This window comes from Asanoa hainanensis (genome assembly GCF_900188485.1).
GTDB classification, from domain to species: Bacteria; Actinomycetota; Actinomycetes; order Mycobacteriales; family Micromonosporaceae; genus Asanoa; species Asanoa hainanensis.
Map to the genome: position 1 here is coordinate 1 of NZ_FZPH01000017.1, position 110,853 is coordinate 110,853.

At 71.9% G+C, this 110,853-nt stretch carries 113 protein-coding genes and 3 pseudogenes (1 of these 116 only partly in view); 63 read left to right on the top strand and 53 right to left on the bottom strand.

Annotation, left to right across the window (positions count from 1 at the left end):
* Positions 1-64 precede the first annotated feature (64 nt).
* Complete coding sequence (locus CHC05_RS32035; protein WP_089254375.1) at positions 65-919, bottom strand: YihY/virulence factor BrkB family protein; 855 nt, start codon at positions 917-919, stop codon at positions 65-67.
* Between the two features lie 108 nt (positions 920-1,027).
* On the opposite strand from CHC05_RS32035, the gene CHC05_RS32040 reads away from it, so the two are divergent.
* Positions 1,028-1,636, top strand: coding sequence for a hypothetical protein (locus tag CHC05_RS32040; protein WP_144022871.1), 609 nt, complete (start codon positions 1,028-1,030; stop codon positions 1,634-1,636).
* 72 nt (positions 1,637-1,708) lie between these two features.
* Positions 1,709-2,476 carry a DUF5984 family protein gene (locus CHC05_RS32045; RefSeq protein ID WP_089254377.1) on the top strand — a complete coding sequence of 256 codons (768 nt, stop codon included), beginning with the start codon at positions 1,709-1,711 and terminating at the stop codon, positions 2,474-2,476.
* A 60-nt stretch (positions 2,477-2,536) separates the two neighbouring features.
* On the opposite strand, the gene CHC05_RS32050 is transcribed toward CHC05_RS32045, so the two are convergent.
* Positions 2,537-3,289: a hypothetical protein gene (locus CHC05_RS32050; RefSeq protein ID WP_089254378.1), complete on the bottom strand. Its 753-nt coding sequence runs from the start codon at positions 3,287-3,289 to the stop codon at positions 2,537-2,539.
* 162 nt (positions 3,290-3,451) lie between these two features.
* Positions 3,452-3,892, bottom strand: a complete 441-nt coding sequence (locus CHC05_RS32055; RefSeq protein WP_089254379.1) for an HD domain-containing protein — start codon at positions 3,890-3,892, stop codon at positions 3,452-3,454.
* A 166-nt stretch (positions 3,893-4,058) separates the two neighbouring features.
* On the opposite strand from CHC05_RS32055, the gene CHC05_RS32060 reads away from it, so the two are divergent.
* Positions 4,059-4,856, top strand: a complete 798-nt coding sequence (locus CHC05_RS32060; protein WP_089254380.1) for a class I SAM-dependent methyltransferase — start codon at positions 4,059-4,061, stop codon at positions 4,854-4,856.
* Positions 4,857-4,913: 57 nt separating this feature from the next.
* The gene (locus tag CHC05_RS32065) at positions 4,914-5,525 is read left to right on the top strand and encodes a hypothetical protein (protein ID WP_089254381.1); all 612 of its coding nucleotides are present in this window, start codon (positions 4,914-4,916) and stop codon (positions 5,523-5,525) included.
* A gap of 116 nt (positions 5,526-5,641) precedes the next feature.
* Here the strand turns inward: CHC05_RS32065 and CHC05_RS32070 are convergent, their stop codons facing one another.
* Positions 5,642-6,553 carry an amidohydrolase family protein gene (locus CHC05_RS32070; RefSeq protein ID WP_089254382.1) on the bottom strand — a complete coding sequence of 304 codons (912 nt, stop codon included), beginning with the start codon at positions 6,551-6,553 and terminating at the stop codon, positions 5,642-5,644.
* Positions 6,554-6,589: 36 nt separating this feature from the next.
* A complete protein-coding gene (locus CHC05_RS32075) occupies positions 6,590-7,363 on the bottom strand; it encodes a M23 family metallopeptidase (RefSeq protein WP_089254383.1) in 774 nt (257 codons plus the stop codon).
* A gap of 100 nt (positions 7,364-7,463) precedes the next feature.
* Here CHC05_RS32075 and CHC05_RS32080 point away from each other — a divergent pair, with 100 nt between their 5' ends.
* Genes CHC05_RS32080 through CHC05_RS32090 form a run of 3 tightly spaced genes read left to right on the top strand, consistent with a single transcriptional unit; the run spans position 7,464 to position 11,855 of the window.
* Entirely contained in the window at positions 7,464-9,173 is a 1,710-nt protein-coding gene (locus CHC05_RS32080) for an ABC transporter transmembrane domain-containing protein (protein WP_245871322.1), read from the top strand.
* On the top strand, positions 9,170-10,903 hold the full coding sequence (locus CHC05_RS32085; RefSeq protein ID WP_089254385.1) for an ABC transporter ATP-binding protein: 1,734 nt from the start codon (positions 9,170-9,172) through the stop codon (positions 10,901-10,903). Before CHC05_RS32080 ends, CHC05_RS32085 begins: the two co-directional genes overlap by 4 nt.
* 58 nt (positions 10,904-10,961) lie before the next feature.
* Positions 10,962-11,855 carry a phosphotransferase enzyme family protein gene (locus CHC05_RS32090; RefSeq protein ID WP_089254386.1) on the top strand — a complete coding sequence of 298 codons (894 nt, stop codon included), beginning with the start codon at positions 10,962-10,964 and terminating at the stop codon, positions 11,853-11,855.
* A gap of 40 nt (positions 11,856-11,895) precedes the next feature.
* On the opposite strand, the gene CHC05_RS32095 is transcribed toward CHC05_RS32090, so the two are convergent.
* A complete protein-coding gene (locus CHC05_RS32095) occupies positions 11,896-12,813 on the bottom strand; it encodes a 5,10-methylenetetrahydrofolate reductase (RefSeq protein WP_089254387.1) in 918 nt (305 codons plus the stop codon).
* Between the two features lie 123 nt (positions 12,814-12,936).
* On the opposite strand from CHC05_RS32095, the gene CHC05_RS32100 reads away from it, so the two are divergent.
* From CHC05_RS32100 to CHC05_RS32110, 3 genes are all read left to right on the top strand, one after another.
* Positions 12,937-13,371 carry a GNAT family N-acetyltransferase gene (locus tag CHC05_RS32100; RefSeq protein WP_089254388.1) on the top strand — a complete coding sequence of 145 codons (435 nt, stop codon included), beginning with the start codon at positions 12,937-12,939 and terminating at the stop codon, positions 13,369-13,371.
* A 50-nt stretch (positions 13,372-13,421) separates the two neighbouring features.
* Positions 13,422-14,099: a DUF4253 domain-containing protein gene (locus CHC05_RS32105; protein ID WP_144022872.1), complete on the top strand. Its 678-nt coding sequence runs from the start codon at positions 13,422-13,424 to the stop codon at positions 14,097-14,099.
* A 71-nt stretch (positions 14,100-14,170) separates the two neighbouring features.
* Positions 14,171-14,536, top strand: a complete 366-nt coding sequence (locus CHC05_RS32110; protein WP_089254390.1) for a nuclear transport factor 2 family protein — start codon at positions 14,171-14,173, stop codon at positions 14,534-14,536.
* A gap of 9 nt (positions 14,537-14,545) precedes the next feature.
* On the opposite strand, the gene CHC05_RS32115 is transcribed toward CHC05_RS32110, so the two are convergent.
* Together CHC05_RS32115 and CHC05_RS32120 are read right to left on the bottom strand one after the other, a co-directional pair.
* On the bottom strand, positions 14,546-15,652 hold the full coding sequence (locus CHC05_RS32115; RefSeq protein ID WP_245871323.1) for an oxidoreductase: 1,107 nt from the start codon (positions 15,650-15,652) through the stop codon (positions 14,546-14,548).
* Between the two features lie 41 nt (positions 15,653-15,693).
* Complete coding sequence (locus tag CHC05_RS32120; protein WP_089254392.1) at positions 15,694-16,074, bottom strand: MerR family transcriptional regulator; 381 nt, start codon at positions 16,072-16,074, stop codon at positions 15,694-15,696.
* 116 nt (positions 16,075-16,190) lie between these two features.
* Between CHC05_RS32120 and CHC05_RS32125 the strand changes: the two genes are divergently transcribed.
* A complete protein-coding gene (locus CHC05_RS32125; RefSeq protein WP_089254393.1) occupies positions 16,191-16,883 on the top strand; it encodes a hypothetical protein in 693 nt (230 codons plus the stop codon).
* Positions 16,884-17,214: 331 nt separating this feature from the next.
* Positions 17,215-17,943 (top strand): alpha/beta hydrolase, encoded by a 729-nt coding sequence (locus tag CHC05_RS32130; protein WP_089254394.1) that lies wholly within the window; start codon positions 17,215-17,217, stop codon positions 17,941-17,943.
* Here the strand turns inward: CHC05_RS32130 and CHC05_RS32135 are convergent.
* The 4 genes from CHC05_RS32135 to CHC05_RS32150 form a co-directional block, all read right to left on the bottom strand.
* Positions 17,940-18,905: an acetylxylan esterase gene (locus CHC05_RS32135; RefSeq protein ID WP_089254395.1), complete on the bottom strand. Its 966-nt coding sequence runs from the start codon at positions 18,903-18,905 to the stop codon at positions 17,940-17,942. The genes CHC05_RS32130 and CHC05_RS32135 overlap by 4 nt on opposite strands.
* 10 nt (positions 18,906-18,915) lie before the next feature.
* Complete coding sequence (locus CHC05_RS32140) at positions 18,916-20,109, bottom strand: epoxide hydrolase family protein (RefSeq protein WP_218824756.1); 1,194 nt, start codon at positions 20,107-20,109, stop codon at positions 18,916-18,918.
* A gap of 10 nt (positions 20,110-20,119) precedes the next feature.
* Positions 20,120-21,754 carry a lectin gene (locus CHC05_RS32145; RefSeq protein ID WP_089254396.1) on the bottom strand — a complete coding sequence of 545 codons (1,635 nt, stop codon included), beginning with the start codon at positions 21,752-21,754 and terminating at the stop codon, positions 20,120-20,122.
* A 112-nt stretch (positions 21,755-21,866) separates the two neighbouring features.
* On the bottom strand, positions 21,867-23,744 hold the full coding sequence (locus CHC05_RS32150) for a lectin (protein WP_089254397.1): 1,878 nt from the start codon (positions 23,742-23,744) through the stop codon (positions 21,867-21,869).
* 118 nt (positions 23,745-23,862) lie between these two features.
* On the opposite strand from CHC05_RS32150, the gene CHC05_RS32155 reads away from it, so the two are divergent.
* Positions 23,863-24,963 (top strand): sulfite oxidase, encoded by a 1,101-nt coding sequence (locus CHC05_RS32155; RefSeq protein ID WP_245871324.1) that lies wholly within the window; start codon positions 23,863-23,865, stop codon positions 24,961-24,963.
* A 62-nt stretch (positions 24,964-25,025) separates the two neighbouring features.
* Entirely contained in the window at positions 25,026-25,559 is a 534-nt protein-coding gene (locus CHC05_RS32160; protein WP_089254399.1) for a COG4315 family predicted lipoprotein, read from the top strand.
* Positions 25,560-25,609: 50 nt separating this feature from the next.
* Here the strand turns inward: CHC05_RS32160 and CHC05_RS32165 are convergent, their stop codons facing one another.
* The 3 genes from CHC05_RS32165 to CHC05_RS32175 are packed head-to-tail and all read right to left on the bottom strand — an operon-like array spanning position 25,610 to position 26,821.
* Positions 25,610-26,053: an SRPBCC family protein gene (locus CHC05_RS32165; protein ID WP_089254400.1), complete on the bottom strand. Its 444-nt coding sequence runs from the start codon at positions 26,051-26,053 to the stop codon at positions 25,610-25,612.
* Positions 26,046-26,378: an ArsR/SmtB family transcription factor gene (locus CHC05_RS32170; protein WP_089254401.1), complete on the bottom strand. Its 333-nt coding sequence runs from the start codon at positions 26,376-26,378 to the stop codon at positions 26,046-26,048. Before CHC05_RS32170 ends, CHC05_RS32165 begins: the two co-directional genes overlap by 8 nt.
* Positions 26,375-26,821 (bottom strand): SRPBCC domain-containing protein, encoded by a 447-nt coding sequence (locus CHC05_RS32175; RefSeq protein ID WP_089254402.1) that lies wholly within the window; start codon positions 26,819-26,821, stop codon positions 26,375-26,377. Before CHC05_RS32175 ends, CHC05_RS32170 begins: the two co-directional genes overlap by 4 nt.
* A 112-nt stretch (positions 26,822-26,933) precedes the next feature.
* Here CHC05_RS32175 and CHC05_RS32180 point away from each other — a divergent pair, with 112 nt between their 5' ends.
* From CHC05_RS32180 to CHC05_RS32190, 3 genes and pseudogenes are all read left to right on the top strand, one after another.
* Entirely contained in the window at positions 26,934-27,350 is a 417-nt protein-coding gene (locus CHC05_RS32180) for a DUF1801 domain-containing protein (RefSeq protein WP_089254403.1), read from the top strand.
* A 72-nt stretch (positions 27,351-27,422) separates the two neighbouring features.
* Positions 27,423-28,204 (top strand): annotated as a pseudogene (locus CHC05_RS32185) (SAM-dependent methyltransferase).
* 31 nt (positions 28,205-28,235) lie between these two features.
* Positions 28,236-29,504 (top strand): aspartate aminotransferase family protein, encoded by a 1,269-nt coding sequence (locus CHC05_RS32190; RefSeq protein WP_089254404.1) that lies wholly within the window; start codon positions 28,236-28,238, stop codon positions 29,502-29,504.
* On the opposite strand, the gene CHC05_RS32195 is transcribed toward CHC05_RS32190, so the two are convergent.
* Positions 29,491-29,889, bottom strand: coding sequence for a histone-like nucleoid-structuring protein Lsr2 (locus CHC05_RS32195; protein WP_089254405.1), 399 nt, complete (start codon positions 29,887-29,889; stop codon positions 29,491-29,493). The two genes, CHC05_RS32190 and CHC05_RS32195, sit on opposite strands and share 14 nt — an antisense overlap.
* Positions 29,890-30,044: 155 nt before the next feature.
* Here CHC05_RS32195 and CHC05_RS32200 point away from each other — a divergent pair, with 155 nt between their 5' ends.
* Both CHC05_RS32200 and CHC05_RS32205 read left to right on the top strand, forming a co-directional pair.
* On the top strand, positions 30,045-30,542 hold the full coding sequence (locus tag CHC05_RS32200) for a SigE family RNA polymerase sigma factor (protein ID WP_089254406.1): 498 nt from the start codon (positions 30,045-30,047) through the stop codon (positions 30,540-30,542).
* Positions 30,539-31,549, top strand: coding sequence for a hypothetical protein (locus CHC05_RS32205; protein WP_089254407.1), 1,011 nt, complete (start codon positions 30,539-30,541; stop codon positions 31,547-31,549). The genes CHC05_RS32200 and CHC05_RS32205 overlap by 4 nt, the downstream gene beginning before the upstream one ends.
* Before the next feature lie 33 nt (positions 31,550-31,582).
* Here CHC05_RS32205 and CHC05_RS32210 read toward each other — a convergent pair whose 3' ends face one another.
* The 3 genes from CHC05_RS32210 to CHC05_RS32220 form a co-directional block, all read right to left on the bottom strand.
* The gene (locus CHC05_RS32210; RefSeq protein ID WP_089254408.1) at positions 31,583-32,728 is read right to left on the bottom strand and encodes a hypothetical protein; all 1,146 of its coding nucleotides are present in this window, start codon (positions 32,726-32,728) and stop codon (positions 31,583-31,585) included.
* Between the two features lie 3 nt (positions 32,729-32,731).
* Positions 32,732-33,901, bottom strand: a complete 1,170-nt coding sequence (locus tag CHC05_RS32215) for an MFS transporter (protein ID WP_245871325.1) — start codon at positions 33,899-33,901, stop codon at positions 32,732-32,734.
* Positions 33,902-34,051: 150 nt separating this feature from the next.
* Entirely contained in the window at positions 34,052-35,410 is a 1,359-nt protein-coding gene (locus CHC05_RS32220) for an MFS transporter (protein ID WP_089254410.1), read from the bottom strand.
* An 82-nt stretch (positions 35,411-35,492) separates the two neighbouring features.
* Here CHC05_RS32220 and CHC05_RS32225 point away from each other — a divergent pair, with 82 nt between their 5' ends.
* Together CHC05_RS32225 and CHC05_RS32230 are read left to right on the top strand one after the other, a co-directional pair.
* Complete coding sequence (locus tag CHC05_RS32225) at positions 35,493-36,773, top strand: flavin-containing monooxygenase (protein WP_089254411.1); 1,281 nt, start codon at positions 35,493-35,495, stop codon at positions 36,771-36,773.
* The gene (locus CHC05_RS32230) at positions 36,770-37,570 is read left to right on the top strand and encodes an SDR family NAD(P)-dependent oxidoreductase (RefSeq protein WP_089254412.1); all 801 of its coding nucleotides are present in this window, start codon (positions 36,770-36,772) and stop codon (positions 37,568-37,570) included. Before CHC05_RS32225 ends, CHC05_RS32230 begins: the two co-directional genes overlap by 4 nt.
* On the opposite strand, the gene CHC05_RS32235 is transcribed toward CHC05_RS32230, so the two are convergent.
* Complete coding sequence (locus CHC05_RS32235) at positions 37,529-38,728, bottom strand: acyl-CoA dehydrogenase family protein (RefSeq protein WP_089254413.1); 1,200 nt, start codon at positions 38,726-38,728, stop codon at positions 37,529-37,531. The two genes, CHC05_RS32230 and CHC05_RS32235, sit on opposite strands and share 42 nt — an antisense overlap.
* Before the next feature lie 139 nt (positions 38,729-38,867).
* On the opposite strand from CHC05_RS32235, the gene CHC05_RS32240 reads away from it, so the two are divergent.
* The 8 genes from CHC05_RS32240 to CHC05_RS32275 all read left to right on the top strand — a co-directional run bounded on the left by CHC05_RS32240 (position 38,868) and on the right by CHC05_RS32275 (position 48,177).
* Positions 38,868-40,604, top strand: a complete 1,737-nt coding sequence (locus CHC05_RS32240; protein WP_089254414.1) for a flavin-containing monooxygenase — start codon at positions 38,868-38,870, stop codon at positions 40,602-40,604.
* A 104-nt stretch (positions 40,605-40,708) separates the two neighbouring features.
* Positions 40,709-41,851: a substrate-binding domain-containing protein gene (locus tag CHC05_RS32245; protein WP_144022873.1), complete on the top strand. Its 1,143-nt coding sequence runs from the start codon at positions 40,709-40,711 to the stop codon at positions 41,849-41,851.
* Between the two features lie 55 nt (positions 41,852-41,906).
* The gene (locus CHC05_RS32250) at positions 41,907-42,674 is read left to right on the top strand and encodes an ATP-binding cassette domain-containing protein (protein ID WP_089254416.1); all 768 of its coding nucleotides are present in this window, start codon (positions 41,907-41,909) and stop codon (positions 42,672-42,674) included.
* Positions 42,671-43,891: a sugar ABC transporter permease gene (locus CHC05_RS32255; RefSeq protein WP_089254417.1), complete on the top strand. Its 1,221-nt coding sequence runs from the start codon at positions 42,671-42,673 to the stop codon at positions 43,889-43,891. Before CHC05_RS32250 ends, CHC05_RS32255 begins: the two co-directional genes overlap by 4 nt.
* A complete protein-coding gene (locus CHC05_RS32260; protein WP_089254418.1) occupies positions 43,888-45,840 on the top strand; it encodes an acetoacetate--CoA ligase in 1,953 nt (650 codons plus the stop codon). The genes CHC05_RS32255 and CHC05_RS32260 overlap by 4 nt, the downstream gene beginning before the upstream one ends.
* Positions 45,837-46,448: a TetR/AcrR family transcriptional regulator gene (locus tag CHC05_RS32265; protein ID WP_089254419.1), complete on the top strand. Its 612-nt coding sequence runs from the start codon at positions 45,837-45,839 to the stop codon at positions 46,446-46,448. The genes CHC05_RS32260 and CHC05_RS32265 overlap by 4 nt, the downstream gene beginning before the upstream one ends.
* Positions 46,445-47,179, top strand: coding sequence for an SDR family NAD(P)-dependent oxidoreductase (locus tag CHC05_RS32270; RefSeq protein ID WP_089254420.1), 735 nt, complete (start codon positions 46,445-46,447; stop codon positions 47,177-47,179). Before CHC05_RS32265 ends, CHC05_RS32270 begins: the two co-directional genes overlap by 4 nt.
* Positions 47,176-48,177 carry a phosphotransferase family protein gene (locus tag CHC05_RS32275; protein ID WP_089254421.1) on the top strand — a complete coding sequence of 334 codons (1,002 nt, stop codon included), beginning with the start codon at positions 47,176-47,178 and terminating at the stop codon, positions 48,175-48,177. The genes CHC05_RS32270 and CHC05_RS32275 overlap by 4 nt, the downstream gene beginning before the upstream one ends.
* Here CHC05_RS32275 and CHC05_RS32280 read toward each other — a convergent pair.
* Positions 48,164-49,039 carry a LysR family transcriptional regulator gene (locus CHC05_RS32280; protein ID WP_089254422.1) on the bottom strand — a complete coding sequence of 292 codons (876 nt, stop codon included), beginning with the start codon at positions 49,037-49,039 and terminating at the stop codon, positions 48,164-48,166. The two genes, CHC05_RS32275 and CHC05_RS32280, sit on opposite strands and share 14 nt — an antisense overlap.
* A 73-nt stretch (positions 49,040-49,112) precedes the next feature.
* Between CHC05_RS32280 and dapA the strand changes: the two genes are divergently transcribed.
* Both dapA and CHC05_RS32290 read left to right on the top strand, forming a co-directional pair.
* On the top strand, positions 49,113-50,003 hold the full coding sequence (gene dapA, locus CHC05_RS32285; protein WP_089254423.1) for a 4-hydroxy-tetrahydrodipicolinate synthase: 891 nt from the start codon (positions 49,113-49,115) through the stop codon (positions 50,001-50,003).
* A gap of 335 nt (positions 50,004-50,338) precedes the next feature.
* A complete protein-coding gene (locus CHC05_RS32290) occupies positions 50,339-50,830 on the top strand; it encodes a hypothetical protein (protein WP_144022874.1) in 492 nt (163 codons plus the stop codon).
* Positions 50,831-50,852: 22 nt separating this feature from the next.
* Here CHC05_RS32290 and CHC05_RS32295 read toward each other — a convergent pair whose 3' ends face one another.
* Complete coding sequence (locus tag CHC05_RS32295) at positions 50,853-51,131, bottom strand: aldo/keto reductase (RefSeq protein ID WP_425426875.1); 279 nt, start codon at positions 51,129-51,131, stop codon at positions 50,853-50,855.
* Between the two features lie 236 nt (positions 51,132-51,367).
* Here CHC05_RS32295 and CHC05_RS32300 point away from each other — a divergent pair, with 236 nt between their 5' ends.
* From CHC05_RS32300 to CHC05_RS32320, 5 genes are all read left to right on the top strand, one after another.
* The gene (locus CHC05_RS32300; protein ID WP_144022875.1) at positions 51,368-51,871 is read left to right on the top strand and encodes a hypothetical protein; all 504 of its coding nucleotides are present in this window, start codon (positions 51,368-51,370) and stop codon (positions 51,869-51,871) included.
* An 11-nt stretch (positions 51,872-51,882) separates the two neighbouring features.
* Complete coding sequence (locus CHC05_RS32305) at positions 51,883-52,446, top strand: papain-like cysteine protease family protein (protein WP_089254426.1); 564 nt, start codon at positions 51,883-51,885, stop codon at positions 52,444-52,446.
* 8 nt (positions 52,447-52,454) lie between these two features.
* Entirely contained in the window at positions 52,455-53,222 is a 768-nt protein-coding gene (locus CHC05_RS32310; protein ID WP_089254427.1) for a hypothetical protein, read from the top strand.
* 109 nt (positions 53,223-53,331) lie between these two features.
* Positions 53,332-54,030 (top strand): response regulator transcription factor, encoded by a 699-nt coding sequence (locus CHC05_RS32315; RefSeq protein WP_089254540.1) that lies wholly within the window; start codon positions 53,332-53,334, stop codon positions 54,028-54,030.
* Entirely contained in the window at positions 54,023-55,033 is a 1,011-nt protein-coding gene (locus tag CHC05_RS32320; protein WP_089254428.1) for a sensor histidine kinase, read from the top strand. The genes CHC05_RS32315 and CHC05_RS32320 overlap by 8 nt, the downstream gene beginning before the upstream one ends.
* Here CHC05_RS32320 and CHC05_RS32325 read toward each other — a convergent pair.
* The 5 genes from CHC05_RS32325 to CHC05_RS32345 are packed head-to-tail and all read right to left on the bottom strand — an operon-like array spanning position 55,014 to position 58,558.
* The gene (locus CHC05_RS32325; protein WP_089254429.1) at positions 55,014-55,433 is read right to left on the bottom strand and encodes a hypothetical protein; all 420 of its coding nucleotides are present in this window, start codon (positions 55,431-55,433) and stop codon (positions 55,014-55,016) included. The genes CHC05_RS32320 and CHC05_RS32325 overlap by 20 nt on opposite strands.
* Positions 55,430-56,659 (bottom strand): molybdopterin-dependent oxidoreductase, encoded by a 1,230-nt coding sequence (locus CHC05_RS32330; RefSeq protein WP_089254430.1) that lies wholly within the window; start codon positions 56,657-56,659, stop codon positions 55,430-55,432. The genes CHC05_RS32325 and CHC05_RS32330 overlap by 4 nt, the downstream gene beginning before the upstream one ends.
* Positions 56,632-57,267, bottom strand: coding sequence for a class I SAM-dependent methyltransferase (locus CHC05_RS32335; protein WP_245871326.1), 636 nt, complete (start codon positions 57,265-57,267; stop codon positions 56,632-56,634). The genes CHC05_RS32330 and CHC05_RS32335 overlap by 28 nt, the downstream gene beginning before the upstream one ends.
* Positions 57,264-57,902: a TIGR04282 family arsenosugar biosynthesis glycosyltransferase gene (locus CHC05_RS32340; protein ID WP_089254432.1), complete on the bottom strand. Its 639-nt coding sequence runs from the start codon at positions 57,900-57,902 to the stop codon at positions 57,264-57,266. The genes CHC05_RS32335 and CHC05_RS32340 overlap by 4 nt, the downstream gene beginning before the upstream one ends.
* Positions 57,899-58,558: a glycosyltransferase family 2 protein gene (locus CHC05_RS32345; protein ID WP_089254433.1), complete on the bottom strand. Its 660-nt coding sequence runs from the start codon at positions 58,556-58,558 to the stop codon at positions 57,899-57,901. The genes CHC05_RS32340 and CHC05_RS32345 overlap by 4 nt, the downstream gene beginning before the upstream one ends.
* Before the next feature lie 116 nt (positions 58,559-58,674).
* On the opposite strand from CHC05_RS32345, the gene CHC05_RS32350 reads away from it, so the two are divergent.
* Both CHC05_RS32350 and CHC05_RS32355 read left to right on the top strand, forming a co-directional pair.
* Positions 58,675-59,718 (top strand): NAD-dependent epimerase/dehydratase family protein, encoded by a 1,044-nt coding sequence (locus CHC05_RS32350; protein ID WP_089254434.1) that lies wholly within the window; start codon positions 58,675-58,677, stop codon positions 59,716-59,718.
* Positions 59,715-61,082 (top strand): hypothetical protein, encoded by a 1,368-nt coding sequence (locus CHC05_RS32355; RefSeq protein WP_425426879.1) that lies wholly within the window; start codon positions 59,715-59,717, stop codon positions 61,080-61,082. The genes CHC05_RS32350 and CHC05_RS32355 overlap by 4 nt, the downstream gene beginning before the upstream one ends.
* On the opposite strand, the gene CHC05_RS32360 is transcribed toward CHC05_RS32355, so the two are convergent.
* The gene (locus CHC05_RS32360; protein ID WP_089254436.1) at positions 61,069-61,524 is read right to left on the bottom strand and encodes a winged helix-turn-helix transcriptional regulator; all 456 of its coding nucleotides are present in this window, start codon (positions 61,522-61,524) and stop codon (positions 61,069-61,071) included. The two genes, CHC05_RS32355 and CHC05_RS32360, sit on opposite strands and share 14 nt — an antisense overlap.
* A gap of 87 nt (positions 61,525-61,611) precedes the next feature.
* Here CHC05_RS32360 and CHC05_RS32365 point away from each other — a divergent pair, with 87 nt between their 5' ends.
* Positions 61,612-61,995, top strand: a complete 384-nt coding sequence (locus CHC05_RS32365) for a TIGR03618 family F420-dependent PPOX class oxidoreductase (RefSeq protein ID WP_089254437.1) — start codon at positions 61,612-61,614, stop codon at positions 61,993-61,995.
* Positions 61,996-62,001: 6 nt separating this feature from the next.
* On the opposite strand, the gene CHC05_RS32370 is transcribed toward CHC05_RS32365, so the two are convergent.
* Complete coding sequence (locus CHC05_RS32370) at positions 62,002-63,663, bottom strand: MFS transporter (protein ID WP_342745700.1); 1,662 nt, start codon at positions 63,661-63,663, stop codon at positions 62,002-62,004.
* Between CHC05_RS32370 and CHC05_RS32375 the strand changes: the two genes are divergently transcribed.
* Both CHC05_RS32375 and CHC05_RS32380 read left to right on the top strand, forming a co-directional pair.
* Complete coding sequence (locus CHC05_RS32375; RefSeq protein WP_089254438.1) at positions 63,662-64,864, top strand: beta propeller repeat protein; 1,203 nt, start codon at positions 63,662-63,664, stop codon at positions 64,862-64,864. The two genes, CHC05_RS32370 and CHC05_RS32375, sit on opposite strands and share 2 nt — an antisense overlap.
* Before the next feature lie 10 nt (positions 64,865-64,874).
* Positions 64,875-65,378 (top strand): GNAT family N-acetyltransferase, encoded by a 504-nt coding sequence (locus CHC05_RS32380; protein WP_179266473.1) that lies wholly within the window; start codon positions 64,875-64,877, stop codon positions 65,376-65,378.
* Here CHC05_RS32380 and CHC05_RS42820 read toward each other — a convergent pair.
* Positions 65,356-65,985: a hypothetical protein gene (locus CHC05_RS42820; RefSeq protein WP_245871342.1), complete on the bottom strand. Its 630-nt coding sequence runs from the start codon at positions 65,983-65,985 to the stop codon at positions 65,356-65,358. The two genes, CHC05_RS32380 and CHC05_RS42820, sit on opposite strands and share 23 nt — an antisense overlap.
* 38 nt (positions 65,986-66,023) lie before the next feature.
* On the opposite strand from CHC05_RS42820, the gene CHC05_RS32390 reads away from it, so the two are divergent.
* Positions 66,024-66,947: a serine hydrolase domain-containing protein gene (locus CHC05_RS32390; protein WP_342745701.1), complete on the top strand. Its 924-nt coding sequence runs from the start codon at positions 66,024-66,026 to the stop codon at positions 66,945-66,947.
* Here the strand turns inward: CHC05_RS32390 and CHC05_RS32395 are convergent.
* Entirely contained in the window at positions 66,944-67,711 is a 768-nt protein-coding gene (locus CHC05_RS32395; protein WP_089254441.1) for a DUF427 domain-containing protein, read from the bottom strand. The genes CHC05_RS32390 and CHC05_RS32395 overlap by 4 nt on opposite strands.
* A gap of 61 nt (positions 67,712-67,772) precedes the next feature.
* On the opposite strand from CHC05_RS32395, the gene CHC05_RS32400 reads away from it, so the two are divergent.
* Genes CHC05_RS32400 through CHC05_RS32410 form a run of 3 tightly spaced genes read left to right on the top strand, consistent with a single transcriptional unit; the run spans position 67,773 to position 70,336 of the window.
* Positions 67,773-68,519: an LLM class flavin-dependent oxidoreductase gene (locus CHC05_RS32400; protein WP_089254442.1), complete on the top strand. Its 747-nt coding sequence runs from the start codon at positions 67,773-67,775 to the stop codon at positions 68,517-68,519.
* 5 nt (positions 68,520-68,524) lie between these two features.
* The gene (locus CHC05_RS32405; protein ID WP_089254443.1) at positions 68,525-69,400 is read left to right on the top strand and encodes a DNA/RNA non-specific endonuclease; all 876 of its coding nucleotides are present in this window, start codon (positions 68,525-68,527) and stop codon (positions 69,398-69,400) included.
* A gap of 27 nt (positions 69,401-69,427) precedes the next feature.
* Positions 69,428-70,336, top strand: a complete 909-nt coding sequence (locus CHC05_RS32410; protein ID WP_089254444.1) for an NADP-dependent oxidoreductase — start codon at positions 69,428-69,430, stop codon at positions 70,334-70,336.
* A gap of 17 nt (positions 70,337-70,353) precedes the next feature.
* Here the strand turns inward: CHC05_RS32410 and CHC05_RS32415 are convergent, their stop codons facing one another.
* Positions 70,354-70,974 (bottom strand): L-threonylcarbamoyladenylate synthase, encoded by a 621-nt coding sequence (locus tag CHC05_RS32415; RefSeq protein ID WP_089254445.1) that lies wholly within the window; start codon positions 70,972-70,974, stop codon positions 70,354-70,356.
* A gap of 43 nt (positions 70,975-71,017) precedes the next feature.
* Here CHC05_RS32415 and CHC05_RS32420 point away from each other — a divergent pair, with 43 nt between their 5' ends.
* Genes CHC05_RS32420 through CHC05_RS32430 form a run of 3 tightly spaced genes read left to right on the top strand, consistent with a single transcriptional unit; the run spans position 71,018 to position 74,445 of the window.
* A complete protein-coding gene (locus tag CHC05_RS32420; protein WP_089254446.1) occupies positions 71,018-72,436 on the top strand; it encodes an aminotransferase-like domain-containing protein in 1,419 nt (472 codons plus the stop codon).
* 5 nt (positions 72,437-72,441) lie between these two features.
* Positions 72,442-73,392 carry a patatin-like phospholipase family protein gene (locus CHC05_RS32425; RefSeq protein WP_089254447.1) on the top strand — a complete coding sequence of 317 codons (951 nt, stop codon included), beginning with the start codon at positions 72,442-72,444 and terminating at the stop codon, positions 73,390-73,392.
* 39 nt (positions 73,393-73,431) lie between these two features.
* On the top strand, positions 73,432-74,445 hold the full coding sequence (locus CHC05_RS32430; protein WP_089254448.1) for an alcohol dehydrogenase catalytic domain-containing protein: 1,014 nt from the start codon (positions 73,432-73,434) through the stop codon (positions 74,443-74,445).
* On the opposite strand, the gene CHC05_RS32435 is transcribed toward CHC05_RS32430, so the two are convergent.
* Genes CHC05_RS32435 through CHC05_RS32450 form a run of 4 tightly spaced genes read right to left on the bottom strand, consistent with a single transcriptional unit; the run spans position 74,409 to position 79,848 of the window.
* Positions 74,409-76,349: a beta-galactosidase gene (locus CHC05_RS32435; protein WP_089254449.1), complete on the bottom strand. Its 1,941-nt coding sequence runs from the start codon at positions 76,347-76,349 to the stop codon at positions 74,409-74,411. The two genes, CHC05_RS32430 and CHC05_RS32435, sit on opposite strands and share 37 nt — an antisense overlap.
* Positions 76,350-76,355: 6 nt before the next feature.
* Positions 76,356-77,237, bottom strand: coding sequence for a carbohydrate ABC transporter permease (locus tag CHC05_RS32440; RefSeq protein ID WP_089254450.1), 882 nt, complete (start codon positions 77,235-77,237; stop codon positions 76,356-76,358).
* A complete protein-coding gene (locus tag CHC05_RS32445) occupies positions 77,234-78,193 on the bottom strand; it encodes an ABC transporter permease (protein WP_245871327.1) in 960 nt (319 codons plus the stop codon). The genes CHC05_RS32440 and CHC05_RS32445 overlap by 4 nt, the downstream gene beginning before the upstream one ends.
* The gene (locus CHC05_RS32450) at positions 78,190-79,848 is read right to left on the bottom strand and encodes an extracellular solute-binding protein (protein WP_089254452.1); all 1,659 of its coding nucleotides are present in this window, start codon (positions 79,846-79,848) and stop codon (positions 78,190-78,192) included. The genes CHC05_RS32445 and CHC05_RS32450 overlap by 4 nt, the downstream gene beginning before the upstream one ends.
* A gap of 113 nt (positions 79,849-79,961) precedes the next feature.
* Here CHC05_RS32450 and CHC05_RS32455 point away from each other — a divergent pair, with 113 nt between their 5' ends.
* The 3 genes from CHC05_RS32455 (at position 79,962) to CHC05_RS32465 (ending at position 85,075) form a co-directional block, all read left to right on the top strand.
* Positions 79,962-81,065 (top strand): ROK family transcriptional regulator, encoded by a 1,104-nt coding sequence (locus CHC05_RS32455; RefSeq protein ID WP_245871328.1) that lies wholly within the window; start codon positions 79,962-79,964, stop codon positions 81,063-81,065.
* A 147-nt stretch (positions 81,066-81,212) separates the two neighbouring features.
* Complete coding sequence (locus CHC05_RS32460) at positions 81,213-84,056, top strand: glycoside hydrolase family 3 protein (RefSeq protein ID WP_089254453.1); 2,844 nt, start codon at positions 81,213-81,215, stop codon at positions 84,054-84,056.
* Positions 84,053-85,075, top strand: a complete 1,023-nt coding sequence (locus CHC05_RS32465; protein ID WP_089254454.1) for a LacI family DNA-binding transcriptional regulator — start codon at positions 84,053-84,055, stop codon at positions 85,073-85,075. Before CHC05_RS32460 ends, CHC05_RS32465 begins: the two co-directional genes overlap by 4 nt.
* On the opposite strand, the gene CHC05_RS32470 is transcribed toward CHC05_RS32465, so the two are convergent.
* The 3 genes from CHC05_RS32470 to CHC05_RS32475 form a co-directional block, all read right to left on the bottom strand.
* Positions 85,072-85,821 carry an EAL domain-containing protein gene (locus tag CHC05_RS32470; protein ID WP_089254455.1) on the bottom strand — a complete coding sequence of 250 codons (750 nt, stop codon included), beginning with the start codon at positions 85,819-85,821 and terminating at the stop codon, positions 85,072-85,074. The genes CHC05_RS32465 and CHC05_RS32470 overlap by 4 nt on opposite strands.
* Positions 85,822-85,943: 122 nt before the next feature.
* Entirely contained in the window at positions 85,944-86,765 is an 822-nt protein-coding gene (locus tag CHC05_RS43310) for a LuxR C-terminal-related transcriptional regulator (protein WP_342745703.1), read from the bottom strand.
* Complete coding sequence (locus tag CHC05_RS32475) at positions 86,683-88,686, bottom strand: AAA family ATPase (RefSeq protein ID WP_245871329.1); 2,004 nt, start codon at positions 88,684-88,686, stop codon at positions 86,683-86,685. Before CHC05_RS32475 ends, CHC05_RS43310 begins: the two co-directional genes overlap by 83 nt.
* 110 nt (positions 88,687-88,796) lie before the next feature.
* Between CHC05_RS32475 and CHC05_RS32480 the strand changes: the two genes are divergently transcribed.
* Positions 88,797-89,492 (top strand): alpha/beta hydrolase, encoded by a 696-nt coding sequence (locus tag CHC05_RS32480; protein WP_089254456.1) that lies wholly within the window; start codon positions 88,797-88,799, stop codon positions 89,490-89,492.
* Here CHC05_RS32480 and CHC05_RS32485 read toward each other — a convergent pair.
* Both CHC05_RS32485 and CHC05_RS32490 read right to left on the bottom strand, forming a co-directional pair.
* On the bottom strand, positions 89,433-89,702 hold the full coding sequence (locus tag CHC05_RS32485; protein ID WP_179266474.1) for a hypothetical protein: 270 nt from the start codon (positions 89,700-89,702) through the stop codon (positions 89,433-89,435). The two genes, CHC05_RS32480 and CHC05_RS32485, sit on opposite strands and share 60 nt — an antisense overlap.
* A 3-nt stretch (positions 89,703-89,705) precedes the next feature.
* A complete protein-coding gene (locus CHC05_RS32490) occupies positions 89,706-90,092 on the bottom strand; it encodes a RidA family protein (RefSeq protein WP_089254457.1) in 387 nt (128 codons plus the stop codon).
* 21 nt (positions 90,093-90,113) lie between these two features.
* On the opposite strand from CHC05_RS32490, the gene CHC05_RS32495 reads away from it, so the two are divergent.
* Positions 90,114-90,707, top strand: coding sequence for a CGNR zinc finger domain-containing protein (locus tag CHC05_RS32495; protein ID WP_089254458.1), 594 nt, complete (start codon positions 90,114-90,116; stop codon positions 90,705-90,707).
* On the opposite strand, the gene CHC05_RS32500 is transcribed toward CHC05_RS32495, so the two are convergent.
* The gene (locus CHC05_RS32500) at positions 90,704-91,045 is read right to left on the bottom strand and encodes a VOC family protein (RefSeq protein ID WP_089254459.1); all 342 of its coding nucleotides are present in this window, start codon (positions 91,043-91,045) and stop codon (positions 90,704-90,706) included. The genes CHC05_RS32495 and CHC05_RS32500 overlap by 4 nt on opposite strands.
* Before the next feature lie 26 nt (positions 91,046-91,071).
* On the opposite strand from CHC05_RS32500, the gene CHC05_RS32505 reads away from it, so the two are divergent.
* Both CHC05_RS32505 and CHC05_RS32510 read left to right on the top strand, forming a co-directional pair.
* Complete coding sequence (locus CHC05_RS32505; protein ID WP_089254460.1) at positions 91,072-91,689, top strand: class I SAM-dependent methyltransferase; 618 nt, start codon at positions 91,072-91,074, stop codon at positions 91,687-91,689.
* Positions 91,690-91,794: 105 nt separating this feature from the next.
* Complete coding sequence (locus CHC05_RS32510) at positions 91,795-92,769, top strand: polysaccharide deacetylase family protein (protein WP_089254461.1); 975 nt, start codon at positions 91,795-91,797, stop codon at positions 92,767-92,769.
* Positions 92,770-92,801: 32 nt separating this feature from the next.
* Here CHC05_RS32510 and CHC05_RS32515 read toward each other — a convergent pair whose 3' ends face one another.
* Positions 92,802-93,326, bottom strand: a complete 525-nt coding sequence (locus CHC05_RS32515; protein WP_144022879.1) for a hypothetical protein — start codon at positions 93,324-93,326, stop codon at positions 92,802-92,804.
* Between the two features lie 5 nt (positions 93,327-93,331).
* Complete coding sequence (locus CHC05_RS32520) at positions 93,332-94,312, bottom strand: hypothetical protein (protein ID WP_144022880.1); 981 nt, start codon at positions 94,310-94,312, stop codon at positions 93,332-93,334.
* A gap of 84 nt (positions 94,313-94,396) precedes the next feature.
* Between CHC05_RS32520 and CHC05_RS32525 the strand changes: the two genes are divergently transcribed.
* Both CHC05_RS32525 and CHC05_RS32530 read left to right on the top strand, forming a co-directional pair.
* On the top strand, positions 94,397-95,119 hold the full coding sequence (locus tag CHC05_RS32525; protein WP_425426880.1) for a helix-turn-helix transcriptional regulator: 723 nt from the start codon (positions 94,397-94,399) through the stop codon (positions 95,117-95,119).
* Between the two features lie 9 nt (positions 95,120-95,128).
* Positions 95,129-96,040 (top strand): serine hydrolase domain-containing protein, encoded by a 912-nt coding sequence (locus CHC05_RS32530; protein WP_089254464.1) that lies wholly within the window; start codon positions 95,129-95,131, stop codon positions 96,038-96,040.
* On the opposite strand, the gene CHC05_RS32535 is transcribed toward CHC05_RS32530, so the two are convergent.
* A complete protein-coding gene (locus CHC05_RS32535) occupies positions 96,033-96,398 on the bottom strand; it encodes a DUF4267 domain-containing protein (RefSeq protein ID WP_089254465.1) in 366 nt (121 codons plus the stop codon). The genes CHC05_RS32530 and CHC05_RS32535 overlap by 8 nt on opposite strands.
* Positions 96,399-96,487: 89 nt before the next feature.
* Between CHC05_RS32535 and CHC05_RS32540 the strand changes: the two genes are divergently transcribed.
* The 3 genes and pseudogenes from CHC05_RS32540 to CHC05_RS32550 all read left to right on the top strand — a co-directional run bounded on the left by CHC05_RS32540 (position 96,488) and on the right by CHC05_RS32550 (position 99,838).
* Positions 96,488-97,060 carry a TetR/AcrR family transcriptional regulator gene (locus CHC05_RS32540; protein ID WP_089254466.1) on the top strand — a complete coding sequence of 191 codons (573 nt, stop codon included), beginning with the start codon at positions 96,488-96,490 and terminating at the stop codon, positions 97,058-97,060.
* 134 nt (positions 97,061-97,194) lie between these two features.
* Positions 97,195-97,386: pseudogene (locus CHC05_RS43530) on the top strand (AfsR/SARP family transcriptional regulator); the annotation flags it as partial.
* Positions 97,387-97,429: 43 nt separating this feature from the next.
* On the top strand, positions 97,430-99,838 hold the full coding sequence (locus tag CHC05_RS32550) for an ATP-binding protein (protein WP_179266475.1): 2,409 nt from the start codon (positions 97,430-97,432) through the stop codon (positions 99,836-99,838).
* On the opposite strand, the gene CHC05_RS32555 is transcribed toward CHC05_RS32550, so the two are convergent.
* From CHC05_RS32555 to CHC05_RS32580, 6 genes are all read right to left on the bottom strand, one after another.
* Positions 99,835-100,908, bottom strand: a complete 1,074-nt coding sequence (locus CHC05_RS32555; RefSeq protein ID WP_089254468.1) for a lipocalin-like domain-containing protein — start codon at positions 100,906-100,908, stop codon at positions 99,835-99,837. The genes CHC05_RS32550 and CHC05_RS32555 overlap by 4 nt on opposite strands.
* 12 nt (positions 100,909-100,920) lie before the next feature.
* Positions 100,921-101,739: an NAD-dependent epimerase/dehydratase family protein gene (locus CHC05_RS32560; RefSeq protein ID WP_089254469.1), complete on the bottom strand. Its 819-nt coding sequence runs from the start codon at positions 101,737-101,739 to the stop codon at positions 100,921-100,923.
* 2 nt (positions 101,740-101,741) lie between these two features.
* Complete coding sequence (locus tag CHC05_RS32565) at positions 101,742-102,620, bottom strand: RNA polymerase sigma-70 factor (protein WP_245871331.1); 879 nt, start codon at positions 102,618-102,620, stop codon at positions 101,742-101,744.
* A gap of 94 nt (positions 102,621-102,714) precedes the next feature.
* On the bottom strand, positions 102,715-104,673 hold the full coding sequence (locus tag CHC05_RS32570) for a GDSL-type esterase/lipase family protein (protein WP_089254471.1): 1,959 nt from the start codon (positions 104,671-104,673) through the stop codon (positions 102,715-102,717).
* 118 nt (positions 104,674-104,791) lie between these two features.
* Positions 104,792-105,409: a hypothetical protein gene (locus CHC05_RS32575; RefSeq protein ID WP_089254472.1), complete on the bottom strand. Its 618-nt coding sequence runs from the start codon at positions 105,407-105,409 to the stop codon at positions 104,792-104,794.
* A gap of 92 nt (positions 105,410-105,501) precedes the next feature.
* The gene (locus tag CHC05_RS32580; RefSeq protein WP_218824759.1) at positions 105,502-106,728 is read right to left on the bottom strand and encodes an acyl-CoA thioesterase/bile acid-CoA:amino acid N-acyltransferase family protein; all 1,227 of its coding nucleotides are present in this window, start codon (positions 106,726-106,728) and stop codon (positions 105,502-105,504) included.
* A 55-nt stretch (positions 106,729-106,783) separates the two neighbouring features.
* Here CHC05_RS32580 and CHC05_RS43535 point away from each other — a divergent pair.
* Both CHC05_RS43535 and CHC05_RS32590 read left to right on the top strand, forming a co-directional pair.
* A pseudogene (locus CHC05_RS43535) lies at positions 106,784-106,945 on the top strand (helix-turn-helix domain-containing protein); the annotation flags it as partial.
* Between the two features lie 379 nt (positions 106,946-107,324).
* On the top strand, positions 107,325-107,741 hold the full coding sequence (locus tag CHC05_RS32590; protein ID WP_089254474.1) for a DUF3291 domain-containing protein: 417 nt from the start codon (positions 107,325-107,327) through the stop codon (positions 107,739-107,741).
* Here CHC05_RS32590 and CHC05_RS32595 read toward each other — a convergent pair.
* Together CHC05_RS32595 and CHC05_RS32600 are read right to left on the bottom strand one after the other, a co-directional pair.
* Positions 107,738-108,415 (bottom strand): response regulator, encoded by a 678-nt coding sequence (locus CHC05_RS32595; RefSeq protein ID WP_245871332.1) that lies wholly within the window; start codon positions 108,413-108,415, stop codon positions 107,738-107,740. The two genes, CHC05_RS32590 and CHC05_RS32595, sit on opposite strands and share 4 nt — an antisense overlap.
* A complete protein-coding gene (locus tag CHC05_RS32600; RefSeq protein ID WP_245871333.1) occupies positions 108,406-109,578 on the bottom strand; it encodes a sensor histidine kinase in 1,173 nt (390 codons plus the stop codon). The genes CHC05_RS32595 and CHC05_RS32600 overlap by 10 nt, the downstream gene beginning before the upstream one ends.
* Before the next feature lie 110 nt (positions 109,579-109,688).
* Here CHC05_RS32600 and CHC05_RS32605 point away from each other — a divergent pair, with 110 nt between their 5' ends.
* On the top strand, positions 109,689-110,853 hold the 5' portion of the coding sequence (locus tag CHC05_RS32605) for an alpha/beta fold hydrolase (RefSeq protein WP_089254475.1). Its footprint extends 188 nt past the window's final position; 1,165 of the gene's 1,353 nt are visible here — the first part of the coding sequence; it begins with the start codon at positions 109,689-109,691; the stop codon falls past the right edge of the window.

A 110,853-nucleotide genomic window follows, 5' to 3' on the forward strand; every position in this document is an offset into this window, starting at 1 on the left:
TCAGAAGGGTGTTGATGTCTGTCGTCACAAACGGATCATCGACACCCTTCGCCGTACCCACGACTTAGGGGTAGTTAGGACTTACTCGTCTAGGCTCGTCCCGCTCGAGCTCCGCGTCGTACTCCGCGCCCAGCAGGATCGCCATGTTCGAGAGCTGGAGCCACACCAGGAACACGATGATGCCGGCGACGGCGCCGTACGTCTTGTTGTACGAGTTGAAGAACGTCAGGTAGAGCCCGAAGAGTCCGGACAGGACGATCCACAGCAGCACCGCCACCAGGCCGCCGGGCGTGAGCACGCGGAACCTGTCGTGCTTGGCGTTCGGCGCGGCGAAGTAGAGGATCGAGAACATCAGGCTGACCAGCAGGACCAGCACCGGCCACTTGGCGATGTTCCAGGCGGTGACGGCGGCCGAGCCGAGCCCGAGCGCGTCGCCGATCGACTCCGCGAACCGGCCGGTGAAGACCACGATCAGGCAGCAGGCGATGAGCAGCAACCCGACGGCGGCGGTGAGCGCGACCCGGGTCGACAGCTTCTTCCACATCGGCCGCCCCTCGGGCACGTCGTAGATCGTGTTGGCCGCGCGCATGAACGCGGACACGTAGCCCGACGCCGACCAGAACGCGACCAGCGCACCGATCACCGCACCGACACTGGCCAGCGAGGAGTTGCCGGAGACCTGGTCGATCGCGCTGTTGACGAAGTCCGCGATGGCGCCCGGCAATGTGCTGGTCAGGTTGTCCTGCACGGCCTTGACCGTGTCGGGGCCGAGCAGCCCGAGGATGGAGACCACGACCAGCAGGCCCGGGAAGATGGACAGGATGCCGTAGTAGGTCAGCGCGGCCGCCCAGTCGCTGCCGCCGTCCGTGGAGAACTCCTTCACCGCACGCTTAGCGGCGGCCAGCCATTCCTTGCCCATGGGCACCTCATTTGCCCCGCTGCATGCTCTTTCACCCCCATCATGCGTCCTTCGTACGGGACACCCGGGGATCACGGTCGACGCGGCGTGCCGCGTACCCTGCTCGCCATGGTCGATGCCTACCCACGGGAGCCGATGGTCGATCTCGACCGGCCGGCACCCGAGCGACCGGCGCGCGACCCGGGCGCGCGGTTGCGCGTCGCATGGCGACGGCTGCGCACCGCCCGGCTCCAGGTCGGCGCCGTGGCCCTGGCCACGGTGGTCGGAGCGGTAGCCGGCGGGGTCGGCGTGCACCGGTGGGAAGCGCGGCAGGAGCGCCTGGCGGAGACGGGCGTCGTCACGGTGCGCGCGCAACTGCTGGACCCGACCGAGCTGAGCGGCAGCAGCGACGGGTCGACCGCCTCGATCGTGGTCAACCTGACCCTGGTCAACCTCGGCCCGCTGCCGGTCGACGTGGAGGACTTCGAGGGCCGGCGCGCCGGCCTGGGATTCCAGAACGCCTCCCAGGAGGTCAACGTCCGGCCGGGCTTCCGCACGGTCGCGGTCTCGATCACCCTGGACTGCACCCGGCCGACGATCGCCGGCAGCGACCCGCTGCCGCTGCGCATACGGGTGCGCACGGCCGACGGCCGAACCCGCACGGTCGAGACCCCGGTAGAGATCGGCGCGAAGGTCTGGGTGCAGTTCCTCGAGAACCTCTGCCGCAATAACCGCTGAAGGTTGATGGTCTGTCCGCCGGAACTTGGCCAGGCGGTCCGATACACGCTGTAGAGACGGGACACTGCCTGAATGATCAGGTTCCGGTTCGAGCTGTACGCACTGGACGAGGTGTCGCCGTGGGGCAGTGAGCAGCCGAGGCTCCACTGGTTCGGGCTGACCGAGGGATGGTATTGGCTCGAAGCGAGCGGACACGAGCTACTACGCCGCGCCAGGCAAGGTCACCCGCATCCCTACATCGACTACTACCTGGCTCGGCTTTGGGAAGACGTCCTTGTCCTGACGCCCAAGGTGCTGGAGCCGGTGCCTGGCGATCTGCGGCCGTTCATCGCCTCCCACGGCACGCAATGGACCTGTGACCCGCTCGAGTTCGTGGAAGAGCCAGATGAGCAATCGACCGACGACGTGCCCGACCATCCAGTCGTCACCGCCGCGATTTGGCACGCCGAGCACTACCTGGACTTCGGCTACCTGCGCAATCCGCCCAAGCTTCGGTTCTGGCGTACCACCGGCGACGATCGCGACGAGATCACCGTGGATTGGCGGCACGAGGACGACGACGAGATCGGCTTCACCGCCGACCCTGCGGTCCGGCTCAGCGTCCCGACCACCGCATATCTCGAGGCCGTGCACACCCTCGACCGCGAGCTGATGGCCGCCATGACCCAGCGGGTCGAGGAGCTGGAGCACCGCGGTGGGCTAGCTGGCGTGGACCTCGACCTCGTCGCTGTGCGGCGGGAACACGAAGACCGGCGGCAGTGGCTTGCCAAGAACCTCGACCGCTCGCCGAAGACAGACTGGGACGCGGTCCGTCAGGGTGCCCGCCTGCTGCTCGGCTGACGTCCGATAGCCCGACGCGCGGCCGCCGGGCCTGGTTGCCCGGCGGCCGGCGCGCGGTTGTCAGTTGCCGGTCAGCTTGTCGAAGTCGATGACGCTGCTGGCGGCCGGCGCCTTGATGCCCGGGTCCTTGCCGAACTCGCTGAACGACATGGTGCCGTCGGACGGGCTTTCCAGCAGCACCGGGTACGGCTTGCCGGTCGTCGCGATCCACAGCTTCTCCTCGGCGACCGCGCTGTCCATCAACGCGATCGCGTCGACACCGCCGATCTTCTTGGTCTCACCCTTGACCACCGAGCCACCGTCCGGCTTCAGCAGTTCGTCGAGGGCGGACACCGGCGCGAACAGTGCCGCCAGGTCCTCGTCCTTGGTGGAGAGCTTGGCCCACTTCTTTCCCATCAGCTGCGCGATGGTCGCGCCCACGTCGGCACCCGCGTTCACGTCCCAGAACTTCTTGTCCGGACGGATGAACTGCTGCCCGTCGACGGCGAGGATCTCGACCGTACCCTGGCCCTTGCCCATCGAGAGCGTGCCCTGCACCGCCTCGCCGTTGAGCTTGAGGTCCATCGTGATGGTCTTGCCGTCTTCGGCGAAGCTGCCCTTGAGCCGGAACGACTTCGCTTCCTTGATCGCGTCCCGGGACGCCGCCAGGATGTCGTCGCCCGCCTTGTCGGCGAGCGCGACCGCGGTCGGCGACGCGGAGGTGGCAGCCGGCGCCGGCGCCCCCGCCGTACCGCCGTCCTTGCTCCCGCAACCCGCGAGCAGCGCGGCCGCGACGGCGACCGGAATCGCCCATTTGACTGATACGGTCCTCATCAGAGGTTGTGCCCTTCTGCCCCCGTTCGGGACCAGGTCTCGAACGTTTCCGCGTGTACGTGTGGATCACCGGAGTGATCAACTCGTGCGCAGGCTAGGGCTCGCCGGCCTCCCAGCACAAATCCAGCTCCCGTTCAGCCGGTTCGCGGGATTCGTGGCTGTTCATGACGGCTCCGCGGCGAGCAGGATCTCTCGTGCCCGCGCGTACTTCCGGCGCAGTCTGTCGGCGGTCTCCTCGTCCAGCAGGGCCAACCTGGCCTCGTCCCCGTTCGTGGCGTTGTCGGCCAGCTTCACGAGCCGGCCCAGGGGGTCAGCGGCCGCCCGTCGGATCCCGTCCAGGTACGTCTCGCCGCCCCGATGTGAGACCGAGTCGCCAGCTGACACGACCCGCTCCGGGTAGCCCATCGCCCGCAGCTCGTCCAACGTGACGCCGCAGTCCTCGACCACGTCGTGCAGCAGCCCGGCCATGACGGCCTCGTCGCCGTGCCCGACCAGAGCCGCGGCGACGGTCCGCGGGTGGTCGATGTACGGGCGCCCGGCCTTGTCGACTTGACCCTCATGACAGCGGGCAGCGAACGCGTCCGTCTCCTCAACCGTCGGCATCACGCCGCTCGTCTCGGGCCCCGGTTTCAAGGATGACCGCGCGGACGGCGTGGCGCACGCTCGGCGTCATGGCGCATCGGACGCTGTAGCGAGGCTGATGATCGGCACCGCCGCAGACTATCTAACGACGACCCTGAAACCCCACTTGAAGGGATAACCAGCCACCATGACCGACACCAACCGAGAAATTCTGCGTACCACGTTCGGCCAAGACGCCGAGCTCTACGACCAATGCCGTCCCGGCTATCCACCCCCGCTGTTCACCGACCTTGCCACGCTCGCCGGTCTCGGCCCGCATGCTCGGGTGCTCGAGATCGGGTGCGGCACCGGCCAAGCGACACTGCCCCTGGCACAACTCGGATGCACCGTCGTCGCGCTGGACCTCAGCCACGATATGGCAGCCATCGCCCGACGCAATCTCGCACAGTTCCCGAACGTCACCGTCGTCGCATCGGCGTTCGAGGACTGGCAGCCTTCGGACGAAACGTTCGACGCCGTTCTCTCCGCGACCGCATTCCACTGGCTCGACCCCGACGTGCGCATGATCAAGGCAGCGGACCTGTTGCGTCCCGGCGGAGCCCTCGGCATCGTCTCGACCCACCACGTCGCCGGCGGAACGAACGCCTTCTTCGCCGACGCACAACGATGCTACGAACGCTTCGATCCCACGACACCGCCCGGCATGCAACTGACTGCCGATGACGAGAGCCCCGAAGAGACAGCGGAATTCGAGCGATCGGCACGCTTCGGGCCAGTCACGTTCCGCCGGTACGAGTGGCAGCACACCTGCGCGGCCAACGAGTACCTGAACCTGCTCATGACCTACTCCGGCCACCGAGCCATGGCACCCCAGGCGCGCAGCAACCTGTTCGCGTGCATCACCCACCTGATCGACAACGTCTACAACGGAGAAATCACCAAGCAATACCGAACCCGGCTCGCAATCGCGCACACGACACCGTGACTCGGCTCGGCTCCCGATCCGCGCCGCATGAGCGGATGTCGTCTACCGTGGCCGGGCATGGGCAACTGGGGAACGCTCATCGCGGTCCGCGGTGCGCAGGAATTGGGGACGCTCCGGGACCTCGACGCGGCTGTCCGCTCGCACGACGGCGCTGCCCGCGGTGACGGATGGCGCGTCTACGACGTACCGGAAAATGTCCTCGGCCAAGGGCCTGATCCTCTGCTGGCGCTCGTAGCCGCGTCGTCGAGCCCGGTGATCGCCGCGTACGTAGCAGACAGCGACTACGGCCAGGTCGTAGCGGCCACGCCATCCGGTGACCAGTGGGGCGTCTGGCTTGCCCGGGACACCGCGTACGCGTTCGAGCGCGACCACAATGCGATGGTCGGAATGGCTCGCACGACCGCACGACGTCGCGCCCGCGAAACGATCGCCGCCTTCGGCTGCCCACCCGACCAGGCGGTTCGACACGCGGTCAACTGGGCGGCCGAGGCTGGTTACACCGTGCCGGCCCGGCCGATCAGACAGCTCCTGCGCACCGGGCGCCGCCCGGGGCTCGCGGCGCGGCTCCGACCTCCGTCGACACGGTACGTCTTCGCGGAAGAGGCGTACTTCGACCTCCTCGACCGGCTGGGCCTGCCGCGTGCTCCCGACGCGGACGCCGCTGCTTGACTGTCAGCCCGCCTGGCCGAACAGCTTCGCCGTCGCGAGCAGGTCATGCCCGCCACGCACGTAAACCGCAGCACGTTGGTGAAAAGCTGTCGCTCCGGTAACTGTCGCTCACGGCCTCAGGGCTCCAGGGCGAAAAGGTGAGCCGCGTTTTCCCAGCAGACCGCGCGTAGCCAGGTGTCTCCGAAGTTCAGGCGCGACAGGCCTTCGAGTTGCCGGGCGTACGGGTAGGGGATGTTCGGGAAGTCCGAGCCGAGCAGCACCTTCCCCGCCGTGCCCAGGTCGCGTAGTCGCGGCAGCGCAGCGGCCGGGAACGGTTGGGCCCGGTCGAAGAAGTCCGTGAACATCATCGTGGTGTCCAGCGCCACCCGTTCGTAGGTCTCCGCGAGCCGCAGGAAGTCGAGGTACTCGGGCGCGCCCAGGTGGGCGATCACCGCCCGTAGTCGCGGATGCCGCGCGAGCACCTCCCCGAACGGCCCCGGGCCCGTGTGCCCGTGCGCCACCGGACCCGACCCCGCGTGCACGATCACCGGCACGTCGGCCTCGGCCAGCAGCCCCCACACCTCGTCGAGCGACGGGTCGGCCGGGTGGAAGGCGGCCACCTGGAGATGCAGCTTGAACAACCGCGCACCGCGCGCCAGCGCGTCCCGCGTGTAGGAGAGCACCCCGGGCTCGGGGAAGAACGTCGCGCACGGCAGGCACCCGGGCGTACGGGCGGCGAAATCGAGCGTCCACGTGTTGAGGTCGGAAGCCATCCCGGGCCGGTGCGCGTACGCGAGCGCGCTGAACGCCCGTACCCCCATGCGGCGAAGGACCGAGACCCGTGCCTCGTCGGAGCCCCGATAGCGGATCGGCCACGGCATCCCGACCAGCGGACCGGCCGAGTCGAAATGGGCCCACACCCGGCGCATCATCCGCTCGGGCAGGAAGTGCGTGTGCACGTCGGCGAGACCGGGCAGCCCGAGAGCGGCCCAGAACCGCGGCACGTCCTCGTCGGAAGCGGAAACGGGAACGGGAACGGGCGGCGCCATGACGATCGAGCCTAGCGCCGCCCGCTTCGACAACCGTCAGCAGCGGGGCACGCCCGGTATGAAGCCGTCGTGGCCCGTGTAGACGTACGCGTCCGAGATGAAGCGGCCCGAGCCGATCCGGTCCCAGATCGTGCTCGTGCCGTACGTGCCGGTGACCGAGCTGCCGTTGGTCTGGCACTGGATCGTCACGCGCGCGCCGTCCGCGACCGTGCCGACCGACGCGTACGACGTGCCCGGGCCCGAGCGCACCGTCAGGGGCGAGCCGGCGGTGTTCACGGTGCCGCTGCCCGTACCCCCGCCGGAGCAGGCGTTGTCGCTCGTGTAGGTCTTGGTTCCCCAGTACAGCGCCAGGGTGCCGTTGAAGCGGACCTGCACCGCCGAGCCGTTGAGGCGCTGCTCGTAGTGCAGGTGCGGGCCCGTCGAGCCGCCGCTCGTGCCGACGTAGCCGATCACCGAGCCGTAGCCGACGGACTGCCCGACGGAGACGTTGAACGCGCTCAGGTGCGCGTAGTAGGTGGTGTAGCCGGCGCCGTGGTTGATCCGGACGTACCGGCCGTAGCTGGTGTCGCCCAGGTTCGTGACCACGTCGACGGTGCCGGCGGCGCTGGCCACGACCGGGTCGCCGTCGTCGTTGGTGCGGTTGAAGTCGATGGCGTTGGCCGGGCTGTGGTTGGTGCGGGTCTGCCCCGACCAGGCCTGCCCGCAGGGGAACGGCACCTTGAACGTCGGTGCCGCCAGCGCCGGTGCGGTCGGCAGCAGGAGGAACGCGACGCACACGGCACCGAGCAGGCGCCACCAGCGGTTTCTCATCCAGGACCTCCAGTCGTACGAAGAAATACTTCAATGCATGTATATGATCCTGGCAGAAAACTGCGTGGGGCGAAACAGCGGACGACGGTACGTTGAACGCGTGCCCCCGCAGATCCCCCATGCCCAGCCCGGGGTGCCCGACATACGGGGACCGTTCCGCTACATCTGGTGGCTGATCCGCAGCCAGCCGTGGCGCGTCCTGCGCGGTGGCTTCTTCGGCACCGTCTGGATGGTCGGCCTGGCGGTGCGCCCGTACCTGATCTCCAAGGCCGTCGACGACGGGTTGCGCGCCGGCCACCGGGGCATGCTGCTGCTCTGGGTGGGCGCGATCGTCCTGTCCGGCCTCATGCTCGCCTGGCTCGGCATCATGCGGCACCGCACGATGACCTTCGTCCGCGAGGACGCCTCGGCCCGCTCCGCCGAGGTGGTGCTGCGGCACCTGGCCCGGACCGGCTCGGCGCTGTCCCGCCGGCTCGACGCGGGCGAGGTCGCCACGGTCAGCGGCCGCGACATCCAGAACGTCTCCCACGTGCTGACCTTCTGCGGGCCCGGGATCGGAGCGGTCGTCGCGTACGCGGCCGTCGCGGTCGTGCTCTGGACCATCGCGCCGACGCTGGCGGTGCTCGTGCTCGTCGGGGTGCCCGGCGTGGTCGCGGTGATCGCGCCGCTGGTGCGCCGGCTGGAGCGGGTCGAGACCGACTACCGGCGGCGGCAGGGCGCGCTGACCGCCCGCGCCGCCGATATCGTCGCCGGGCTCCGGGTGCTCGCCGGCGTCGGCGGTCGCGGGCTGTTCGCCGAGCGCTACGACCGCCAGTCCCGGAAGCTGCGGGCCGAGGGTTACCGGGTGGCCGCCGTCAACAGTTGGATCGAAGGGCTGGCGATCGCCGTTCCGGCGTTCTTCGCCGCGATCGTCGTCTGGGTCGCGGCGCATCTCGCGGCGACCGGCCAGATCACCGTGGGCGAGATGATCGCCGTGTACGGGTACTGCTCGATCCTGGCCATCCCGTGCTGGATGCTGCTGAGCTCGGCGCACGACGTGATCCGGGGCCGGGTGGCCGCCCGCCGGATCATCGCGCTGCTGGCGGTGTCGCCCGACGAGCACGGCGCGGTCACCGCCGCTGCCCCCGCCGGTCCGGCCGACCTGCACGACCCGGACAGCGGCCTGACCGTGCCCGCGGGCCGGTTGGTGGCGGTCGCCGCCGACGACCCCGGCACCGGCGCGGCCCTGGCTGACCGGCTGGCCCGCTACGCGACCGGCGAGGTCACCTGGGGCGGCGTGCCGCTGCGCGGGGTGCCCTTGCCGGACGTGCGCCGGCGGATCCTGATCGGTGACCACGACTCGTACCTGTTCGCCGGCCCGCTGCGCGGCACGCTCGACCGGGGCACCCCGGCCGACGTCACCGCCGGCGTCCACGCGGCCGCGGCCGAGGACGTCGTCGACGCGCTGCCCGCCGGGCTCGACACCGACGTCGACACCCAAGGCCGCACGCTCTCCGGCGGCCAACGACAACGGGTCCGGCTCGCCCGGGCGATGCTGGCCGACGCGGAGGTGCTGATCCTGGTCGACCCCACGTCGGCGGTCGACGCGCACACAGAAGCCCGGATCGCCTCACGTCTTCGGGCCGCCCGGGCCGGCCGCACCACCGTGTTGGTCGCGACCTCGCCGCTGCTGCTCGGGCAGGCCGACGAGGTGGCGTTCCTGCGCGGTGGCCGGGTGACCGCGACCGGCAGCCACGCGGACCTGCTGGCCTCGGACCCGGCGTACCGGGCCTTGGTCGCAAGCGACGTCGACGCGGAGGTGGCGGGATGACCGGCCTGCCCGTCGCCGACCGGCTGACCACCCGGCGGTCCAGCCGCGACCTGTTGACCGGCGAGCGCTCCGCGGTCGTCATCGTCCTGCTGCTGCAGGCGGCCGCGGCGGCTGCCGGGCTGGCCGCGCCCCGGTTGCTGGGCGCGATCGTCGACGACGTGCTGTCGGGCGCGGCCGTGGCCCGGATCGACAAGCTGGCGCTGGCGATCGCCGCCTGCACGTTGGTCCAGGCGGTGCTGCTGCGGTACGGGTACCTGGTCGGCTACCGGCTCGGCGAGCGCGCCATCGCCCGGCTCCGGGAGCGGTTCGTCCGGCGCGCGCTGGACCTGCCGGCCGCCGTCGTCGAGCGGGCCGGCACCGGCGACCTGACCAACCGGAGCTCCGTCGACGTGGCCACGGTCGGCACGACGGTCCGCGACGTGGTGCCCATCCTGCTGATCGCGGCGTCCCAGGTCGTCCTGATGGTCGGCGCCGTCTTCCTCATCCACCCGTTGCTCGGGCTCGTCGCGCTGGCCGGGCTGCCCAGCATTCTCGCCGTCACCCGGTGGTACCTGCGCCGGGCCAGCCCCGCCTACCTGGCCGAGGGCGCGGCCAGCGCCGACCTGACGGAGGCGCTGACCACCACGGCCGAGGGCGCGCGGACCGTCGAGGCGCTGGGGCTCGCCGGCGAGCGGGTCACCAACGGCACGAGCCGGATCGCCCGGCAGTGGCAGACCCGGCGCGCGACGCTGGCGCTGCGCTCGGTGTTCTATCCGGTGGTCGAGGCCAGCTATGCGGTGCCGATCTCGGTGGTGCTGCTCGTCGGCGGCGTGCTCGTGCCGCGCGGCGCGGTCAGCATCGGCGACGTGGTCGCGGCGGCACTGCTGCTCCAGCAGGCCATCGACCCGCTCGACCGGGTGCTGCAGTTCATCGAGCAGGCCCAACGCGGCGTCGCCTCGTACGCCCGGGTGCTCGGGGTCGGTTTCGGTGTGCCCGAGCAACGCGGCGTCGCGCCCGCGCCGGGCGACGAGCGGATCGTGGTGCGCGGAGCGCGGTTCGCCTACGCCAACGGCCACGACGTGCTGCACGGCATCGACCTCGACCTGCGCCCTGGCGAGCGGCTGGCGATCGTCGGGCCGTCCGGCGCCGGCAAGTCCACTTTGGCCAGACTGCTGGCCGGCACCGAGGCGCCGGACCACGGCGAGGTCACGTTGGGCGGGGTGCCGGTCGCGGAGATCGACCCGGCGGCGCGCCGCGGGTTGGTCGCCCTGGTCACCCAGGAACACCACGTCTTCATCGGTACGCTGCGCGACAACCTGTCGTTCGCCGCGCCCGACGCCAGCGACGGCGACATGCTCCGCGCACTGGTCGCCGTCGGCGCCGACTGGTACGCGACGTTGCCCGACGGCCTGGACACCGCGCTCGGCGAGGGAGCAGCACACCAGCTCGGTCCCGCCGACGCGCAACAGCTCGCGCTGGCCCGGATCGTGCTCGCGGACCCGCACACGCTGATCCTCGACGAGGCGACAGCGGCGCTCGACCCGACCACGGCGCGCCGCACGGAGCGGGCCCTCGCGGCGGTGCTGGGCGGACGCACGGTCATCGCGATCGCGCACCGGCTCAACACCGCGCGGGACGCGGACCGGGTCGCGGTCCTCGCGGACGGCCGCATCACGGAGCTCGGCACGCACGACGAACTGGTCGACGCGGGCGGCGCGTACGCGGCCCTATGGCGCTCCTGGCACGGCTAGAGCATGCCCATTACTAAGTCGGTGGCCGGTCGCGCCCCTGACTGATTGACTTCGAAACATGATCAGCGATACGCGGCTCCGTGAGCTCCTGGCGGATCTGTGGGGACTGGCAGCGGCCACGGTTGAGGTGCACAACGGCGGGATGAACTCCGCGACGTGGTTCGTCGCCGACGGTGGCCGGCGATGGGTTGCCAAGGCGGTCGCACCGGCGTCGCGACGGTCGTTCGTGGCCGGCCTGACGGTCGCGGCAGCCCTGGAGAGTGGGGGAATCCCCGCTGGAGCCGCGTTGGCGACCCGCCACGGAGATCTCGTCGCTGATGTCGACGGCATCCCGCTGGCCCTGCTCACCTGGGTTCCCGGCTCGGCACTGTCGTACGCGAATCCGGGCGACCAGCAGGTCATCGGCACGACGCTCGCCCGGGTGCACCGTACGTTGCTCGGCGTGTCGGTCTCTGATGTGGAGCGGTTCCATTGGGTCGACCCGCGGAGTGACCACCTGGGCATTCGCCCATGGGTGCGCACGGCCGTCGCCGCCGCGGTCACGGCCTATGACCAGCTCGACCCGCGAACACTGTCGTGGGGCCTGCTGCACACCGATCCCGCTCCGGACGCATTCCGGATGAACCGCGCTCAGGACACCTGCGGCGTGATCGACTGGAGCACCGCCATGGTCGGCCCATTGCTCTATGACCTGGCATCCGCCGTGATGTACGCGGGAGGGCCAGCCCGCGCCGACGCCCTGATCGATGCCTATCTGGCGGAGGGGGTGGTGCCGCATGCCGAGGCCGAGCGGGCTATGGGCGTGCTGCTGCGGTTCCGGTGGGCGGTGCAAGCCGACTACTTCGCCCGCCGCATCGCCACCCAGGACCTGACCGGCATCACCAGCGCCGCGGACAACGAACGCGGCCTCGCGGTCGCCCAGGTCGGGCTCAGCCAGGTTCCCGCGACGTGACAGCGGTCCCCTGCGGACCGGCCCCCGCGCGGCAGAGGGACTACCGCAGCATCCGGCCGATGTCGGCCGCCAACGTCACGGAGGCGTCGATCTCCGCTTTGCGGATCGAGACGCTCTCGACGTTGAAACCGAAGGGGATCTCGAGGGTGCGGCAGAAGTCGGCGAGGTCGCGTGCGTTGGCCCGGCACTGGTCCAGCGAGACCGCGAGTGGGTCGGGCGCGTGGGTGAGTGCGTTCTCCAGCCAGCGCGGCACAGCGACGCCGAGCCAGCGTAGGAACGCGAGTGTCTTGAGCGATCCGCATACCGACAAGGTGAAGATCACGGGTTGTGGCGTCAGGCCGCGTTCCCGGCAGGCGTAGAAGTAGTCGGAAACGAGGCTCTTGGTCGCGCCGACGTCGTAGACCACCTGCGAGATGAAGAAGGCGCAGCCGTTCCCCTGTTTCGCCAGCATTCGCAGGTGCTCGTCGCCGCCGGCGGTGTAGCGCTCGGTGATCGCCACGCCGCCGACCGGGAGATCAGGCCGGATCTCCCGGCGCAGCGTGTGCGCTCGGGCGAGGCTGGTGCGCACCGGCTTGTCGCGGGATGAGGCGCCGACGAAGACTCCCGACATCGCGGCCGGGTCGGTCGCGCGCAGCCAGGTTCGGAGCTCGTCATCGGCGTACTTGTCGACGCATCGGTAGATCACAACCGGACGGCGCCACCGGCCGAGGTATTCGGCGTGGAACACCGCGGGATCGATCGTCGGCAGGTAGGGGAACGGCCGCTGGTCGGGGTTGCGGTCGCTTTCGTCGTCGATGTCGTAGAGAACAAGCCCGTCGAGGTCAAGGCCGTCCAGGCGGGCAAGGGTCGCGCGGGCGATCTCGGCGACCCGCTCCGGGGCGGCATCCCGCCGAGGCGGAGTGATGCCGAACAGCATGATGCCGCCGGCCGCACGGGAAAGCATCGGGTTGGTCGTCATCGACACCCACGGTAGTTCGATGCGTCGCTGTCGTGTCACCTCTCAGACGAAGACCGCCCATTCGCGCCGGTGGTAGCGTGTCGGCTCCCAGCCGCCCGAGGCATCGGCAATGAAGGACAACCCTTGCTCAGCGTCACCCCGCTTCGATCCGACGACCGTCCTGCCTGGGAAGAGCTGTTCTCCGGCTACAACGCCTTTTACGCGCGCACCTGGCCGGCGGCGAACTACGACCGTGCCTGGCAGGAGTTTGCGCGGGACGAGCGGATCCACGCGCTCGGCGCCCGGCTCGACGGCCGGCTGGTCGGCATCGCCCACTTCCTCGTCCACGCCAGCACGACCTCGCCCGACGTCTGCTATCTCCAAGACCTGTTCACGGCCCCGAACGCACGAGGCAAGGGCGTGGCCCGAGCCCTGATCCGGGCCGTCGAGGAATGGGCCCGCGAGCAGGGCTGCAGCCGGCTCTACTGGCACACCCAGCAGCACAACCACACCGCCCGCCGGCTGTACGACCAGGTCGCGGACTTCCGCGACTTCATCGTGTACGCGATGCCGCTGTAGCCACCGCTGTCGCCGGGCGCTTGAGGCCCGTGGAGCGGTACCGTCTCGGCGTGGCCAGGGTGATGGACGACCCAGACGAGATCGCCGCTGTGTTCCGGCGTGGCGCTCTGGATGGGCTGCCGGTCGAGGAGGGCCTCGGCGACACGTGGGTGGTCACCGGCGTCGAATCGAGTCAGCTGCTTCCCGCCTGGCGAGCGGCGCGGGCCGCGGTGGCGCGGACCGGCCGGTGGCCCGTCCTGACAATGGCTGACGAACAGTGGCTCGATGCCGAGACCGAGCAGGTCGACGCGCTCGATTACGCGGCTCGGGCGGTGGATCCCTGGACGGTCTATCGCTGGTCAGGTCATGACTCGCAGATCGAGCCCGCGGACCTGCGGCTGTGGCTGCCTGGATTCCTGAGCGAGGCGCAGGTTGTGTTGTTGCCGACGTCGACGCAGTGGCTCGCGCCGGCATGGCTCAACTACTTCGGTGCGACAGAGAAGCACCCTGGCCGGGAGGGGCTCGCCGCGGCGATCCGGCAATGGGAGCGGCAGTGGGGTGCAGAACTGGTGGCGTCCTGGGGGACGATGCTGCAGTTCGTCGTCGCGCGGCAACCCGCCCTCGGCGAGCAGGCGTGGCAGTTGGCCCTCCAACTGCTGGCCGTGGGCGGCAGCCTTCAGGCGCCGAGCTGGGAGCTCGCGCTAGCGGTGACCCGCAGCGACGCCTGGTTCCTGCACGACCGCCCCTGAGCCGCGCGGTTGCGGTCGGAAACCGCCGACGCGTCTTGCCGGGGCCGACCCGTCAGGGGATCGTGACGGGCATGGACGACCGGAGCGCGATCCTCGCGACCGTCCGCGACTACTGGGACGGATGGTTTGCTGGCGACGCGGAGCGGATGACGGGTGCACTGCACCCGGATCTCGTGAAGCGGGGCGCCGCGATCGATGGGACGCTCGGCAAGCTCACCGGGGTGATGACGGCCGACGACATGACCCGCTGGACACGCGAGGGCGAAGGCATCGCGACCCGGCCCGTCGATACGACCTACGAGGTCACAGTCGACGATGTGTACGACCAGATCGCCACAGTGACCGTGCGCAGCGCGATCTACCGAGAATATCTACATCTGGTGAAGACTCAGGACGGCTGGCGGATTCTGAACGCGCTGTACACGAATGTCTCGTGACGGCGGGGATCAGTGGTAGCTGTCCTCGTGCTCTTTGCGGTAGTCAGAGATCATGTCGAGGTTCCCGTCGGCGGCGTTGGTGACCCAGGCCGGGTTGGCCAGCAGGATCCGGCCCAGCGCGACGAGGTCGAACTCCCCCTCCGTCAACCGTTCGACGAGGCCGGACATCGACTCAGGGCCGCCGGGCCTCAGGAACTCCCGCGTCAGGGCCACCGAGCCCACGGTGATCGCGGGCAGGCCGGTGAGTCGCTTCGCCCAGCCCGCGAGGTTGCGGGCGGAGCCGGGGAAGGCCGGTTGCCAGAACCGCCGTTGGGACGCGTGGAACGCGTCGGCGCCGGCGTCGGCGAACGCGGTCAGGATCTGACCCAGTTGCTCGGGCGTCTCGGCGATGCGTCCGTCGAACCGCCGCTCCTTGAACTGCGAGAATCGCACGATGACCGGTCGGTCCGCCGGGAACGCGGTGCGGACCGCGCGCACGACCTCGGCCGGGAACGCCACCCGGCGAGCCGGCGGACCGCCGTACGCGTCGGTGCGCCGATTGGTGAAAGGCCACAGGAACTCGTCCAGCAGATAGCCGTGCGCGGCGTGCACCTCCACCGCGTCGAAACCGGCTCGGGCCGCCACTCGAGCGGCCTCGGCGTACGACTCGAGCAGGACGTCCATGTCCTTGAGAGTCATCGCGTGGCTGGCCGGGCGGCCCGGCTCCCGTACCCCTGACGGCGTCCAGGCCCGCACCCCGTCGACCGGATCACGCAGGCTACCCAGATGCCATAGCTGCGCGGCGATCCGGCCGCCCGCGGCGTGCACGTCGTCGACCACGCGCCGCCAACCGGCCTTGGCAGGACCGGCCGTCATCCGCGGCACCGTACGCTCGTGCCCCGCGCTCGGGTGCCCGACCAACACGCCCTCGGTGACGATGAGTCCGACGCGCTGCTCGGCTCGGCGCCGGTAGTAGGCCGCGACCTCGGGCGTCGGCACGCCGCCGGGCGATCGGAACCGGGTCATCGGCGCCATGACGAACCTCGACGCCAACGACAGGCCCGCGAAGGTGACCGGCTCCACCAACGGGGCCATGAGCTGGCCGGAAACGGGGCGTGTGACGGTGGTCGTTGTCATGCCGTCAAGGTAGGACCTGACACCGGTGTCAAGGGCAAGCCTCAGGCCGCGCTGCGTTCGCCAGATCGGGTGGGCCGCTCGTCGACGGCCATGTCGGCCAGCACGTGGTCGAGCACCTCGACCGTGTGCGCCAGCCGCGCCATCTCGGCGACGATGCGCTCGCGTTCCTCGCGGAGCCGGTCCGTCAGCCACGAGGTGCGGACGTCGGGGTTGGTCATGCACGGCAACAGCTCGTACATCCGAGTGCTGCTGATGCCGGCGTCGAAGAGCCGCTGGATGAGCAGGACGCGGTCGACCGCCGCGTCCGAGAAGACGCGCTGGTCGCTCGCGGTCCGCGCCGACACGAGCAACCCCTGCTGCTCGTAGTAGCGGATCGACCGGGCACTCACGCCGGTCCGGGTCGCTAGTTCGCCGATCCGCATGGCTTTCCTTCCGACGTGCCCGAGACTGTGTCTACCGTATGACGAGATGAGTCATAGTCAATGAGTCGATGTCGCCGGCCGGTGACATCGACGGGGCCGCGCCGCATAATTCGCACATGGACGCCGACCTGGTGCTGGTGACGCCTCGGCCGCGGGCGGCCGGGAGTGCGGTCACCGCGGTGGTCATGGCCCTGGTGGTCGGTGGTGTCGGCTGGGGCATGTGGCGGCTCGCGGACGCGTCCGGTCGGGTCAGGTGGACCGCGTGGGTGCTGCTCGGGGTGGTCGGGCTGGTCGCGCTGCGGGCGCTCGCCGTGCACCTCCGCCAGGTCGGCACGTGGCTGCGGTGGCGGGGGCGCCCACTGCCGGCCCTGCGGCTCACCGCGTCCGGGCTGGACTACAGCGCCGCGTACACGGGCGAGTTCGAACTGCATGTCTCGTGGGCGGTGCCGATGACCTGCGCCTATCGGCAGGGTGTCGACAACACCGGGTTCTTCTGGTGCCTCTACGCGCCCGTCATCGAGGGTCTCGACGGGCGGCCGGCGTTCCTGCCGCGGGAGTGGCCGCTCGACCCGGACGAGATGCGGGCGGAACGCCAGCAACTCGCGAAGGCCGCGGGCGTCGAGGCGGACTCGCCGGTCCTGCTCCACCTGGTCACCTACGGCACGCCGATCGTCATCAACCCCTACCTGCTGCCCGCCGACCTGGTCGACGCCGCCGACGAGCGCCTGCGCGCGCACACCGACGGCCGCTGCACGCTGCGCCCGCCGGAGCACCGCGTCGGCCCGACCACGCGATCGAAGATCTTCTAGCCGCGGCGGACCCGGGAGTCGCTGGCCGGACGGCGATCCGAGGGATGCGCCGCGAGCGACGCCGCAACACCAAGGGCACCATGCGCGGTCAGGGTCTGGGCCAGGGCAGCAGCACGAGCGACACCGGCTCCGGCAGCGCCGCCGGTGGGCTCTGAGGAAAATCGGTTGTCCGGGGCTGGTAGCTTTCAGGTGATCGTGACCCGCTCGAGGAGGTGAGACCCCATGCACGCGCAGTCAGGATGGGTGCTCCCCGTCGTCGTCATGGTCCAGCGGCCCAGTTAGGTGTCGCCGGGAGCGCCCGATACGAGGCACTTCCCGAAAGGCAACACCGATGCTTCAGTTCACCACGCAGACGTCCACCGACAGCGTCCTCGAGCGCGACTTCACCGTGGGCGACGTACCCGGCGTGCTCTGGTCGCCCACCGAACACGACGAGCCCGCTCCCCTGGTGTTCATGGGCCATGGCGGCGGCACCCACAAGCGGTGGCCCGCGATGACCGGCCGTGCCGCCCTCCTCGTCGCCGCCGGTTTCCATGTCGCCGTCGTCGACGCGCCCGGGCACGGCGACCGACCCCGCACCGACCACGACGAGCGCGAGATCGCGGAGCTCTTCCGGGCGCGCGCGGCCGGTGAGCCCGAGGGGCCGATCGTCGTGCGCTACAACGCCCACCTGGCCGAGCGCGCCGTGCCCGAATGGCGGGCGACCCTGGACGCCCTCCAAGAGGTATGCACAGGACCGGTCGGCTTCTACGGCCTCAACATGGCCACCGCGATCGGAGTGCTGTTCGTCGCCGACGACCCCCGGATCACCGCCGCCGTATTCGGCCTGCACTGGCCCGACGCGCTCGCGGACCAGGCCAGGAAGATCACGATCCCCATCGAGTACGCGATGCAGTGGGACGACGAGCACATCCCGCGCGAGGCCGGGCTGGCGCTGTTCGACGCGTTCGCCTCGACGGAGAAGACGTTGCACGCCAACACCGGACGGCACAAGGACCTGCCGAGGTTCGAGGCCGACAGCGCCGTCCGGTTCTTCGTGCGGCACCTGATGAAGAACTAGCCGAACAGCTCCCGGAGGACCTTGATCGTGCGGATCTGGTCCTCCGGGCCGCCGCCGTCGTGGTCGTTGAACGGCCACACCGCGATCTCCCGAAAGCCGGCCCAGACGTTGTGGGCCGCGTACACAGTGGATGGTGGGCAGATCGGGTCCATCAGCGCCACCGAGAACGAGCCGAAGCAGGTGGCCCGGCTCGCGAACGACGTGCCGTCGAAGTAGGCGAGCGTCGCGAACGCCTGTTCCGCCTTGGTGCGGTGGGTGGCGCACCAGCGCACGATCTCCGCGTACGGGTTGGCATCGGTGATCTGCACGGCCCGCCGGAACGCCGACAGGAACGGCACGTGCGGGATGGCCGCAGCGATGTCGTGGCGCAGCCCGCCGACCGCGACCGACAGCGCGCCGCCCTGGCTGCGCCCGGTCACCGCGATGCGGGACGCGTCAACGGAAGGGTGGGCCGCGGCGGCGTCCACCGCCCGGTACGCGTCGACGTAGAGCCGCCGGTAGTAGTAGTCGTCAGGGTCCAGGATCCCGCGCGTGACGTAACCCGGCACGGCCGGACCGGACGCGCCCGGGTCGGGGGTGTCGCCCGTCCGCCAGGTGCTCCCCTGCCCCCGGGTGTCCATCACGAAGTGCGCGTACCCGGCGCTCGCGTACGCCAGCCACTCGAGCGGCTCGCCCCGGCCCCCGCCGTACCCGATGTATTCGACGATCGTGGGCAGCGGCCCGGACCGGTCGGCGGGCAGGATGAGCCAGCCCTTGATGGGGTCGCCGCCGAAGCCGGCGAACGTCACGTCGAACACGTCGACGGTCCGCAGCAACGCGTCATAAGGGGTGAACGACGCCGCGACCGGCACCGAAGCGGCCTCGGCCAGGGTGCGCGACCAGAACGCGTCGAAATCGGAGGGCTCGGGCTCGCCGTCGTAGCGGTAGGCGGCCAGCTCGTCGAGGGAGAGGTCGAACTGCATAAAAATGCTCCTAGCGGCGACCGCGGAAGGTCCGGCGCAGGTCGTCGACCCAGGCGTCGGGGTTCTCCCAGGGGATGAAGTGGCCGCCCCGTTCGTGGGCGGTCAGGTTCACGTGGTTGTACCAGTCCGCGCGGTCGCTCGCCAGGAAGTGCGCCACACGCTGGTCGGTCGACACCCCGGGCGGGTTCTCGTAGCCAACGAAGGTGATCCCGGTCGGCGCCTCCACCGGCGGCCACCGATCGTGCGAGGGCGTCCACGGGTAGCGGTTGTTGTTGGCGTACGTGCGCATCGACGGACCGATCGCGTCGCCGGCCCAGAAGATGGTGGCGTGGGTCAGCACGTCGTCGGGGTCGAGCACGGTCTCGGGCGCGCTCCACTTGGCCCAGCGCTCCACGATCCAGGCGAGCATCCCCACCGGGGAGTCGGTCAGCGCGTACGACAGCGTCTGCGGCGCCAGCATGTGCGCGGCCAGGTGCACGGCGAATCGCTTCTCGTACGCCATCAGCTGGGCAAGCGTCTCCGGAGACAACCCCGAAGGGAGCGGCCGACCGCCGGTCAGGTCCCAGGCCCGTTCGCCGTTGAAGAACGTCAGCTTCAGCCCCGAGCCGATGTGGATGCCGTGCAGTTCGGCCGCGTACTTGTGCCCGAGCTGACCGGTGACCAGCGCGCCGACGTCGCAGCCGCCCGCCGCGTACCGCGGGTGTCCCAGGATGTCGGTCATCAGCGTGTGCCAGAGGTCGGCGATCTTCCAGAAGTTGAGGTCCGGCGGCACCGGCGTGGAGAAGCCGAAGCCGGGCAGCGACGGGACGATCACGTCGAACGCCTCGACCGGGTCGCCGCCGTACGCGCCGGGATCGGCCAGCGCGTCGACGACCTTCGACCAGTGCCAGAACGTCCACGGCCAGCCGTGGCTGAGGATCAGCGGGGTCGGGGCGGGACCGACGCCGGGCCGGCGCATGAAATGGATCGGCACGCCGTCGACCGCGACGCGGTAGTGCTCGTACGCGTTGATCGCGGCCTCGGCCCGGCGCCAGTCGAACCCGGCGCGCCAGTGCTCGACCAGGTCCCGCAGGTAGCCGGCGGAGACGCCGTAGTAGTCGTCGTGCGGATCGTCCGGCCAGCGGACGCCGTCGAGCCGGCGCCGGAGGTCGTCGAGGACCTCGTCGGGTACGTGGATCGGCGCCGGCTCCAGCGGAAAGCTCACCTAGCCGATGTTACGGCGTAGCAAGATCGAACTGCTCCCACGGCCCGATCGCGGTACGGTTCGCGACCAGCGGGTTCGCCCCGGCGTTGTCGGCGCAGACGTACCGGCCGTTGACCGTCGCCTGGAGGCTGACGGTGCCGTTGGCGTTGCGGATCAGGCGGAACGTCTCCCAGCCGCCGACGGCGGTCCGGTTCGCGATCAGCGGGTTGGCGCCGGCGTTCTCCGCGCAGACGTAACGGCCGTTGACCCGCGCCCGCAACGCGACATTTCCCCCGCTGAGCGGCACGACGTCGAACCCCTCCCAGGCGCCCAGCGAGGTGCCCCGGGCGACCAGCGGACCGTTGCCGGCGTCGGTCGCCTGCACCCACAGGTTGTTGGCCCGCGACCGCAGGCCCGAGGCGCCGGTGGGCGGCGGGCTCATGACCGGCTGTGTGGGCCGGGTGGCGGTCAGCGCGATTTGCCCCTTGAGCATCCGGCCGCCGTCGGCGGTGATCCGCAGGTAGTAGTCCGACGTGCAGAACGTCCCGTCCTCGTCAAGAGCCCGGATGCCAGCCCCGGCCGGCGTGGTCGCCTGCGTCTCGGAGGTCTTGGCGATCTGGTTGCCCTCGTTGTACTCGTCGAACATCGACACGTAGAGGCCAGCCGCGCCCAGCCGGACCATGTTGTAGAGATGCCGCCAGTAGAAGTCACCGTGCCGGCGATGCCCCGACGACAGGTCCCCAGGCATCACACAGGGTTGGTAGTCGATCCCGCTGGCGTCGCAGTCGGCTTTGTCGGGGACGTTGACGTTCGTGTAGAACGAGTCCAGCCCGGCCAGGTCACCCGTGCGCCCGACCATCCAGGGCGAGATCATGTTGAACGCGTGGTAGACCCCCGAGAAGCCGGGACGCGAGTCGTTGATGCCCTGCCGCCAGTAGGTCGGGACCCCGCCGATCACGTAACAGCCCTGCGCCTTGAACCAGTTGACCACGTCCAGGCAGGGCGCCGGTGCGAACGGGCGGCCCGGGTCGTTGAAGCCGAAGCCCCAGATGCACACGACGGGCTTGCCGTTCTGGCGGGCGTAGGCGGGCGAGGCCACGTGGGCCGACATCTTCGAGGTCCAGTCGGTCTTGATCTCCGACTGCATGTTCGTCCAGCTCGTGACGTCGTACATGATGTAGAACTTGCGCCCATAGCGCTCGGCCGCCGCCCGTACCTTCTGCGCCATCACGTCCCGGGTCGGCCCCTCGCCCGACACCGGGTTGAAGCGCTGCAGCGCGGCGGTGTCGCAGTTATACTGCTGCATCCACCTGAAATGCGTGTCGACCGTCTGGTCGTCGTACGACGAGAACAACTGCGCCGGCTGCCCATTGCCCAGATTCGGGTACGCGGTCGAATAGCCACGCGTGTACTCCCGCATGTCCGGCCACGACACGATCGTCGTGTTCGACGGCGACGGCGGCTGGAACCGGTCCCGCGACCAATGCCACCACCCACCGATCGGCGCACCGTCACCCGGACAGGCGAACCAACCCTGATAGCCGACAGAGATCTTGCCGACCACATCACCGGGTGGGCTGGGCGCGGCAGCAGCGGCGGTGGACGAACTGACGGCGAACGCGGTGGCACCGGCGCCCGCGAGCACGGTTCGGCGTGTGAGACCCATCGGGCCTTTCCCTTCTGGGCCACCGCCGAATGGCCGCATTGTGTCGGGTTTGTTAACTGACCGGACCCCAAGGTAGACCCGAGAGGTCCGATCAGTCAACGTCCGTCGATGTCTAGGTGGGCATGTTCCACTTCTGGTTGGCGGCGCCGGTGCAGGTCCAGAGCTGCGCCGGGGTGCCGTTGGCCGAGCTGTTGCCCGTGACGTCCAGGCACTTGTTGGCGCTGGCGCTGATCAGGTCCCGTGCCGCGGTCGCCGTCCAGCGCTGGTTGGCGCCGCCGGTGCACGTCCAGATCTGCGCCCGGGCGCCGTTGGCGGTCGAGTTGTCGCGCACGTCGAGACACTTGCCCAGCGCCCGCACGGTCCCGTCGCTGCCGACCGTCCACTGCTGGGCCGCGGTGCCGTTGCAGTCGTAGATCTGCACCGCCGTACCGTCGGTGCTGTTGGCTCCGGCCACGTCGAGACACTTGCCCGCGAGGCCGGTGATCGGGCCGGTGCCACCGGTCGGCGGGTTCGAGGGTCCACCCTGGGTTCCGGACCACGTGAAGGTCGCGGTCGTGCGCGCCGGCAGCGTGTACGTGAACGACTGTCCACCCCAGACGACGCGGATCGACTGGCTGCCGGTGCCGCCGTTGTGCGCGATCAGCGCCTTGGAGCCGTCACTGTTGCGCCAGGCCACGTTCTGCACCGTGCCGTTGGCCGTCGAGTCGATCCGCTGCGCGCCCGGCCGCACGAACTTGGTCAGGTGGCCGGTGGTGTAGTACTCGATGGTGTAGTCGACCTGGCCGGCCCGGGAACCGCCCTCCTGCACGGTGATGAGGCCGGTGCAGGTGCCGCAGCCGCCGTTGTGCGGGCCCATCGACTGGTTGAGCGCGAGGCTCCACTTGACGACGGACTCGCTCCAGTTCCGGGTGTAGTTGACGATGTCGGCCATGTCCTCGTTGTGCTGGTTGCCGATCCAGGTACCTCCACTGTGCTCGGTGGAGAACTGGTGCACGGCGGGATACTGGCTCTTCACCTGCGAGCCGACCGACGGGCTGCCCGCGTACCCGTGCCAGGCGATCCCGGCGAAGAGCGGGTCGTTGCGCAACGTGGCGTCGGAGACGATGCTGGCGCCGATCTGGCCCCAGTCGCCGTAGTTCCAGTCGTGCACCATCACCTTGGTGGTGATGCCGGCGGCGCGGAACGCGGGCAGCAGGTGGTTCTTGGTGAACTCCAGCAGCCCGGACGAGTTCCAGCTCATCCCCGGGTAGTTCATCGCCGTCGGGTTGCCGGCCTGGCAGCAGTTGGGCTCGTTCTGCACGGACACGTAGTTCACCGGGATGCCCGCCGCCTGGTACATCTGCACGTAGCGGACGAAGTACTGGGCGTACATCGGGTAGTACTGCGACTGCAGCCAGCCCATCTGGTCCATCCGGCCGTTGTCCTTCATCCAGCCGGGCGCGCTCCACGGGACTCCCTTGACGCGCAGGGCCGGGTTGAGCTGCCGGGCCTGCTGCGTCAGCAGCCGCACGTTGTTGTCGTACCCGTTGGCATGGAAGTCGTTGAGGTTGCAGCACGTGTCGTCGAGCGAGACGTTGCCGGGCCGGGAGAGGTCGGACGCGCCGATCGGGTTGCGGACGAAGGACAGCCCGATGCCGTCGGTGGGCGAGAACAGCTTGCGCATCACGTCGTCGCGGGTGGCGGCGCTGATGGGACCACCCCGCAGGAGGTACGCGGTGGTGTCGGTGATCGACGCGCCGGCGCCCTCGAACGTCTGGTAGCGGGTGTTCTCGTTGACAGTGATGGTGTGCGTGGCGCCGGGGCTGCTGGCCGCGAACGCGATGGCTCCCTGCTGTTGCAGGCCGCGGGTGACGGTGCGGCCGCCGCCGTCGGAGGTGGTCGTCAGCCAGACGTTGACGGGTTCGTTCGCGGCGTACGCGGGCTGCCCGACGGCCGTGGCCGCGACCAGGAGGCCCAGCACGATGCTGCCGGCGATCCGTGCTCGTGACATGCTCGTCCCTTTCTCGATCGATGGACGTCACTACCCCTCGCCGACAGGGTGCTTAATAGGAAACACGCTTAACAGATCGATGTCAATCCACGTCTTCCCGCCCTTGTACGCTCAGGCGGTGAGTCTCGACCAGATCAGCACCCCGAGCCGGGTCGCCGGCGTCGACGAGGGCGTCAGCACCGGGGAGCTCGGGCTGGCCGCGCGCAACCACGGCATGCCCCTCGAGGCGATGCGCTACGACCTCACGCCCCCGGGCCTGCACTACCTTCTGATCCACTACGACATCCCATTCGTCGACCCGGCGACGTGGTCGTTGCGGATCGACGGGCTCGTCGAGCGCCCGCTGACCATCGACCTCGACACGCTCAAGGCGCTGCCGTCGCGCACGGTGCGGTCGACCATGGAGTGCGCCGGCAACGGGCGTGCCCGGCTCGAGCCCCGGCCGGTCAGCCAGCCGTGGCTGGTCGAGGCGGTCGGCACCGCGGAGTGGACCGGCGTGCCGCTGCGTGACGTGCTCACCGCGGCCGGCGTCTCCCCCGGCGCCGTCGACGTCGTCTTCACGGGCGCCGACCACGGGGTGGAACGCGGCGTCGAGCAGGACTACCAGCGCAAGCTCACCGTCGCCGAGGCACTCGACCCCGAGGTGCTCCTGACGTACGCGATGAACGGCTCGCCGTTGGCCCCGCAGCACGGCTTCCCCGTGCGGCTGCTGGTGCCGGGCTGGTACGGCATGACCAACGTCAAGTGGCTGACCCGCGTCGAGGTGCTGGACCACGCGTTCGAAGGCTTCCAGCAGAAGGCGTACGTGGTGCGGCAGAGCGCCGACGAGCCCGGTGAGCCGATCACCCGCATCGCGCCGCGGGCGCTGGTGATCCCGCCCGGCTTCCCGGACTTCATGACCCGCGGGCGGGTGGTCCGCCCGGGGCTGGTGACGCTGGAGGGCCGGGCCTGGTCCGGCCGCGCGCCTGTGACGGCGGTCGAGGTCAGCGTCGACGGCGGCTCGTCGTGGTCCCCGGCTTCTTTGGCACCCGATGGCGGGCATCGCTGGGCCTGGCGGCGGTGGAGTTATCCGTGGCAGGCCTTGCCCGGGCAGCATGTCGTGACCGCGCGGGCGATCACTTCTGACGGAGAGACGCAGCCCGTCGAGGCACCGTGGAACCGCGGCGGGTTCGTCAACAACGCCGCTCACCAGATCCCGGTGACCTGCCTGGAAGCCTGACAACCCTCCCCCTACCCGGGCGTAGCGTCGGGGTAACTGTTCACGGGGGGAAGGACAGCTTCATGTCTGGGATTTCCAGGTCTGGGTTCTCCAGGCTCTGGGTGAAGGTCGGTGCCGGTGTTGCCGGTGCGGCGCTGGTGGTCACCGGTCTCACGGCCGCGACCACCGCGAGTGCGAACGATTCGAAGGCCGCACCGCCGGCCAGCGTCACCGTGCAGACCCGCAACGGGCCGAACGGGGCCTACCTGACCGACGGCCAGGGAAACACGCTGTACCTGTTCGTGGCCGACACGAGCAACAAGTCCACCTGCAACGACGCGTGCGCCGCGCAGTGGCCGCCGCTGGTCACGCAGGGCGCCGTGGTCGCCGGCAGCGGTGTCGACGCGGGCAAGCTCGCCACGTCGACGCGGCAGGACAACACGAAGCAGGCGACGTACAACAACCATCCGCTCTACACGTTCGTCGCCGACACCGCGCCGGGCCAGACCAATGGCCAGGGCGTGAACGCGTTCGGCGCGCTGTGGTGGACGGTCAACCCGAACGGTGACGCCATCACCGCTCGCGGGAGCAACGCCCCGGGTGGGGTCGTCTACTGACTGATTGCGGTGGGCCGTCCGTTGTGGACGGCCCACCGCTCTTTCTCTTTTTAGTCGAAGTCCGCGACCTTGACGTCGTTCGGCGCCGGGTGGCCGCGGCCGGTCTCCACGAGCTCCCTCAGGCTCAGCAGGTACGAGCCCCACTTGGTCGAGCAGTGGTGCATGAACTCGACCGGCTCCTGCCAGCCCTCGTGCTTGAAGAGCACGATGGTGTACGCGTCGCGCTGCTCGAGCCGCCAGTCGACCTCGGTGCCGATCCACTCCGGGGGCCCTTCGACGACGCGCCAGCGCACGTGGCCGGCGGGGTCGAGCTCCAGGATCTCCATGTCGAAGCCGCCGAGGTCGCCGAAGCGGAAGGCCAGCTTCTCGCCGACCTCGCTCTTGCCCACGGTGTCGGTGGTCCACCAGCCGGCCAGGCCCTCGGGGGTCGCCACGGCGCGGTAGACGTCGTCGAGCGGCGCGATCGCGCCGACCCGGTGCAGGATGTCAACCATCTCGGTCCCTCTTTCGTTCAATGGCCTCTGCGAGGCGCTTGATGCGGCGCAGTCGGGCGTCCCAGCTCGCACCGACCGCGTTGAGCTGGGCGACGGCCTTGGCCAGCTGGGCCTCGTCGATCTGGTAGTGCCGCTCCCGGCCGGCCGTTCTGCCCGTGACCAGGCCGACCCGGTCGAGGACGGCCAGGTGCTTGGCTACCGCCTGCCTGGTGACCGGTAGCTCCTGCGCCAGCGTGGTGGCGGTGCCCGATCCCCCGGCGAGCAACAGGTCGATCATCGTGCGCCGGGTCGGGTCGCCGATCGCGGACCAGAGGTCGTCGTTCATCTCTTGTCCACGTACGCGCCCAGGGCCGGGATGTACTTGTCCCAGCCGGTAACGTGGTCGTTGTAGGCCTCTTCGAGAACCGCGATCTCCCAACCCATCTCGCGGAAGCCGGTCTCGGTCATCCGGATCCGGGTGCCGTTGTCCGCCGGAAGCAGGTCGAAGGTGACGAGCAGCGACGGCCCGGTCCGGTCGGGCTCGGCGTAGACCCACCGGAACGAGAATCTTTTCGGCGGGTCGACCTCGACCACCGTCATCTCGACGGCCATCGTCTCGCCGGTGTCGGGGTCGCGCCAGAGGAGCTCGCCCGGCGCGCCGGGGACCGGCTCGAACCGGGCCTCGTCGGGCCACCACTCCTGGACGTGCTCAGGCTTGCTGACCACGTCGAACACCACGTCGGGCGAGGCCTCGACGAGGATGTCGCGCTCGATCGATCCGTACTCCACAGTTCTGCCCTTCCGCAACCTTTTGTTGCGTCAACGCTAGCTCGGTCTCCTCTTGTTGCGCAACCTCTGGTTGCTCGTCATTTTTGTCGGTGGCCCCGGTTACGGTGTTCCCATGAGTGGCCAGGACCCTGTCGTCGAGTTTCTCGACGGTCTTTCGGTGCAGCGCCGCGCCGAGGCGCGGGCGGTGCACGATGTCATTCGCGCGGCGGCGCCCGATCTGGAGCCGTGGATCTGGCGTGGGGTCATGTGGGGCGGCACCGACCAGACGATCCTGGGCCACGGGCGGATGACCCAGGTCAACCGCAGTGGCAAAAAGGTCGAGTGGTTCGTCATGGGCCTGGCGAGCCAGAAGGCCTACCTGAGCCTCTATGTCAGCGCGGTGCGGGACGGGCGTTACCTGGCCCAGGTCTACGGCGACCGGCTCGGCAAGGTGAAGATCGGGTCGTCGTCGGTGAGCTTCCGCCGGCTCGCCGACCTCGACCTGGCCGTGCTGGCCGAGCTCGCCGCCGAGGCCGCGGGTGGTGACTGACGGGCGTCCACAGGGGATCACGGAGCGCAGCGAATCCCGCTACGCTGTCGCGTCGACGGAGGGATGCTCGACATGGCGGACCACGACGCCGCGCCGGAGCTCGACACCACGACGGCGCATTCGGCGCGCATCTGGAACTACTGGCTCGGTGGCAAGGACAACTTCGCCGTCGACCGGGCCGTGGGTGACGAGATTCTCGGCATCCTGCCGGACGTCGCCGATCTGGCGCGGGCCTCGCGCGGGTTTCTGAAGCGGTCGGTCACGTACCTCGTCGAGTCGGGCGTCCGGCAGTTCCTCGACATCGGCACCGGGCTCCCGACGGCCGACAACACCCACGAGGTGGCGCAGGCGATCGCGCCCGAGTGCCGCGTCGTCTACGTCGACAACGATCCGCTCGTGCTGGTGCACGCCCGGGCGTTGCTGGTCAGCGCGAAAGAAGGCTCCACCGCCTACGTCGACGCCGACCTGCGCGACGTGCCCCGCATCCTCGAGCAGGCCGCGCACACCTCGACCTCGAAAAGCCCGTCGCGATCACCTTGATGGGCATCCTGCACCACATCACCGACACCGCCCAGGCGACGGCGATCCTCCGCGACCTGATGGCGGCGGTGCCGTCCGGCAGCTACCTCGCGCTCTCCCACGCCACCAACGTCGTCCACGGCGCGGCCTCCGACGACGTCGTCAAGCAGTGGAACGAGGTCGGTGGCGAGCCGATCCTGCTGCGCAGCCCGGACGAGATCGCCGAGTTCTGCCGGGGGCTCGACATCATCGACCCCGGCGTCGTCTCCGTGGCCCGCTGGCACGCCGACGACCCCGAGGTCGACGAGTTCGGAGTCGTTGCCCGCAAGCCTTGACGGCACCGCCACGGTGTCTAGCGTGTGGCCCATGGGCTTCTGGGCCGACGTCGAGCGGCATCTCGTGCGGTACTCCGGTGCGGGGCGGTTCACGCCCGAGATAATCGAAAAGGCCGAGGGCAGCTACCTGATCACGGAGTCGGGCCGGCGGATCCTCGACTTCACCTCCGGTCAGATGAGCGCGATCCTCGGGCATTCGCACCCCGACATCGTGGCCACGTTGCAACGCCAGGCCGCCACCCTCGACCACCTGTTCAGCGGCATGCTCAGCCGCCCCGTGGTCGACCTGGCCCGCCGGCTGGCCGAGTCCCTGCCCGACCCGCTGGAGAAGGTGCTGCTGCTGACGACCGGCGCCGAGGCCAACGAGGCCGCGATCCGGATGGCCAAGCTGGTCACCGGCAAGCACGAGATCGTGTCGTTCGCGCGGTCCTGGCACGGCATGACCCAGGCGGCGGCGAACGCCACCTACAGCTCGGGTCGCAAGGGCTACGGTCCCGCCGTACCCGGGAATTTCGCGATCCCGGTGCCGTTCGCGCTTCGTCCCGACATCCTCGATGCCGACGGTGAGCTCGACTGGCAACGCCAGCTCGACCTGGGCTTCGACCTCGTCGACGCCCAGTCGGTCGGCGCGCTGGCCGCCTGCATCGTCGAGCCGATCCTCAGCTCGGGCGGCGTCATCGACCTGCCGGAGGGCTACCTGGCGGCGCTCCAGGCCAAGTGTCGTGAGCGCGGCATGCTGCTCATCCTCGACGAGGCGCAGACCGGCCTGTGCCGCACCGGCACCTGGTACGCCTTCCAGCGCGACGGCGTCGTACCCGACATCCTGACCGTCTCCAAGACCTTGGGTGCCGGCCTGCCGCTCGCTGCGGTGATCACCTCCGCGGAGATCGAGGAGACGGCGCACGAGCGCGGCTACCTGTTCTTCACCACGCACGTCTCCGACCCGCTGGTCGCCGCCGTCGGCAACACCGTGCTCGACGTCCTGGAGCGCGACAAGCTCGACCTGCGGGCCGCCGAGTCGGGCGCCTTCCTCAAAGACGGCCTGCGGGAGCTGGCGAGCCGGCACGAGACCATCACCGACATACGCGGAAGAGGTCTGCTGGTCGGCCTAGAGCTGACGTCCGACGCGGTCGGCGCCGCCGTCACCCAGAAAAGCCTGGAGCTCGGCCTGCACCTGAACGTCGTGCAGCTGCCCGGCATGGGCGGCGTGTTCCGGATCGCGCCGCCGCTGACCGCCACCCGCGCGGAGCTGGCCGAGGGACTCGACATCCTCGACCGGGCGCTGGCTACTGAGTCATGAACGGCGACGGGATGGCGGTACGCGGGGCACGGCCCTCGTGCTGCTCGTAGGCGTCGCGTACGCGCTGCGGGATGGCACCCCGGTCGCCGACCTGCTCGAGCCCGAGCTGGGCGGCGTACTTCTGGCCCCACGCCCGGATCGCCCGGGTCTCCTCGCGCAGGCTCGCGCCCTGTGCGGAGATCACGGTCCGGGTGTGGCGCGTCCCGTCGGCGGTGACCTTGGTGCCGGCCTCGACGAACGGCTGCAGCGTTTCGCGCAGCTTGCCCGCGTTCTCGTCCGACAGGTCGATCTCGAAGGTCACGCCGTCGAGCGCGAACGTCACCGTCTGGTTGGCGGTGCTGCCGTCGATGTCGTCCACTAGCTTGACGATGGTCTCTTTCGCCACAGAGCGCGTCCCTTACCTGGATGAACGAGCGTTTTGCTCCGCCTACCGTAGCTGATCACGAATCATGCCCGCCGCTCCACGTGCCTGGGTCAGGCAACCTTTCCTGATCCCAGGCGGTACTACCGCATGACCGGCTCGGCAGGAAGGGCGCGCACGTGATCACACCGGAGGGCTTCGAGGACTTCGTCGTCGGCCGCTCACCGCGCCTGTTGCGCACCGCGTACCTGCTCACCCGCGACTGGGCCCTGGCCGAGGACCTGCTGCAGACGGCCCTGGCGCGAGCCTGGGAGGCCTGGTCGCGGATCGACGGCGACCCGGAGCCGTACGTGCGGCGGATCATCGTCAACACGTACGCCTCCGCGTGGCGCCGCCGCTGGCGAGGTGAGCTGCCCACTGCCGACCTGCCCGAGCCACCGGGCGCCGCCGACCCGCATGGCCATCTCGACGACCGGGACTCGCTGTGGCGGGCCCTCGGCCGACTCCCCCGCCGGCAACGGGCGGTGCTGGTCCTGCGGTACTTCGAAGACCTCTCGGAGGCCGAGATCGCCGAGGCGCTCGGCTGCTCGATCGGCACCGTCAAGAGCCAGGCCAGCCGCGCCGTGGCCAAGCTACGCCTCGACGAGACGCTCGCACCGGAAGGACTGCTGCGATGAACACGACGGACCTCCGGCAGCTGCTCGACGAGCGTTCTGGCGACTCGGCCGAGCAGGTCATGCACCACCTGCGCCTTCGCGGTGTGGCGGCAAAGGTCCGCCGGCGCCGCCGCCGGCGGGTCGCGACCTGGGCCGCCTGCGTGCTGGTCGCGCTCGGCGGATTCTCCGCTTTCGCGCTGCGGCCGGGCCCGACCCCTCCTGCTCCCCCGACGACACACACGATCGAAGGCTTCCCGGAGTACGGCCTCGGCACGCGCGTGACGGCGGCGGCGTCCGCCGACTTCGCCGTGCGCCGCGTCGAGGTCACGCTGGTGCCCAGCACCCTGGACCTGACGGTGTTCACCCGCTGCGACCGCGTTTCGGACACCACCGCCATCGACATGACCGTGACGGTCAACGACCACGAACTGACCGGCGGCACCTGCGGCGCGGCCGCCCGCTGGTCGACCTGGACGCCCGAGCTGGGCGTGGTGAAGGACAGGCCCGCGACCTTCGTCATGACCATCACGGGCGCCCGCCGCTTCGACGGGGAGCAGACCGTCGCCGCGCCGATCCCGGAGACCGGCACGTTTGGGCTCGCCCTCGGCGAACGCGTCCCGTTCGACAGCTATCCCCTGCCACCCCGGCCGTCAGGCCCGCTTCCCCCGCTGGACGAGAACCCGAGCTTCTGCTCGACGGCGCGGTGCCTGGACGCGGTCATCATCCGTTCCGACCCGAACGACCCGACCCTCCCGGTCCGGCGAACCCTGACCTGGAAACCGCTCAGCACGATCGACCTGGTCAGCCAGACGCCGGGCTTCCTGCACCTCCGGGTCAACGACGTGGAGATCGCCACGGGCGAATGGTGGGACTACGAACAGGGCGGCCACGGGGTGACCGGCGACCAGGGCGGCCAATGGAAGGAACCGTTCGGCCTCGACCCGCGACCCGGCGACCGGGTGACGATCGAGATCGTCCCGGAACACCAGACCGGCGACTGGCAGGTCATCCTCAAACCGGCCGAGTGACCGCTGATATCGGTGACCCGCTGCTGCCGACGATCACCGTCCGCCGACGGTGGTGACCCGGTATTCCGCCCTGATCCTTGCCGGCAGAGCCGCGAACACGGCATGTGACCCCGGCGGACCCATGGCGTTGAGCACCTCCGCCCGTTTCCCTAACCAGGCGAGGATCGCGGCCGCGGCTTCGGCGTTCATCCGGGACAGCATCGCCGCCAGGGCGTCCGTCGAATGGTGCCTGAGGTGCTCTTCCGCGGCTGCGGGCGGCATGGCTGCCAGCAGCGCGAAAGCGGCTTCGCTGTCCATCAGCTTCAGGAGGTCGGCTCGGCTGGGACCGGGACAGCGTGGGCCCGCCAGGGCGGGCGGCATCGACGCCAGGATGGCTGCGGCGGCCGGCTGGTCCAGCGTTCTGAGCACCCGTCTGGCCAGCACGGCATCCATCGACGCCACGGCGGCGGCCGCCAGCCGCAGCGGCCGGATGGCGGCAAGGACGCGCGCGGCGGGACCGGTGTGCAGCCCTTCGAGCAACTGCGCGACCTCTCCTGGCGTCAGGTCCGCCACCATCGACGCGACCGCGACCGGTGCCATCGCGGACAGCTCCGCGGCCGAGGCCGGGCGGGTCAGCGGTCGGGCCTCGTCCCGCAACCAGCGCCGCCAGCCGCGGCTGTTGACGTTCGCGGCCGGGTGGTCCAATGCCCAGAGGACGAAACGCGCGCGGAGCCGCGACCGCTCATCCGCTCCGGCGGCGGCCGCTTCGAGCTGCGAGCGCAGCGATGCGTCGTCGAGCCGGCGGGCAAGCTCCGTGTAGCAGTGGTCCTGGCAGCGCTGCGTTCGGTGCACCATGGCGAGCAGCAGGTCGACCAGCGCCGGCCGGACGTCCTCGGGCACGCCGGACCGGGTGAAGGTCCGCAGCAGAAGCTCTTTCGCCGTCCACGGCGAGTGGGTCCACGACTCCCGCCATTCGTCCGGGAAGCGGCGCTCCCACTCCAGGAACAGCACCGCGTGCGGCGCCAGCCGCGAATAGGCCGCGGGGTCCGGGACGCCCGGCCACCCGGACGACTCCAGGAACGCGGACAGCAGGCTCGGGAACGTGCCCGTTCCCGAATCGGAGATCTCCGCCAGGTGCCGGGCCAGCGCCTCCGACCGGACGCGTTCGTCCGCCGCGGCCAGCCCGTGCACCCAGCTCATCCGTCACGCCGCCCGGCGGTGGACCGTGGTCATCGCGACGACGCCCAGCAGGCCGGCCACCGGGGCCAGGGCGAAGCCGGCCCGTAGATCCGTCGCCGCGAGTGGGCCCGTCAGCGCCGCTCCCGTGGCGCTGCCGACGGTGAACGCGGTGACGATCCACGCGAACGCCTCCACCACCGTGCCCGGTGGGGCCAGGTCGTCGGTCGTGAGGAAGACCGCGGTCAGCAGCGGCGGCAGGGAGAACCCGCTCACCGCGACCAGAACCGCCATCGTGCCGACGCCCGGCAGCAACAGCAGTGGCAGGTAGCCGACCGCGAAGCACACCGCCAGCCAGGGCAGCCGGCCCGTCCCGCCGGGCTTCGCGCGGGTGTAGAGCAGGCCGCCGAGCAGCGCACCGCCGGCCTGTGCCGCCAGCAGCCAGCCGCTCAGGCCCCGGTCGCCCGTCGCCTCCGCGTAGCCCGTCAGGACCACCGGCAGGCTGCCCACCGCCGCGCCCGCGCAGGCCACGCCGGCTACCAGCACCACGAAGCGCGCCACCCGCAGCGGGCCGGCCCAGTGTCGCGGCGCCGGCTCGCCCCGCCACACCCGCACCGGGCCCGCCAGGGCGAAGACGATCACGCCCGCGAGCTGGCACGCGGCCGCCGCGACCAGGCCCGCCGGCGGCCCGGCGATGCCGACCGCGGTCAGCGTGACCAGTGGACCCACCACGAAGATGATCTCTTGAAGGGCGATGTCGAGCGTGTACGCGGCCGGGACCGCCGGTGAGGGCACCAACGAGGGCCAGAGTGCCCGCAGGCAGGCCTCCAGCGGCGGCGTTCCCAGGCCGGCCAACGCCGCGCCGGCCAGCGTCGGCACCAACGCACCTCCGCCGGCCGCGACCAGCAGGAAGCCCAACGCGGACAACGCCGACGAGGCGTACAGCACCGGTGGCTGGCGCCAGCGGTCGACCGAGCGGGCCAGCAGCGGCGCGCTGACCGCCATGCCGGCCGTGTAGACCGCGACCACCACACCGGCCACGGTCAGGCTGACGGACTCGCGGGCGAACAGCAGCAGGGCCAGCGGGCCGGAGGCCAGCGGCAGGCGGCCGACCTGGTTGGCGAGCAGCAGCCGGGGCACGCGCGGTGCGCGCAGGACGGTCCGGATGCCGGGCGGTGCGGACGTGACTGTAGACATAGGACAGCGCTCCCAAGAACAGAAGGGACAGGGCCGGAGACGGGCCCGGTCTCAGGGAGCGAAGTCGCCGCGGTTGTGATCGTTGCCATACAGGGGCAGCGGCGGAGTGATCCAGCGCGCGAAGGCGGCAGCGGGGATCACACCGGCATTCTAGCGGTGCGTGCGGTCGAGGGTATAGCGGCGTTGCACCAGCAGCGCCACGACCAGCAGCACGGCCGGCACGATGCCGAAGCCGTAGCGGACCGCGTCCAGGGCCGACGACGACTGCTGGACGTCGTCGCCGCTCGAGCCCACGAAGCCGCCGATGGCCAGGCAGGCCGCGTAGAGGTACGGGCCGATCGCGCCGCCGGCCGAGTCCGCGGCCGTCCACACGCCCGTGTAGCTGCCGGCGTCGGCGATCTTGCGTCCGGACGCGGCGGCCACCACGTCGGGCAGCATCGCGAAGTAGAGCAGCTGCAACGCGGCGAACGCGACGCCCAGCACCGCCACCACCGCGACCAGCACCGCCAACGGCACGCGGCTGCCGAGGGCGATGACCAGCCCGCCGGCCGCGAAGACGCCCTGGGCCACGAGCAGGCCGCGCTGCTTGCCGATGCGCCGGGTCACCGCGAGCCAGACTGGCGTGGCCACCAGCGCGGGTCCGAGGAACGCCGCGATCAGCACGGTGGTCAACCCGGACCGGCCCAGCTCGTACGTGGCGTAGTACGGCGCCGCCGCGAGCACCAGGTGGGTCGCGGTGCCGGTCAACAGATAGGCGGTCACCAGTGGGCGGAACTGCGGGTCGCGCAGCGAGCTGAGCAGGACCCGGATGCCGCGCAGCGGAGGTGGCGCCGCGTTCACCGGCGTTCCCGCTGCCGCGCCGAGCCGGCGTACACCGTTGATCCCCACCAGCATCGCGGCGAGCATCCCGGCGGCCAGCGCGCACCCCATCACGACGTACCCGGTGCGGGTCGGATCGTCGCCCCCCACGAGCACCGGGGCGAGCACGCCGCTGGCCAGGATGCCGACGGTGAGCACGACCATCCGGAACGACATGAGCCGGGTGCGCTCGTGGTAGCCGATCGCGAGGTCCGCCGGGGTCGCGAGATACGGCACCTGGTACGCCGCGAAGAGCAGGTTGCCGAGGACGTAGAAGGCCGCGACCCAGATCGCGGCGGCGTTGCCGTGCAGGCCACCGGGCACGGCGAACAGAGCGGCAAAGGCCAGCGGGAGTACGCAGGCGAGCAGCATCAGGGTCAGCCGGTGGCCGTGCCGGGCGCGCTGCACGTCGGAGACGTGGCCGACGAACGGGTGCAGCAGCACGTCGGCGATCTTCGGCACCAGCAGGGCGAAGCCGGCGGCGAGCGGCGCCACGGCCAGCACGTCGGTGAGGAAGTAGAGCAGCAGCAGGCCCGGCACGGTGATCCAGACGCCCATGCCGATCGAGCCGGTGGAGAAGGCCAGCAGGCCGCTGCGGGGCAGGCTGACGGTGCCGGTCTCGGTGGTCGGCTCGACCGGGGTCCGGGTCATGCACGCTCCTAGGATTGACCGGACCCGGCTGATGCCAGCACGATCCACTGGCGAACTTAATTGTCTACGGATCGGGTATGCAATGGCTGCACGGCCAGAGGTCGTGGTGATCGGTGCGGGGCCCGCCGGCCTGGCCACGCTGAAGGCGTTGGCCGACCGGGGCATCGACGCGGTGTGCCTCGACGCGGGCGACCGGCCCGGCGGGCTGTGGGTCCTCGGCGGTCCGGGCTCGGGCGCCTATCGGACGCTGCACCTCAACACGAGCCGCACCCGGACCCAGTTCGCGGACTTCCCGATGCCGGCCGACTGGCCCGACTATCCGAGCCACGACCGGATCCTGGACTACCTGACCGCGTACGCGGAGAAGTTCGGGCTGCGCGAGGCGATCCGGCACCGGCACGTCGTCACCAATGTCCGCCGCACCGACGACGGAGGCTGGTCGGTCGACGCGGACGGCCCGTCCGACCGGGTGTCGACGCCAGCGCGGGCGGTCGTCGTCGCGTCCGGACACAACAGCGTGCCCCGCTGGCCCGACCCGCCGCTAGCCGGGTTGACCGCCGATCAGATGCACAGCCACGACTACCGCGAGCCCGCGCAGCTCGCCGGTCGCCGCGTGCTCGTCGTCGGTGGCGGCAACTCGGCCATGGACATCGCCGCCGACGCCTCCAACGTGGCCGCCCGCACGATCCTGTCGCTACGCCGCGGCGTGTGGGTCGTGCCCAAGTACCTCTTCGGCCGTCCGTCGGACACGCTCAACGGCGCGCTCGCCACCCGGCTGCCGTGGCGGCTGCGGCAGGCGGTCAGCCAGACGATGCTCCGCCTGGCGACCGGTCATCCCACCGCACACGGCCTGCCGGCGCCCCGGCACGGGTTCCTCCAGGACCACCCCACGCTGTCCGATGTGCTCGTCTCGCGGGTCGGGCACGGCGAGATCACCGTCCGGGGCGCTGTCGTCGGCGCGAGCGGCTCCACTGTGGAGTTCGCGGACGGCTCCCGCGAGGAGGTCGACCTGGTCGTGTGGTGCACCGGCTACCGGCCGCAGATCCCGTTCCTCGACGTCGAGGGCGACCAGGTGCCGTTGTACCGGCACGTCTTCCACCTGGACGAGCCCGGCCTGTACTTCGTGGGCCTCATGCAGTCCACGGGTTCCGCACTGCCCATCGTGGAGTCCCAGGCGAGGCTGGTCGCGGCCCATCTGGCCGGCCGCTACGTGCTGCCCTCCCGCGAACGCCAACGTGCCGACCGGGCGGCCCGGCTGCGCCAGGCCCACCGCCGCTGGGGCGACCGCCGCACCGCGATGCGGATCGACTTCGACGCCTACCAGAAGCTCGCGGCAGACGAACTACGCAGGGGTACGCGATGAAGCGCGTGATCGTCACCGGCGCCGGCGGCACGATCGGACGGGCGCTCTCCACCCGGTTCCGCGACAGCGGCGCCCGGGTGGTCGGCCTGGACCTGACGCTGCCCCCGGACGCGCCCGTGCCCATCCTGGCGTGCGACCTGACCGACCAGGCCCAGGTCGAGGCGGCCGTGGCCGCGGCGATCAGCCGCCTCGGCGGCCTGGACCTGCTCGTCAACAACGCCGGCATCGGCGGTCCGGCACCGGCCGAGCTCGCACCGGACGAAACGGTCCGCCGGCAGCTCGAGGTGAACCTGCTGGCGGCCTGGTCGACGACGGCGGCCGCCCTGCCGGCGCTGGAGGCCACCCGCGGCCGGGTCGTCTTCATCGCCAGCCGGATGGCGGCCCTGCCGCTGCCGCTGGCCGCCGCGTACGGCGTCAGCAAGCGGGCCCTGGTCGCCTACGCCGACGCCCTGCGCCTGGAGGTCGGCACCCACATCGGCGTCACGGTCGTCTACCCGAGCATGATCGCGTCACCGATCCACGACTCGACGGCCGCCGCCGGCCTGTCCCTGGACGGCGTCTCCCGCTACGAGCCCGTCGAAGGCGTGGTGGCCGCGGTGACCCGGGCCGCCACGGCCCGCCGCGCTCCGGCCAACCTCGCCACCACCCGCCGCGGCCGGCTGGAGATCGCCATCGCCCGTCACTTCCCCGCCCTCGCGCGCCGCATGGTCAATCGAACCGTCGCGAAGCGCCTCACCGCGGGCTCGTTCGACAACTCACCCCTCGCCGCCGGACTGCGCCGGCGCGCCGGCCGCTGACGCCGGAGCGCCGTAGCGGCGGACGGCGCGGCGGGCCAGGGACATGCGGTGGACCTCCGAGGGGCCGTCGTAGATGCGGAACGGCCGGAGCTCGCGGGCGATCCGGGCGACCGGTAGGTCGGCCGAGACGCCGGCGCCGCCGCACAGCTGCATCGCCCGGTCGGCCACGCGGCCGAGCGCCTCGGCGCCGAAGACCTTGGCCAGGGAGGTCTCCTCGCGGCCGGCGCCGCCCGCGTCGAGGACCCGGCACGCCGTCAGCAGCAACGACCGGGTCGCCGCCAGGTCGAGCTCGTTGTCCGCGATCATCAGTTCGACCATGCCCTGGCGCGCCAGCGGGGTGCCGAAGGCCGAGCGCCCGCTGACGTACGCGACCGCCGCCTCGTGGGCCCGTTGCGCCGCACCCAGCCAGCGCATCACGTGGGTCAGCCGGGCCGGGCCGAGCCGGACCTGCGCGTAGCGGAAACCCTCGTCGACCGCGCCCAGCACATCCTCGTCCGCGACCCGCACGTCCGTGAACGACAGCTCGCAGTGCCCACCGATCATCGACCGGTCCATTGTGGGCACGTGCCGGGTGATCGCGATCCCCGGACGGTCCGCCGGCACCAGGAACATCGTTGCCCCACCGGGAGTCCGGGCCATGACGATGTAGAACCCCGCCCCCTCCGCGCCCGTGATGAACTTCTTGAGGCCGGTCAAGGACCACCCCGCTCCGGAACGGCTAGCAACCGTCAGTAGGGCGCTCGGGTCGGACCCCGCGCCCGGCGGCGGCTCCGTCATCGCGAACGCCGACCGCTGCTCGCCACGGGCCAACGGGGCCAGATACCGAGAACGCTGCGCGGGCGAGGCTACCTGGTCGAGCAGGTGCAGGTTCCCCTCGTCGGGAGCGTTGATATTCAGCGCCATCGGCCCGAACAGCGACCTCCCGGCCGCTTCGAAGACCGGCGCCCGGTCGACCATCCCCAAGCCGAGTCCGCCGAACTCAACGGGGGCGTGGGGCGCGAAGACGCCGGCGGCGCGGGCCGACTTCTGGAGGTCGACCCGGAGCCGGTCACCACCGGCGGTCGTGGCGTCGCCGTCGAACGCGTCCTCCAGAGGAAGCACCTCGGACGACACGAACGCCCTCGTACGCGCGACGAGATCTTCCAATTGGCTGGTCATGCGGCACCTCGCTGTCGACGGACACATTTCAAAAAAGTTTCACGTAGGTGTTGCTCGTCACTCGGTCCAAGGTCCAGACTCTCGCTACCGAGCGAGCGCTCGGCCTGTATCAGACTGATACGGACGGAAGGGCGCGTCAATGGCGACGGAGACACCCGAGACCACGTTCGCCACGTGGCTGGACCGATTCACCGCGGCACTGCGCGACGCCGACGTCGCGGGCACCACCGCGCTGCTCGCCCGCGACTGCTGGTGGCGCGACCTCCTCGCGCTGACCTGGGACCTGGGCACCTACCAAGGCCAGGACCGCGTCGCCGAGATGCTCGAGAAGCACGCACAACCTGGCGCACTGACCCACATCACGATGACCACCGAGTTCGGCCCCCGCGACGCGGACGGCGTCATCGAAGGCTTCATCACGTTCGAGACCCCGCTCGGCTTCGGCCGGGGCGCCATCCGCCTCGTCCGAGAAGACGACCAGTGGGTCGCCTGGACAATCCTCACCGAGCTCGACGACCTGCGCGGCCACGAGCGGGCGATCGGCCAGCACCGCTCGCGCGGCCCGCGGCACAACCCGGCGGACCACGGCCGCAACTGGCGGGAGCAGCGCGAGGAGCACGGACGATACGCGAGCCACGACCCCGACGTCGTCGTCATCGGCGCCGGCCAGGGCGGCCTCACCGTCGCCGCGAACCTCGGCCTCATGGGCGTCGACACGCTGATCCTCGAGAAGAGCGAGCGGGTCGGCGACGGGTGGCGCAAGCGCTACCACTCGCTCGTCCTGCACGACCCCGTGTGGGCCGACCACCTGCCGTACATGCGCTATCCCGAGTCCTGGCCGGTCTACTGCCCCAAGGACAAGATCGCCGACTGGTTCGAGTCGTACGCGGCCGCCATGGAGCTCAACGTCTGGACCAGCGCCGAGCTGACCAGCAGCCAGTTCGACGAGGCGACCGGCCGCTGGACCCTGCGCGTAAACACACCCGAGGGCGAGCGCGAGCTGCACCCGCGCGACGTCATCCTGGCCACCGGCGCCGCCGGCGAGCCGAACATCCCCGCTGTCCCGGGCCGCGACGGGTTCGCCGGCACCAGCTACCACTCGAGCAGGCACCCCGACGCCCGCCAGTGGGCCGGCAAGAAGGCCGTCGTCGTCGGCGCCTGCAACAGCGGCCACGACATCGCGCAGGACCTCTACGAGGCCGGCGCCGACGTCACCCTCGTGCAGCGCTCGTCGACGCACATCATCAGCCAGGAGCACGGCATCCCGGCCATCTTCGGCAGCAACTTCGTCGAGGGCGGCCCGCCGACCGCGTACGCGGACCTGCTCGCCGCCGGCACACCCTGGCCGCTCGTCCTCGAGTTCGCCAAGGACGGCGTCAAGGAGACCGCGAAGAAGGACGCCGACCTGCTCGCCGCGCTCGACGCCGTCGGCTTCAAGCGCAACGACGGCCCTGACGGCACCGGCCTGATGGGGTACGCGCTGGCGTACGGCGGCGGCTACTACATCGACGTGGGCGCCTCGGGGCTCATCGCCGACGGGAAGATCAAGCTCGCCCAGGGCTCCGGGCTCGCGGAGTTCACGCCGGAGGGCATCCGCCTCGAGGACGGCCGCGCGCTGGACGCGGACCTCGTCGTGCTCGCCACCGGCTACCAGAACATGCGCGAGACCGCGCGGCGGCTCTTCGGCGACGAGGTCGCCGACCGGCTGCCGCTGGTCCTCGGCATCGGGGAGGACGGCGAGATCGGCGGGCTCTACCGCCGCACCGGCCACCCCGCGTTCTGGTACATGGGCGGACCGCTCGCCTGGGTCCGCATCTATTCCAAGCACCTCGCCCTGCAGATCACCGCGAAGCACGCGGGACTTCCCACGCCCTGACGGGCAAGCGCCGGCGAACGGGTGGCCCAGCCAGGTCCACCCGTGATGCCACGCGCCCGAACGGGCCCGACCGATACAACCGCGCAGCCGAAAGGAGTAACCCAGTGAAGCGTTCTCGTGGCGCCATGCTCCGGGCAGTCATCGCCGGAGCCGCCAGCGCCAGCATTCTTCTGGTCGCCGCGTGCGGCGGCAACGACGCCGGCGACGGCGGCTCGGGCTCCGGCTCGAAGCTCGTCTACTTCATGGCACCCAACACGACTCCCACCCGCTACATCCAGCAGGACGGCCCGGCGTTCGAGAAGGCGATCAAGGCGCTGGACCCGACCGTCGAGGTCAAGTTCGTCAACGCCGGCGGCGACTCCAACCAGCAGCTCGCCCAGGCCAACGCGGCGATCGCGGCCGGCGCCAAGGCGCTCGTCGTGGTCGCGGCCGACCCGAACACCAGCGCGGGCCTGCTGCAGGCCGCCGAGCAGGCCAAGGTGCCGGTCATCGGCTACGAGAACCCGCCGGTGAAGGGCACGCTGTACAGCCAGGTGATCTTCGACCCGGAGAAGGTCGGCGCGCAGCAGGCCACCTACTTCGCCGACCAGGTCACCAGCGGCAAGCTCGGCGCCAAGCCGGTCAAGGTCGCGCGCCAGTACGGCAACAAGGGCGACGTCTACACGACCCAGATGCTGGCCGGGCAGAACAAGGTGATCGACCCGCTGATCGCGAGCGGCGACATCCAGGTGGTCTGCGAGGACTACATCAAGGACTGGGCGCCGGACAACGCGACCAAGGCGACCGAGCAGTGCCTGACCAAGACGCAGAACGGTGTCGGGGCCTTCTTCGGCTTCTACGACGGCATCACGGCCGGCATCATCGCGGCGCTCAAGGCCAAGAACGTCAAGATTCCGGTGTACGGAGGACAGAACCCCGAGTTGACCGGTCTTCAATACATGCTGACCGGCGACCAGCAGGACAACGTGCTCAAGGCGTTCAAGGTCGAGGCGGAGGCCGCGGCGAAGATCGCGATCGCGGCGATCGGTGGCCAGCAGCCCCCGGCCGACCTGGTCAAGGACAAGATCGACAACGGCGCGATGCAGGTGCCGACCGCCAAGCTGGACGCCACACTGATCCACCTGCAGGACGGCAAGGACCCCGGTGACGCGGTGCAGCAGGCCGTCGACCTCGGCATGTTCACCTGGGCGCAGATCTGCACGGGACCGGCCGCCGACACGGAGACCTGCAAGACCCGCAACAAGTAATCCCCATCGCTAGCGGGCGGTCGGCCGCGACGCCGACCGCCCGGCGGAGGAAACCATGACCACTCCCCTGCTCCAGCTCACGAAGGTCTCCAAACACTTCGGCGGTGTCCGCGCCCTGCACGAGGTCGACATGGCGGTGCACGCGGGCGAGGTCGTGGCGCTCGTCGGCGACAACGGCGCCGGGAAGTCCACATTGGTCAAGATAGTGTCGGGTGTGGAGTCGCCGGACGGCGGTGAGATCCGAGTCCGTGGTGAGGCCAGGCGACTGGAGTCACCCCGGGCGGCGGCCGAGGCCGGCATCCGCACCGTCTTCCAGGACCTGTCGTTGTGCGACAACCTCGACGCCGTGCAGAACCTGTTCCTGGGCCAGGAACGCTACGGCCCCGTGTGGTCGGGCCGCCGCGTCCGGCGCCACGTCATGGAGGAGCAGGCCCAGCGGGTCCTCGAGTCGCTGTCGGTAAAGTTGCGCGCCCTCAACACCCCCGTGGTGGCGCTGTCGGGCGGCCAGCGCCAGGGCATCGCGATCGGCCGCGCGCTGATCAGCGACCCAGCCGTGGTGATCCTCGACGAGCCGACCGCGGCCCTCGGGGTGTCCCAGCGCGGCGAGGTGCTCGACCTGATCGACCGCCTGCGCGAGCAAGGCCGGGCGGTCGTCGTGATTTCCCACGACATGAAGGACGTGCGGCGGGTCGCCGACCGGATCGTGGTCCTGCGGCTCGGCACGAAGGTCGCCGAGTTCGAACGCGGCGGCTACACCCCGGCGGACCTGGTCGGCGCGATGACCGGCGCACACGAGACGAACGACGAAGGCGGAGAGCAGTGACCACCACGAAAGCCGCCACGAACGCCACCGCGCCGGAGACCGGCCCGACGGGTCCGCGCGGGATCGGCCGGGCCATCGAGACCGCCGCGCGGGGGCACCGCAGCATCCCGGTCCTCGTCGTGCTGGCGATCATCTGGGCCGTGTTCTACAGCCAGAGCTCCGCGTACCTCAGCTTCCAGAACATCACGAACCTGACCCTGCAGATCGTGACGACCGCGATCCTCGCCCTGGGCGTGGTGTTCGTCCTGATCGTCGGCGAGATCGACCTGTCGTCGGCGGTGCTGTCCGGCGTCTGCGCGGCAGTGGCGGCGGGCCTGACCGTCAACCACGGCCTGCCGCTGGTCGTCGGCATCGCGGCGGGCGTCGCCACCGGCATGGTCGTCACGTTCGTCGAGGCGCAGATCATCATGTTCGGCGTGCCGTCGCTGATCGTCACGCTGGGCGGCATGGTCATCCTCCAGGGCCTCATCCTGGTCGTGCTGCCGCCCGAGTTCACGATCAGCGTGGCGGGCACCCCGTTCGCGAAGATCGCCAGCACGGCGATCCCGGCCGGCGCGAGCTACGGGCTGGCGGCGGCGGGCACGCTCGCCTACGCGGGCTACCGCTTCTTCCAACACAGGGAGCGGGCGTCCACCGGCTCGCTGACTTCCCTGGCCACGGTCCTCGTACCCGCCGTCGTGGTCGCGGTCGTGCTCTTCGGCGGCGTCTTCACGCTCACCCAGCAACGCGGACTGCCGATGCCGCTGCTGATCCTGGCCGTCATGCTGCTGATCGCCTGGTACGCCACGACCCAGACCCGCTACGGCATCCACCTGTACGCCGTCGGCGGCGACCGTGAGGCCGCCCAGCGCGCCGGCATCCCCGTGCGCCGGATGGTCCTCTACTCGTTCCTGATCCTCGGCGCCTGCGCCGCGATCGCCGGCATGGTCGACTCGTCCCGCCAGCTCGGGGTCTCGGTCACCTCCGGCGCGGGTCCGCTGATGCTCAACGCGATCGCCGCCGCGGTCGTCGGCGGCACCAGCCTGTTCGGCGGCCGGGGCTCGATCTGGTCGGCGCTGCTCGGCGCGCTGGTCATCGGCTCGATCAGCAACGGCGTACAGCTGCTGGGCCTGTCCACCGAGGTCCAGTACTTCGCGACCGGCTCCGTCCTCATCATCGCCGTGGCCGTCGACGTGGTCCTCACCCGCGGCTCCCTGCTGCCGGGCCGGCGCGCATGACGCGGATCCAACCGGACTGGGTGCCGGACCCTTCGGTGGTCGCGCGGAGCCGGATCGTCCGGTTCGCGACCTGGCTCGACGCGCGGGGTTACGCGTCGTTCGACGACGTGACCGACTACCCGGCCCTGCACGCGTGGTCGGTGGCCCACCCCGGCGAGTTCTGGGCGGCGGTCGCGGAGTTCTTCGCGGTCGACTGGTCCACTCCCCCGAGCGGCGCACTCACCGAACGCCGGATGCCGGGCGCGGTCTGGTTCCCCGACGGCACGCTGAACTTCGGCGCGCACCTGCTGCGGGCCGGCGTGGACGACCAGGACGCCGTGATCCTGGTGTCGGAGAACGGCGACCGGACCTCGATCACCTACGCCGAGCTGCGGGCCCGGGCGTTCGCGGTCGCCGGCCGGCTGCGCGCGCTCGGCGTCGAGCCGGGCGACCGGGTCGCCGCCTACCTGCCCAACTGCGTCGAGGGTGTCGTCGCGTTCGTGGCCACCGCGTTGGTCGGCGCGGTCTGGGCGCAGACCGGCCTCGACTACGCGGCGCCCTCGGCCGCCGACCGGATGGCCCAGCTCGAGCCCCGCGTCCTGATCACGGGCTCCGGCTACCACTTCGGCGGCACGGTGCACGACCGGCGCGCCGACGCCCGTGCCCTGCGGGACCTGCTGCCCGGCCTCCGGCACACCATCACGGTCGAGACCGCCGGGCTCGCGCATCCCGTCGACGACGCCAGCACCTGGGCGGACGCCCTCGCCGCCGACCCCGACCCGACCGCCGAGGCCGTGCCGTTCGCGTACCCCCTCGGGGTGCTGTTCACCTCGGGCACGACCGGCAAGCCGAAGGGCATCGTGCACGGCCACGGCGGCGTACTCCTGGAGCAGCTCGTCTCCCCCGGCCTGCACCTGGACCTGCGCGCCGAAGACGTCTTCTTCTGGTTCACCACACCCAACTGGATGATGTGGAACGCCCAGGTCTGCGGGCTGCTGCACGGCGCGACCATCGTCCTGTACGACGGCCGGCCGCGCCCGGAGACGCTGTGGCCGCTGGTCGCCGACCTCGGCGTCACCGTGTTCGGCACGAGCCCGGGCTTCCTGGAAGCCTCCCAGCGCGCCGGCCTCGAACCAGGACCGGCGAACCTGCGGATCGTCGGCGTGACCGGATCGGTGCTGCCGGCCTCCGCCAACGTGTGGTTCCGGCACCACGTCAGCGCGAGCGTCCAACTAGGATCGATGAGTGGGGGTACGGACATCTGCGGCATCTTCGTCGCCAGCGCACCGACCACCCCGGTCTACGACGGGGAGATCAGTGCCCCCGCGCTCGGTGCGGCCGTCGAGGTCTGGAACGCTGACGGCGAGGAGGTCCCGGCCGGCACGCCGGGAGAAATGGTGATCACCGAGCCGATGCCGTCGATGCCCCTGCGGTTCTGGGCCGACCCTGACGACCGGAAGCTGCGGGACACCTACTTCGCGGACTTCCCCGGTGTGTGGCGGCACGGAGACCTGACCGTGCGCACGGAGCGTGGCACCGTCGTCATCCTCGGGCGTTCGGACGCGACCATCAACCGCCACGGGGTCCGGCTGGGCTCGGCGGAGCTCTACGACGCGATCATCGACCTGGCCGAGGTGGCGGACGCGCTGGTCGTGGGCGTGGAGGAGCCCGACGGGGGCTACTGGCTGCCGCTGTTCGTGGTCCCGCACGGCTCGCCCGATCCGGCTTCCCTGGTCGAGCTGGTGCGCCGGCGCATCACGGAGCGGGCGTCACCACGGCACGCCCCCGACGACGTGGTGATCGTCGATCGGCTGCCGCACACGCGTACGGGCAAGCGTTTGGAGGTTCCGGTCAAGCGCATCCTGCAGGGCGCCGATCCGGAGCAAGTGATCAACCGAGGCGCGGTCGACGATCCGGAGGCGCTCGACGCCCTGGTCGCCGCCGCACGCACGAAGCGGGGCAGGCGATGACGTCCGACTGGCGCGAATACGGTCCTCTGGAGTTCACGCGCATCCTCGACGCGGCGCTGGCGGCCTTCTACGAGCACGGCTACCACGGCACGACGACGCGTGACCTGGCCCGCCGGTCGGGGCTGTCGGTGCCGGGGGTCTACCACTACTACCCGTCCAAGCAGGACATCCTCGTCGACCTGATGACGGTCATCATCGACGAGCTGCTGACCCGGAGCCGCTCGGCGTTGGCCGGCGCGGCGCCCGACCCGCGGTCGCAGTTCGACGCGCTGGTCGAGTCGATGCTGCGGTTCCACATGTACCGGCGCACCGGCGCGATGGTCTCGACCGCCGAGCTGCGCAGCCTGGAGCCCGGCAACCGCGAGCGCTACGTCGCCAAGCGCGACGAACAGCAGCACATGCTCGACGAGGTGATCCTGGCCGGCGTGCGCGGCGGCGACTTCTCGACGTCGTACCCGAAGGACGCCAGCCGGGCCATCGCCTCGCTCTGCGTGGGCGTCGCGTCGTGGTACCGGCCAGACGGCAGCCTGCCCGTCGAGGCGCTCCTCGACCGCTATCTGACCATCGCGCGCTCGATCGTGGGCATCGGCGAAGGGCCGCCACGATGAGGTCCGCGGTGGTCACCGGCGCGTCCCGCGGGATCGGCCGGGGCATCGCGCTCGACCTGGCGCGGCAGGGCTGGCGGCTGACCCTGGCGGCCCGGGACCCGGCGCGCCTGGCCGCGGCGGCGGCGGAGATGACGGCTGCCGGTGCGTCCTATGTGGAGCGTGTGGACGTGGACCTGGCCGATCCGGAGGCGCCGGCCACGGTGGTCGCCGCCCACGCCGCCCACCACTCCTGCCTCGACGCGCTCGTGCTCGCGGCCGGGGTCGGTTCTGCGGCTCCGTTGCACGAGTACCCGGTCCACCGCTACGACAAGCAGTTCGCGCTCAACACGCGCGCGCCGTTCCTGTTGATGCGCGAGGCGTTGCCGCTGCTGCGCGCGGCGGCGGTGCGGCAGCCCGCGCACGGCGCGAAGGTGATCGCCCTGGCGTCGATCGGCGGCGTGTACGCCGAGCCGTCGCTGGCCGTCTACGGCGCCACGAAGGCGGCGTTGCTGGCGCTGTGCCGCGGGTTCAACGCGGAGGAGTCGGCCGCCGGTGTCACCGCGACGGCCGTCGCACCGGGCTATGTGGACACCGACATGAGCGCGTGGGTGCACGACGCGGTGCCGCCCGCGGCGATGATCCCGGTATCGGACGTGGTCACCGCGGTCGGTGCGCTGCTGTCCCTGTCGGCGCGCAGCGTGGTCAACGAGCTCGTGCTCAGCCGTGCCGGGACTTCGGGGTACTCGGCATGAGCCTCGACCTGGCGGCGTTGGGCCGGTTCCTCTCGGGTGAGGGTGTCTCGCTCGCGGGCCCACTCAGCGCTTCGCTGATCGCCGGCGGCCGGTCCAATCTGACCTATGTGGTCACCGACGGCGCCCACCGTTGGGTAGTGCGGCGCCCGCCGGTGTCGGGCCTGACCCAGTCGGCGCACGACGTGGCGCGGGAGTGGCGCGTCGTGCGGGCGTTGCAGTACAGCGCCGTGCCCGTGCCGCCGGTCGTCGCGCTCTGCGAGGACACGGAGGTGCTCGGCGCGCCGTTCGCCGTGACCGGGTTCGTGACGGGACAGGTCGTGCGTACGCGGGAGCAGCTCTCCGGCTATTCCGCCGTCGAGCTCGAGTCCTGCGTCACCGAGCTGGTCCGGGTCCTGGCGGACCTGCACTCCGTCGACGTGGACGAGGTCGGCCTGCGGGGCCTGGGCCGGCCCGACGGCTTCCTCGAACGCCAGGTCGCGCTGTGGTGGCGGCAGTGGAACGAGGTCAAGAGCCAGGACCTCCCGGACGCGGACCGGCTGCACGCGCACCTGCTCTCGGTCTTGCCTGACCGTCCCGCACACATCGGGGTGGTGCACGGGGACTACCGGATCGACAACACGCTGCTGGACGCCTCCGACATCACCAAGGTGCTCGCGGTCGTCGACTGGGAGCTCGCCACGGTCGGCGACGTGCAGACCGACGTGGCCCTGATGTGCGTCTACCGGCAGCCGGAGCTCGACCCGATCCTCGGCCTGGACGCGGCGTGGGCGAGCTCGCGCCTGCCCGACGCCGACGCGATCGCTTCCGCGTACGCCCGGCGGCGTGGGGTCGACCTGGACCATTGGCCGTTCTACCTGGCGTTGGCCAACTTCAAGCTGGCCGTCATCGCGCAGGGCATCTCCTACCGGGCGCGGCAGGGTGCGGCCGCCGACGCGACGTCGGTGCGGGCCGAGCAGGCGGTCGGCCCGCTGCTCGCGGCGGGGCTCAGAGCGCGCTGACCACCGCCCGGATCGCGGGGCTGGCGTCGGCACTGCGACGCCAGGCGACGTACACCTCGCGCTTCGGTGGTGTCCTGAGCTGGCGGGCGACGAGGCCGTCGCCGAGTGGTGGGCGGGCGAGGCGTGGGATCAGCGCGAGGACGTCGCCGCTCTCCACGAGTGTCAGCTGGGTTGCGAAGTCGTCGACGAGGTGGCGGACCTCGGGGTCCTCCGGTGCGAGCCGCCGGAACCACTGGTGGCAGACCGTGCCGGGCGGGCTGGTCACCCAGGCGTGGCCGACGAGGTCTTCTTTGGTCAGGGGCGCCTCTTGGCGCGACAGCGGATGCGTGCGGCTCATGACGACGTCGCCGATGTCGGTGTGTAGGTGGCGCTGGGTCGTCGAGGGCGGCAGCTGAGCCGGCAGCCCGTCGGCGTCGTGGACGAGGGCCAGGTCGGCGGTGCCGGCGTCGACGCCGCGCAGGGCCTGGTCGGGGTCGAGCTCGGTGACGTGGATCGTGAGGTCCGGGCAGCGGGTTCTCAGCTTCGCGATGGCCGGCGCGAGGAGGCCACGGATGGCGGTGGAGAAGGCGGCGACGCGGAGCACGCCGCTGGGCGCGCCGTCGGCGACCGACCGGGCGGCCTCGGCGCAGCGTTCGAGGGCCTGGAAGACGTCTGGCGCCGAGTCGACGAGGGCCTGGCCGGCCGGGGTGAGCACGACCCCGCGGCCGGCCTGGGCCAGGACGGGCACACCGACCTGGCGTTCGAGGCGCTTGATCTGTTGCGACACGGCCGAGGCGGTGAAGCCGAGGTCGTCGGCCGCGCGGGCCAGCGTCCCCCGGGTGGCCACGGACCTCAGCGCCCTGAGCGCGGCAACGTCGATCATGAAGCGATGCTACGCGGTTGTGCTTAAAAAGCGTCGCTGGACCTTGGGTATCGATCGGGCGAGGCTCGAACGCATGACGGATGTTCTGTTCGGTTCCAACCTCGTCGCGATGGTGACCCCGATGCGGGCGGACGGCGCGGTCTGCTCCTCGGGCGTGGCGGGGCTCGTCGACCACCTGCTGGCCACCGGCTGCGACGGTCTCGTCGTCGCCGGCACGACCGGCGAGTCGCCCACGCTGACTCCAGCGGAGTCGTCGTCGCTGGTCGGTGCGGTGGTGGCCCGGGCGGCCGGTCGGGCGCGGGTGATCGCCGGGGTCGGCACCTACGACACGGCGGCCAGCATCCGCCGGGCCCGCGCCGCCGCGGCCGCCGGCGCTGACGGGTTGCTGCTCGTGTGCCCCTACTATTCGCGGCCGACCCAGGCGGGGGTCATCGCACACTGCCTGGCGGTGGCGGATGCCACCGAGTTGCCCGTGATGCTGTACGACGTGCCGGTCCGCGCCGGCATCGCCTTCGAGCCGGCCACCCTGGTCGAGTTGGCGGGGCACCCGCGGATCCGGGCGGTCAAGGACGCGAAGGGCGACCTGGCGTCCGCGATGGCGGTGATGGCGGAGTCGTCACTGGCCTACTACTGCGGGATCGACGACCTCAACCTGCCCTATCTGGCCAGCGGCGCGACGGGCGTGGTCAGCGTCGTGGGCAACGTGGCAGGGGACCGCGTGAGTGCGCTGATCGGCGCGGTACGCGCCGGAGACCTCGAGTCGGCCCGCGCCCTGTCGCGGTCGCTGCAGCCTTTGGTGGACGCCGTCATGGGCAACGGCCAGGGCGCCGTGATGGCCAAGGCCGCGCTAGCGGACCTGGGAATCATTCCGCACGCGACGGTCCGCCAGCCGCTGCTGGAAGCCTCGCCTCCGCAGCTACACCGACTCGCGGAGGCCCTGGGCTACGTCGCCGCACCCGCCTGACCTCCAGGCGGCTCGGCGCGACATGGTCACTCGGCGCGGTCGCGCGGCGCGGTCACGCAGAGAGTGCGGCGCGGCGCGGCGGCACAGCGCGGTGGCCCAGCGCGGCGCAGCGCGGCGCAGCGCTATCGCGCAGGGCGGTCGCGCAGGGCGGTCGCGCAGGGCGGTCGCGCAGGGCGGTCGCGCAGGGCGGTCGCGCAGGGCGGTCGCGCAGGGCGGTCGCGCGGTGCCGGCGCTTCGCGCCTTGCGCCGCGCACCCCTTGCCGGGCGCCATGGCGCCGCGCCGGGCCGACGTTTTGCTCCGTTTGGCGGCGGTATGCCGGCAATAATCGGTGCCAATGGACAAAGCCGGAGCCCGCAAGGGGATGTGGGTCGCCGCGCCGTGGGTGCCCGCCGGCATCTACGGCACGGTCATCTGCGCCGCGACTCTGGCGGCGTCCGGCAACTACTCCGTCGGCCGGGTCGCCGCCACGGTGTTGGTCACGCTGCTGGTCTACTGGCTGGCCGAACGGTATGCGGAGCTGTTGGGTCTGGCCGCCCGCGGCACATCGGTGACCCGCACCGACGTGCTCCACGTGCTGACCGCCGGCTGGGCCCTGATCCAGGCCTCGATCACCCCGCTGCTCGTGCTGCTGCTGTCCCGCCTGGCCGGCGCGAGCAGCGCGGCCGCACTCGACGCGGCACTCGCGTACACCGTGGCCCTACTGGTCGTGCTCGGCTGGCTCTCCGCCCGCGGCGCCGGGCTCACCGGGTGGCCGCGCTGGGCCGCGACCGCCTTCGCGGGCGTCCTCGGGCTCGTCGTGGTCGCCCTCAAGGCGTCTCTGCATTAGGGGCATCAACGCGGCCTGCGACCTAGGCTTCGAGGCTCGCGAGCTCCTCGTCGGACAGGCGGAGCGAGCCGGCGGCCAGGTTCTCGACCAGGTGGTCCGGGTTGCCCGTGCCCGGGATGGCCAGCACGTGCGGGCCGCGGCTGAGCGTCCACGCGATGCGGACCTGGGCCGGCGTCGCGTCGTGCGCGCGGGCGACCGCGCGGACCGCGTCGGTCGAGGCGACGCCGCCGAGACCCGGCGCGCTTCTGCCGCCACCGAGGTCGGCGATAAGCGGTCGAGCCGGACGAAAGGGGTTGCGCACACGACATTGACTTCTGCCGGTCCGCACCAACCATTCATGTCTTGAAATGTGAACGTTAACACGCTACCTTTCTTGCGGGGATCGGCGACACGCGCAGCGAACGGGGGCCAGCGGGCGCGCGCGGTCGCACACAATCACGGCCGGGAAATAGCCGTTCGCAGGCGACACCGCGTATCCAGCACACGGAAGAGCGGTCATTCACCATGCGACGACTCGCGCTTGTCTGTTGTGGACTGTTGAGTTTCGTGGCGGCGTGTGCCACGGGCGGCGGCGACGGGGCCGCGCCCGGTGCGGCGCCGGGCAACACACCGGCCGACACCAATGTCGGCACGGGCTTCGTCGATGTCGCCGACCTCACGGATCCCCCGATCCCCCATCACTTCACCGCGCCACCGAAAGCGCTGGAAGGGCGGCTCGCGCTGCGCGCGAACGGCTGCGTCACCGTCGTCGTGGACGGCGTGGAGCGGATGCCGCTGTGGCCAGCAGGGAGCGAGGTCGTCCAGGAGTCGATCACCCCGAACCGCTATGCCGTCACGCTCCCGGGCGGCACCCGGCTGGTCGTCAGCGAGGCCACCGCGGACACGTTCACCGCCCGCGGCATCGTCGACGACAACCCCGATCCGTTCGAGGTCGAGGCCGGCCTACCGACAAAGATCTCCACGTTCCTGGCGTTCTGCGGCGTCACCGCAGCACCGGTCGCATTCCCCGACGCCGCCACATTCACGGTTCGGAAAACCTGACCGGAGGTTTCATGAAAAGCAGCCTTGGCACCCGCGTACTCGCGGTGTTGTCGATAACCGTCGGATTGGTGTTCACCGCGCCATCGGCCGCCAACGCGGTCGAGAAAGTCCTCAGTGTCACCGCCTATGCGCAGGAGAACTCGAACTGGTGCTGGGCGGCGTCAGCGAAAATGATTATCCGATACCAGACCGGCTCGACGATCGCCCAATGCCAGCTCGTCAAGGACGGCAAGAACTCGTCGACGTGCGGCAACGTGACGGGCACGACCGCCAACGTGATGAACGCGCTCAACAAGCGCGGCGTCAACCCCGGCACCGAGGTGGTGCTGAGCTGGGCGTACGTGGTCTCCGAGATGGACGTCAACCGCCCGGTCTACAGCCGGATCGTGTGGCGGTCCAACGGCGCCGGCCACGCCCACGTCGTGCGGGGCTACTACAACACCGGCTACTCGTACGGCCTGTCCTACATCGACCCGGCGACCGGCACCTCGACGTCGCGCGAGTGGGGCAGCTACGCGAACAACACCTCGTGGTACGCCGCCTCGGGCACCCTCATCCACCTCTACCGAAAGTGAGGACACCGATGACCGCGATGAGGTTGCTCCGCGCCGCCGGCCTGGCCGTGTCGGTCGCCGCCGGCCTGACCCTGCTCGCGTCACCGGCGCTCGCCGCTCCGAACGACGGTGCGGCGCCGGCGGCGGTCGGGGCGTGGTTCGCGCAGGACGCCCCGAAGGTCGCCGGCGACGTGCTCGGCCGCCCGGCGGCGAACCTGGCGATCGAGGCCGGCCCCGGCGGCATCCAACCCGGCAAGCCGGTCGCCGGCTACCGCGCCGGCACCCCGGTGCGGCTGCACACCTGGAACGACACCTTCGTCGCCGGCGGCGCGGGTGAGCCCGCGGTCGCGAGCGACGAGTGGGTGGCCCCGCTCTACCAGTCCGGCGTCGTGGTGGGGACGATCGCGGCGGCCGTCTCCGCGACGGGCCAGGTCTCGATGACCTACCTCGACGACGACGCCGTGGGTGGCCGGGCACTAGCGGCCGGCACCCTGTCCGGCCGGGTGGTCCAGGACCCCCGGGTCGGCGGTCTGGTCGTGGTCCGGCCCGACGGCTCGGCCCAGGGCCTGTCCAACGTCGCCGCCGGCAAGCTGCCGTCCATCCAGGGTAAGGGCGACCTGCGCAAGGCCGTCACGGCCGCACACGCTCCCGGGAACTGGCTGCCCACCGGCACCGAGACCGGCGCGGGCCCCACCCAGGAAGACACCGACACCCAGCCGCTGGCGCTGGTGCTCACCGTCATCCTGAGCGGCACGGCCCTCTGGTTCGTCCTGCGGCGGCGCCACCACCCCGGCTGACCGAGCGGCGGGGGTCCCTCAGCGCCACAGCTGGGGGACCCCCGCCGTAAGAACCTCGAAAGATGTCCGGGCCCGGGTTCCGGGCGCGGCGGTGGCTACCCTGGCCAGCGTGCAACGTGTGCTGGTGGTCGACGACGACCAGACGGTCAGCGACGTGGTGTGCCGGTATCTGGAGCACGCCGGCTACCACGTCGACCACGTCGGTGACGGGGCCGCCGCGCTGGTGGCGGTCGCTCGTGACGCGCCTCACCTCGTCGTGCTCGACCTGATGTTGCCGGAGGTCGACGGGCTCGAGGTGTGCCGGCGGCTGCGAGCGCGGCCGGACGGTGTGCCGATCATCATGCTGACGGCGCTCGGCGACGAGGCCGACCGGCTGGTCGGGCTCGCGCTCGGGGCCGACGACTACGTGACCAAGCCGTTCTCGCCGCGCGAGCTGGTGTTGCGGGTGGGTTCGGTGTTGCGCCGCGCCGGTGCGTCTGCCCAGCACCGGGCCGAGGTGCTCGCCGACGGCGACCTCGTCGTCGAGACCGGCTCGCGGGTGGCCCGGCTGGGCACCACGCCGCTGGCCCTGACGCTGCGCGAGTTCGACCTGCTCTGCCACCTCATGCGGCACCCGGCGCGGGCGTTCACCCGCGAGGAGCTGCTGGAGGAGGTCTGGGGATGGAGCTTCGGCGACCACGCGACCGTGACCGTCCACGTGCGACGGTTGCGGGAGAAGATCGAGGCCGATCCCGCCAAGCCCGCGCGGATCGTCACCGTCTGGGGCGTCGGCTACCGGTACGAGCGACAGGGGCCCGCCGATGCGTGACCTGATCCTGATGTTCGTCCTCGCCTTCGGGGCCGCGCTCGCGGTCGGGGCGCTCGGCGCGCTGGTCCTGCGGTCGGTGCGCCGGCGCTCGATCACGGTCCACCTGTGCGTGGTGGTCACCGTCGCGGTGCTCGCGGTCGCGGCCGGCGTCGTGGCGGTGGCCGAGGCGATGTTCCTCTCCGCGCACGACCTCGAGGTCGTGCTGATCACCGTCGGCGCGGCCGCCGCGGTCAGCCTGGCCGTCGGCTGGACCTTCGGACGCCGGCTCGCGGTCGCGGCCGTGTGGGCCGAGCAGGCGCGGGAGCGCGAGCGGCGGTTGGAGAAGGGCCGCCGCGACCTGGTCGCCTGGGTCTCGCACGACCTCCGCACTCCCCTCGCCGGCCTGCGCGCGATGGCCGAGGCCCTGGAAGACGGGGTGGTCGCCGACCCGGCCGGGGTCGCCGAGTACCACCGCCGGATCCGGGTCGAGTCGGACCGGATGACCCGGCTGGTGGACGACCTGTTCGAGCTGTCCCGGATCAACGCGGGCGCGCTGCGGCTGTCGCTGTCGGCGGTCCCGCTGGGCGAGGTCGTCTCCGATGCCGTGGCCAGCGCCGCGCCGCTCGCCGCCGCCCGCCGGGTGAAGCTGGTCGCCGCGCCGACCGGCTGGCCGACCGTCGCCGCCAGCGAGCCGGAGCTGTCCCGGGTCATCGCGAACCTGCTGATGAACGCCGTGCGCTACACGCCGGAGGACGGCACCGTGCTGATCGAGGCCGGCCAGGAACGCGAGTCGGCCTGGCTGTCGGTAGCCGACACCTGCGGCGGCATCCCGCCGGCCGACCTGGGCCGGTTGTTCGACGTCGCCTTCCGGGGCGAGCGGGCCCGCACCCCCTCCTCGGGCGACAGCAACGGCGGCCTGGGCCTCGCGATCGTCCACGGCCTCGTCGCGGCGCACGGCGGCAGCGTGGACGTCCGCAACACCGCCGACGGCTGCCGCTTCCTGGTCACGCTGCCGGCCGCCTAGCCGCTCTGCGCCACGACCGCCAGGCGACCACCGCCGCGACGGCCCAGACGAACGCCAGCGTGATGAGCAGTCCGCGTCCGTAGTTCAGCGGGAGGGCGGACGGGTCGTCGGGACGGCGCCCCCGGCCCAGCACGAACGGGATCGCCGTCAGCGTCAGCGCGAGGCTGACGATCGCGGCACCGACCAGGGCCGGGCGGACCCGGACCGGCACGAAGCGCCCGACGACGAAGCCGGCGGCGATCATCAGCGGCATGAACACGGCGTCGTGCGCGACGACCACCGCCGCCAGGAAGACCACCTGGCCGCCGAGCGCGGTGTCGGGATCCGTCAGGAGACCGAAGACGGCGTACGCCAGCACTCCGACCCCGGCGCCGACGAGCAGCCGGCGGGTCCACCTCACGACGCCCGCCGCACAGTGAGCCGGGCCAGCCACTTGGTCTGCAGGACGCCGGGCCGGTTCGGCGCGATGAGCCGCGCCGGGTACCCGTGGTCGAGGTGCAGCGGCTCGCCACGCAACTGCAGCGCGACCAGGGTCAACGGATCACCGGCGTGGGCCGGGTCGACCGTCGTGCTGGTGTAGAGGCCGGCGGTCTCGAGGGACTGCGCGAACACCTCGTGCCCGTCCGGGTCGGCGCCGACCAGCGCCATCAGGTCCCGCAGGCGGACGCCGGTCCACACGGCCGAGGCGCTCCAGCCCTCGACGCAGGTGATCGGCAGCGACACCGTCCGCTGCGGCAGCGCGGCCAGGTCGTCCCGGCTCAGCCGCAGCGTCCCGGCCGGGCCCGCCAGGACCAGCCGGTACGCGGGATCGACGGCCAGCGTGCGCACGTTGGCGGCGGCCGCGCTGCGGTTGACCGGCAGGTTCTGCGGACCGGTCCGCGGCCGGCGCGGCGCGAGCAGCGAGACGGGCGCCAGCGGCGCCACGGTCTGGCCGATCGTCGCGACGGTGATGACGCCGGCCGCCCCGGCGGTCGCGGCCAGCAGCCCGCGCCGGGTCAGCGTGCCCGCGCGGACGGTCTCCCGCGGGCGGCGGGTCAGCCCCGCCCGGATGATCGGGAGCTTGACGCCGATGTGGACGAGGATCGCGCCGATCGCCAGCCACGCGGTCCAGTAGTGCGCACTCGGGAAGTAGAAGTGCATCGGCCCGTACCAGAGGGCGATGTTGAGCACGCCCGTGACGAGCTGGAACAGGCCGGCGGAGACCAGCACCAGAATGCTGAGCCGTTCCAGGGCGTGGGCGACATCGCGGACCGGCGGCCACCGGAACAGGCGGGGGTAGACGGACCAGAGCTTGACTCCGAGCAGCGGGATGGTGGCGAGGCCGGTCGCGACGTGCAGGCCCTGGGTGACCCGGAACAGCTGCACCGGCCGCGAGGGCCAGTGGAACCAGCCCGGCGGGTGCTGGATGAGGTGGTCGAGCAGGCCGGTCACGAAGCAGGTGCCGAAGGCCACGGCGAGGGCAACGCCGAGCAGGCTGGTCAGCCGCGGGGAGCGCAGCCGGGACGGGAAGGCGTGCGGCCGCGTCGGTCCACGCCGCAGGGCGGCCGGCGGTGGCGGCAGCGGCGTCGTGAGCCAGTCGACGAGGCGCCGCCTGGCGGCTACGGGTGGGTCAGGCTCGCGAACCATCGGCCGCCCTCCGTCCAGATCGAGCGCGTGTGCAGCCTCGCCGCCGCGGCGACCGCGGCGATGTCGTCGGTGCCGACGTAGGCCCACCGCAGCGGCTGGCTGCGGATGTCGCCGGTGTGCAGCCGGACCTCGCCCGACCACGCGACGGAGCCAGGCGGGTCGAGCTCGACCAGCACGACTCCGGCGGGCAGCAGCAGGCGAGCACAGCGGCGCAGCAGCCGCACGGGGTCGCCACCGATGCCGATGTTGCCGTCGGCCAGGACGACCCGCCGCCAGCGACCTTCCAGCGGAAGCCGGTCGAACACGTCACGCAGCAGGGCCGGGCCGCCGCGCTGACGGGTCAGGCGCACCGCGGCCCGGCTGACGTCGACTCCGAGCACCGGGCACCCGCGCCCGGCGAGCGCCGCCGTCAGCCGGCCCGGACCGCAGCCGACGTCGAGCACCGGGCCGTCCGCGTCGCGCAGCAGCGCCTCGTCGCCGGGTATCCGGGTGCGGCACCACTCGGCCGGGTCGAGCCGGCGCCGCCGACCCCGGGCGTCCACGACGGTCAACGGCGCCGTGGCACCCGCGCCCGCGGCCCGCAGCACGGTGTCGAAGGGCGCGGTCACGCGCCGACGCCCACGGGCACGTGGGTGGCGACGGCCCGCGCGAACGCGCTGCCGGGCCGGCACGACCGGGCCACCGCGTGCGCGTCGGCGGCGGTGTCGACGTCGCGCAGCGTCGGCAACAGGCCGACCCGCAGCCCGCGCCGGCACAGGGCGGCGAGCGTCAGCGCTCCGGTGTCCGGCGTGGACATCGGCACCGCGCGCAGCACGACCGCGTCGCGTGGGTCGCGCAGCCCGAGGGCCCACCACCCACCGTCCTCGGCCGGGCCGAGCACCGCGTCGACGGTCGCCAGCTCGCGCCGGGCCGCGTCCAGCAGCTCGGCGGTCACCTGCGGGGTGTCCATCCCTATCAGGACCGTGCCGTGGCCGGCCACGGCGGAGTCGCCGAAGCCGTGCGCCAGGCGGTCGCCGAGGTCGCCGCCGCGCTGTGGCACCGCACGCCAGCCGGGCGGCGCCGGATGCCGGCCATCGAGGAGCAGCGTCAGCGGGTCGAACGCCGTGGCACCACCGGCCGCGAGCGAGTCCGCGAGCGCCGCCGCGGCGACCAGGGCCGCCTGGTCCGGCCGGCACGGCGGGCAGAGCCGGGTCTTGACCCGGCCGGGCACGGGTGCCTTGGCGACGACCACCAGTTGCGTCATCCCGCCAGCACCTTCGACATGTCGCGGACCGCGCGCGCGGTGCCCCGCACGGTGCCGGTCACCTTCGACCGGGTGCCGGCCGCGCGTGGTGCGTAGGAGACGTCCACCTCGCCGACCGTCCAGCCGGCGCGGGCCGCCTTGACCACCATCTCCAGCGGATAGCCGAAGCGGCGGTCCGTCAGGTCCAGCGCGAGCAGGTCGGCCAGCCGGGCGGCGCGCATCGGCCCGAGGTCGTGCACCGGCAGCCGGGTCGTGCGGCGTAGCCAGAACGCCAACCCCGCGTTGGCGAACCGGGCGTGGGCCGGCCAGGCCCGCGCGGTGGTCGGCCGGCGCCGGCCGAGCATCAACCGTGCGTCGCCGCGCCGGACCGGGTCGGCGACCAGCGGGAGCTCAACGGGATCGAACGAGCCGTCGGCGTCCATCACGCAGACGAGCCCGTCGGGCGGGTCGGCGGCCGACAATCCAGCGTGGACCGCTGCGCCGAAGCCTCGCTCCGGCGCGAAGACCACCAGTGCGCCGTGGGCCGCCGCGATCTCGGGAGATCCGTCGGTGGAGCCGTTGTCGACGACGATCGGCCGGTAGCCCGCGGGCATCCGGCGCAGCAGCCGCGGCAGGGCCGCCGCCTCGTCGAGGCAGGGAAGGACGACGTCGGTCATGGTCATTGAAGCTACCCACGGCACCCGGCCTGAGCTGCTGGTTCATGTATTAGGGATTTCTAACGGGGCGGTGCGGCAACGCGGCCGCAGCCCGGTCCGTGGTTACGGTCGGTCTCGTGCGGCTCCTTGTCACCGGCGGTGCCGGGTTCATCGGTTCCCATGTCACGACGGCCCTGCTGGCCGCCGGACACCACGTCGGCGTCCTCGACGTCGGCCACCCCGCGGCGCACCGGCGGCCGCTGCCGTCCACGGTCGACGGTGCCGAGGTCCAGCGCGCCGACGTGCGTGACGCCACGGCTGTCGAGGCGGCGCTGAACGGCGTCGACGCGGTCGTCCACCAGGCGGCGATGGTCGGCATGGGCGTCGACCTGGACGACCTTCCCGAGTACGTCGGCTGCAACGACCTGGGCACCGCGGTGCTGCTCTCGGCCATGGCCCGCGCCGGCGTGGGCCGGCTGGTGCTGGCCAGCTCCATGGTGGTCTACGGCGAGGGCGCGTACGCCTGCGACGCGCACGGAGCCGTCAGCCCGGCGCCGCGCACGGAGGCCGACCTGGCCGCCGGACGGTTCGAGCCGGGCTGTCCCCAGTGTGGTGCGCCCCTCGTGCCGGGGCTGGTCGACGAGCACGCCCGCCTGGAACCGCGCAGTGTCTACGCCGCCACCAAGCTCGCGCAGGAGCACCTCGCCGCGGTGTGGGCACGACAGACGGGCGCGGCGGCGGTCGCCCTGCGCTACCACAACGTCTACGGGCCGGGGATGCCCCGCGACACGCCGTACAGCGGTGTCGCCGCGATCTTCCGCTCCGCGCTGGCGGCCGGCCGCGCGCCGCGGGTCTTCGAGGACGGCGGCCAGCGGCGCGACTTCGTCCATGTCCGCGACGTCGCCGCCGCCAACGTCGCCGCGCTCGACGCCACTGCCACGAAGGGCTTCCGCGCCTACAACGTCGCTTCCGGCAGACCGACCACCGTCGGCGCGATGGCCACCGCGCTCGCCGACGCGATGGGCGGGCCACCTCCGACGGTCACCGGTGAGTACCGGGCCGGCGACGTTCGCCACGTGGTCGCCTCACCCCGTCGAGCCGCCGACGAGCTCGGCTTCCGCGCCGGGGTGCCGCTGGGCGAGGGCATCGCGGAGTTCGTCCACGCGCCGCTGCGGGCCTGACCGTGGTCCGCACCGGGACGCCCCCGGCAAAGGTTCGTCCGCGGTCGTTCGCGCGCGCCGACCTCGTCGCGCTCAGCGGCGCGGCGGCGCTGGTGGGGGCGGCCGTGGTGGTCGCGCTCGTGCTGCCGGTGACCGGCGTGTCCGACGTACGCGTGGCCGCTCCGTTGTTCGCCCGGTGGCTGCCGCACGTGGGGCCGGGCACGCCCGCCGCCCTGCTGGTGGCCGCCGCGGTCTGCTGGTTCGGCCCGGCGCTGGCGGCCCGCCTGCCCTGGCGGCGCCTGCTGCTGTCGGCCTACCTGGGCAGCGTCGCCTGGACGCTCGCGCTGGCCCTGGTCGACGGCTGGCAGCGCGGCCTCGCAGCCCGGCTGACGACCCCGCACGAGTACCTGTCGGAGGTAGCCGGGGTCACCGACGTCGGCGCCCTGCTGCGCGGCTTCACCGCCCGGATCCTCGACTTCCAGCCCGACTCGTGGGCCACCCACGTCGCCGGTCACCCGCCCGGCGCGTTGCTGGTGTTCGTCGGCCTCGACCGGATCGGCCTCGGCGGCGGAGCCTGGGCCGCACTGGTCTGTGTGCTCGCGGGCTCAGCGGTGGCGGTCGCCGTGCCGGTCACCATCCGCGCGCTGGGCGCGGCGGACGCGGCCCGCACCGCCGTGCCGTTCCTCGTCCTGTTCCCGGGCGCGGTGTGGGTCGGCGCGTCCGCCGACGGCCTGTTCGCGGGCGTCACCGCCGCCGGCGTAGCCGTGCTGGCCTGCGCCGGCGGCCGGGCCGGCCGGGTCCTGGCCGTCGGCGCCGGCGTGCTGCTCGGCTTCGCCTGCTACCTGTCGTACGGCCTGGTGCTGATGGCGCCGATCGCGCTGGCGGTGCTGGTCGCCGCACGGCGTCTCGGGCAGGCGGTGTGGGTCCTGGCCGGCACCGCGACGGTCGTCGCCGGCTTCACTCTCGCGGGCTTCTGGTGGCTCGACGGCTACCACGCCCTGGTCGAGCGCTACTACCAGGGAATCGCCAGCGACCGCCCGTACGCCTACTGGGTCTGGGCCAACCTCGCCTGTCTCACGCTGTCCGCCGGTCCGGTGCTCGCGCCGATCCTGCGCCGATCCCTCGGCGACACGTCGCGGGCCATCACGACCGAACGCCGCCTGCCGCCGCCGTGGCTCCTGCCGACGGTCGCGGCGGCCGTCGCGGTGCTCGCGGCCGACCTGTCCGGCATGAGCAAGGCCGAGGTGGAGCGGATCTGGCTGCCGTTCGCGGTCTGGATCCTCGCCGGCGCGGCCCTGCTCCCGCGCCGGCACCAACGCGCTTGGCTGGTGGCCCAGGCCGTGACAGCGCTGGCCGTCAACCACCTGCTCCTCACGACGTGGTGACGCCAGGACCGGGCAGCACGTCGACGTCGTTCGCGTGCATCGACTCACCACAGTGGGTGCAGCGCAGGTCCACACCGCTGATCTCACCGCACGCGTGGTGGCGGTAGAGCACCGGCGGGCCCGCCTCCCCCGCCAGCCACTTGTCGCCCCAACCGGCCATCACCATCAGCAGGTCGACGAGCTCGGTTCCCTTTTCCGTCAGGACGTACTCGTAGCGGGGTCTACGGTCGTAGGGACGGCGCTCGAGCACGCCCTGGTCGACCAGGTGGTTGAGCCGCTCGGTCAGCACCTTGCGGGAGATGCCGAGGTCGGCCTGGAGCTGGTCGAACCGGTTGAGGCCGACCCAGACGTCGCGCAGCACCAGCGGCGACCAGGGCTCGCCGATGACGTCGAGCGTGCGCGCGATCGAACACGCCATCGCGCTGAAGTCCGTGCGTTGCATGCGCCGACACTAGCAATTGGGGTTCCCTTAGGGAACTGAAGTTGTTACCGTCACAGAGTCCCCTGAAGGAACTCAAGAAGGAGAGCCATGCTGGATCCCACCGTCCGCCGCGCGCTCGACGGCACCGAGATCGGCCACCTCGCCACCGTCCTGCCCGACGGCGCGCCGCACACCGTGCCCGTCTGGGTCGGCACGCACGGCGACCACGCCGTCTTCCTCACCGGGCCGGGCTCGCGCAAGGCCCGCAACCTGCGCCGCGACCCCCGCGTCGCGCTGTCCCTGGCACCGGCCGAGAACCCGTTCGAGCCCATCGTCATCCGCGGCCGGGTGGTCGAGTGGCTGGAGGGCGACGCCGGCTGGGCGGTCGTCGACGAGTTGGCCAACAAATACGTGGGCCAGCCGTACCCCCGGGACCAGGAACGGGTCGTCGCGCTGATCGAGGTCGAGCGCCAGACCGTCGGTGTCTCCTGACCGTCGTCACTCCACGGGGGACGGTGTGCCCCGCGGCAGGCGGCGGGTGGCGAGGAAGCCGGCCGCGGCGAACACGGCGGCGGCCAGCAGCGCCGCCCGCAGGCTGCGTAGCTGCGCCTCGGCGTACCCGTCGACGATCGCGTCCACCTCGGCCGGCGGCACGGCCGTGCGGTCCAGCGCGGCCCGCAGGTCGCTCGTGGACACGAACGTGATGCCCGCGCTGATCCGCACGGTGGCCTGCTGCTCGACCGCGTCCGAGATCCGCGGGTCGGCCGTGATCCGGTCGGTGAAGGTGCCGCTGAGCGCGGCGATCAGCACCGCGCCGACCAGCGCGGTGCCGAGCGAGGAGCCGAGGTTCTGCGCGGTGTACTGCAGGCCGCCGACCTCGCTGCGCTCCTGCTCGCGCACGCTGCCCTGCACCACGTAGCCGAGCTGCGAGGCCAGCAGGCCCATGCCGATCCCGAAGAGCGCCATGGCCAGGCTGAACGAGACCTCGTCGAGGCTGGGCCGCACCGTGCTCACCAGCCAGAGCACCGCCGCCACGACCGTCGCGACGGCGAGTTGCACGATCCGGCGTGGGCCGGCCAGCCGGCCGAGGACCGACCCGGCCGCCGCGGCCACCACCATCCCGACCGACGCGGGCAGCAGCCGCAACCCGGTCTCGAAGGCGTCGAGCCCGAGTACGACCTGCACGTACAACGGGATCGCGAAGAAGACGCCGAGCAGCACGAGGTTCTGCACGAACAGCATCGACAGGCCCGCCCGCAGCGGTGGTGCCGCGAGCAGCACCGGCTCGACCAACGGCTGGCGGCCCGCCGCCTCCCGGTGCCGGATCCACGCCAGGAAACAGGCGAGCAGGGCGGCGCCGCCCGCGACGACGAACAGGGTCGGCGCGAAGCCGAAGATCTCGACGGGCGTGTCGCGCGGCCGGAGCCAGCCCCAGGTGCTGCTCTGGAGGACGCCGAGCACGACGAGCGCCATGCCGGCCGCGGACAAGGCGGCGCCGACGCCGTCGAGCCGGGTCCGCCGCGCCGGCACGTCCCGGATCCACGACGTGAGCAGCAGGATGACGACGACCAGCACGGCTTCGCCGGCGAACACCAACCGCCAGGTGAGGTACGTGGTGACCCACCCGCCCAGCAACGGTCCGACCGCGATGCCGGCTCCGGCCACGCCGCCGATCACGCCGTACGCGGTCGCCCTGGCCTTTCCGGTGTAGTTCGCACCGACCAGCGCGGCCAGCGACGGCAGCACCAGCACGGCGCCGAGCCCTTCGATGACCGACCAACCGAGCACCAACGCCCACAGCGTGGGCGCGACGGCCGTGAGGGACGTGCCGACGCCGTACACGGCCATGCCGACGACGAAGGCCCGCCGGCGTCCCCATAGGTCACCCAGCTTGCCGCCGGTGATCATGAAGGCTGCCATCACCAGCGTGTAGAGGGTGATGACGGACTGGATCGCGGTCACGTCCGTGTCGAAGTCGTCGACGAGCTGGCTGATCGACACGTTCATGACGGACGTGTCGAGGACCATCAGAAACTGGGCCAGCCCCAACACGGCCAGCGGCCGCCACGAGAAGGTCGCTATGGTGAGCCAGTTTATCGGGGTACGTGGTGAAATGCGGGGACCTCGGCAATGGCGCCGTCCTGCGATCATCAGCGACATGCGGAAGATCGCCGTGGGGTTGGCCGCCGTTCTGCTGGTCTCCGGGTGCACGGGCACGGGGACTCCACCACCGAAGCGCGCGCCGACGAGGCCGGCCGTCACCCAAGCGCCGCCGGCACCCACGTGGCGGCTGGCGACGCTGCCCGAGCTGGTCGGGCCGACGAGCGCGCTGTGGGACGTCGTCTCGGTGGACGCCACGCACGCGTGGGCCGTCGGCGCCGAATCGTACTCGCCCGAGAAGCCGGACGACACCGGAAAGCCGCTGATCCTCCAGCGGGACGGGACAGGTTGGACCCGCGCCGCGCTCCCACCGCTGGCCTGGCACGGCGGGTTCAACCTGGTCGCGGCCGAGTCACCCACGAACGTCTGGGCCGTCGGCAACCAGGCCGCCCCCAGCCCCGAGGACCAGGTCGCGCACGTCCTGCGCTACGACGGGACCGCCTGGCGGGAGGTGCCGTTCCCGCAGGGCACCAAGGGCTTCTCGCTCTGGACCGGGCTCACCGTCGTGGGTGGACACGCCTGGCTGGTGGGCAACAACGGCAGCGAGGTGCTGATCGAGCAGTGGGACGGCCGGTCCTGGCGCTCGCACCGCTCCCCCGCCGAATGTCGCACCGGCGGCACGTCCTTCGGCGGCATGCCGAACTTCTGCACGTTCACCGCCGTCAAGGCGTTCGCCCCGAACGACATCTGGGCCGCCGGCAACGGCGCCTGGAAGGGCTTCAAGGGCCCGTTGCTGTTCCATTTCGACGGCTCCGGCTGGCGCAGCGTCCGGGTGGGCATCGACAACCAGGAGACCGCGTTCAACGCGCTCGCGGGTCGCTCGTCCGCCGAGCTGTGGGCGGTCGGCGAGCACGGGTTGGCCGTACGCGGTGGCGGCACGTCCTTCGAGGTGGTGCCCGACGCGCCGGACGGCCCGCAGCCGGACGTGGCCATGGACCCGGCCGGTCAGCCGTGGGTGACCAAGACTTCGACGGCGCCGAGCGCGGAGCTCTTCACGCGCGGCGCCGGCGGTTGGGTCGGCACGCCCGCGCCGCAGCCGCCCGACGCGATCGGCATGAGCCTGAACGCGATCGCCGCGACCGAGGGCAGCCCGCTGATGTTCGCGGTAGGTTCGGCCGACCTCCCCACCACGCCGCGCTACGTGCGTGCGGTCCTGCTCGAATACGCACCGCTCCGGTTGCCCGACCCGAGCCGCCTCTAGGAGTTTGTCCGTGACCGACCTTCATACGGCGCGACTGCGCCTGCACGCCATCGACGCGGCGGAGGGTAAGCGCATCGCCGCCAGGCGCGCCGAGGCGGAGGACGCCTGGGCCGACGACTTCCCGTTCGACGGTGACGTCATCGGTGTCACGGCCTTCCTGCGCACCAGCGCTACCCATGGCGAGCAGCGCCCGTTCGGGCACTACCGGATCACCCGGGCCGCCGACGGGAAGGCGATCGGCGGGATCGGCTTCAAGGGGCAGCCCCGTGACGGCTGCGTCGAGGTCGGCTACGGCCTGGCTCCGTCGGCCCGCGGCCACGGCTACGCGGCGGAGGCGCTGGGCGCTCTCCTCGATGTCGCGGCCGACCACGGCCTGTCCCGGGTCGTCGCCGACACGACCGGCGACAACGTCGCGTCCCGCCGAACCCTCGAACGCGCCGGCTTCCGCCACATCGACACCAACGGCGAGCTCTACCTGTACGAGGCGGTCCTCATCCCGCAAGCCTTGCGCTGACGATCGGGTTGGCGTGCTGCTGTCGGCCGGTGGCCGTCCAGCGGTTCAGGTCCGCGAAATCGCACCGCGCGGTGCCGAACGGCTGGTTCAGTCGGGCCGTGGCCCACTCCACCAGGCCACGCGGGTCGGCGACCGGGCCGGTGAACCCGACCAGCGTGGTGTGCCAGATGTCCCGCCGGAGGTCGCGTTCCAAGCCGTCGGCTCCACTGGCCGCCAGTGCTTCGGCCAGCCTGGACCGCAACCGCGGTGCCGTTTCGTCGACCGGGTAGCCGCACGCCAGCACGTTGGTCGTGGTCACGACGACGCCGGCGAAACGCAAGCGCACCGGTCCGAGGCCGGCGGTCGCCTCGGCCAACGCGCTCTCGTAGACCGCAGGCGGACCGTCGTCGACGGCGCGTACGGTCACATGGTGGTCGAAGAGGTAGGCGTCGCCGACGAACGCGGCGGCCTCCGCGGCCAGGTCGGCGAACCGGCCGCGGGTGGCCACGTCCAGCCGCAGCGCGACGGACAGCGGCCAGCACCCGGTGCCGAACGGCTGGACGGTCACCTCGCCACGCAACACAGCGCGGCGGCCCTGCTGCCACAGCTCCTGATACCGATCGCTCAAAGTTTGCCGTCCGGGCGCAGCACCAGCAGGTCCAGCACGTGCCCGCGACCACGGACATGCGCTTCCGCATCGGGTCGGTCGGCATCGCGTACCTGAACACGGTGTTGCTCCAGCTCGTCGACCAGGGCGTCGTCTCGCTCGACGACCCGGTCGCACGGTGGTTTCCCGCTCTGCGCCAGGCCGACCAGGTCACGCTGCGCATGCTGGGCAGCACCACGTCCGGCTACCCGGACTTCGAGAGCTACCCACCGTTCGTCAAGCGCCTCTACGAGGACCCGTTCCAGCACTGGACGCAGCAGGAGCTGCTCGACCTCGCCCTGGCCCGGCCGTCGTGGTACGAGCCCGGCACGAACTGGAGCTACTCCCACGCCAACTTCGTCATCCTGGGCCAGATCCTCGAACGCGTCACGCGTACGCCGGTCAAAGAGCTGTTGCGCCAACGGGTTCTCAACCCGCTCGGCCTGTCCGCGACGACCAGCGAGACCAGCGCGGTCATCCCGGGTCCGGTCCTGCACAGCTACACCATCGAGCGCGGGTTCTTCGAGGACGCGACCTACTGGAACCCGTCCTGGACCACGGCGGACGGCGCGATCCTCACCTCGAACATCTGCGACCTGGCGGTCTCGGCGCGGGCGGTGGGCACCGGTCGGCTGATCTCGCGCGCGGCGTTCCGCGAGATGCTCGACCCGGGCACGGTCGGCCTGGGCGGGCCAACGAAGGACTGCCCGGCGACGCTGTGCGTGCCGCAGACGGCGCAGCACCACTTCGGACTCGGCGTCATCGTCCAGAACGGCTGGATCCTGCAGAAGCCCTCGTTCGCCGGGTACTCGGCGGTGCAGAGCTACCTGCCCAGCAAGGACATCGCCATCGCCGTGGCCACCACCCGCGGCCGGACGACCACCGAGGTGAACTCAGCCGAGACGGTCGCGAGCCAGATCGGCGCCCTGCTGACAGGCCGCTAGCGGACGAAGTGCGTCGTCGGACGTTCCAGGAGCGTGCCGTCCAGGTGGATGTCGACCTTCTCGTTGTAGAAGGCGACCAGGTCCGCGATCGGCGACAGCGCGCGGGTCGGGAACGTGTAGGACCAGGCGATGTCCGTACCGGCCTCGCCGCCGCCGGCCAGCGACCAGTAGTCGCTCGTCGTGCCCTTGTAGGCGCAGGCCGTCTCCGTCTCGGTCCGGACCAGGTGCGCGAACCGCACCGACGCGCGGTCGATGTAGTAGCGCGTCGGCAGGCCCGTCTCGAACACCATCACCGGCGTGGTGGTGTCGGCGAGCGCGACGCCGTTCAGCGACACCCGCACGTGCCGATGCGAGCGCAGCGCGTCGACCCGGACGTACGGGTTGCGGGCGTGCACGAAGATCCGCTCGTCCTCCTCGTACCAGGCGTCCAGCGCCGCCCAGTCGAAGCGCACGTAGCCGGACAGGCCCGGCAGCGCGTCCGCGCCGAAGACCCGCACGGTGCCCGGGCGTTCCTGGCCGCCGGCCGCCAGCCCGAAGCGCCGCGCGGTGCCCCGCTTCAGCTGCTGCTCGTGCTGCTCGTCGACGAGGAACCGGGAGGTGACGTCGGCGAGCGGCACGTAGTACTGCGGGTAGTACGGCACCTCCCACACGTACAGGGCCGCCGTGGTGTCGAAGATCTGCTCGCCGCCGAGGACGGCCCGCAACCGGCGTGGTGCCGGCTCGATCCGGTCGGTTTCGGCGGCCATCCGCGGAAAGTCGGCCATCGGACCATCGTAGGAACCTCGCCGTGACCAGCGGGCCGTTTCCCGCGACTAGGGTCGGTCCATGGACCTGAAGTACGCCGTCGGGCTGCCGACGGTCGGCGCGTTCGGCGACGTCCGCACCCTGACCGACCTCGCGGTCAGCGCCGAGCGCCACGGCTGGCACGGCGTGCAGCTCTGGGACCACCTGCTCGCCGACGAGCCCGGCTGGCCGGTCGCGAGCTCCACCGTCGCGGCGGCGGCCATCGCGGCCCGCACCTCCCGCATCCGGATCATCCTCACCGTCGTGCTCCCCCGCCGGCAGGTCCAGGAGGTCGCCCAGGACACGGCGGCCATCCACGCGCTCTCCGCGGGTCGGCTGACCGTGCTCGCGACGATCGGGGCGGTCGACCGGGAATACACCGAGCTCGGGCTCGACCCCGACCTGCGTACGCGCGGGAAGGCCCTGGACGACCGCCTCGACACGCTGCGCGGGCTGTGGGGTGCCGACGACATCCCGATCTGGTGCGGCGGTCGGTGGCCGCGGCGGGTCGGGTTGCGCAGGGCCGCGCGGTTCGACGGCGTGCTGGCGACCTTCGAGGGCCACCACACCCGCAACTCGCCCGTGAGCGAGGTCGCCGAGGCCACCGCGTTCGTGCGCGGGCTGGCCGGCGACCGGTTCGACGTCGCGGTGGAGGGTGCGTCCGAGGCCGCGTCGGCGCGGGAGCACATCCTGCCGTACGCGAACGCCGGCCTGACCTGGTGGGTGGAAGCGCTCGGCTGGTGGCGTGCGGACTCGGCCGCCCGCATCACGGAAGGACCACCGACGTGAAGAGGATGACGAGGCCGGGTGCGGCACTCGGACCGGTCGCGGTCGAGCCGCGCCGGCTGCGGATCGACCCCGACTACGCGTCGAGGCCCGGGTTCGACGGCGACTTCCTTGGCCTGCCGCTGCCGCTGCCCACGGTCAAGACCGACGCCGCCCTGCTCAATTACCACCATTTCTCGGTGGTCATGCACGACTCCCGCCGCCTGGCCCATTTCGCTGCCGCCAATGTCGACGGCAGCCGCAGGTTCGAGCGGATCGCGTCCAGCGACCGGTGGAGCCTCGACCCGCGCCTGCCGGCCTCCGCACAGGCCGGCGCCGCCCTCTACGCCGGCAACGACCTCGACCGCGGCCACCTCAACCGCCGCGCGGACATGCTCTGGGGCGACACCCGCGCGGAGGCGACCGCGGCGGTCGCCGACACCTACCACTACACCAACTGCGCGCCGCAGCACCGCGACTTCAACCAGAACAACGCCACGTGGCAGGGGCTCGAGGACTACATTCTCGCCGCGGTCGCCGACCACCGCCTGCGCGCCAATGTCTACACCGGACCGATCTTCCGCCCCGACGACCCGAGCTACCGAGGGGTACGCATCCCGCGCGCGTACTGGAAGGTCGTCGCGGTCGCGACGACGGAGGCGGTGCACGCCACCGCGTACCTGATCGAACAGACGGAGCTGCTCGACGCGCTCGGGCGCGACGCGGAGCAACCGCCGCTGGGTCCGTACCGCACGTACCAGATCCAGGTCAGTGACGCGTCAGCCCGCACGGGCATCGACTTCGGGCCGCTGCCGGCCTTCGACCCGCTGCGGCCGCCGGACCGGGACGCCTCGGCGGCGGCTCCGGTCGAGCTGCGAAACCTGAGCGACGTACGTCTTTCGTAGCCTCGCGGCTGTCTCCATACTGGACCGATGTATGGAGTGATCGTCACGGCACCCGGCGGACCCGAGGTGCTGCAGGTGGCCGAGCTACCCGATCCGGTAGCGGCGCCCGGGCAGGTCGTGGTGCGGGTGCGGGCCGTCTGCGTGCAGCCCGCCGACATCGCGGCCCGCGTCGGCATGATCCCCGGCGGCCCGGTGCCGCCGCCCTTCCTGCCCGGCTGGGACATCGCCGGGGAGGTGGACTCGGTGGGTGCGGAGGTCACCGAGTTCCAGCCCGGCGACCGCGTCGTCGGGATGATCCCGTGGTACCTGACCCGCGGCACGCCCGGCGGATACGCGGAGCTGGTCGCGGCCGACGCCGGCTGGCTCGTCCGGGTGCCGGACGGCCTCGACCTCGCGTCGGCAGCCACGGCGCCGCTCAACGCGGTCACCGCACACCAGGCCCTGGCGATGCTGTCGCTGGCGGACGCCTCGACGGTGCTGGTCACCGGTGCCAGCGGCGGGGTGGGCGGGTTCGCCGTGCAGCTCGCCGCGCAGCGGGGTCACCGGGTGCTCGCGGGAGCCACCCACGACGACGAGGAATGGGTCGCCGCCCTCGGCGCGGCCGAGGTGATCGCGCGCTCGACCGACCTGGCCACGGTCGGCCCGGTCGGCGCGGTGCTGGACGCGATCCCGCTCGGCGACGCGGCGCTGCCGGCCGTCGCGGACGACGGCATCGTGGTGACGACCCGCCCGACGCCACCGACCGACCGCAAGGTGCGCCAACAGCTCCAGCTCATCCACCTGGACCGCGACGTGCTGGCCGAGCTCGTGGCGGCCATGGGCGCCGGCACGCTGCGCACGCGGGTCGCGACCACGATCCCCCTGCGCGAAGCCGCGGAGGCCCACCGCCTGGTCGAGGCCGGCGGCCTGCGCGGAAAGGTCGTGCTGACGGCGTAACCGGTCGGCCCGGTCCGCTACTCGAAGCGGGCCGGGTCGCCCGCGCCGCGGCGGAGGATGACCGGCTCGTCGTCGCTCCAGTCGATCACCGTGGTCGGGACCGTGCCGCAGTCGCCCGAGTCGACCACCGCGTCCACCGCGTGGTCGAGGCGTTCCTTGATCTCCCAGCCCTGGGTCATCGGCTCCTCGTCGCCCGGCAGGAGCAGCGAGCTCGACACCAGCGGCTCCCCGAGGGCTTCGAGCAGCGCCTGCGCGACGACGTGGTCCGGGATGCGGACGCCGACGGTGCGTTTGCGCGGGTGCTGCAAGCGGCGCGGTACTTCTTTCGTCGCCGGCAGGATGAACGTGTAGCTGCCCGGCGTCGCGGCCCGCACGGCCCGGAAGCGGGCGTTGTTGATCTGCACGAACTGGCCCAGCTGGCTGAAGTCGCGGCAGACCAGCGTGAAGTGGTGGCCGTTGTCGAGGTGACGGATGCGGCGGATCCGGTCGACGCCGTCGACGTTGCCGAGCCGGCAGCCGAACGCGTACAGCGAGTCCGTGGGATAGGCCACCAGCCCGCCGCCGTCGATCAGGTCGACCACCTGGCCGACCGTCCGGGGCGCGGGGTTGTCCGGATGCAGGTCGAAGTACCTCGCCACGGCCGGGAGCCTAGCCCCTCTCGCGGTGCTATCGTGATCAGTGATGAAAGACAGTAGCAGTGCTGGCACGGTCGCCGGCACCCTGCGCGCTGAGCTCGAGCGCTACGCGCCCGGCGAGAAGCTGCCGTCCAGCCGCGCCCTGGTCGACCGCTTCGGCGTCAGCCCCGTCACCGTCGCCCGCGCGCTGGCCCAGCTCACCGCCGAAGGCCTGGTGGTCACCCGGCCCGGCGCCGGTGCGTTCCGGGCGCAGCACCGCGCCGCGACCCGGGTCGTCGACACGTCCTGGCAACAGATCGCGCTGACCGCCGAGGGACACCGGAGCGTCGACGCGTCCGTCGTCTTCGCCAGCCTGCAGGTCCCGCCGCCAGGTGTGATCGCGTTCAACGGCGGCTACCTACACCCCGCGCTCCAGCCCCAGCAGGCGCTCGGCGCCGCGTTCGCCCGCGCCGCCCGCCGGCAAGGCGCCTGGGAACAGCCTCCGCTGGAGGGGCTCACCGAGCTGCGGGCCTGGTTCGCCCGCGACATCGGCGGGCCCGGCGGCGACCTCGCCCCCGCGAACGTGCTGGTCGCCACCGGCGGGCAGGCCGCGCTGACCACGGCGCTGCAGGCGCTCGCCCCGGCCGGGTCCGCGCTGCTCGTGGAGTCGCCGACCTATCCGGGCGTGCTGACCGCCGCCCGGGCCGCCGGGCTGCGCCCCGTGCCCGTGCCCATGGACGCCGAGGGTGTCCGCACCGATCTGCTGGAGCGGGCCTTCGCCAGCACCCGGGCCCGGGTCTTCTACTGCCAGCCGCTGTTCCACAACCCGACCGGCACGATCCTGTCGGCCGAGCGCCGCGGCCAGGTCAGGGAGATCGCGCACGCCGCCGGCGCCTTCGTCGTCGAGGACGACTACGCCCGGCGCCTCGGCCACGGCGGACCGCTGCCCCGGCCCCTGGTGGCCGACGACCCGTACGGCACCGTCGTGCACGTCGGCTCGCTGACCAAGCCCACGTCGCCGAACCTGCGCGTCGGCGCCCTCGTCGCCCGCGGGCCCGTGATGGAGCGGCTGCGCGCCATCCAGGTCGTCGACAGCTTCTTCGTGCCGCGGCCCCTCCAGGAGGCCACGCTGGAGCTGGTCGGCACCCCGGCCTGGCCGCGCCACCTGCGCTCGATCGCCACCGGCCTGCGCGAGCGCCGGGACGCCACACTCTCGGCGCTCCACCGCGAGCTGCCCGCTCTCGCCGCAACAGTGCGGCCGCCCGCCGGCGGCTACCACCTCTGGATCCGGCTGCCCGACGGCACCGACGAGGCCGCGCTGGTCGCCGCCTGCCTACGCGCCGGCGTCGCCGTCTCGCCGGGCCGGCCCTACTTCGCCGCGGAGGCGGCGGCCCCCCACCTCCGGATCAGCTTCGCCAACACGGCCGGCACCGACGAGATCGTCCAGGGCGTCCGCCGTTTGGCGGACTGCTACTCTCGAACATGAGGGACATGGATAGCACTACTGAGCAAAGCCCGGTAGCGATACTTCAGTTGCTGCGCGACCGCCTGCGGCAAGGGCATCGGGACGACGGCGCCCGGCTCGTGCTGCTCATCGAAGGCGGCAGCTCCCGCGGCGCGTACTCCAGCGGCATGGCGATCGCCGTCGAACAGCTCGGGCTCCTGCCGATGTTCGACGCCGTGTACGGAAGCTCGGCGGGCGCACTGAACGGGGCCTGGCTGCTGTGCGGCCGCGCCGAGCGCACGATGCACGCCTGGTGGGATCCGCTGATCATGCGAGCGACCATCGACCCGAGCCGCCTCCTTCGTGGGCGGCCCGTGGTGGACACGCGTTTCCTTGTCCACACCGTGTACACCGAGATCATGCCGATGGGCTTCCAGGAAATCCTCGACAGCCCTGTGACCTTTCACCCGATCGCCACGGACGCGCACTCGGGTGCGGCCGTCGACCTGCACGACCAGATCCACGACCAGCCGAGCCTGCAGACCGCGCTGCGCGCCTCGACCGCGATGCCGCTGCTCGCCGGCGAACCGGTCGAGCTCGGCGGCCGGTCGTACGTCGACGCCGGGGTCAGTGAGGCCGTCCCCGTGCGAACGGCACTCGCGCAACGGGCCACACACGTCCTCGCGCTGCGCACCAAGCGCACGGACGAGCTCGTGTCGGCCCCGTCCCGCGGTGAACGCCTGATGCTGTCGCGCTGGTTCGCCCGGCGGGCCCCCGGAGCGGCCGAGGCGTGGTTGGGTCGGGTCGCCAGCCGCGCCGAGGAGGAGCGCCTCCTCGCCACCCACCCGGCGGCGCTCCAGATCCGCCCACCGCTCGGCAGCGCCCGGATCGGTCGCACCGAACGCCGCCCACACCTCCTGCGAGCGGCCGTCGAGACCGGGCGGCAGGCGGCCTTGAAGGAGCTCGCGGGGCTGGTCGGCGAGGTTCCGCCGCGCTGAGGCCGAACTCACCGCATGATGGAGGTCGGGGGGTCACTCATGCTCGTCGCCGTTGCCGCGCGCGCCAACGAATCGCTCGCGTTCGTCGAGCGTGAGGTGCCCGAACCGGGCCTGGGCGAGGTCCTGGTCAAGATCACCGCGTGTGGGGTCTGCTATACGGACCTCGACGTGCTGCGCGGCCACTGGCCCAACGCCCGCTTCCCGCTGGTGCCGGGCCACGAGATCACCGGCGTCGTGGCCGCCACCGGCCCGGGCGTGACGTGGCCCGAGGTCGGTGCGTCCGTCGGCGCCCAGATCCTCGGCGACTCGTGCCGGCACTGCGACTACTGCGTGCGCGGCGACCAGATCCTCTGCCCCTGGAAGCGGTTCACGGGCATCGACTTCGACGGCGGGTACGCCGAGTACGCGGTCCTGAAGGCCGACTTCGTGTCGCCGCTGCCGGACGCGCTCGACCCGGTGGCGGCGGCACCGCTGATGTGCGCCGGGCTGACCGCCTTCAACGGCCTCCGGCAGGCCGGCACCACACCGACGTCGCGGGTCGCGGTGATCGGGGCCAGCGGCACGCTCGGCCAGCTGGCGGTCCGCTACGCCGTCGCCATGGGAGCCCGGGTGGCCGCCGTCGGCCGGTCGGCCCGGGGAGCGGACGCGGCCCGCGAGCTGGGCGCCGAGCGCTTCGTCGCCACCCAGGACACGGACCCGGCCCAAGCGCTCAAGGCCTGGGACGGCGGCGCCACCGTCATCCTCAACGCCGCGCCCTCGACGCCGGCGGCCGCGGCCGCGTTCACCGGCCTCGCCCCCGACGGCACCCTCGTCCTGTGTGGCTACGGGCCGGATCCGCCGACCCTGCCCATCGACGCGCTGGTGCTCAACCGGCTGCACGCGATGGGCAACCCGTCCGGCTCCCCGCACGACGCCCGGGACACCCTGGCTTTCTCGGCGGCGCACGGCATCCTCCCCGACTTCACCCCGATCGGCCTGCGCGACGCCAACCGGGCGCTCGAAGCGATGGCCCAGGGTCAGTCGGGTCGCCGTTCGATCATCACGTTCGACTGAACCGCGCGTACGACCATCGCCGCACCGGGCGGCAGCACGCTGGACGGGGTGACGGGGTCGCCAGTGAGCAGGTCGACGCCTTCGGCGCCCAGCTCGTACGGCGTCTCCCCGTGGTTGATCGCGAACAGCCAGCTCCGGTCGCCCGCGACGCGCCGGACGAGCTCCACCCCGGCCGGTGGGCGCGGCCGGACGGGCTCGGCACCGGCCTCTGCCGCGATCGCGCCGAGCAGGTCGGTGTACGCGTCGTCGGCCAACCGGGTGGAGACGTACCAGGCGGAGCCGGCCCCGACGCCGTGCCGGGTGACCGCCGGGCGGCCGTCGTCGTAGCAGGCGGTGGCGACCGCGCCGGCCAGGTGGACGGTCTCGCTCCACCCGGCGGATTCGAGGGGGTGGAACTCCTCGACCCGCACCCCCAGCAGCTCCCGGAGCGCCCCGGGGTATCCGCCGAGCCGCACGCGCGCCTGCCCGTCGGCGACACCCGACAGGTAGGTCGCGACGAGCCGACCTCCGCCACCGACCCAGGCGGTCAAGGCGGCGGCCTGTGCGTCCGTGAGCAGGTACCAGCACGGCAGCACGACGACGGCATAACGGGACAGGTCGTCGAGGGAGCCGATCACGTCGCAGGTGAAGCCCGCCCGCGACAGGGCACGGTGCGCGTGCCGGGCCTCGGCCCGGTGGTCCACGGTGGACGACGGCAGCACGGTCGCGGTCAGCGCCCACGCGGACGGCTCGTGAAAGCCGACGGCGACTCGCGCCTCGACCGGCGCGCCGTCCACCTCCGCGGTCCGGGCCAACGCCGGCCCGAGCGCGAGGGCCTCGCGGAAGACCCGGCTGTCGGTGCCGGCGTGCGGCACCAGCGCCGAGTGGAACAGCTCGGCGCCACCCCGCGAGGCGCGCCACTGGAAGAACATCGCGCCGCGCGAGCCCCGCGCCACCGCCGCGAGCGCTTGACGGGCCATCCGACCGGGCTCCTTGGTGTGCATCCGGCCAGGCGTGTAGATGAGATTGGGCGCGCTCTCCATCAACAGCCAGCCCGCGTCACCGGACCAACCGCGGGCGAGATCAGCGAGGAACGCGGCCTCCTCCTCGGCGGCCGGCCCGGACGACGACGGGTAGTGGTCGACGGCGACCAGGTCGACCTCCGACGCCCAACGGGCATGGTCCACCGGCACCCAGTCGCCGAGCACGAAGTTCGTGGTCACCGGGATGCCCGGAGCCGCCGCCCGGAGCACGTCGCGCTGCTCCCGATAGGCGTCCAGCAGCTCGTCGGAGGTGAACCGGCGGAAGTCGAGGACCTGCGCGGGATTGGCCAGGTACTGCGTCCTCCGCGGCGGCAGGACCTCCGACCAGTCGCCGTACCGCTGGCTCCAGAAGGCCGTCGTCCACGCCTCGTTCAGCGCCGCGAGGCTGCCGTAGCGCCGCTGCAGCCAAGAGCGGAAGGCCGAGGCGGTCAGGTCGCAGTAGCAGGTCGTGCCGTACTCGTTGTGCACCCGCCACATCGCCAGCGCGGGATGGCCGCCGTAGCGCGAACCCAGCGCGAGGGCGATCCGCCGGGCGGCGCCGCGATACGGGGGCGCGCTGACGCAGTAGGTGTCCCGGCTCCCCGGGCTGAGCCGCACCCCGTCCGGCCCGACCGGCAGCGTCGACGGAAAGCGCCGGCTGAACCAGGGCGGCGGCGCGGCGGTGGGGGTCGCCAACGCGACCCGGATGCCGGCGTCAGAAAGTCCATCGAGGACAGTGTCGAGCCACGCGAAGTCGTACCGGCCGGAAATGGGCTCCAGCGCCGACCAGGCGAAGACGCCGACGGTGACCAGGTTGACCCCGGCGGCCCGCATGAGCGCGACGTCCTCCCGCCACACGGCCGACATCCACTGCTCGGGGTTGTAGTCGCCGCCGTAGAACACGAGCCGTCAGCCCTTGACGGCGCCGAGGATCACGCCGCGGGTGAAGTGCCGTTGCACGAAGGGATAGACGGCCGCGATCGGGGCGACCGTCACGACGACCACCGCCATCTTGATGGCCAGCGTCGGTGGCAGCGCCGTGCCGACCGCGGTGCCGGACGTCTGCGGTGTCTGCCCCGCCAGGATGAACGTCTGGAGCACGCGCTGAATCGGGAACTTCTCGTTGTCGTCGATGTAGAGCAGCGCCGAGAACCAGACGTTCCAGTAGCCGACGGCGTAGAAGAGCCCGACCACCGCGACGACCGCCTTCGACAGCGGCAGCACGATCCGCCACAGGATCCGGAACTCCCCCGCGCCGTCTACCCGCGCGCTGTCGAGCAACTCGCTGGGCAACCCTTGGAAGAACGCCCGTACGACGACGAAGTTGAAGACGTTGATCGCGCTCGGCAGGATCAGCGCCCAGAGGCTGTCCTTGAGGCCGACGCCGGTCACCACGAGGTAGCTCGGCACGAGCCCCGGATAGACCAGGAAGGTCAGCAGGAAGAAGAAGAGCAGCCCGCGATGACCGACCGAGCCGGGGCGGGACAGCCCGTACGCGGCCGGGATCGTCACCAGCAGGCTCACCAGTGTGCCGACCACGGTCACCAGCGTGCTGATCCACAGCGCCTGGCTGATCTGGCCACCGGAGAAGATGATCCGGTATGCGGAGACGTCGATACCGCGCGGCACGACCACCAGGCCGCCGGCGGCGTTGATGGTCGCCCGCGACGACAGGCTGGTGACCAGCGCGACCCACAGCGGCACCACCACGACCAGCACGACGGCGGTCAGCACGGTCCCCTTGGCCACCTGGCCGGCGACGCCGGGCTTCTCCTCCCAGACAGGTCTCATGAGCGCGCGTAGACCCCTCGTTCGCCGAACAGGTGGGCGACCTTGTTGGCGAGCAGGATCAGCACCAGCCCGACGGCCGCCTTGAAGAGCCCCGCCGCCGCGCCGAACCCGTAGTCGCCCGTGGTGATGGCGTGGTAGTAGACGAACGTGTCGAGCACCTCGGCGGCCTGGCGGCCCACCGCCTCGCGTTGCAGCAGGAACTGCTCGAAGCCGACCGACAGCGCGTCGCCGAGCCGCAGGATCAGCAGCAGGACGATGACCGGGCGCAGCCCGGGCAGGGTGACGTGCCAGAGCCGCCGCCACCGCCCGGCCCCGTCGGCCGCGGCGGCCTCGTAGAGGTGCCGGTCGATAGTGGACAGTGCGGCCAGGAAGACGATCGTGCCCCAGCCGACGTCCTTCCAGACCACCTCGGCGGTGACCAGCAGCAGGAAGGTGTCGGGGTTGGTCATGATCTCCGGCGGGTTCACGCCGGCCTGGCGCAGTTCCTGGGCGAGCAGGCCGGCCCCGCCCAGCATCTGCACGAAGAACGTGACGACCAGCACCCAGCTGAAGAAGTGTGGCAGGTAGACGATCGTCTGGACGACCGTGCGCACCCGCCGGGACAGGACGCTGTCGAGCAGCAGCGCCAACGCGATCGGCAACGGGAAGAAGAACACGAGCTGGAACGCGGTGATGGACAGCGTGTTCCAGAGCGCGTCCCAGAAGGCGGGCGTCGCGAACAGGGCACGGAAGTTGTCCAGGCCGATGAAGGGACTGTTGACCAGGGCCTGCAGGGCGCTGTCGCCGAGGTACGGGTTGTAGTCCTGGAACGCGACGATGTTGCCGAGGGTCGGCACGTAGTGGAAGACGAGCAGCAGCAACGCGCCGGGCAGGACCATGACCAGCAGCGGCCAGTCCCGCCGCAACCGGGCCCGCAACGGGGCGCGCCGCCGCCGCTCGACAGCGACGCGGGTCATTTCCCGTTGTCGGCCAACGCTTTGCCGAGCATCTCGCGGGCCTCGTCGCCGCCGTTCGACCGCCATTCCTTGATGACCGCGTCGAGGTCGGCCAACGGCCGGCGGCCGCGCAGGATGTCGTTGATCTGGTCGTCCGAGGGCACCAGCCCCGCCTTGTACTTCGCCGGCATCTCGAACTTGAGACCGTCCCACGGGTCCTTCTCGAGGTTCGTGACCGAGGCATTCGCGTACGCCAGCATGTCGGGCACGTACTTCGGGGTCTGCGGGGTCGGCTGCACGACGGGGCTCCGGCCGCTGACGAAGAAGTACTGGTTCTGGATCTCCTTGAAGCCGAGGTCCGTCTTGACCGGCCCGTCGGGTCCGCGGGTGTGCTGCTTGCCCTCGACACCGAACTCGCGCAGGTTGTACTCGTTGGTGCCGAACGGCGCCGAACACCAGTTGACGAGACGCAGGAGCTCCTCGACCCGCTCCTTGCCGAGACCCTTCTTGACGAACGTGTACGAGATCGGCTCGTCGTCACCCCACGCGAGCGGGGTGCCACCACCGACGGCGAACAGCGGCACCGGTGCCACCTCGAAGCCGGGCGTCACGTTCTGCTGCTCGGCCTGCATCGGCTGCCACATGCCCATGCCGTCCTGCTTGAACAGGATCTTCCCGCTCTGCAGCAGCTGTTTGGCGTCGGCACCCCGGCTCGCGACGACGTCCGGGTGCACCAGCCCGTCGGCGTAGAGCTTGGCCATGAACTCGGCCGCCTGCTTGAACTCGGGCGTCTCGTACTTGAATTCGGGCGTCCCGTCGGAGCGCAGCCGCCAGCCGTCCTTGCTGCCGGGCGCCTTGTGGAACATCTGCACCATCGCGAAGATGTTGTCGAACGCCCAGACGCCCTTGCGCTCGTCGGTGACGGCCTTGCCGGTCGCGTAGAGCTCCTCGATCGAGGTCGGCGCGGGCTGCTTGAGCAGGTCCTTGCGATAGAACAGGACGAACGGGAACGGGTTGTCGGTCGGGTTGGGCACCGCCATCAGCCGACCGTTCCAGCACGCGTTGCGCCAGGCGCCGGTCGGCAGGGTGGCGAGCATCGGATAGCCCTTGACCGCGGCGCCCGACAGGAACGGGGTCAGGTCCTCGAACAGCGCCTGCACCGCGTCCGAGAAGCGGGCCAGCTTCGCGACCTCCCAACCCGGCACGCAGAGCAGGTCCGGCACGTCCCGAGCGCCGAGGACCGCGCCGAGCTTCTCCGCGTACGTGTTGCCGTCCTGGACGCTGAACTCGATCGGCGTGCCGAGCTTCGCGTTGATCGCGGTCAGGTAGCTGTTGTTCGCGCCGCTGGGTGGTGCCGGACCCCAGGCCGGCGTCATCGCGGTGACGGGTTTGCCGCCGGCGCCGGGCTGTTGCGAGATCGCGTCGACCAGCGAGCTCGGGAACCGGGTGTAGCCGTCGGCGACCGGGCGGGTGCTGATGACGTCGGGTTGGGGAATGCCGGCCGGCAGCGCGCCCTGCTCGGGCAGGACGCCGGCGAGGGCGTCGAGCTTCTGGGTCACGCCGCCTTCGACGGCCTTGTCGCCACAGCCGGCCAGGAGGCCCGCGGTGGCGCTTATCCCGACGAGGCTCAGGAAGCCCCGCCGGCTGGTGGTGGCGGCGCCCGTGTCGACCTTCACGGCGCGCTCCTCTCCGGATTTAGTTTGGCTTGTAGCCAAACAAAATAGACGACGGTCAGAACCGCCACAAGAGACGATGACGGTACGGCCGTCGGGTGCGGCATAGTGGCACGGTGACCGCCACCCGGCCCGCCGACCTGATGGACGTGCGGGCGACCAACCTGGCCCTCGTGCTCCGGCACGTCCGCCTGCACGCCCCCTGCTCCCGTGCCGACATCGCCACCGCGACGGGCCTCAACAAGGCGACCGTGTCCAGCCTGGTCACCGACCTGATCGAGCGCCGGCTGCTCCGCGAGTCCGGCCTGGTCGGCAGCCGGATCGGCCGCCCCGCGACGATGTTGACGCTGGAGGGCCGGCCGTACGCGGCGATCGGCATCGAGGTCGGGGCCGACCACCTCAACGCGGTCGCGGTCGACTTCACCGGCAGCCGCCTGCTGACCTGGCGCCGGGCGGCGCCCGGGCCGGACGCGCCGCCCGGCCGCACCGTGGCCGCGGTCGCGGCGCTGGCCGCCCGCGTGGTCGGCAAGGTCACCGGTCAGGGCCGCACCGTGCTCGGCCTCACCCTCGGCGCGCCCGACGGCCTCGTGGACGGCCTGGCCGCACAGCTCGAACGCAGCCTGCACGAGCCGGCGTTCGAGGTCGTCGTCGAGCCCGCGGCCACTCTGGCCGCGCTCGCCGACCTACGCGCCCGCGTGGGCTGCACCGACCTGGTGCACCTGCACGGCGGGATCGGCGTCACCGCCGGGATGATCGCCGACGGCCGGCCGCTGCGGGGCGCGCGCGGGCTCGCCGGCGCCGTCGGCCATCTCATCGTGGACCCGGGCGGCGCCGAGTGTGCCTGCGGCCGGCGGGGCTGCCTCGACCTCGACCTGGGGTTGCCGGGCCTGGTCCGGCGCGCGCTCGGCGAGGTCGACGTGCCCGACTGGGGTGCGGCCGTCGAGCGGATCGTCGCCCTGGCGCAGGCCGGTGACGCGACCGCTGTCGGAGCGTTGACCACGGCCGGTGCCCGGCTCGGCGTCGCCGTGCGGATGCTGACGGACGTGCTCGACCCCTCGATCGTCCTGCTCGGCGGCGTCCTCGCCCCGCTCGCGCCATGGCTCGTGCCGGCCGCGGCCCACCCTCTCGTGGAGCCGTCCACCGTGGAGCCGAACGCGGTCGCCCTGGGCGGCGCCGCCCTCGCCTTCGCCCGGCTCGAAGCGGGCGCGCTCCCCTCTTGACTCCGGGTGGCCGCGCTGTCAGCCTCGGTGTGACTCCGTCGAGACATTCACGTGTCCGGGCCGACGGAGTTCTTTAAGCACCACTGTCGAAGCGCTTCGACCACCCGCGATGACGCCTGCCCGCAGGCCCTCGGGAGGAAAGCACTTATGGATGACATATTTCGCGACCCGGACGCGTCGGCGGCCGCGCGGCTGGCCGACCTCGTCGGCCGGCTCACCACGGCCGAGAAGGTGGCGTTGCTGCACCAGCACCAGGCGGCGATCCCCCGGCTGGACATCGCCGCGTTCCGGACCGGCACGGAGGCCCTGCACGGGGTGGCCTGGCTCGGCACCGCGACGGTGTTCCCGCAGGCCGTCGGGTTGGGAGCGACCTGGGACCCGGACCTCGTGCGCCGCGTCGGTGCGGCGGTCGGCGACGAGGTGCGCGGCATGCACCGCAAGGACCCCGGCATCGGGCTCAACGTCTGGGCGCCGGTGGTCAACCCGCTGCGCGACCCGCGCTGGGGGCGCAACGAAGAGGGCTATTCCGAGGACTCCTGGCTGACCGGGGTGCTCGGCACCGCGTACGCCGCGGGCCTGCGCGGTGATCACCCCACGTACCTGCGTACCGTCGCGACCCTCAAGCACTTCCTCGGCTACAACAACGAGACCGACCGGCACCTGACCTCGAGCGACCTGCCACCTCGGGTGCTGCACGAGTACGAGCTTCCCGCGTTCCGGGCTCCGATCGAGGCGGGTGCCGCCGGGGCGGTGATGGCCTCGTACAACCTGGTCAACGGTCGTCCCGCGCATGTCAGCCCGCTGCTGGGGACGCTGCGCTCGTGGACCGGCGACGACCTGCTCGTCGTCGGCGACGCCGGGGCGGCCAGCAACCTCGCCGGCGAGCAGGGCACCCACCCGGACCATGTCGCCGGCTTCGCCGCCGCGCTGCGGGCCGGCGTCGACTGCTTCACCGAGGACGGCGCCGATCCCGTGCCGACGATCCGCCGGCTCACCGAGGCGCTGGAGCGCGGCCTGTTGTCGCCGGCCGACCTAGACCTGGCGGTCACCCGCGTCCTGGGCGTCCGGCTTCGGCTCGGCGAGTTCGACCCGCCGGAGCGCAACCCGTACGCGGCCGTCACCACCGACGTGGTCAACTGTCCCGAACACCAGCGGCTGGCCCGGGAGGCCGCCCGGCGCGCGATCGTCCTGCTGCGCAACGACGGGGTGCTGCCGATCCGGGCCGGGCAGAGCGTCGCCGTCGTCGGCCCGCTCGGCGACACGGTGCTGCTCGACTGGTACAGCGGCTCGCTGCCGTACGCGGTCACCGCCGTCGCCGGGCTGGCCGACCGGCTCGGTCCGGTCGTTTACGCCGAAGGCGCCGACCGCGTCGCGCTGGTGACCGCGCACGGCGGCGTCCGCACCGACGGTGGGCCGCTGCGGGTCGCGGCCGAGGGCAAGCCGGCGCTGTTCGACGTGCTCGACTGGGGCAGCGACGCGATCACCCTGCGGGCGGTCAGCGACGGCCGCTACGTCCGGGCGGACGAGCACGGTGTGCTGGTCAACGACCGCCCGGGGCCGGGCGAGTGGGTGGTCCGCGAGACGTTCGAGGCGAGCAGCCGGCCGGAGGGCACCCTGCTGCGCTCGCTCGCGGCCGACCGCTGGGTGACCGTCGGCGCCGACGGGGTCCTGCGCGCCGACGCCGCGACCCCCGACCTGGCGACGCCGTTCCAGGTCGACCTAATCAGCGACGGCATCGAGGCGGCGGTGGCGGCCGTGCGCGGCGTCGACGTGGTCGTCGTGGCGCTCGGGAGCCATCCGATGGTCGGCGGCCGGGAGACCCAGGACCGCGCCGACCTGGCGCTGCCACCGGCGCAGGCGGCGCTGCTGCGGGCGGTCCAGGCCGTCCACCCGCGCACCGTGCTGCTGCTGGTCAGTGGGTATCCGTACGCGACGGACCCGGCGCCGGCGGTGCTCTGGTCGGCGCACGGCGGGCAGGAGTTCGGTGCGGCGCTGGCCGACGTGCTGCTGGGCGCGACCGCCGACGGGTCGCCGGTCGAGCCCGTCGGCCGGCTGCCGCAGACGTGGTACACCGATGCGAGCGAGCTGCCGGACCTGCTCGACTACGACATCGTCTCGGCCGACGCGACGTACCAGTATTTCCGTGGTGTGCCGCGCTATCCCTTCGGCCACGGCCTCGGCTACACGCGATTCGTCCACAGTGGTCTCCGGTGCGGTTCGGACACCGTCGACGCGGACGGGCAGGTTTCGGTCAGCGTCGACGTGCGCAACGTCGGTGACCGGCCCGGCGAAGAGGTGGTGCAGCTCTACACGCAGCAGCGCACCTCGCGGGTGAAGCAGCCGCTGCGCCGGCTGCGCGGGTTCCGGCGGGTACGGCTCGCGCCGGGCGCGTCCGAGACGGTGACGCTGACGCTGCGCGCCGCGGACCTCGCGATCTGGGACACCGGGCCGGTCGTCGAGGACGCCGAGCACACCGTCTGGGTCGGTCGCTCCTGTCTGGACGTCACGGCGGTCACCACCCTGCGGGTACGTGGTGAGGGGCGGGACCGGTCGCGCACGCCGTCGCGGGCCGTCGACCGGGACGCCGAGTCGGGGACCGTGCTCACCGCGGAGACGCCCGAGCGCGGCGACGCGGTCCTGGCGGTGCGGGACGGTGCGTGGCTGGCCTTCCACGACGTCGACCTGGCGTCGCCGGCCGGGCTGGTGGTCGTCCGCGCCGCCGCGCCGCCCGGGGGATCCCGGCTGACCATCCGCCTCGACGACCCGATCTCGGGGCCGGTGGCCGCCGACCTGGGCCTGCCGGCCTGCGTGAGTGCCGACCTCGACGTGCCGTCGGGCGGGACCCACGTGGGTGCCGACCTCGACTCGCCGTCGGGCTGGGCCGACGTGACCGGGGAGCTCGACCATCCCGGCGGGGTGCACGACCTCTACCTCGTCCTGGGCGCGGCCGGCACCCGGGTCGCCGAGCTCGGGTTGGGGTTCCGCGGGTGACGGCCAAACGACCCGACCTCGTGACGATCGCCGACGTGGCGCGCCATGCCGGCGTGGCCGTCAGCACCGTGTCCTATGTGCTGTCGGCCAAGCGGGCGATCTCGGCCGCCACCCGTGAACGGGTCCTGGCCAGCATCGCGACGCTGGGTTTCCAGCCCAACGCCGGTGCGCGGGCGCTGGCCAGCCGGCGGGCCAACGTGATCGCGCTGGTGCTGCCCCTGCGCAGCGGCATGCACCTGCCGATCCTCATGCAGCTGATGACCGCCGTGGTGACCGGCGCCCGCCGGCACGACCACGACGTGCTGATCATGACGGCCGACGAAGGCCCGGACGGCCTGCGCCGGGTCGCCGACAGCTCCATGGTGGACGGCGTGGTGGTGATGGACGTCGAGCTCGCCGACCCGCGCGTGCCGGTCCTGCGCGAACTGCGGCGGCCGAGCGTGCTGATCGGGTTCCCGGCCGACCCGACCGGGCTCACCTGTGTCGACCTCGACTTCCACCGCGCCGGCGCGCGCTGCGTCGAGGAGCTGGTCGCGCTCGGCCACCGCACGCTCGCCCTGCTGGGCGCGCCGGGCGTCGTCTACACCCGAGGGACCGGTTTCGCCCAGCGCACCCGGGCCGGCTTCCTGGCGGCGGTCGAGCAGGCGGGGGTGTCCGGTGTCGCGTGGCCGTGCGAGGAGGACCAGGCCGCGGTCGGCGCCACCCTGCGCGACCTGTTCCGGCGCCACCCGCAGACGACCGGCATCGTGGTGCACAACGAGGCCGCGGCGGACCACGTCATCCGGCTGCTGCCGTCGTTGCGCCGGCAGGTGCCCCGGGACGTCTCGGTCATCGCGATCTGCCCCGACGAGGTCGCCGAACGTACCCGGCCGGCCCTTTCCTCGGTGTCGATTCCGGCGGACGAGATCGGAAAGCAGGCGGTGTCCCTGCTGATGGCGAAGCTCGCGGGCCCTCCGCCGCCCGCCGCGACCCTGTTGACCCCGGTGCTGACGGTCCGATCGAGCACGGGCCGGCGCTAGAGCTCGGCCAGCGCGAGCGGGCCGGCCAGGTGAAAGCCCTGCGCGTAGGTCACCCCGACCCCGGCGAGGGCGGCCAGTTGCTTGGCGGTCTCGACGCCCTCGGCGGTGACGTGCAGGCCCAGGCGGTGGGCCAGCTCGGTGAGCAGGGTGACGATCGCGTGGTCGCGCGGGTTGTCCAGCATGCCGGCGACGAACTGCTTGTCGATCTTGATGCCGTGCAGCGCCACCTTGGACAGGTAGCGCAGGTCGGTCGCCCCGGCACCCATGTCGTCGAGGGCGACCCCGACGCCACGCTCGATCAGGGACCGCAGCCGCGGGCCGGCCTGGGTGAGGGTGTCCAGGTCGGCGCCCTCGGAGATCTCCAGCCGGAGCCGCCGAGCCGACAGCCCGGCCCGGCGCAGCGCGGTGCCGACGAGCTCGGTGAAGTCGGTCTTCAGCGTGGGTGCGGAGAGGTTGACGTTGACGTGCTCAGGCGCGGCGTCGCCGAGGGATGCGAGGTCGCGGCACGCGCGGTAGAGCACCCACCGGTCGAGCAGCGGCATATGGCCGTCCCGGTGCGCCGCGGGCAGGAACCGGTCCGGGTTGATCAGCCCGTGCTCCGGGTGCTCCCAGCGCACCAGCGCCTCCACCGCCACGACGGCCCGGTCCGCGATCCGCACGATGGGCTGGTAGCGCAGCCGCAACTCCTCGTTGGCGACGGCCTGGACGACGCTGCGATCACTGGTCGGAAGGATGGGGGTTGTCATGCACCCACGGTCGCGGCGCGCCAGGTGCGTCGGCCCTGTCGTCAACGCGGGCGCGGCGGCCGCACGTGGGCACGGGGATCGGACCGGGCCCGACCTGATGTCCGATTCCGGGGTACGGGGGGCTACGTGTACGCGGCGGTGGCGCCCGCGTCGAGCGGGGTGTCGCGTAGTTCCCGGCGCGAGCCGATGGCGAGCTTCGCGAAGACCTTCCGCAAATGCCACTCGACGGTTCGCGGGCTGATGAACAGCTCGGCGCCGATCTCCTGGTTGGTCTTGCCGTCCCGGGCGAGCGAGGCGATCAGCGACTCCTGCGGTGTCAGGTCCAGGGCGGTGTCGGGGGTACGTTTGCGGACCGTCTCGCCGGTCGCCAGCAGCTCGTTGCGGGCGCGTTCCGCGAACGCCGCCGCTCCCATGTGGACGAACAGGTCGTGGGCGCGCCGGAGCTGGTCGCGGGCGTCCACGCGGCGGTTCTCGCGGCGGAGCCACTCCCCGTACACCAGGTGGGCCCGGGCCAGGTGGGCGTTCATCCGGCATTCGGAGAGCTGTTCGACGGCGGTCCGGTAGAGCCGGTCGGCCTCCGGACCCTGGCTCAACAGCGCCCGGGCGCGGGCCTCGGTGCCCAGCGCCCAGGACGTGCCGCTCGCCTGGGTCCGCTCGGTGAGCTGCCGCAGGGCCTCGGCGCCGACGTCCCACTCCTCCAGCCGCGCCGCCGACTCGACGAGCTCGGCCAACGCCCACGACCTGGCCACGAGCTTGTCGCCGTTGCTGGCCCGCCGCGCGGCCGCGAGGGCGATCGCCCAGCGGCCGAGGCCGTTGTTCAGCACCGCCGACGAATATTCGGTCAGCACCAGCGCGCTGCCCTCACCGCGCGGGAACGCGTCCTGGACGCCCACCTCGGTCAGCTTCGCGGTCTCGGGCTGGTCGCCCCGCCAGGCCGCCGACATGGTCGGCGTGTACGGCGGCGGCACGACCCGGATGGCGGCATTGAGCGCGGCCGCCTCGTCGGTCAGCGCGGTCGCGGTGACGAAGTCGCCGGCCTGCAGGTGGAAGCTGGCGAGGTAGTCCAGGGCCATCGGAAGCAGGCTCAGCGTGCCGGCGTCGCGGGCGGCGCGCACGTGCCGGCCCAGCAGGTCGCGCCAGGCGGGCCCCTCCCACAGCTCCATCGCGACCAACGAACACGTCAGGCAGACCAACGTGCCCTTGGGATGCTCCCGGACCGCGTCCACGGCCTGCCGCAGCGTCGGCGCCGCCCACGGCATACCCTTCGGTGAACTGCACCGCCAGCCCGTCGAGCAGCAGGTCCACGGGATCCTGCGAGCCGGGGTCGGCGGGCACCGATCGGGCCGCATTGGCCACCTCGCGCATGCCGTGTTCGGGTTCGAGCCGACCCGCGCCCGCGAACATCGCCGCCAGCAACGCTTCCAGGAAGGTCTCGCGCGCCATCGGCACGTCGAGCGGGGTCAGCCGGCGCGCGGCTTCGAGCAGCAGCTCCGGTGCATCCGTCCCGCGGCTACGGGCGAACACCAACTCCGCGCGCAGCCGTTCCACCCGGGCCAACTCCAGGCCGTCCAGGTCGGCCATCTCCGCGATGCCGATCAGCTCGTCCGCCGCGTCCGGCACACCGGCGGCCAGCGCGGCCTGCGCCGCGGCGACCGCCCGCCGGCCACGCCGGCCCAGGTTCGGCGTCAGCTCGGTCGCCCGTTGCAGGAACGCGGCCGCGGCGGCGGCACCGCCGCGCGCCCGCGCCCGTTTGGCGGATCGTTCCAGCTCACCGGCCAGCGACTCGTCCGGTGCCGCGGCGGCGGCCGCGAGGTGCCAGGCGCGGCGGTCGGGGTCGGTCCGCTTGTCGGTCACCTCGGCCAGTGCGCGGTGCGCCTGGCGTAGCTGGGCCCGACCGGCCGCGCGGTGCACGGCCGAACGCACCAGCGGGTGGGCGAAGCTGACCCGGGTGCCCAGCGTGATCAGGCCGGCGCCTTCCGCGGCCACGGCGGCGTCTTCGCCGAGGCCGAGCCGGGCCGCCGCACTCCACAGCACGGTCGGGTCGCCGACGGGCTCGACGGCGGCCAGCAGCAGGAACTGCTGGGTCTGCACCGGCAGGGCGCGTACCCGACGGATGTAGGTCTGCTCGACCCGACCGGACCGGCTCTCCGCCGGCCGCTCGGGCTCCGTCGAGGTCAGCTCGGCCGGCAGCTCGAGCAGGGCCAGGGGGTTGCCCCGCGCCTCGGCGAGGATCCGCTCCCGCACCCGCTCGTCGCGCAGGGTCGGCACCGCCGACGCCAGCAACGCCCGCGCGGCGCGGTCGTCGAGGCCTTTCACCAACAGCTCCGGCAGCCCGAGCAGCTCGTCGTCGGCGCTGGGCTCGAGCTGGGCGAAGACCAGGGCGATCGGGTCGGCGACGAGCCGGCGGGCCACGAAGGCCAATGCCTGGGCCGAGGCGCGGTCCAGCCACTGCACGTCGTCGACGAGGCAGACGAGCGGCCGGCCGCGCGCCGCCTCCGAGAGCAGGGTCAGCACCGCCAGCCCGACCAGGAACCGATCGGGCGCCGTCCCCTCGACGAGCCCGAACGCGACCCGCAACGCGTCCCGCTGCGGTGCCGGGAGGCTGTCGGTCTGGTCGAGCATCGAGACACAGAACTGGTGCAGGCCGGCGTACGGCAGCTCCATCTCGGACTCCACGCCGGTGACCCGGATGAGCCGCGCGTCGGTCGCCTGGCCGGCCAGGTAGTCGAGGAGCGCGCTCTTGCCCTCGCCGGCCTCGCCGCGCAACACCAGCACCACGGGTTTGCCGGCCGACAGGTCAGCGACGACCTGGTCGAGCACCTCACACTCGGCCCGCCGACCATGGAGCCCACGTCCGGGATACATCAACGTCCACGCTAGTCCGGGCTGGCGTCCCTGGCTGGCCAGTGGCGGATGCGGGCCGCACACGCCACGGCGGAGGCTTTGTCCATTAGCCGACGTGGGGGTGAGAAGGGATGTCCGAGACTGATGTCCGGGTCGTGCTGGCGCACGGCGCCTGGGCCGACGGGTCGAGCTGGAACAAGGTGATCGCGGGCCTGCGGGCCGCGGGCGCGGCGGCGGTCGCGGCGCCGCTGCCGCTGACGTCCCTGGCCGACGACGTCGCCGCGCTCGACCGGGCGCTCGAGGTGGTGGACGGTCCGGTGGTGCTGGTGGGACACGCGTACGCGGGAGCGGTCATCTCGTCGGCGACGGAGGGCAACGTCGCGGCCCTGGTGTACGTGGCGGCGCTGGCGCCGGACGAGGGCGAGACCGTGGCGGACGTGTTCTACCGGTCGGAACCGCACCCGAAGGCGCCTCAGTTGGGTCCGGACCGCCACGGCCTGATCTGGCTGCCGTCCGACGCGTTCGCGTCGGCCTTCGCACAACAGGCGACGGAGGAGGAGCAGGCGTTGCTGGCCGCCACCCAACGACCGATCGCGGCGGCCGCCATCGGGGTCCAGGTGGGTCGTCCGTCCTGGAAGGACAAGCAGAGCTGGTACCTGGTCGCCGACGAGGACCGGATGATCCCACCGGAGACGCAGCGCTTCATGGCCGAGCGGATGGGCGCACACGTGCACACCGCACCCGTCGACCACGTGCCCATGCTCACGTCACCGGCGACGGTCGTCGACATCGTGCTGGAAGCTGTCCGCCAGGTCGAGCGCGGCTGAGGTCAGCGCCCGGCGCACCGCCCGGACCAGCTGGGCGTCCTCGACCCGGACCGAGTTGGCCTGGCCACCGGAGACCACCACGGTGAAGATCTGGGTGGTGTTGGTCCGCTCGCCGTCGACCTTGATGAGCATCGTGGAGCCGGTCGCCGCGACCGCGCGCAACAAGGGCTCCACCTGTTCCAACGCCGGCCGTACCCGGTCTAGATCCATGGCTCAGACGACCGCGACGGCGTCGATCTCGACCAGGACGCCCGGTGCCAGACCGGCGACGACGTGGACGGTGATCGCCGGGGGCGGGTCCGCCCGGTTCCAGACCTGCTGGAACGCGGCGACGCCCTCGTCGAACGACTCGCCGGCCACGGTGGCGATGCGCCAGTGCACGATGTTGGCGAGGCTGGCGCCCTCGCTCTCCAGGATCGTCGCGAGGTTGCGGAACGCCTGCAGGGACTGCTCCCCCACCGTGGGACCGACCACCTTGCCGTCGGCGTCGACACCGTTCTGCCCACCGATGTAGATCGTCTTGGTCGGCTGCTCGACCACGACAGCCTGGCTGAAAGCGGGGCTGCGGTGCATCCCGTCGGGGTTGATGTGTCGAATCATGACACCAGTTATAGTGGTGTCATGCGAGTGAGCGCAACCGGACGGCGACTGAACGACCCCAAGGGAGGGTCGTTCTGGTTCGACGCGGGAGCCGTCTGCCTGGACTTCGCCCACACGGGTGGCGAGGGCCCGTACGCGGTGTTCGAGTCCCTGCACGAACCGGCCGACCTCGCGGCCTGGCTGGCCACACCGCCGCTGTCGGTGGTCGTCACGGTCCCGGCGTCGGCCCGCGACCTGACTCTCGCCAAGACCCTGCGCCAGGCGATCTGGGTGACCGCCCACGCTCGGGCCGACGGCCAGCCCTTGCCTCCGGATGCGGTCACGACGATCAACCAGGCCGCGGCCGAGGCACCGCTGCAGCCAGCGCTGTCGGCCGACGGGGCAGCCGCGCTCTGGGCCCCGCCGGTGCGCACGACGCAGGCGTTGTCGAGCCTGGCACGGGAGATGATCGACCTGCTGTCGGGGCCGCTCGCCGACCGGATCCGCGAGTGCGCGAGCGACAACTGCCCACTGGTGTTCGTCGACTCGTCGCGCCCGAACGCCCGCCGCTGGTGCGCGATGGAACGCTGCGGCAACCGCCACAAACTCCGCGCGCTACGCGCCCGCCGAGCCTAGTCGGCTCGGGATGCGCCGCCGAAGCCGAATTCGTTGCCTTCCGGGTCTCGGTAGGTGACCTTGCGTACGCCGTTGTCGTAGGTTTCGTCGTTGGTCGGCGTGAGGCCGCGCGCGGCGATGTCGGCCACCCGGGCCGCGATGTCGTCGACGAAGACCGTCTGCAGCGCGTGGCCCGCGTGGTCGGGTCGCTGTTCGATGTAGACATAACGGTGCTCGGCCAGCTCCCACACCGCTTCGACGTCGTTCGGCTTGAACGACGGTGGGGCGCCCAGCAGCCGCTCGTACCAGGTCAGCGCCTCCGGGAAGTCCCGGACCGAAATCCCCGCGAACAGGTCCATGCCGCCATGCTAGCTACGCTCGCCGCATGATCAACGAGACCCGGGAGACGTACGACCTGATCGCGGCCGAGTACGTCCGGCGCAAGAGAGCGGTCGACGGGCGCCTCCAGAACGACCTCGACGCGCTGTGCGCGGCGATTCCGCCCAGCGGGGTGGTCGTCGACGCCGGCTGCGGACCTGGCCGGGAGCTGGAGTTGCTGCGCGACCGCGGCTTCGCGGCCGTGGGTGTCGATCTGTCGCTCGGCCAACTGCGCGCCGGAGGCCAACGAGGCGTTGCCCAGGCCGACATGCGCCACCTTCCGCTGCGGACCGGGTCCGCGGACGCGGTCTGGTGCCAGGCCGCCCTGCTGCACGTCCCCCATGCCGCGGTGCCGGGGGTGCTCGCGGAGTTCGCCCGGGTCGTGCGGCACGGCGGCGCGCTCTACCTGAACGTGGCCGAGGGCGACGGCGAGGGCTGGGAGGTGGCGAGCAACTACGGCTCGGAGCGCCGGCGCTGGTTCACCTACCACCGCGAGGCTGACCTGACCGCGCTGCTGGCCTCCGCCGGGTTCGGGGTCGGCCGCGTCGGGCGCAACCGGGCGCACCGGGACTGGCTGGCGGTGCACGCCTTCCGGATGTTTCCGAAACTTTCCGGAAGTCGTTGACCGTCCCGAAACACCGTGGCAATACTCCATCCATTCGGGTCGATGAAGGCGTCGACCGCACCACGACCGCGGGCCGAGCGGCAGTGACCGGAGGAGGACCTCGGTATGTTCGGTATCCGCACCGCCTCGTTGGCTGTGATCGCCACCGCGATAGCGATCGGGGGTGTCACCATCGCCGCGACACCGGCCGGCGCCGCGACGTGCAACGGCTACGTCGGGCTGACTTTCGACGACGGGCCCACGGGCAGCACCGGGACACTGCTGAACGTGCTGCGCGCCAACGGCGTACGCGCGACGATGTTCAACACCGGCCAGAACGCGCAGAACAACCGGTCGGCGGCGCAGGCGCAGGTCTCGGCCGGCATGTGGGTCGGCAACCACAGCTGGAACCACGCCCACATGACCACGATGAGCCAGAGCCAGATGCAGTCCGACCTGTCCCAGGCGAGCTCCGCGATCCAGTCGGCCACCGGCGTGCGACCGCAACTGTTCCGGCCCCCGTACGGCGAGACCAACGGCACCCTCCAGTCGGTGGCGTCGTCGCTCGGCATGCGGCAGATCATCTGGGACGTCGACTCGCAGGACTGGAACGGCGCCAGCGTCGCGCAGATCGTCTCCAACGCCAGCCGCCTGCAGGCCGGCCAGGTCATCCTGATGCACGACGGCATCCAGAACACCCGTGACGCGATCCCGCAGATCATGGCCAACCTGACGAGCCGCAACCTGTGCCCGGGCATGATCTCGGCGTCGACGGGCCGCGCGGTCGCACCCGACGGCGGCACCACCCCGCCGCCCGGCGGTGGCGGCTCGTGCAGCACGTCGCTGTCGTACCCGAACGTCTGGGGCGACCGCTACAACACCTCCGTCACGGTCAACGGCGCCAGCTCGTGGACGGTCGTCGTGGCCGTCAACTCCCCGCAGCGCATCACCACGACCTGGAACGGCACGGCGAGCATCGACGGCAGCGGCACGGTGCTGACGATGCGCTCCAACGGCAGCGGCAACACGTTCGGCTTCACCACGATGTTCAACGGCAACAGCGGCGGCCGGGCGCAGGTCCGCTCCTGCACCGCCGGCTAATGGGTTTCGCGTAGGCGGGTCGGCCGGCCCGCCTACGCGTCCACCAGGTCCGCGATCGCGGCGGCGATCTCTGCGGCGGCCAGGTCCTCTGAGTCGAATCGGACGTGCTGCGGGATCAGCGGTAACAGGTCCCGGAAACGGGCGTGTGCGGCGTGATGAAAAACCGGGTCGCGCGAAAGACCTCGGGTCGGGTCGGCCTCGGCGCGCGCGAACGTCACCGCCACCGGGGCGTCGATGACGAACCACGACACCAGCACCCCATCCCGAAGCGTACGGGTGAGCGCGTCCTGCTCCTCGGCCGAGTAGATCGGCCCGACCACCACGACGTAGTCGACGCTCGAGCGCATCCACTGCCCGACCAGTGCCCCGTGCGCCTCGTGCGCCGCGAACCACAGTCCGGCCGCGGCCGCACCGGGTGGGCCGACCATCGCGGCCACGTCGTCGACGTCGGCGACCACCACCGTGCGACCGCGCCCGGTCAGGTGCTCGGTGAGCAGGTCGGCGACGGTGTTCTTCCCTGCCGCGATCGGGCCGGTGAGGATGACAAGCTGGGGCACCGGTGCTATCCGGCCCATTTCGCGACGGCGCGGAAACCCTCGGCCTGACGCATCCAGAAGTAGCCGTACGCCGCGGTGTTTCCGAGGTACGGGCCGATCTGCTCGACCAGTGCCTTGGTCCCTGCCCGGTCATGCTGGGCGAGGAAGTTGGCCAGGGCCAGCCAGTGCCGCAGGGTGATCCCGCGACCGATCAGCCGCGGCTCCCCGGCCCCACGCCATTTGGCCGCGCACGCCTGGATCTCACCGATCACCTCGGGCCGGCGGAAGTAGTCGGCCTTCGCGCTCAACGACTCCGCGCGCGTGTCGAAGCCGTACTCGCGAAGCGCGTACTCGAAGTGGGCCAGCAGCGGCAGCATCGCCACCGACGAGCCGACGGGTGCGCTGGTCGCCGGCCCGCGGGCGGCCGCGAACATCTGCTCGTGCGACCCGTACCACTTCTGGCAGAAGAAGGTGACGGCCATGATGTGGGTGTCGAAGTTGTACGGATCGCGCTTGACCGCCTCGCCCATCGCCTCGTGGAACTCGTCGTGCTGCCGGTGGCCGTCGGCGAGCATCGAGGTCAGGCGCGTCACCCAGGGGTGCGGGTCGTCCGGGTTGAGCTCCATCGCACGCGCACTGGCCTGGGCCGCCAGGGTGGACAGCCGGTCGAACTCCCGAAACTGCTCCCGCGTCGTGTTGCGCGCGGACGCGTAGCCGCGGGCCTCACCAGCCTGGTCCATCAGCGCGTCCGCCCGCAGGACGGCGACGTTCGGGTCGTCCGGCAGGGTGGCTTCCCACTGGTCCAGCCATCGCGGCGAGTGACCGGCGGCGATGCCCAGCACCGCGATCCGGCGACCGCGCAGCTCCCAGTCCCGGCCGGTGGCCCCGAGCAGGTTCCCGGCCGCCACCCAGTCACCCGCCAGCGCCCGATCACGCGCGGCGCGCAGTTCCAGGTCGGCCTGGCTGTAGTCCGCGTCCACCCGGAGCCTGCGAAAGAGTCCGAACATGCGGGCGATCCTAGAGATCGACGGTGCCGCCTGTCCGCCCCTACGGCTCCCCCGTGGGTGGGAGGTGTTTCGGCCGGGGTGCTGATGGCCACCCCGCAGGCCAGGTACGACGCGGTGCAGTTGGCGGTCTGGATGGGAAACCTGGCGGTGACGGCAGCGGTAGCCCTGTCCCGTTACCGGCCGGGGTTGGCCGGCTGGCTGGTGGCCGTTCCCTGGTTGCTCGCACCAGTGCCGGGGACGATGACCTGGGGCTGGTGGCTCGCCGGCCTGGCCGTGCTGGGTGTCGCGGTCTTCGACGGTGCGCGCTGGCCGGCCGCATGGCTCGCGGCCCTGGTGACGGCCGTGACGGTGCTGTACTGCACGACCGGCGTGGACTGGAACGTGCCGTTCGTCGAACCGGTCAACCTGGAGTCCCACGACCCGAACCGGTGGCTCGACAGCACCAGGAAGCTGTACCTGGCGTTGTACCTGGGCGCGATAGCCGCAGTGGTGCTCACCGCGACGTTCCTGCGGTTCGTGCTCCGCCGCCGGCCGACCAAACCCGCCGCGGCCCCGACCGAGACCGCGATCACCGCCGTCGAGCCGTCCGGGCCGTGGGCGGACCGGGTCGCGGCGTTGACCCCGCGCGAGCTCGACGTCCTTCGTGCGGCCGCCAAGGGCATGTCCAACGCGGAGATCGCCACCGAGCTGCTCGTCGGCGAGGAGACGGTCAAGACCCACATGTCCGAGGTCCTCCGCAAGCTCCGCTGCCGCAACCGCGTGCAGGCGGTCATCGCGGCGTACGAGGCCGGTGTGGTGGCCCGTTAGCATCGGCGGATGCTGGAGATCGAGAATTTCTCGGGTGTCATCGTGGTCGCGCGGGACGGGCAACCGCCGGCGATCAGGACGACCGGGCCCTGGACGCCGGACACGCCGTTCCAGATCGCGTCGGTGAGCAAGAACTTCGCGGCCACGCTCGCGCTGATGCTCGTCGAGGACGGCCTGCTCGACCTGCACGAGCCGGTCACCCGCTGGCTCCCCGAGGCGCAGGAGGGCATCTCCCTCCACCATCTCCTCAGCAACACGTCCGGCATCGGTCACTGGCAGGACGTGCCCGGCATGGATCCGGAAACCCCGGCCACCCGGGACGAGCGGCTGGCGCTCGTCGTCCGCGCGCCGTTGCTGTCCGAGCCCGGCACGGAGTTCCGCTACTCGAGCCCGGCCTTCCTGCTCGCCAGCGTCGTCGCCGAGCGGGCCGCCGGGCGTCCGTACACCGAGCTGCTGTCCGAGAAGGTCATCGAGCCGCTCGGCCTCACCGCGACCGGCAGCGGCGTCGCCCCCGTCGGAGTGGCGCCGGGTCACCATGCCGGCACCCCCGTCGAGCCGTGGGACCTGCGGTCGATGATCGGCTCGGGTGACCTGTTCTCGACGGCCACGGACCTCGTCGCGTACGCGCACGCGCTGCACGACGGCAACCTGGTCTCGCCGGCCTCGCTGGCGCTGATGCGCACCCGCCACATCGCCTTCCCGGAGCCCGAGCGCACCCCCGACGGCCGGCATTCGATAGCGGGCTACGGCTACGGGCACTACGTCGGCACCTTCGACGGGCGGCCCGCCGTCCTGCACACCGGCGACAACCCCGGCTACAAGTCGCTGCTGGGCTGGTTCCCCGACGGCGTCGTCGTCGTCGCACTGTCCAATGACGACGCCGTCCAGTGGGAGGACGTGCTGCCGCACCTGCTCAGCTGACCGCGAACAGCAGCCCGGCGCTCACCAGGACCAGCACCGCGGTGGCGAAGTGGATGCCGAAGGCGACCGCCCTCGTGCCCCCGTTGCGCAGCACGATCAGGGTGTCGCCGAGCGGGTTCAGCGCCACGACGAGCATGAACCAGGCCGCCGCCAGCGGCCCCACGAAGGCGATCAGGGCCAACCCGAGGATGCCGTAGCTGAGGTCGCGCAGGCCCTTGATCGTCAGATAGGCGCCGGGCTTGGCGGGGACGCCGTAGCCGGTGGCAGCGGCTTCGGGCTGCAGCAGGAACCGGGCGCCGATCAGCACGACCAGCAGGTCGAGAACGATGGCCAGGCCGTACGCGATGGGGCTGAGCATGACTGACTCCAAATATCTAGCGCTGCTAGGAACACGAACGACGCTAACATAGCGTCGAGACCAGCGCTAGCGGTGCTAGGATCGCTGTCATGTCCATCCAAGCGCGCCGGGAGCGGGAGCGGGCCGACCGGGAACGGTTGATCGTCAGCGTGGCCCGGGAGCTGGCCGAGGCCGAGGGCTGGGAAGCGGTGACGACCCGGCGGCTCGCCGAGCGGGTCGAATACAGCCAGCCGGTGCTCTACAGCCACTTCAAGGGCAAGGACGCGATCGTGGCGGCCGTGGCGGTCGAAGGGTTCGCCGACCTCGCCGCCAAGATGCGGGCCGCCCGCGGCTCGACCCGCAGCCCGCAGCGGGCGCTCGCTGCCGTCGCGGCCGCCTACATCGCGTTCGCCGAGGAGCATCCCGCGCTCTACGACGCGATGTTCAACCAGCTCGTCAGCCTGCCGTTCGCCACCCCCGAGGCCCCGGCGGCCCTGCACGCGGGGTTCGACGAGCTTCGCCAGGTGGTGCGGCCCATCGCCGCGGACGACGACGTCGACCTGCTCGCCGAGGTGCTCTGGAGCGGCCTGCACGGGCTCGTCTCGTTGACCCGCGGCGGCCGGCTCCCCCGCCCGGACCACGAGCGCAGGCTTGCCCTGCTGCTGAGCCGACTGTCCGGATAGGACCCCCACCATCCGGAACGGTTGTTCCGATCTTCGGGATGGCATGTCACCATCCAGTCGGGGTCAGGCGATCGATCGGGGGATTGTTGCGTCGCGGGGAGGTCGGCCAGCCGGAGTTCCGGCTCCTCGGGCCCATGGAAGCGTTCTGCGGCGACGTCCGGCTCGACCTGGGGCAGCGGCGCGCCCGCGGCTTGCTGGCCGCCCTGGTCGTCGACGCGGGTCGTCTGGTCTCCCACGAGGTGCTGATCGACCGGATCTGGGGTGACGCTCCACCGGCCCGGGCCCGCGAGACGCTCTACGCGCACGTCTCCCGGCTCAGGACGACGCTCGGGCCGGCGTGTCGGGTCGAGCGGCCGCCCCGGCGGCTACGTGATCGACGTCGAGCCCGATCGCGTAGACCTGCACCGGTTCGAACGGCTGCTGCGCGACGGCCGCCGCCTCGACCCGCTCCCCCGGCTCGGGCTGCTGCGGGAGGCGGTGACGCTCTGGCGTGGCGAACCGTTGACGGACCTGACCGGCGAGTGGGTGGAACAGGTCCGGGTGCGGGCCCGCCACCAGCGGATCGAGGCCGTCGTGTCGTGGGCCGAGGCGGAGATCGCCGTCGGCGAGCCGGGCCGCGCGATCGACGGCCTCACCGGCCTGTTGCACGACGACCCGCTGGTCGAGCCGGTGGCGGCGGTGCTGGTGCGCGCGCTGCACGCGGTGGGTCGCGCCGCCGACGCGCGCGCCTGCTACGAGCAGGTCCGGGCGCGGCTGCACGAGGAGCTCGGCGTGACTCCCGGCCCGGCGTTGACCGCCGCGATAAAAGGGGAGGCCGAGCCCCGGCGGTCCGGTCGCGTGCTGAGCCGGCTCGTGCCGGACCTGCCCTCCTTCGCCGGCCGGAGCGCCGAGCTCGACCGCCTCGACGCGCTGGCGGCACCGGTCGCGGTCGTCTCCGGCACGGCCGGCGTCGGGAAGACCACGACCGCGATCCACTGGGCGCACCGCGTACGCGATCGGTTCCCCGGCGGGCAGCTCTACGTCAACCTGCGCGGTTTCGACCCGACGGGCTCCCCGATGCCGCCGGAGCAGGCGATCGGCGTGCTGCTGGCCGCCTGGCAGCTCTCCCCCGACCAGCTTCCAACCGACCTGGCGGGCCGGACCGCCCTCTACCGCGAGCTGCTCGCCGACCAGCGGGTGCTGGTCGTGCTGGACAACGCGCACGACGCCGAGCAGGTCCGCCCGCTGCTCCCGGCGACGCCGGGCTGCCTGGCCGTCGTCACGAGCCGCAACGCCCTCGACGGGCTGGTCGCCCGGGACGGCGCGGTCCCGGTGACGCTGGACCTGCTCGACGTCGACGCGGGCCTGGAACTGCTCGGCGGCCGGCTCGGCGCACAACGGGTCGCCGCCGAGGGTGCGGCGGCCCGCGAGATCGTCAGGCGCTGCGCCGGGCTACCGCTCGCGCTGGCCATCGTGGCCGCCCGCGCCGCAGCCCGACCGGCGTTCTCCCTGGCCGACCTGGCGGCCGAGCTGGCCGACACCGACACCAGGCTGGCGGCCCTGGCCGGCGACGACCCCGGCACCAACCTGCGGACCGTCTTCGCGTGGTCGCACCGCACGCTCACCCCCCGCGCGGCGGAGCTGTTCCGGGTCGTCGGCGCCACGACCGCGTCCGACGTCGGCGTCTGGGCCGCGGCCAGCCTGCTCGCGGTGCCGCCCGCCGACGCTCGCGGCCTGCTGGGCGAGCTCGCCGGGAAGAGCCTGGTCGTCGAGCGTGCCTCCGGCCGCTACGCGATGCACGACCTGCTGCGCGGGTACGCGCGGACGCTCGCCATCGACGCGGACGGCGCGGCCCGGCGGCGGTTCACCGCCCACCTGGCCGCCACCGCCCTGGCGGCCGACCGGCTCCTCGAGGCGGACGGAGAGGACGACCTCGAACCACTCCCGCCGGGGGTGACCGTCCGGCCGCTCGCGGACCGGGCGCGGGCGCTGCGCTGGTTCGACGCCGAGCGCCGCAGCCTGCTTGATGCGGTGGCCTCGGCAACGGACGACCGGCAGCTCTGCCGCCTCGCCCAGGGCCTTCGCCACTACCTGGAACAGCGGGGGCACTGGGCCGACTGGATCGCCGTCGAGCACGCCGCCCGCGACGCCGCCCACCGGCTGGGCGACCGGCTGGCCGAGGGAGACGCCTGCACCGAGCTCGGCCGGGCCGCCACCCGGCTGGGCGACCGCGCCGCCCGCGACCACTTCGCGCGGGCGCTCACCTGCTACGAAGCGACCGGAGACGCGGTGCGGCAGGCGCACGTCCATAGAGGACTGGGCGGCCTGTGCTTCGCGGCCGGCGACGCCGACGCCGCCCGTGACCACGTCGACCGGGCGCTGCACCTCTACGGCCGGGCCGGGCACCGGGCCGGTCAGGCGATGGCGCTGAACAACCTGGCGATGCTCCGCAGCCGCTCCGGCGACTACGACGAGGCCCTGGCTGACGGCGCCCGGGCCCTCGCGCTGGTGCCCGTAGTGGGCTGGGACGACGTGCAGGGCGCGATCTGGTCCACGTTCGGCTCCGTCTTCGCGCGGTTGGACGACGCCCGTACCTCCGTGCGCTGTTATCGGCGCGCCCGCGCGCTGTCGCGGCGCGCGGGCGACCGGGTGAAGGAGGCCGACGCGTGCGAGCGGCTGGCCGAGGCGCAGCTCTCGGCCGGCGACCCCGACGCGGCCCGCCGGTCGTGGCAGGCGGCCTACGACATCCTGCACCCGCTCGGCCTCCCGAGAGCGCGGGCGATCGCCGCGCGGCTCTAACGGGCGTGCCCGAAGTACATCAGCTCCCAGATCGCTTCCTCGGTGTGCCGTTCCAGCGTCTCACCACTCCGCCGGCGCTCGATCGTGAGGTCCCCGGCGAAGCGCAGGTAGGCGCCGTCGAACCGGACCAGCCGGGCCGCGGCGCGTTTGAGCCAGGGCAGGTCCTTGGTCAGTGGGTTGCGCACGAGGTCCCGCCGGCGGTCGAACGTCACCACGTAGCTGTCTTCACCATCCACATAGGTGTATCGGACGACCCCGGCGACCGGCTTTCCGGTCTTCGGATCGGTATAGACGTCCGAACGCTCGAATGACATCTTCGCCGGGTCGTCGCCGACGATGCGGCCGTCCCGGGCGAGCAGGAAGATGGGAATCTCGGCGAAGTCGTACTTCTCGACGCTGGTGATGAAAGACGCGATGACCGTGTACGGCCCGGCCTGCCCGCGTCCCCAGTACCAGTCATGGATGATCTTCTGCAGCCCGACGGTGCCCCAGTTGTGGTCGTGATAGCCGACACCGGCGGTCTCGTGCCGCACCCCGTCGACCGTGTACGAGCCGCGCACGGCCCCCTGCGGCACGGCGGGCAACCAGTTGAACTGCAGCTCGTCCGGGCCGAAGAGCATGTGCCCGGTGGCCGGGCGCCAGGGCGGAAGCTGCGCGGTCAGCGTGAGGTCGACCCGGACGTCGCCTGCGGTCGCCTCGATGCGGTACTCACGCAGGCCCTCGCCCGTGAACCGGTTGCCCGGCCCCATCCGCACGTCCGTGCGGCCGGCCGCCGCCGACCACTGTGCCGCCGGGATCGCGATCGCGTGGTCGTACGCCGTGCCGTCGGGCAGTTCCAGGTTGACCCGCAGTTGCGGTGACAGCGGCGCGGTGGCCGCTCCGAGGTCCTTGTTCATGAACACCACGACGACCTTGGCGCCGTCGTCGAGGTGGGCGTCGAAGTACCACCACTCGTACGACCCGGCGCTGCCGTCGGTGCGTGCGCCGTCCTCCCACTCCGCCACCTCGTCGGGGCGGATACCGAAACGGGCGTAGTCGTCGCTCATCCCGGCCAGTCGTCGCTCTGTCATGACTCCTCCTCGCTACAGGGTGGCGAAACCGTCGCGCCAGGACGGATAGGACGGGAACCAGCCGAGCGTTTCGCGGGCGTACCGGTTGCTCGCCCCACGGGCCCAACCGTTCCGCTCGCCGCTGTCCTTGGCTGGCGGCGGCGCCCCGACCGCGGCGCAGAACGCGGGAACCCACCGCGCGGCCGCGGCCGGCTCGTCGTCGCAGACGTTGACCACGCCGGTAGGCCAGCTCAGCGCGACGGCCGCGGCCACGACCGCGTCGTCGACATGCACCAGGCTGCCCACGTTCGCGTCCGCGGGGAGCTTGCCGGCGGCGGCCACCTCGGCCATCCGGCCGTCGCGGGCGTACCAGGTCCGCGGACCGTAGAGGACGCCGTAGCGCAGCACCACCCACTCGGGCGCCTCCCGGACGGCCGCTTCGAGCGCGGTGACGCCGCCGACGCTGGTGTGCCGCGGCTCGGGGGCGTCGACGTCGAGCGGTGTCTCCTCGGTCGCGGGCTCGGCGCCGGCCGCGTACCCCCAGGCGATGCTCTGCGCCACGATCCGGCGCACGCCGGCGGCGAGCGCGGCGTCGACCAGGTTGCGGGTGCCGATCCGGCGCAGCCGCGCGTTGGCCGCGAGGTCGCCCGTGCTCAGGCTGGTGAGCTGGTGCATCACCACGTCGGGCCGGACGGCCCGCACCGCGGCGACCACCGCGTCCCGGTCGAGCACGTCGACGGGGACGCGGTGGTCGCCGCGGGCCAGTCCGACGACCTCGTGCCCCTGGCGGGTCAGCAGCGGCCCGAGCCGGCGGCCGATGACGCCGGTCGAACCGGCGAGCAGAATGCGCATTCTCAGGCTCCTGGTGTGAACTGGCCGAGCTTGTCGGGGTTGAGGACGATCTGGATCTGCTCGATACCGGCGGCCGAGGCGTCGAGCGTGAACAGCGCGACCGCCGCGCCGTCGCGGGAGGCGAGGATGGCGGGCCCGCCGTTGGCCTCGACGATCTCCAGCTCGAGGTCACGTCCGAACTTGGCCATCAGCCCCACGATGTACCGCGTGACGTTCTCCCGTCCGACGATCGGCTGGAGAGCCGCCCGGACGGTGCCACCACCGTCGGCGTAGGACACCGCCGTGTCGGCGAGCAGGCTCTCCAACTGAGGGAGGTCACCGGCCCGCGCGGCGGCGAGGAACGAGCGCAGGAGCCGCACGTGCTCCGCGCGCGGCACCGGGTCGTGCCGCTCCTGGTCGAGGTGGGTGCGGGCGCGCCGGGCGAGCTGCCGGGCGTTGGCCTCGCTGGTGTCCAGCACCTCGCCGATGCGCCGGAAGGGGTAGTCGAACGCCTCGCGCAACACGTAGACCGCGCGCTCGGCCGGATTCAGGCGCTCCAGCAGGAGCAGCACCGCGAGCTCGACCGACTCGTCACGCTCGGCCCGCGCGACCGGGTCCGTGGCGGTGTCGACGGGCTCGGGCAGCCACGGCCCGGAGTAGACCTCCCGCCGGGCGCGGGCCGAGGTCGCCGCGTTGACCGCCAGCCGGGCGGTGGTCGTGATCAGGAAGCCGTCCGGATCCCGTACCGCCGCCCGGTCGGTCAGTTGCCACCGCAGCCAGGCGTCGTGCACGACGTCCTCCGCGTCGGCGACGGTGCCCAGCATCCGGTAGGCGATGCCGAGCAACCGCGGCCGGACCGCGTCGAACACCGCCAACGCGTCGCCGAGACCCGACTCCCGCACCAGCCCCATCATGAATCGCTCGCCTCCGTGGTCTGGATGACCAAGTCCCCATCAAGAGGGACCAGACGGCGAGCCGATTCGTGACAGCCGGTATTTAGTCCGCCTTTGTCCGGTTAGCGGCGGCTTCCGTGGCGAGCCTCCTGCGTTGCCAGGCGAAGAAGGCCACTGCGGCCGCCCAGGTTCCGGCCAGGGGGAACAACAGGAGCCAGCCGTACGTCCACGCTGTCGTGCGCACCTGGCTCTTCGCCCACCGCATGCCCTGCGTGCGGCAGCCCGCGGTGGTGGTGTCGAGCAGATCGCACTGCGGCACCGCCTGCACGGCCGCCGGCGCCGCCCGCCCGCTGTCGTAGCGGCCCACCGCGGTCGTGCGGATCAGCATCGTGTCGAGGGCGGGCAGCCAGGTCTGGAAGGTCCGCAGCATCGCGGCGTGGCCGCGCTCGTTCGGGTGCAGGCTGCTGTGTGACCAGTTCTTCGGGTTGAAGCGCTGCTCGGCGACGCCCGCGACGGAGCGCACCCCGATGAAGTGCAGCCCGGGCCGCCCGCCGTTGAGCTCGTCACACAGTTGCAGATGGGCCGTCGCCAGGGCCGACTCCATCTCCGCGAGGTAGTAGAAGCCGAACTCGCGTGCCGTCTCCCGGAGGACCCGGTTGAGGCCGTTGGTCACGTAGTCGTGCAGGAAGCGGCGCTCGCCGATGCTCAGCGCGACGTCGTCGCACGTGCCGGTCAGGTGGATCGGGTCAGGATATGGCACCACCACGACCGGCGTACGGGGAAAGACGTCGCTGATGTGCTGGTACGTGTCCCGCAGCGCGAGCTTGACCTGCGGCAGCGAGTCGGTCCACAGGTGCGCCTGGTCGCCGCAGTTCCCCGGGGCCAGGCACATCAGCCCGATCGTCGAGAAGCCCGCGTCGTTGCCGCCGAGGCTCACAACCACCATCGCCGGCGCGAAGGCCGCGTCGGCGTAGTTGCGCGTGTGCAGGTCGAGCTGGGTGGCCTCCTCACCGTCGGGTGCGCTGGGCACGGGCGCCTCGGGTCGCACCGGCCGCGCCGCGGACTGGACGTTCCACGTGCGCGCCCCGGAGCACGCGAGGAACTCCAGCCGGCCGAACGGTGGCTGCTGACCGGCCATCGCCGCCCAGGCGCTCGGCGAGCGCCGGCACTGGTTGTCGCCGCCGACGTCGGTGCCCGCGTAGTACCGCGAGGCGCCCTCCCCCGACATGTACGAGTCGCCGATGGCCACGAGCAACGACGACGCCGTCCGATCGGTTCGCAGCGCGGGCGGCAGGTCCTCGGGCGTCGGCGTCACGCCGAGCAGCGCGATGACGCCCAGCACGAACGCGACGTCCGCCTGCGTGGTCGACACGAGCGCGACCATCATCAGGCCGGCCACGACGATCGCTCCGAGCAACCAGGGCGATCGGGTGTACGCGAACAGCAGGGCGGCCGAGACCAGCAGGAGCGCGAGTCCACTCAGGCCGGTCCCCAGCCTGAGCTTTCGGCCTGACCCGCACAGCCGGCGGATGACCACTTCGGACAGCAACGCCACACCCACGGGCAGCAGCGCGAAGAAGGCCAGGCCCAGGAAGGCGAGCTCCGCGTACACGGCGCGACCGCTGGATCGACCGAGCAGGGCCAGGCCGGCGATCGCGAGCACGACACCCGCTCCCGTGAACGTCACGCCGAGGGTCAGGCGCCGGCGGTCCGACCGCATGCCCTGCCGGAGCCAGGTGATCGCGGATCCGGCCACGAAGTAGGCGACGATGGCGCCGGCCAGGGCGACGCCGCGCATCGGCCAGAACGCGTAGGACACCACCATGGCGGCGCCGACCAGCGCCAACGCGAGCCCGACCCGCCAACTGACCAGCCACTGGCGGTCGTCGAGGCTGTCGAGGTACTGGCCGCGTACCCAGATCGTCGCCGCGATGACGAAGATGGTGAACAGCACCTGGATGGTCAGCGTCGACGACCCGGAGCCCGCCAACGCGAGGAACGCGGCCAGGGCGGCGGCGAAGACCAGCAGGCGCCGCAGCGCGGAGCCGTCGACAGCGTCCACTTCTCTCGCTCCTCGAGCTCTTCCTCTGGACCTGGAAAGATCGGTCACAAAGCAAGAGACGGGAACGGGGCGGCCTGATACCGCGGCGCGGTGCCAAGTCCGCTGTTCGGGTGACCGGTTACACGAGCTCGGGCACCCGCAGGTGGGCCAGCGCCAGCTCGAACTCGGCCACCTCGACGATCTCGGCGTCCATCGTGCGGGCCGCCTTGTCGCGCAGCTGCGTGGAGCGCCGGCCGGCCTTGGCCAGCGCGTCGGCACTGTCGAAGATCACGTTCGAGACGATCCGACCGTCGTCGTGGTTCAGCAGCAGGCTGGCGCTGCAGAACCCGGAGAACCCTTCGAAGATCGGCAGGTTGGACGTGAAGATCTGCGTGGGCTGGTCGGACCGCGGAGTGCCGCGGAGATAGCTGACCCGCACGTGCGCACCGGTGGGCGCGCGGTGCAGGCGGTGCATCACGGCGACGTCCCACTCGTCGTTGGTCAGGTCCGGCGCACCGAACGCGTCCGTCATCCGCTTCCGCAGCGGCGGCACCCGCCCCTCACTGGCGCGCATGGCCTGCTGGCTCTCCCACGACGAGGTGGCCACGCAGCGACCGGTGTCCCGGTCGACCAGCAACGAGAGTCCGACACAGCCGTCGATGTCGAGCAGGTCGGTCATCAGATCGCCGTCGAGGAGCGCGATGCCGCGGTCGATCGACGACGGTTGGGCGATCATGGTGGAAGAACGGGCGAACATGGCTGCCTCCTTCGATCTCCAGCTTCCTCCGAGGCCTGGTCGCGCGGACCCGAACGGCCCGACCACACCGGGCTCAGGAACTGACAGCCACCTCAGTCGGCAGCAGCGAACGCCAGGACCTGCGGCCAGCTGTCGATGCGCGCCGCGGCGTCGGCCTCGCGGGTGCCGCCCAACTCCCACGGGTCGGCGAAGGTGCCGCCGGCGAGATACGGAAAGCTGCCAACGGCGTGGCCCGCGTCCGGATAGATCAGGCTCTGGTACGCGGCGGTGCCGTCGAGGCGGTCCATGATGCGTCGCGCCTGTTCGGCGGCCGGCCAGAGCCGGTCGTCGCCACCGGCGATGGTGAGCACCGGACCGGTCACGCGGTCGACCGGTATGGCGCTCCGTGGCACCGGGACGCCACCGATGGTCCACGCGTCGCCGCCGCTGGGAAAGCCCTGCGAGACGGTGTCGTTCGGCGAGTACAGGATGGTGCCGCGGACGAGGTCGGGGAAATGCTGCGCCAGCAGCAGCGCGGCCTCGGCGCCGCGGGAAGCGCCGTTGACCACCACCGCGTCGCGGTCGGCGCCGGGCTGCTGGCGCAGGAGCCGCGCCGCCGTGGCGAAGTACTCCAGCGGTATGTCGCGCAGCGTGTCGGGCAGACCGGGTGCGCTGAAGTAGCCCAACGCCAGCGCCGGGTGGCCGTGCGACGCGAACAGCGCCGCGTCGTACCTGCCACTGATGCCGCCTTCGGAACCGCCGAACACCAGCACCCCGGGCCGACGCTCGGCACCGGGCGGCGGCAGGAACAGCACTCCCGCGACGCCGTCGGCGGCGGCCGTCAGGGCGCGGTGGGTCACACCGGGCGCGATCCACTGCCGGGTCACGGTGCGTGCCGCGATCTCCCGGCCCGCCGCGGTCACGGTCAGGCGCACGTCGTACGCCGCCTTCGTTTCGGGGTGTCCGGGGCTGAACCAGGACCGTTCCGGATCGCCGGTCACCGGCCGCATCGACCAGAACAGGCCCATGCCGTCGACGCCGGTGTACGTGCCCGACGCGGGCGCGGATCGGGCGAGGTCGACGACGCCGCCGCCATCCGCTTCGAAGGTGGCCTCGGCGTGCCACGGCTGTCCAGTGCGGTCGGTGGCCCGCGCCGCGACCGTGACGGCCTCCCGGGCCAGCAGACCCGTCACCCGCGCCTCGATCGGGTGATCGGCCAGGGCGACAGCGGCGTCCACGTCGATCGTGGCAGCCGTCGAGCTCCGCGCCGAGCACCCCACGGCACCGGCACCCACGACGAGGACAACGGCCAGCCCGGCGAGCCAACGGCGGATCTCCACGCGGTACACGGTAGTGACGGGGTTCAATCACCGGTGAAGGCGTAGCGTCGACGGCATGTCGTTGGAGGCCATCGGGGCGCTACGGGAGCCCGTCCGCCGGGCCGTGTATGAACTGGTCGTGTCCCGGGCCGAGCCCGTGAGCCGCAACGACGTGGCCGAGGCCGTGGGGATCGGCCGCACGCTCGCCGCGTTCCATCTCGACAAGCTCGCCGAGGCCGGGCTGCTCGACACCGCCAACGCGCCGCGCACCGGTGGGCCCGGGGCCGGCCGCCCGGCCAAGCTCTACCGCCGGTCGACCGCCGAGCACGCGGTGACGTTGCCGCCGCGCGACTACCGGCTGCTGGCCGACGTGCTGGCCAGCGCCGTCGATCGGGCCGGCGTCGAGCCCGCGGCCTACGCGGCGGCCCGCGAGCAGGGCGCGAAGCTCGCCGGGCGCGAGGTCATGGAGAGCCTGGCGGCGCTCGGCTACGAGCCGTTCGAAGACGCCGACCGCACGATCCGGCTACGCAACTGCCCGTTCCACGCCATCGCGGTGTCGCACCCCGGTCTCGTCTGCGGGATGAACCTGGCGCTCCGCTGTTCAACACCTCGCGGAACTGAACATCGCCCGGCTGCGCTCCCCCATCGACAGTCCCGAGCTCGCCGATTTCGTCGCCCTGCTGCCCGAGGTCAACGGCTTGGCCGAGCGCTCACCCGGCTACGTCTGGCGCCTCCAGGACGAGTCCGGCGACGCGACGGCGCTGCGGCCCTTCGAGCCCGACGTCATGGTGAACCTGACCGTGTGGGAGTCGCTCGAGTCGCTGCGCGCCTTCCTCTACAAGACCGCCCACCTGGAGCCGATGCGCCGGCGCCGCGACTGGTTCGTCCCGCTCGGCGACCATCACCTCGTGCTGTGGTGGATCCCGGCCGGCACCCTGCCGACCATCGAGGAGGCCGCGGAACGGCTGGACCTGCTGCGCCGCGACGGCCCGTCGGCGAAGGCGTTCACCCTCCGCGAGCCGCACCCGGTCTAAAGAAGCTCGGCGTCGTGCACCAGCAGGGCCACCTGGACCCGGTTGTTCAGGTCGAGCTTGGCGAGCAGGCGCGAGACGTGTCCCTTCACCGTGGGCACGCTCATCGACAGCTCCGTCGCGATCTCGGCGTTGGACCAGCCTCGGCCCAGCCCCACCGCCACCTCGCGCTCCCGGTCGGTGAGGGTGGCCAGCCGGGTCCGGGCGACGTCGCGGCGTGGGCCGGCGCTCGGGTCGGCGACGTGGTCGATGAGCTGGCGGATCACGGCGGGTGACAGCGTCGCCGAGCCGGCCGCCACCGTCCGGACGGCGGCGATGATCTCCATGGGTGGCGTGTCCTTGAGCAGGAACCCGCTCGCTCCGGCCCGCAGCGCGTCCAGCACGTGCTCGTCGGCGTTGAACGTGGTCAGCACGATCACGTGCGGCGGCGAGGGCCGGGACCGCAGCCGCCGCGTGGCGACCAGTCCGTCCACTTTGGGCATGCGGAGGTCCATCAGCACGACGTCGGGCCAGTGCGCGTCGGCCAGCGCGTCGACCTCGGTGCCGTCCTTGGCCTCACCCACCAGCTCGATGTCCGGTGAGCCGCCCATCAGGATCCGCAGTCCGGTCCGCACGAGCGGGTCGTCGTCGACGATCGCCAGCCGGATCGGGCCCGGCCGCCGCGGCCTCACGTCCACGGCAGCCACGCCTCGAGCCGGAAACCGGAGCCGGTGCTTGAGCCGGAGCTGGAGCCGCACGGGCCGTGCTCGACCCGGCCACCGACCAGCGCGACCCGCTCGCCGACGCCGATCAGTCCCATGCCCGACCCACCCGGCGCCGCCGCGGGACGGGCACCGACCGGGTTCGTGATCCTCACTCGCAGCTCCGCGCCGTCACCGCCGTCGAGCAGCACCTCGACCGGCGCGCCGGGCGCGTGCTTGCGCGCGTTGGTGAGCCCCTCCTGGACGACCCGGTAGACGGTGCGGCCGAGCACCACCGACGGCCCGCCCTCCGGGACCTGGCACGTGTAGTCGATCGTCACGCCGCTCGCGCGGAGTCCGTCGACCAGCTCCGCGAGGTCGGCGAAGCCCGGCTGCGGCGGCTCCGGCCGGCCCGCCGCGCCCTCGCGCAGGACACCGATGACCGTACGCAGCTCCTGCAGGGCGTCGTGCACGCTGCCGCGGATCGCCCCGGCCGCGACCGCGATCTCGTCCGGTCGGGCGTCGGTGCGCACCTCGAGCGCGCCGGCGTGCAGGCTCACCAGCGACAGCCGATGCGCCAGCACGTCGTGCATCTCCCGCGCGATGCGGGCCCGTTCGGTCAGCCGCGCCTGCTCGACCCGCAGGTGCTGGTCGGCCTCGATGCGCGCGGCCCGGTCCCGCAGCGACCCGACGAACAGCCCCCACCCGATGGCCGCCGACGCCGGTCCGGCGCGGGCGACGAGGTCCACCCACAGCGGAAAGGTCGGCCGGTCGTGGAGGACGAAGTACACGGGGACGACGGCGACGTAGCCGGCACCGAGCAGGAACGCGACCCTGGCCCGGCGGCGAACGGCGACCGTGAACAGCGCGACGACGGCGGCCCCGGTGGCCAGGACCGACACCGCCGTCAACGGAAGCAGCGCGGCGGCGACAGCGACCGGTCGGGGTCGCCGGGCCAGCAGCGCGGCCGCGGCGACGACCCCGATCGCGACGTCGACCGGCAACGGCACCGGCGCGCCCGGCCGGGTGGCGTCGCCGATCGCGACCATCAGGCCGCCGTACCCCAGCGCGCAGCAGATCGCGATCCCGTCGGCCAGGCGGTTCCGGCTCGCCGACCCAGGGCTGCCCGGCACGAGCAACTCGAAGAGCAGACCGGACATGCGCCGAGCGTACGGGTCGGGAGTCGGACCGTCCCCCTACCAAAGTCGGGGGTGCGACCGGATCCGTCGTCCGATGTGCCCTGACCGCGGCCCGCCCATGCTCGGAACCCATGAGACGCCTGAGCCCCTGGATCGTCCTCGCGGTGCCCGCCGTCTGGGGTGTCAGCGCCGCGTGGTGGACGCCGCGCGGGCCGCTGACGCCGACGCAGGCGCTGTGGTCTGTCGCACTGAGCGCCCTCGTGGGCGGCGTCGTGGGCCGGGTGAGTCGCTGGGCGATGCTCTTCGCGCCGGTCGCCTTCGTGGTCGCGCTCGAGCTGAGCCGTGTACGGGTGAGCGGGCCCTCCGTCGACGCTCCCCACCTCAGCGCGTTCGGCCTGGTCGCCCTGGTCGCCGGCCGGGGCCTTCACGGCCTGCTCACGGTGTTGCCGATGATCGTCGGAGCGGCGCTCACCCGGGTCCGCGGCAGCGGGCGGCTGCGCCGGGCCGGCGTCGCGCTCCTGGCGGCCGTCGTCGTGCTGGTCGCGGTGGCGGTCGCGATTCCCGCCCGCACCCCGCCGATCCTCGGGCCCGACGGCCGCCCGCTGCCCGGCAGCGTCGCCGAGCTGGCCTCCGTCGACGCCGGCGACTACCGGCTGAGCGTGCTGATCCGTGGCCAGGACACGGCCGCGCCCGTGCTGCTGTTTGTGCCGGGTGCGCCGGGCGGCATGGAGATGGGCTCCGTGCGCCACCAGCTCGGCGCCCTCGAGCGGCAGTTCGTGGTGGCCACCCTCGACCGGCGTGGTGGCGGCGGTTCCTATGCCGCCCTCGACGCGGACCCGCCGGTCAGCCTGGCCACCGGCGTGGCCGACACGGTCGCGGTCACGAACTACCTGCGCACCAGGTTCCACCAGGACCGGATCTTCCTGCTGGCACACTCGGGCGGCTCGCTGCTCGGCGCCCTGGCCGCGGCCCAGCACCCGGAGCTGTACCGGGCGTACATCGGAACGGGTCAAGCGGTCAACCTGCCGGAGACGGACCGCATCTTCTACGCCGAGCTCGTGGAGCGAGACCTGGTCGACCGGGGCCCACCGCCCTACGGCGATTTCTACTCGTACGAACCGATCGTGGCCAACTCGGGCGGCTCGATCGGCACCGTCAACACCTCCGAGTACCCGTTGCTGGCCCGCGTCCACCTGCTCAACTCCATGATGGACACCTGGCACACGCAGTACCCATCCATGCAGAGCATCGATCTGCGGCGCGATGTGCCACGGTTGGCCGTACCCGCGTATTTCG

Coding starts and splice junctions, on each gene's coding strand:
- CHC05_RS32035 (WP_089254375.1), bottom strand. CDS start 919: ATGGGCAAGGAATGGCTGGCCGCCGCTAAGCGTGCGGTGAAGGAGTTC.
- CHC05_RS32040 (WP_144022871.1), top strand. CDS start 1,028: ATGGTCGATGCCTACCCACGGGAGCCGATGGTCGATCTCGACCGGCCG.
- CHC05_RS32045 (WP_089254377.1), top strand. CDS start 1,709: ATGATCAGGTTCCGGTTCGAGCTGTACGCACTGGACGAGGTGTCGCCG.
- CHC05_RS32050 (WP_089254378.1), bottom strand. CDS start 3,289: ATGAGGACCGTATCAGTCAAATGGGCGATTCCGGTCGCCGTCGCGGCC.
- CHC05_RS32055 (WP_089254379.1), bottom strand. CDS start 3,892: ATGCCGACGGTTGAGGAGACGGACGCGTTCGCTGCCCGCTGTCATGAG.
- CHC05_RS32060 (WP_089254380.1), top strand. CDS start 4,059: ATGACCGACACCAACCGAGAAATTCTGCGTACCACGTTCGGCCAAGAC.
- CHC05_RS32065 (WP_089254381.1), top strand. CDS start 4,914: ATGGGCAACTGGGGAACGCTCATCGCGGTCCGCGGTGCGCAGGAATTG.
- CHC05_RS32070 (WP_089254382.1), bottom strand. CDS start 6,553: ATGGCGCCGCCCGTTCCCGTTCCCGTTTCCGCTTCCGACGAGGACGTG.
- CHC05_RS32075 (WP_089254383.1), bottom strand. CDS start 7,363: ATGAGAAACCGCTGGTGGCGCCTGCTCGGTGCCGTGTGCGTCGCGTTC.
- CHC05_RS32085 (WP_089254385.1), top strand. CDS start 9,170: ATGACCGGCCTGCCCGTCGCCGACCGGCTGACCACCCGGCGGTCCAGC.
- CHC05_RS32090 (WP_089254386.1), top strand. CDS start 10,962: ATGATCAGCGATACGCGGCTCCGTGAGCTCCTGGCGGATCTGTGGGGA.
- CHC05_RS32095 (WP_089254387.1), bottom strand. CDS start 12,813: ATGACGACCAACCCGATGCTTTCCCGTGCGGCCGGCGGCATCATGCTG.
- CHC05_RS32110 (WP_089254390.1), top strand. CDS start 14,171: ATGGACGACCGGAGCGCGATCCTCGCGACCGTCCGCGACTACTGGGAC.
- CHC05_RS32115 (WP_245871323.1), bottom strand. CDS start 15,652: ATGACAACGACCACCGTCACACGCCCCGTTTCCGGCCAGCTCATGGCC.
- CHC05_RS32120 (WP_089254392.1), bottom strand. CDS start 16,074: ATGCGGATCGGCGAACTAGCGACCCGGACCGGCGTGAGTGCCCGGTCG.
- CHC05_RS32125 (WP_089254393.1), top strand. CDS start 16,191: ATGGACGCCGACCTGGTGCTGGTGACGCCTCGGCCGCGGGCGGCCGGG.
- CHC05_RS32130 (WP_089254394.1), top strand. CDS start 17,215: ATGCTTCAGTTCACCACGCAGACGTCCACCGACAGCGTCCTCGAGCGC.
- CHC05_RS32135 (WP_089254395.1), bottom strand. CDS start 18,905: ATGCAGTTCGACCTCTCCCTCGACGAGCTGGCCGCCTACCGCTACGAC.
- CHC05_RS32145 (WP_089254396.1), bottom strand. CDS start 21,754: ATGGGTCTCACACGCCGAACCGTGCTCGCGGGCGCCGGTGCCACCGCG.
- CHC05_RS32150 (WP_089254397.1), bottom strand. CDS start 23,744: ATGTCACGAGCACGGATCGCCGGCAGCATCGTGCTGGGCCTCCTGGTC.
- CHC05_RS32160 (WP_089254399.1), top strand. CDS start 25,026: ATGTCTGGGATTTCCAGGTCTGGGTTCTCCAGGCTCTGGGTGAAGGTC.
- CHC05_RS32165 (WP_089254400.1), bottom strand. CDS start 26,053: ATGGTTGACATCCTGCACCGGGTCGGCGCGATCGCGCCGCTCGACGAC.
- CHC05_RS32170 (WP_089254401.1), bottom strand. CDS start 26,378: ATGAACGACGACCTCTGGTCCGCGATCGGCGACCCGACCCGGCGCACG.
- CHC05_RS32180 (WP_089254403.1), top strand. CDS start 26,934: ATGAGTGGCCAGGACCCTGTCGTCGAGTTTCTCGACGGTCTTTCGGTG.
- CHC05_RS32190 (WP_089254404.1), top strand. CDS start 28,236: ATGGGCTTCTGGGCCGACGTCGAGCGGCATCTCGTGCGGTACTCCGGT.
- CHC05_RS32205 (WP_089254407.1), top strand. CDS start 30,539: ATGAACACGACGGACCTCCGGCAGCTGCTCGACGAGCGTTCTGGCGAC.
- CHC05_RS32210 (WP_089254408.1), bottom strand. CDS start 32,728: ATGAGCTGGGTGCACGGGCTGGCCGCGGCGGACGAACGCGTCCGGTCG.
- CHC05_RS32215 (WP_245871325.1), bottom strand. CDS start 33,901: ATGTCTACAGTCACGTCCGCACCGCCCGGCATCCGGACCGTCCTGCGC.
- CHC05_RS32220 (WP_089254410.1), bottom strand. CDS start 35,410: ATGACCCGGACCCCGGTCGAGCCGACCACCGAGACCGGCACCGTCAGC.
- CHC05_RS32225 (WP_089254411.1), top strand. CDS start 35,493: ATGGCTGCACGGCCAGAGGTCGTGGTGATCGGTGCGGGGCCCGCCGGC.
- CHC05_RS32230 (WP_089254412.1), top strand. CDS start 36,770: ATGAAGCGCGTGATCGTCACCGGCGCCGGCGGCACGATCGGACGGGCG.
- CHC05_RS32235 (WP_089254413.1), bottom strand. CDS start 38,728: ATGACCAGCCAATTGGAAGATCTCGTCGCGCGTACGAGGGCGTTCGTG.
- CHC05_RS32240 (WP_089254414.1), top strand. CDS start 38,868: ATGGCGACGGAGACACCCGAGACCACGTTCGCCACGTGGCTGGACCGA.
- CHC05_RS32250 (WP_089254416.1), top strand. CDS start 41,907: ATGACCACTCCCCTGCTCCAGCTCACGAAGGTCTCCAAACACTTCGGC.
- CHC05_RS32260 (WP_089254418.1), top strand. CDS start 43,888: ATGACGCGGATCCAACCGGACTGGGTGCCGGACCCTTCGGTGGTCGCG.
- CHC05_RS32265 (WP_089254419.1), top strand. CDS start 45,837: ATGACGTCCGACTGGCGCGAATACGGTCCTCTGGAGTTCACGCGCATC.
- CHC05_RS32270 (WP_089254420.1), top strand. CDS start 46,445: ATGAGGTCCGCGGTGGTCACCGGCGCGTCCCGCGGGATCGGCCGGGGC.
- CHC05_RS32275 (WP_089254421.1), top strand. CDS start 47,176: ATGAGCCTCGACCTGGCGGCGTTGGGCCGGTTCCTCTCGGGTGAGGGT.
- CHC05_RS32280 (WP_089254422.1), bottom strand. CDS start 49,039: ATGATCGACGTTGCCGCGCTCAGGGCGCTGAGGTCCGTGGCCACCCGG.
- dapA (WP_089254423.1), top strand. CDS start 49,113: ATGACGGATGTTCTGTTCGGTTCCAACCTCGTCGCGATGGTGACCCCG.
- CHC05_RS32290 (WP_144022874.1), top strand. CDS start 50,339: ATGGACAAAGCCGGAGCCCGCAAGGGGATGTGGGTCGCCGCGCCGTGG.
- CHC05_RS32305 (WP_089254426.1), top strand. CDS start 51,883: ATGAAAAGCAGCCTTGGCACCCGCGTACTCGCGGTGTTGTCGATAACC.
- CHC05_RS32310 (WP_089254427.1), top strand. CDS start 52,455: ATGACCGCGATGAGGTTGCTCCGCGCCGCCGGCCTGGCCGTGTCGGTC.
- CHC05_RS32320 (WP_089254428.1), top strand. CDS start 54,023: ATGCGTGACCTGATCCTGATGTTCGTCCTCGCCTTCGGGGCCGCGCTC.
- CHC05_RS32330 (WP_089254430.1), bottom strand. CDS start 56,659: ATGGTTCGCGAGCCTGACCCACCCGTAGCCGCCAGGCGGCGCCTCGTC.
- CHC05_RS32340 (WP_089254432.1), bottom strand. CDS start 57,902: ATGACGCAACTGGTGGTCGTCGCCAAGGCACCCGTGCCCGGCCGGGTC.
- CHC05_RS32345 (WP_089254433.1), bottom strand. CDS start 58,558: ATGACCGACGTCGTCCTTCCCTGCCTCGACGAGGCGGCGGCCCTGCCG.
- CHC05_RS32360 (WP_089254436.1), bottom strand. CDS start 61,524: ATGCAACGCACGGACTTCAGCGCGATGGCGTGTTCGATCGCGCGCACG.
- CHC05_RS32365 (WP_089254437.1), top strand. CDS start 61,612: ATGCTGGATCCCACCGTCCGCCGCGCGCTCGACGGCACCGAGATCGGC.
- CHC05_RS32375 (WP_089254438.1), top strand. CDS start 63,662: ATGCGGAAGATCGCCGTGGGGTTGGCCGCCGTTCTGCTGGTCTCCGGG.
- CHC05_RS32370 (WP_342745700.1), bottom strand. CDS start 63,663: ATGTCGCTGATGATCGCAGGACGGCGCCATTGCCGAGGTCCCCGCATT.
- CHC05_RS32395 (WP_089254441.1), bottom strand. CDS start 67,711: ATGGCCGACTTTCCGCGGATGGCCGCCGAAACCGACCGGATCGAGCCG.
- CHC05_RS32400 (WP_089254442.1), top strand. CDS start 67,773: ATGGACCTGAAGTACGCCGTCGGGCTGCCGACGGTCGGCGCGTTCGGC.
- CHC05_RS32405 (WP_089254443.1), top strand. CDS start 68,525: ATGACGAGGCCGGGTGCGGCACTCGGACCGGTCGCGGTCGAGCCGCGC.
- CHC05_RS32410 (WP_089254444.1), top strand. CDS start 69,428: ATGTATGGAGTGATCGTCACGGCACCCGGCGGACCCGAGGTGCTGCAG.
- CHC05_RS32420 (WP_089254446.1), top strand. CDS start 71,018: ATGAAAGACAGTAGCAGTGCTGGCACGGTCGCCGGCACCCTGCGCGCT.
- CHC05_RS32425 (WP_089254447.1), top strand. CDS start 72,442: ATGGATAGCACTACTGAGCAAAGCCCGGTAGCGATACTTCAGTTGCTG.
- CHC05_RS32430 (WP_089254448.1), top strand. CDS start 73,432: ATGCTCGTCGCCGTTGCCGCGCGCGCCAACGAATCGCTCGCGTTCGTC.
- CHC05_RS32440 (WP_089254450.1), bottom strand. CDS start 77,237: ATGAGACCTGTCTGGGAGGAGAAGCCCGGCGTCGCCGGCCAGGTGGCC.
- CHC05_RS32445 (WP_245871327.1), bottom strand. CDS start 78,193: ATGACCCGCGTCGCTGTCGAGCGGCGGCGGCGCGCCCCGTTGCGGGCC.
- CHC05_RS32460 (WP_089254453.1), top strand. CDS start 81,213: ATGGATGACATATTTCGCGACCCGGACGCGTCGGCGGCCGCGCGGCTG.
- CHC05_RS32470 (WP_089254455.1), bottom strand. CDS start 85,821: ATGACAACCCCCATCCTTCCGACCAGTGATCGCAGCGTCGTCCAGGCC.
- CHC05_RS43310 (WP_342745703.1), bottom strand. CDS start 86,765: ATGTCGGCGGCCTGGCGGGGCGACCAGCCCGAGACCGCGAAGCTGACC.
- CHC05_RS32475 (WP_245871329.1), bottom strand. CDS start 88,686: ATGTATCCCGGACGTGGGCTCCATGGTCGGCGGGCCGAGTGTGAGGTG.
- CHC05_RS32480 (WP_089254456.1), top strand. CDS start 88,797: ATGTCCGAGACTGATGTCCGGGTCGTGCTGGCGCACGGCGCCTGGGCC.
- CHC05_RS32485 (WP_179266474.1), bottom strand. CDS start 89,702: ATGGATCTAGACCGGGTACGGCCGGCGTTGGAACAGGTGGAGCCCTTG.
- CHC05_RS32490 (WP_089254457.1), bottom strand. CDS start 90,092: ATGATTCGACACATCAACCCCGACGGGATGCACCGCAGCCCCGCTTTC.
- CHC05_RS32495 (WP_089254458.1), top strand. CDS start 90,114: ATGCGAGTGAGCGCAACCGGACGGCGACTGAACGACCCCAAGGGAGGG.
- CHC05_RS32500 (WP_089254459.1), bottom strand. CDS start 91,045: ATGGACCTGTTCGCGGGGATTTCGGTCCGGGACTTCCCGGAGGCGCTG.
- CHC05_RS32505 (WP_089254460.1), top strand. CDS start 91,072: ATGATCAACGAGACCCGGGAGACGTACGACCTGATCGCGGCCGAGTAC.
- CHC05_RS32510 (WP_089254461.1), top strand. CDS start 91,795: ATGTTCGGTATCCGCACCGCCTCGTTGGCTGTGATCGCCACCGCGATA.
- CHC05_RS32520 (WP_144022880.1), bottom strand. CDS start 94,312: ATGTTCGGACTCTTTCGCAGGCTCCGGGTGGACGCGGACTACAGCCAG.
- CHC05_RS32525 (WP_425426880.1), top strand. CDS start 94,397: ATGGCCACCCCGCAGGCCAGGTACGACGCGGTGCAGTTGGCGGTCTGG.
- CHC05_RS32530 (WP_089254464.1), top strand. CDS start 95,129: ATGCTGGAGATCGAGAATTTCTCGGGTGTCATCGTGGTCGCGCGGGAC.
- CHC05_RS32535 (WP_089254465.1), bottom strand. CDS start 96,398: ATGCTCAGCCCCATCGCGTACGGCCTGGCCATCGTTCTCGACCTGCTG.
- CHC05_RS32540 (WP_089254466.1), top strand. CDS start 96,488: ATGTCCATCCAAGCGCGCCGGGAGCGGGAGCGGGCCGACCGGGAACGG.
- CHC05_RS32555 (WP_089254468.1), bottom strand. CDS start 100,908: ATGACAGAGCGACGACTGGCCGGGATGAGCGACGACTACGCCCGTTTC.
- CHC05_RS32560 (WP_089254469.1), bottom strand. CDS start 101,739: ATGCGCATTCTGCTCGCCGGTTCGACCGGCGTCATCGGCCGCCGGCTC.
- CHC05_RS32575 (WP_089254472.1), bottom strand. CDS start 105,409: ATGTTCGCCCGTTCTTCCACCATGATCGCCCAACCGTCGTCGATCGAC.
- CHC05_RS32600 (WP_245871333.1), bottom strand. CDS start 109,578: ATGTCCGGTCTGCTCTTCGAGTTGCTCGTGCCGGGCAGCCCTGGGTCG.